Genomic DNA, 86192 nt, shown 5'->3' on the forward strand with positions numbered 1-86192 from the left:
AAGAACCAGAACCGGAAACGCCGGGTGAAACTGATGAACCGGAACCCGAAACACCCCAAGTTCCTGAACCTGAGGAGCCGGGAGAAATTGCCGCACCGGAAAAACCCGGAGAAACCGTTGAAGAGGAAGAAGAATTCGAAGAGGAAATCCAGGAAGAAATCGAAGCGGGAGTTGCTCCTGAAGAGGTCGTTGACCAAATCGAAGAAGAAGTTGAGCGCGAAATTACCAATGACGCTGTCACCGAAGAAACCGTGACGGAATTGGAAACCGCTTTTGAAGAAGTTCAAAAAGAGACCGTTGGTGAACAAGTCAGTGAAGAAAGTACCCTGCTGACGCTCATTGATGGCGCTATTAAGCGGGCCCAAGCCAACCATGATACGGCCTTAGTGGCCAAGTTGGAAAACTTACGGACCCGGGTTGCGGCCGCCCTGGCCGTTGCGCGCGGGAAGGGGTTACCGCAAACTGATGAGAATCAAAATCAATGGATCAGTCTGGCGGGAATCGCCCTGGCTAGCAGCTTAACGGTTGCGGCGTACGCATTGCGTCGTAAACGCATGATTTAATTAAATTAATTGCAATCAAAAATAAACGGAGGTTACCGTATTTAACGGTGATTTCCGCTTATTTTTTTACGATTTATTAAACCGTTTCAAAGGCAAAAAAAAGCCACCAGACATGTATTGGTCTAGTGACACCAAATTACTTTTTACTCCATGACCATACCTAATCCTTTGACCCCATAACGACCACTTAGTTAAGTGGTATAAAGGCTAACCCCCATTAGCTTTTATAACAATTATTATAAATGATTAGCTTAATTAGTCAAGATTTGTTCGAATATATTTTTGCAAAACATTTCAATCTATATCGACATAATTATTTTGATTAATTCTAAATTGGTCTAAAGCTGATAAGGACGGTAAAAAACCGCTGGTCACGAAGGTGTGACTAGCGGTTGAACGGTTGGTAATGTTTAATTACGAATTAATTGGTTGAAGTTAAATTCGTTGGGAATGAAGTGCGATTCGGTGTATTCAAACTGGCGTCCCTCGTCGTTAAACGAGATACTGATCATGTTCCCAACGCAGTTATTTTGGCCCAAATCGAGCTGGGTTTGATCCAGCTCGGCTGCTGAATCGACCCGCAGCATCCGCTTAACAACGGCAATTTTGAGTTTGAGCTTCTTTTGTAAGTAGTGGTAAATGGACCGTTTGGCAATGGCCGGGGTAATGCCGGGGGTCAACTGAGCGTTGAAGTAGTTGATATCGATGACGGCGCGGGTGCCGTTGATCAGCCGGACCCGTTGAATCGCGTACACCGGGATACCAACTTCAAACGCGGTTTTTTCACTTAGTGCCTGGTCGACCATCACCTGTTTAAACGCCACGACGTCGGTTTCGTAATCGAGGGCCCGACCGCTGTTTAAGCCTTGTACCCCGGTAACGTCTCCTAGGTCCAGGTTAAACTGTTGAGTTTGGGGGGAGTGTTCTAATAAAACGACCCCGCGCCCCTTAACACTGTATACCAGTCCTTCCGCAGCCAGTTTTTCAATAGCTTTACGAACGGCGTAACGGCTGCTGCCGAATTCTTTAATCAGGTCGTCTTCAATGGGTAAGCGCATTTTAATGCTGTACTTGCCTGCTAAGATACGTTTTTTTAAAGTTTGGTAGATATTTTCAAACGTTATTTTTTCCATGTTCTCATCCTCGTAAGCGTTGTTATTAGTTTTATTATACCAAATATTTTGGTGGTTTAATAAACGAACGAATAAATATTGAAATTTATTCGAATAAAATTGACAAAAAATAAGCGTTCTATTTATAATGAAAGCATCAAACAAGTTATAAAAAACGATGACCATATGGGGGGATTACGATGCAAGTTGAACACCAAACGTTGAGTGCAGCTGAACATCCGTTTCAGGTAACGGCCTACTGGTTAGACCAGATTTCAGATTTTGAAGAACCCGTGAATTATCCGGTGATGATTATTTGCCCGGGGGGTGGCTTTACTTATCACTCGGGACGTGAGGAAGCGCCGATTGCGACCCGCTTTAACGCGGAAGGAATGCACACGATAGTTTTAAACTATCAGTTGGAAAATGACGGTACCACAGTTTATCCGTGGGCGCTGCAGCAAGTTGCCCAAACGATTGCCTGGGTGACCGAACACGCCCAGCAACGCCACGTCGCGACTGACCGAATCATACTGACGGGGTTTTCCGCGGGCGGGCACGTGGTGGCGCTGTATAACGCAGTCACCACCGATCCCGCGTTACGGCAAGCGTACGGACTGAACGATTATCCAGGCGAACACGCCGCGGTCGTGCTTGGTTACCCGGTCATCGATTTAAACGCGGGCTTTCCGGGAAGCGCTGCCGAACGGGACAAGGTAACGACGGATGCCCGTTTATGGGCTGCGCAGAAGCTGGTTTCAGAAGAAACTAAACCGGCCTTTGTTTGGCAAACGGCGACTGACGAACTGGTGCCGGCGCAAAATTCATTATTATACGTGCAAGCACTCATGGCTAAAAACGTGGACGTGGAGTACCACCTGTTTGGTAGTGGCATTCACGGCCTGGCACTGGCCAATCACGTGACGGAAAAGCCTAACAAGGCGAAGTATTTAAACGACCAGGCGAGTCAGTGGACCAAGCTGGCTACGCGTTGGTTGCAACGGCAGGGGTTACTGGCTGGTGAGTTTTAAGGCATTAGGATGGTAAGCGTGGGATAAAACTTCAAGGCGCGAAAATTACTCGGTTTACGTGGAGTGATTTTCGCGCCTTACTGCGTTTCCGTGGTAATGGTGCCGAAATGGACGCCAAACGAAGTGCCTTGTAGCCCATTCTTTTAGTGGCTGCGATTAATTTGGTTGTGACGGGAGTTAAAATTCTGCGGTATAATTTTAACTACGAACAATTTATAAAGGGAGCGATTTATTATGGCGACCAATCAACACTTAGTCATCATTTCTTTGGATGCGCTCGGATTCCGCGATTTGCGGGAGCACCAAGCGGAACTACCGGTTTTAAACCGGTTGATGACCGGGGGCGCGTGGGTCAAGTCGGTTACCGGGATCTACCCGACACTGACGTACCCGTCACACACGACCATTATTACTGGGCAGTACCCCAACGTTCACGGCATTGTTAATAATACCAAGATCCAACCTAAACGGCGTTCACCCGACTGGTACTGGTACCAAAAGGACGTCCAAGTTCCAACGCTTTATGATTTGGCTCGCCAACAGCGGTTAACGACCGCCGCTTTTTTATGGCCGGTCACTGCGGGTAGTAAAATTACATATAACTTAGCTGAAATTTTTCCCAACCGGATCTGGACCAACCAAGTCCTAGTTTCGCTTAAAGCTAGTTCACCACTATTTTTACTCGAGATGAATCATAAGTACGGCCATTTACGGAACGGCATTCATCAGCCCCAATTAGACGAGTTTATTACCGCCTGTGCGGTTGATACGTTGACCCATAAAAAACCTAATTTGACGATGATCCACTTAGTTGATATGGACAGTATGCGGCACCGCTACGGCGTGCGTTCAAAGGAAGCCATGCAGGCCCTTCACCGCTTGGATCGGCACGTTGGCCAATTAATTGAGGCCACTAAGGCGGCCGGAACCTTTGCTGATACGAACTTTGTTATTTTAGGTGACCATTACCAGATTAACGTGGATCACATGATCCACTTAAACACCCTGTTTGCCCACCGCGGCTGGTTAACCGCTCGGCCAGATCAAACTTTTGAAGAGGATTGGCGCGTTATGGCTAAAACGGCGGACGGCTCGACCTACGTGTACACCCGTAACTTTGACGAGTTGGCCGAATTGAAAAAAGTCATTAGTACGGTAGAAGGCGTAGAGAACGTGATCGACGGTCCCGCCGCGGCTAAACGGGGGGCCGACCCGGCGTGTGCCCTGATGGTGGAAGCTAAGGAAGGGTACTACTTCACCGATGAAAGTCGGCGGCCGTTAGTCGTCGAACCGGTTCACCCAGCAACGTTGGGCCAGCCCGACCGCTACCACGGCGTGCACGGTTACGATCCGACTAAACCGGATTACCAAACGACGTTGCTCTTTAACGGCCCGGCCGTTAAAGCCGGCGTGACGATTGACGCGGCTAACCTCGTTGATGAAGCACCAACCTTTGCCCGGTTGCTCGGACTGCACTTTGATGGCCCGATGCCCGGACACAGTTTAAACGGCATATTTAATTAAGGGAGATTTTGATGAAATTTAATAAGCAACAGTGGGGCTGGATCTTTTACGATTGGGCCAACTCCGGCTACGGTATCATCGTGACGACCGCCGTATTACCGGTCTACTTTAAAGCGGTCGCGCAGGCCAGCGGTGTTTCACCGGCAAACGCGACCGCGTACTGGGGGTACGCGAACAGTATCGGGACGTTATTAGTTTCCATCTTGGCACCGGTCCTCGGAGCGTTGGCGGATTATCCGCACGCTAAAAAACGAATGCTTAACCTGTTCACCACGGTCGGTATGTTAATGACCTTGGGGTTAAGTATCGCGCCACCCAGCGCGTGGAAGTGGCTGCTCGTTATTTACATTTTATCGATTATTGGTTACTCCGGTGGGAACTTGTTTTACGATAGCTTTCTGACCGACGTGGCACCCAATGATCAAATGGACCGCTTGTCCTCTTACGGTTACGGGTTCGGGTACTTAGGCGGGGTGTTAGCTTTTATCCTGTTCCTCGTGTTGCAATTGACTAGTGGCTTTGGCATGCTCTCCAGCTACGGGGTCGCCCGCTGGAGCTTCGTATTAGCAGCCGTTTGGTGGGTGATTTTTTACATTCCGTTGTTAAAAAACGTGCACCAAAAGTACGCGTTGGCACCGAGTGCGCACCCGGTCCGGTCGAGTTTTAGCCGGGTGTGGTCAACCTTAAAGCACATTCGGAACTACCGGGCCGCCGCTTGGTTTTTAGTGGCGTACTTTTTCTACATTGACGGGGTCGATACGATTTTTACCATGGCCACGTCCATCGGCATGGATATGGGGATCACCACCACGACGTTAATGATCGTGCTACTAGTTGTGCAACTGGTCGCCTTCCCGTTTTCACTGCTGTACGGTTGGTTAGCGACGAAAACGTCGACCCGAACGGGAATTTTGTTAGGAATCATTATTTACTTAGGCATCTGTTTGTACGCCCTGCGCTTACACACCGTCACCGATTTTTGGATCTTAGCAGTCTTAGTCGGGACCAGTCAGGGGGGAATTCAAGCCCTGAGCCGCTCGTACTTTGGACGGTTGATTCCTAAAAAGAGCGGGAGTGAATTCTTCGGCTTTTATAACATTTTAGGGAAATTTTCAGCCGTCATGGGCCCCGTACTCGTGGGCATTGTGACCCAAATGACGGGCAAGTCGACGATTGGTGCGGCGTCACTCAGCGTCCTGTTTCTAATTGGCCTGGTTATTTTCCTGGCGTTACCGCACCTGAACCAGACGAAATCGGTGTAGGCCTTCCGCCCAGTCGTTAGCCTGAATATTTCCAGCCCCCATTGTCCGCGCTATAATTAGGGTGACAGTTATAAGGGGAGTGGGATTAAATGTGGAAAAAACTGGGCTGGTTAAGCGTTGTGCTCGTGACGGGATTGTTACTAACGGGGTGCCGGGCGACCACGCCAACTACTAAAAGTAACGCTAGTGGGCGGGTGACCGCCGTCCCAACGCTATTTTTCCACGGTTACGGTAGTAGTATTAACGCGGAGACTCACATGGCGAACGCGGCGGTCAAAGCCGGGGTAACGCGATCGGTGGTTCAAGCTCAGGTTGCAAATGACGGCAGTGTCCGCCTCAAGGGGCACTTTAAGGCCGGGGAGCGTTCCCCAATCGTGGAAGTCGGGTTTGCAAACAATCGCAATGGAAATTATCGTGTGGCGGGCCGCTGGGTCAAAAACGTGGTGGTCACGCTGCAACAACGTTACCGAATCAAGGCTTTTAACGTGGTTGGGCACTCGATGGGCAACATGGCCATCGTCTATTATTTATTGCAGTATGGCGCCAACAAACGGTTGCCCCAGTTGCGGAAACAGGTCGATATTGCCGGACACTTTAACGGAATTTTAGGCATGAACGACGAGCCTAACCGGATGAAGTTGAAGGTGGACGGGCAGCCCATGAAGATGGACGCGGACTACCGCACCCTGTTAAAGTTGCGCCAAACGTTACCTAAAAACCAGATTCAAGTTTTAAATATTTACGGTGATAAAAACGACGGTACCCATTCGGACGGGCGCGTCAGCAACGCTTCGTCGCAATCTTTACGGTACTTAGTCGCGCCACGGGCACAGTCGTACCGTGAGAAACGCATCGTTGGTCCGGCTGCTCAGCACAGCCGGTTACACGAAAACGCCCAGGTTGACCGGGCGTTGATCAAGTTTATTTGGAATCAATAACAAAAATGATCAGCTTAAACGCAGCGTGCGGAACAAACTAACTTTTGGCGCACGTTGTGGCGACCTTATCGCAGAAAATAAAGCCCATCGATTACTCAGTTTATTTTGAGTAATCGATGGGCTTTAAAGTTGCGTCCCGTGCGCCGGTTGTACGCTTAATGGCCTCGTGTACTTGGCTTAGCTGGTGATAGCGGGGGTGTTAGGCGTGGTGGGGGTTAAAGCGGTCGTTTTCGACGTCGGTCAGGTAGTGACGCAGGTTGGTGAAGAAGACGGCCGGGTTGTCCACCATGTGGTTATGGCCACTATTGGGAGTGACGACTAGGCGGGCGTTAGGCATAGCGTGTGCCATCCGTTTTGCGGCCGTTAGCGGCATGGTTTCATGATCACCAAAGGACAGTAACGTTGGTAATTGAATGGTTTTGAGCTGGTGGGAAAAGTCCCAGCCACCGAGGTCCCCGTAAACGACGAATTCGTTGTCCCCCTGAAAGTAGTTGTAAACCGGTTTAGCTTGGATGTCGATTTGATGAGCGAGGACTTCCGGCTGCCGGCGGTTAACGTACTGGTGGTAAAGGTGGGTGATTAGTTGGCGGTAGTGGGGATTGTCCCACTCGCCCCGTTTTTCAATCGCTAACATAAAGGCGTTTTCGGCTGGTGAGAATTCGGCTTGACGGATGGCCTTCATTCGCTTAACGTAGTCGGCTACGTTATCGATCATACTGATAATAATGAGTCCACGGAGTTGTTCTTGGTGGCTGGCGGCGTACGTCATAGCCAGGACGCCGCCCCACGAGTGACCGGCTAAGTAGAAGTGGTCGTAGCCGAGTTTACGGCGGACTTCATCAACTTCCTTTAAGTAATAGGCTTCGTTTAGGTATTTTTTACGAACGTGGGGGTCGTCCCAGTCTGGGGTGTCGGAATACCACGAACCTAACTGGTCGTACATGGTGACTTCGACGTCTAAAGCGGCCAGTTCGGGGCCGAAGCGTTCAAACACTTCGTGGGTATCCCCGGGACCTCCGTGTAAACAAAGTAATTTGATGTGCCCACCGAGATTAGTCGTGTGCGTCCACAAGTGGTAGCCGTTACTTAACGTGATAATTCTGGTAACGTTTTGCATGTTGATTGCCTCCATCAATAATCAATTAATTAGTTTTAAATTACCGCGTGCACACAGTGGGTTCAAATGGTGGCCCGCTTTTGCGGTCAGAAAAACCGGTTCTTAACCTGAGCATTGTTCGTTCAAGTTAAGAACCGGTTTTGATTAGTGTTGATTAGCGCTAAAAAGTTCGAAGTGTTGTTTTAAATACTGACCGGTCACGCTGGCCGGGTTGGCACTAACGGCTTGCGGTGTCCCGGTTGCGACGACGTGCCCACCGTTAATACCGCCGGCCGGCCCCATGTCGATGACGTAATCGGCGTTGGCAATGACGTCGAGATCGTGTTCAATTGCAATCACGGTCGCGCCTTGCTGGATCAACTGATCAAAAACTTTGACCAGCTGTTGGATATCCAGCGGGTGCAACCCGACGGACGGTTCGTCAAAGACAAACAGGGTCCCGGTTTGACGTTTACCAATGCGTGACGTGAGCTTTAAACGCTGCGCCTCACCACCGGATAATTCGGGAGTACTTTCGCCAAGCAGCAGGTAACCCAGGCCCATTGCGTGCAGAATTTGTAAGGTGTTTTCAATGGCGGCTTCGTCCTTAAACAGTGGGAGGGCTTCGTCGACCGATAAGGCGAGCACGTCGGCAATCGTGTAGCCGTTCCAAGTAACGGCCAGGGTTGCTTGATTATAACGCCGGCCGTGACACTGTGGGCAGACTTCGGTGATATCCGGTAAGTACTGGACGTCTAGCGAAATTTGACCAGTTCCGCCGCAGACCGGGCAGGCCCCGGCCTTAACGTTGTAGGAGAACTGACTAGCCCCGTAGCCGCGGGCTTGGGCATCCGGAGTAGCTGCGAACAAGCGGCGGAGGTTGTCCAAAATATTCGTGTAGGTAGCCACGGTGGAGCGGACGTTTTTGCCCACGGGGACCGAGTCCACTTCGACAACGTGGCGGACGTGGTTATTATCAAACGCCTTGACGTGTTTAGGAAGTGCCTGGTGCTTGGCCGTTGCGTTGAGTGCGGGAATCAAACTGTCCAGTACCAGCGTTGTTTTACCCGCGCCGCTCATCCCGGTCACGGTCGTTAAGCGGTTTTTCGGGAACTGAACGTGGACGTCCTGGATATTGAACCGGTGCGCAACTTCGAGATCTAAAGCCCCCTTGGCCCAGAGTTGGTGGTCGGTTAAAACCGGCCGTTCGCGGAGTGTCGCGTGTCCCGTTAAAAACGGTGCGATCAGGGACGTTGGTTGGGTTTTAATGGCCGCCACGGTTCCCTGATCGACCACGGTCCCGCCGTGTTTACCGGCTCCCGGGCCAATTTCAATGACGTAATCGGCGGCACTAATGATGCTGGTGTCGTGATCAACTACTACGACCGAGTTTCCTTGCGCGACCAAGCCCCGAAACGCCTTGATCAAACCGTTGACGTTGGCGGGGTGTAAGCCAACGGAGGGTTCGTCCAGTACGTAAAGAACGCCGGTCGTGGCACTGCGGAGAGTCCGTCCTAACTGAATTCGTTGCAATTCCCCAGTGGAAAGGGTCGCACCCGGTCGACTGAGCGTGAGGTAGTCGAGCCCGAGGTCTTCCATGGGTTGCAGGCTCAGCAGCAACTCGTCCACGAGCGATTGGCCGAGCCGGGCCATCTTAGCGGGTAACCAGTCGACAATGGTGGTGGCGAACTGGTGCAGGTCGGCGACGGTCATGGCACTGACCTCGGCAATGTTTTTACCGTTTAAAAGCTGGTTGAGTAACTTAGGGTTGAAACGGGAACCGCGGCAGTCCGGACAGGTATCAAATTTATAAAATTTATTGAGGCGGGTGATGGCCCGTTCGTTTTTAGTGGTCGCCATGCTATCTTCTACCGCCGCAAAGGCGTTTTCGTAGACGGCGTTGTCCATGTGAAATATTTTCCCCTTGGAACTGGGAATATTGATTGCAATCGTCTGTTTCGGCCCGTGCAGGACCCGCTGTTTATCGGCCGCACTAAGGTCCTTATAGGGCACGTCGATTGGAATTCCAATCTCGCGGGCAACGATGGGCATGAAGTTGCGGCCTGGTAAGTGCCACGACGCCACCGCACCCGCTTGGATGGTCTGGTTTTCGTCAGCAATGATCAGGTCGGGATCGATTTGACGGACTTCACCAAGCCCGCCACAGGTCGGACAGGCCCCGGCGGAGTTAAACGCAAAGTCCTCCGCCCCGTACGCCGTAAAGTGAACGCCACAGGTTGGGCAGACTAAATGGCCCATGTTTTCCGCCACGGCCAAGGTTGGTTGTTGACGGTGACCGTAAGGACAAACCGGAGTACCTAACCGCGAAAAGACTAAGCGCAAGATGTTTAAGCTTTCGGACATAGTCCCGACGGTCGAACGGACGCCGGGGACTTGCGGTCGTTGGCGGAGTGCCAGGGCCGAGGGTAAGTACTGAACGGAATCGACGTTGGCCTTGCCGACCTGGTTGATTCGCCGACGGGTAAAGGTTGAGAGGGCGTTTAAATAACGCCGGGCCCCCTCCGCGTATAGGACCCCCATTGCGAGCGAAGACTTCCCGGAACCGCTGCGACCGGTAATGGCGACAAACGCGTTGAGCGGGATGTCGATGTCCAGATTTTTTAGATTATTGACGTGGGCTCCACGAACTTTGATGTGGGTCGGAATGGTTGCTTTTACCATAAAAAAACTCCCTTCAGACGCTGATGAACTAGTTCCATGCTACAACACCCAGCTAAATTTTCCCATCAATCGGCCGTATGGTAAACTTAAGCCAATTAACGAGAAAACGGAGGGGGACGCGATGCAAAAAAGTAGGCGGTGGGGTTGGCTAGTCGGGCTCTGCGGGTTAGTTGCGTTTATAACGTGGTTGGGGTTAGGCCCTGTTTTTGCGCGGGCAGACTACCGCGTGGACGATTACCACGTTAACGTTAACGTGCAACCGGACGGCAGTGCGCAGGTGACGCAGACGATGGCGTATGAATTCTATGATGACTACCACGGGGTGTTCAACGTGCAGGACCTACGGGGAATTTCGGGGGCTAAGCTGGAAACGGTCACGACGAAGCTAAACGGTGGTCCCCAAAAAGTTGCGCACGCGGCCACTGACGGCGCTAACAATACGTATTCGTTGAGTCAAAATAAGCAGCGAATGCGGATCAAATTATACCGGCAAGTGCGCGATGCGGACGTTTTACGGGTCGCTTACAAGTACCAGCTGTACGGGGTGGTGACCAACTACGCCGATACCGCCGAGTTAAATTGGAAGGTGATCGGTAACGGCTGGGACGTGGCGTTGCAGCACGGTAAAATCACGATCCAGTTACCTAGTAAAAACGTGACGACACTGCAGGCGTGGACGCACGGACCGTTAAGCGGGCACACGACCGTGGACCATAAGAATGGGCGCGTGACGCTGACCGTTCAGCGGAATCCCGCGAATCGTTTTGTCGAAAGTCACCTGTTATTTCCAACCAGCGTAACTGCGACTAATCAGCGGACCAGTTCTAAAAAGCGGAAGGCGACCGTTCAAAAGCAGGAAGCGGCACTCGCGCGCCAGGCGAATCAACGGCGCCAACGGTCCCAATTGCTCCGCCGGGTAAGCGTGGTGGCGGCTGGCGTTGTTTGGGTGCTCATTGTCGCTGGTTACCTCTGGTGGTTTTACCGGCACCCGGCTAATTCCCACCAAAAACCGCTTCCGTTGGCGCACTCGTTTGACGTGCCACCGGTCAGCCCGGCGGTGGCACAAGCGTTATTAACGGGACGAGCGCCGGATACTAAGGCCCTGACCGGGGAAATTTTACGGGCCGCGGCCGACCACGAGATTCGAATTGAGTCCGCTACGGACAAGCACCGTCCTGTGGTGGTGTTGACAAAATTAAAAACAATTCACAATTCGTTTTTGGCAAACTGTTTTACCACGGTTGCGCCCAGTGGAACGTTCCGCCTGACGGAACTTAAAAAGTACGGACAGCGTGACCAGTCTGGCCGGGTCAACGGTTGGTTTAGCAAATGGCAACGAACGGTCAATCAGGACGTTGCGGTTTATCGGGATGAAACGAACGCCGCGATTCAGCACTACACGTTGGGCGGGGCCATCATGGTCACGATTACCGGAATCATTGCGAGCGGCCTGGGAACGTTACTTAGTGCGCACGTTGCACTCGCCATGGGGAGTGTGGCCGCAATCGGCGCCGTGGCGTTTTGGGTGACCTGGCTAGTTCGGCGTCGGCAAGTCCTAACTAATACGGACGCCGGGCTGCAACTGATCAATCAAATTAGCGGGCTTCGCCGGATGTTAAAAGACATTGGTCATTTTAATACGGCCGAAGTGGGTGATCTGATTCTATGGGAACAGCTGTTACCATACGCGGCGGCCTTCGGGTTAGCTAAAAAGGTCACGGCGCAACTCGCCGTTGACTTTGGGACCGATGCCCTAGCAACCGGCATGGCACTTTATTACCCGCTGTTTTACGCTAACGGTGGCGCGCAGGTGGACCTTTCGGGAGTCATTAGTAATAGCTTTAGCGGGGCAATCAGTGCGTCGGTGGATGCCAGCTCGTCATCCGGCGCTTCCGGGGGCTTCTCGGGTGGCAGTTCGGGCGGCTTTGGCGGTGGTTCCGGTGGGGGCGCGTTTTAACGGCTACCCGTTGCCGCGGAGATACGCGGCGCCCGGAACAAAACTTTTGAAGCCCAGCTTCTTTTTTCTAGTCGGTGGTGTCGAAACGGGTTTTAAAAGCCGATTTGTTTCGCATAACAGCAATTAACCGCTTATTTCAAAACCAGGAATAAGCGGTTAATTTTTGTTATGCTCGCAAACTGAGCGGTTTTGGCCCATGCGCCTGAAAGCTTTACCGTGCATTAAATCAACGGACGCTAACGCTGGAAGTGTGTTTTCCCGTTAGCGAAGATTTTTTAAGTGTAGGGGGTTGTACTTGAACGGGATTATCGGTAACCTTAGGTGGTAAGGCTTACATAGAATGGATGGTTTATAGATGACAGTAAAACTAATTGCAACTGACATGGACGGGACCTTCTTGGATAATCACGGCGAGTACGACCGGCCCCGCTTTACGAAGATTTACCGGGCGCTTCAGCAACGCGGTATTCAGTTTGTTATTGCTAGCGGCCACCAAGCCGTTGAACTCGCCGACTACTTCGCGGATTATCCCGACATGTGGTTGATTGGTGGCAACGGTGCCGAATTACTTAACGCGCGGGTTGGTCTGAGCGCCGAAACGTTTACGCCGAGCGCGACGGCGCAAGTTTTGGCCGGCTTAGCGCCGTACCCCGAGTTACAGCTTGCACTGTGTGGCACCCGAACGGTGTACGTCGCGCAGAATGCCAATCCTAGTTTCGTGGCGCAAATGCGGGATTACTACTACCAATTGGAAACGGTCGCCGATTTAACGACCGTCACGGAACCGGTCGTTAAGTTTGATGTGATTTGCCCACCGGAAAAAACGGACCAGCTCGTTTACGAACTGACGCCTAAGTTAGCGGGCATCGCCGTGCCGGTTTCTGGTGGTCAGGGCAGTATGGATCTGATTCAACCGGGGATGCACAAGGGCCGGGCCTTAAAACGGCTGGGTCAACGGTTGGGTATCGCTCCCACCGAAATGCTCGCGTTTGGTGACGGCACGAACGACCTCGAAATGTTCCACTACGTTAAAACCGGGGTCGCCATGCAAAACGCCCCGGCCAACGTGAAGGCCAACGCCGCAGCCGTGACCGGGACCAACCTGGACGGCGGGGTCCTGAGCTACATTGAGCAACACGTTTTGGAAGCTTAGGCGGTATTTTCAGAAAAGAGTAGCGGTTTGATTTGCCAAAGTAGTTGTTGGCATGCTAATATTTATCTATATGATTAACGACACAGGAGGCTGGGAGGTTTAATCCCGACCTCTTTTCTGTATGTACGGCTCATGACAAAAAAAGTAGAGGTATTTAAATGCTCACCGTAAGTAATGTTAGTATGCAGTTTTCAACTCGCAAACTTTATGAAGAGGTTAATTTAAAATTTACGCCGGGAAACTGCTACGGCGTTATTGGCGCTAACGGGGCGGGGAAATCAACGTTCCTGAAGATTTTGGAAGGTAAACTTCAACCAACGACCGGGACGGTTTCCATGGGCCCCAACGAGCGGATGTCCAGCCTAAACCAAAACCACTTTGCCTTTGACGATGAAGAAGTTTTAGCCACGGTGATCCGTGGTCACGAAAAGCTTTACGAGATCATGGTTGAAAAAGATGCGCTGTACGCTAAGCCGGATTTTAGTGACGAAGACGGAATCCGGGCGGCCGAACTAGAAGGCGAATTTGCCGAAATGGACGGCTGGAACGCGGAGTCGGAAGCTGACCAGTTGTTACAAGACTTGGGCATTGACGAATCCATGCAACACTTAAAAATGAGTGAATTGACCGAACCACAAAAGGTGAAGGTCTTACTTGGGCAAGCCCTGTTCGGCAACCCCGACGTTTTACTTTTAGACGAACCGACCAACGGGTTAGACGTTCAATCCATTAGTTGGTTGGAAGATTTCTTGGCAAGTTACCAGAACACCGTTATCGTGGTTTCCCATGACCGGCACTTTTTGAACCAAGTTTGTACGCACATGTGTGACGTGGACTTCGGCAAGATCACGCTGTTCGTTGGTAACTATGACTTCTGGATGGAATCCAGTCAGTTGGCGGCTAAGTTACAGGCTAACGCCAACGCTAAGAAGGCTGACCAGATCAAGGAATTACAAGAATTCGTGGCCCGATTTAGTGCCAACGCTTCGAAATCTAAACAAGCGACGTCGCGGAAGAAACAGTTGGAAAAAATCACGCTGGACGATATCAAGCCGTCTTCCCGGAAGTACCCGTTCATCAAGTTTACGCCCGACCGGGAACTGGGGAATGATTTGTTGCGGGTCGAAAACGTTTCGAAGACCATCGAAGGCGTGAAGATTCTGGATAACATTAGCTTCACCCTACGGCCAACCGAAAAAACGGCGTTGATTAGTCGTAACGACTTAGCAACGACGACCTTGATGCAAATTATTGCCGGCGACTTACAACCGGATAGTGGGGAAGTGGTTTGGGGCCAAACCACGTCGCGGACGTATTTACCAAAGGACATTAACGAAGAATTTGCCGGTAGCGAGTTACCGATCATTGATTGGTTACGGCAGTTTGCTTCTAAGGAAGAGAGTGACAACACGTTCCTGCGGGGCTTCTTAGGGAAAATGCTGTTTTCTGGTCAGGACGTGGAACGGCCAGTCAACGTGTTATCCGGGGGCGAAAAGGTTCGCGGGATGTTGTCCAAGATGATGCTAAGCCGGGCCAACGTGCTACTTTTAGACGACCCAACGAACCACTTGGACTTGGAATCAATCACGGCACTAAACGACGCGCTGATTGCGTTTAACAGTGCGATTATTTTTACGTCCCACGACCACGAGTTCATTCAAACGATTGCTGATCACATCGTGGAAGTTAGTGCCAAGGGGGTCGTTGACCGTGGTGACACGACTTACGATGAATACCTCGCGCACGAAGCGACCCAGGGCCGGGTCCAAGACCTTTATTAAAATGAAAATGTGGTGACCTTTACCACTGATAATCCTCCCAGTCTGGTATGATAAATACATACTAGATGGGGGGATTTTTATGATGGCGCCAGAATTTGATCAAACGTTGCGCCGCTGGTACGTGGGCCAATTAATCGTTTTAATGGTCGCCGTGATGGTTAGGTTACTGATTACGAACCAGGGGATGGCCTTTCCCGGTGGCGGGATGGTCATGATCATTTGGTTTTTAAATGCGTTGTGGCCGGCGATTGATGCTGACCAGCACGATTGGCGGCGATTGCGTCACTTTAACTATTACGTCCAAACGGTCCTGCTATTTACGTTGATGCCGATCATGGTTGCCAATTTGATCAACTTGGTCTGCCAGGCGACGACACTTGATGAACAGGGACTGATTGCCGTTGGGATGGCGTACTTGGTGGTCGCTTTCGTACCGGTTGGCTACGTCGTGACGGCGAAGATTCAATCGGTAGTGGGCCGCATCGCGGTTCTGATCTCCGCCATTTTCAGTGGCTTGATTGGGGCCCAACCCACGCTATTTGCTTTGCCACTCTTGAACGTCCCCGCGACGTTTAGCATGGTTAGTGACGCCGGGATTTTGGGAGCCGTGGGCTTTGTCATCACGGTCGGTGTTTTGATGGTCGCCTGGGGATTCCGGTTGCCCGCTTGGCGCTTGAACCGGCGGGCTAGTCGGGGCTTAGTTGGGTTGATCATCATCGTGGGTGTGGTCTTTAGTTTGTGGAACGCCTTTAGTGACGGTGCGACCTGGGCAACGACCTTTACCCGGTGGAACTTTCAGTTAAAAAACGCGACTTGGAAGATGTTTCTAAGTGGTTTGGAACCCGGGATCGCCGAAGAGTGGCTGTACCGTTACGCCGTCTTGACCATTTTACTCACGGCCTTTCGGCACAGCCGCTTCCAATTGCTCTGGAGTGTTGGTCTAAGTGGTGGGTTGTTCGGACTTTGGCACTTTACCAACGTTTTAGCGGGACAATCGTGGCAGGCAACCGGAGAACAAATGATCTTTGCCGCGACACTCGGGTGGTTCTTAGCGGTGGTCTACTTGTATACGGGGAGCATCACGGCTTCGATGGCGATTCACGCGGCCATTGATATTTTAAGTATGATGGCTTCCGGTTCCCAAACGATGACCGTGCCGGACGCTTTTGAATGGCAAACGATTGGCCTGACCGTCGTCGTATTTGTCGCCCTGACCATTTTCTTTTTAACGGGACGTCGCCGGCGAGTGATGCAGGCTTACGTTGACCAGCGGTTACTGCGATCGTTAGACTAGAACCGAATTGTTAAGCTTTAAAGGAAAAGAGCGTTCGGAAATGCTTGGCTAAAGGTGACTTTGATTGCTTACAACTAGATGGTGCAATTACGGTTGTGCCTTTTGATTTTTACCCAACGGTTGACCGAATTATACCGTTTGTAACAAGTTTGTAATCTTCGTGTTATCTAATCGCAACGCCAGCTCGTTATACTAGCGTCAGACATGTGAAGTTTTTATAAGTTTACATACGCTTGATCAGGTTGATTCATAGTTGGGAGCTGGATCGGTTTACTTTTTCAGGACATCAAGCTTGGTTAGCTGTTGATGGAAAGTAGCTCAGTTGGGTGAATCTTAAGTCTGATAAGCATGCAAATACCTCTCGGGATGGGCTGGGTCCATGACGAGGCACATAATTTGGCAGGCAAGTTGCCTGCAAGCCGATCAAGGCGTCCGTATTTAGCGGGCGCCTTTTTTGCACGAATGTATTATTTATGAAAAAATCAGTCTATTTGTGGTAGCGGATTCATTTTCGGTGACGGGGCGTGCTATAATTTGAGTACTAAGCCAGGGGAGGGGCGCTAATGGATTTACAGCAAACGTTAGCAAGGGTGCTGGTTGCTGACCTGCAACCAATTAAACATTCGTCCTATAACCAAATGTTTACGGGGGTTAGCCAGCTTTTCGGGACCACGGTATTTGTTAAGGTATTCGCACGACAACGTCAAGGCAAGTTTGAGGTTGAACGGCAAGTGAATCAACAACTTAATGACCGGGTATTAACGAGCTGGGAACTGTCCAGTGGAGAGTGGGTGTTGGTGATGCGCAACCTGAAATTGAAACCGTTGTCAGAACTGACGTCCCCGATTTTGGAAACGATGGGTGCGACGTTGCGGCGGTTTCATGATCAGGTTAAGTTGCCCCCCAGTCAGTTAGCCGCGTGTGATTTTGACGCGACGGCCCGTCGGATTACCGAACTGGCAACGAGTTCAATTAGTGCGCAGTTGACCGGTGCCCTCGGTTGGTTTAGTCAGCACTACTCCGATTTGCGGGCTGAATGTCGGCAATTGCCCGTTGTTTGTCTACACGGCGACGTGGGAAAACGTAACTATCGGTTGGTAAAGGGGCACGTTGAGTTAATTGATTTTGAACGCTGCCGTCACGGGTACGTTCAAGAAGATTTACAGAAGCTTTTTTACCAAGACTTTGCGGGAAATCCCGCGGCCATCGCGGCGTTTCAACGGGGATATGGTCCCACGCCCACCACGCCGCCCCTTGTGATGAACTGGCTAAGATTACAGTGTTGTGCGGGAATTTTTACTTACACGCAACACTTCTCCGCCCCTCAATTTGAAGCGGTGGGACGGGCCATTTTGGCCGACGTTTTAACTGGAATTGCCGGCAGTTCGACTGAGTAAAAAAATTTACGCGTAGTTGGGTCCGTTGAGGATTACGGGGGCGTGACGTTGATTTTAAATGGTGTAAGCGGGAGTTAGCACAACTTTTTTTAAAAGTGGAGCGCCGTAAAATGCGGGCTAAATGGTAAAAGCTTGTTCACAATCAAAATACTATCCTGGCGAGGAATAACGTATACTAAGTTTATTAACTACAAACACTACCAGTTGTGTTTATACATGGTTGGTAGTCTAAATGTGGTGTAATTTGGAAGAAATGGGGTAACGGCATGTCAACACTAGTCATTAAAGATTTAAAGGTCAGCGTGACCGAAAACGAAGAGGAACGTTTAATTTTAAAGGGGGTCAATTTAACCCTCAATACGGGTGAGACCCACGCCATTATGGGGCCCAATGGTACCGGGAAATCCACGCTTTCTGAAACAATCATGGGTAACCCGGCGTACCACGTTGTGAGTGGCTCGGTAACCTTGGACGGTGAAGACTTGTTAAGTCAAACGGTCGATCAACGGGCCCGGGCCGGCCTGTTCTTAGCCATGCAGTACCCGGCTGAGATCAAGGGGGTCACTAACGTCGAATTTTTACGGGCCGCCATCAACGCCCGGCGTGCGAAGGACGATCCCATTAGTGTGACCGACTTCTTAGCCGACTTGGACCATAACTTGGAACTATTGAACATGACCCCGGAAATGGCGGAACGTTACTTAAACGAAGGCTTTTCTGGTGGTGAAAAGAAGCGTAACGAAATTTTGCAATTATTGATGATCAAGCCCAAGTTTGCCATCTTGGATGAAATTGACTCCGGCTTGGACATTGACGCCTTACAAGTGGTGGCTAAGGGGGTCAACGCCTTAGCTAGCCCCGATTTTGGGACCTTAATGATCACGCACTACCAACGGTTATTGAACTATATCGTCCCCGACTACGTCCACGTCATGATGGGCGGGCGCATTGTCAAAACCGGGGATGCCGACTTAGCAAATAAGTTGGAAGCGGAAGGCTACGCCGGTTTACGCGATGAACTTGGTCTAAACGTCGCTTTAACGGACGACGAGTAGGGGGTGGCAAGATGCAAACAGCAACGATGTTAGCCGGAGTTCAGGATTACAGTCAAACCCAAACCGAACCCGGCTGGTTAACGAAGCTCCGTACGCAGGCGGTCGCCGACTACGCCACGCTCGCACTACCAGTATTTGAAAAAATTAACTACCGTTCGTGGCCACTCCTAGACGTGCAGGCACCGGAAGTAACGGCAAATCCGGGACTTACCGAAGAACTGAGCGCGCGGGGACGGGAAACTAATTTTTTCAGTGTTGGTGATACGACTGTGCGGGTAAAATTACCCGCAGACGCCGCGGACCAGGGCGTGATCCTATGCGATTTACGGACTGCGATTCGGAAGCACGGGGACTTAGTTAAAGCCAACCTGTTTACGCAGGCGTTAAAACCAGACGCTGATAAACTGACGGCGCTGAACGCGGCACTCATGACCAACGGCTTTTTCCTGTACGTACCAGCCAACGCGGTTGTTAAAGAACCCTTGGAAATTTTACAATTAGTGGACCAGCGGCGCCCCCAAAACTTTGTCCAGCATAACTTGGTTGTAACGGCACCGAATAGTCAGGTGGAAATCGTTCAGCGGCTTGGGAGTGTCGGAACCAGCGACGCCATCGTTCACATGGTCGTCGAAGTTGTGGCGGGCGCTAATAGTCACGTGAGTTTTGCCGGAATCGATAATTTAGCGGCTAACACGACCGCCTACTTAAATCGCCGGGGGAACCTGAGTCCGGACGCCCACCTTAACTGGGAATTGGCGGAAATGAACGCCGGTCAGGTGATTGCCGACTTTGATACCGAATTGCGGGGACGGGGCTCGGAAGCTAATGTGAAGACCATCGCGGTGGCCAACCAGCAGCAGACCCAGGGAATTGATACCCGGGTGACTAACTACGGCCCCAACTCGGTTGCAAACATTGTTCAACGCGGCGTGATTTTAGACGCGGCTACCTTGATTTTTAACGGAATCGGTCACATTGTCCACGGTGCCCACGGTTCCAAAGCGGACCAGGAAAACCGGTTGTTGATGTTGTCTTCGGCCGCGCGCGGTGACGCAAACCCGATTTTATTAATTGATGAAAATGACGTTGAAGCCGGTCACGCGGCCAGTGTAGGCCGGGTCGACGAGCAGCAGATGTACTATTTACGTAGTCGCGGGATTCCCGAGCCAGTTGCGCAACGACTAGTTATTCGGGGCTTCCTCGCGGGCGTGGTTACCGAACTACGGTCACCACGACTCCGCAAGAGTTTAATGAGTTTGATAGAAAGGCGGTTAGCGGATGACAACGATTGATTATCGTCAGGATTTTCCAATTTTAAAAACGCGGGTCAACGACGAGCCGTTAACTTACCTTGATAACGCCGCCACGAGTCAAAAGCCCCAAGCTGTGATCGACGCAATGGCCGATTTTTACGCCAACGGGAACGCCAACGTGCACCGCGGGGTCTACACCCTAGCAGCACAAGCGACCGACCGTTACGAGGCGGTCCGTGACCAAGTGGCGCAACTACTAAACGCGGCGCGGCGGGAAGAAGTCTTTTTTACCCGTTCGACGACCGACAGCTTAAACTGGGTCGTGCAAACGTATGGTGAGCAGTTTGTATCCGCTGGCGATGAAATCGTCGTGGCCGTGATGGAACACCACAGTAACCTCGTACCGTGGCAACAGTTAGCCATTCGTAAGGGCGCGACGCTCAAGTACGTGGGTTTACAGCCGGACGGGCAGTTGGATTTAGAAGATGCCCGTAAACAGATTACGGCCAAAACCAAAATTGTGGCCGTGACGCAGGCGTCCAACGTACTGGGTGTGACCAACCCAATTAAAACGCTAGCCCGTTTGGCCCACGCGCAACACGCGGTTTTAGTGGTGGATGGGGCGCAGGCGGTGGCCCACATGCCAGTCGACGTTCAAGCGCTTGACGCTGATTTTTACGCGTTTTCAGCGCACAAAGTCTACGGTCCGACCGGGGTCGGGGTGCTTTACGGTAAGTACGCTTTGCTGGAACAATTAACGCCCGCCCAATTCGGTGGTGAGATGATCAGTGACGTTGATTGGCAAACGACTGAATTTGCGGCGATTCCCGAACGGTTTGAAGCTGGTACGCCCAACGTCTGTGGGGTGATTGGCCTCGGTGCCGCGCTGACCTACTTACAACGGGTAGGTTTTGCAACGGTTCAAACGATTGAAAAGCGGTTAACGGCCCAACTATTAGACGGCCTGACCCAAATGCCCGGAATCACCGTTTATGGTCCACAGACGGTCGCTGACCACGGTCCGGTAGTGGCTTTTAACGTGGAGAACGTGCACGGCCACGACGTTGCGACCGGCTTAGACCTGGCCGGAGTCGAGGTGCGGGCGGGGCATCACTGTGCTCAACCGCTAATGCGCTACTTGCACGTCAGCGCGACGGTCCGGGCCAGCGTTGGCTTTTATAATAATGAAGCTGACGTGGAACGTTTTTTGACGGCGTTAAAATCGGTAAAGGAGTTCTTTGAATCATGAGTTTATTAAGATTAAAAGCCCTCTACCAAACGGTTATCTTGGAACACGCGCAGGCCCCCCACCACTTTGGGACGGTGCCTGACGCGCAAACGGTGACGTTGCATAACCCGACTTGTGGGGATGAAATTAACGTTCAGATGGTCATTCAAGACCATCAAATTAAGCAAATTGCCTTTACGGGCAGCGGTTGTACGATTTCGCAAGCATCGGCCAGTATCATGACCGACGTATTAGCGGGACAACCGGTGGCGGTGGCTCAGCAACGCATCGCCAACTTTTCCACGCTGATCACGGGCGACACCTTAACGGCGGATGAACAACACGCGTTAGGTGACGCCGCGGTCTTAGCGACGGTTGCCGAATTTCCGACCCGTATTAAGTGTGCAACTTTAGCGTGGCACGCGGCGGATCAATTATTAACGATGGGGGATGACGCTGATGGCAGAACCAAATAAGGCACAAGCGGTCGTTGCCGGAACTGACAATTACGAGTACGGGTTTCACGATGACGTGACCCCGGTTTATTCAACGGGGGAGGGCCTTAACGAAGACGTGATCCGGCAAATTTCCGCGGAAAAACACGAACCACAGTGGATGTTGGATTACCGTTTGAAAGCTTATCAAATCTACTTAAAATTACCACAGCCCAAGGTTGGGCCGGATCTGAGTGGCTTGGACTTAGTTCATATGAAATATTTCCAAAAAGCAACGGACAAAAAGTATCGCGACTGGAACGACGTCCCGGATAAAATCAAGCAGACGTTTGACCGGTTAGGTGTTCCCGAAGCCGAACGGAAGTATTTGGCGGGGTCGAGTGCCCAGTATGAATCCGAAGTGGTTTATCACCGGATGCAAGAAACCTTTGAAAAGACCGGGATCATCTTTACCGATACTGATACGGCGCTCCAAAAGTACCCGGAACTCTTTAAAAAGTGGTTTGGTAAGTTAGTGCCGGCCAGCACGAATAAGTACGCGGCGTTAAACTGTGCCGTGTGGTCCGGGGGGACGTTTATCTACGTTCCTAAAGGGGTGACGGTGACCACGCCGATCCAGTCCTATTTCCGGATCAACGCGGAAAATACCGGTCAATTTGAACGGACCCTTATCATTGTGGATGAAGGGGCCAACGTGAACTACGTCGAAGGTTGTACCGCACCCAACTACGATTCGGATAGTTTACACGCGGCGGTCGTGGAAGTTAACGTCTTAGCGAACGCCACCTGTCGTTACACGACCATTCAAAACTGGTCGAACAACGTTTATAGTTTGGAAACGAAACGGGCCCAGGCCCTCGAGAACGCGACCATGGAATGGGTCGATGGTAACCTGGGTTCTAAGATCACGATGAAGTATCCGTCCGTTTATTTGAATGGTCAGGGTGCTCACGGCACGATGTTGTCAATCGCGGTGGCTGGACATAACGTTGACCAAGATACTGGTGCGCGGATGATCCACAATGCCAAAAACACGACCTCGTCGATCGTTTCTAAGTCAATTGCTAAGGACGGCGGTGCCGTGGATTACCGGGGAACCGTGCGTTTTGGACGGCACTCTGACGGGTCGTTTGCCCACGTAGAGTGCGACACGATCATCATGGACGACCTATCATCGAGTGATACGATCCCGTACAACGAGATTTTAAACGGTAACGTTTCGATGGAACACGAAGCCAAGGTTTCCAAAGTTTCAGAAGCCCAACTCTACTATTTGATGAGTCGCGGGATTTCGGAACAAAAGGCGACCGAAATGATTATCATGGGCTTCGTAGAACCCTTTACGAAACAGTTACCAATGGAGTACGCGGTGGAATTAAACCGCTTGATCAGTTTTGAGATGGAAGGTTCAATCGGTTAACATGAGTGAAATTGGCACGAGAGAGCAGTTTAAAGCGCGGAGTATGGCCGCGTTAGCAACGGTGATCGACCCGGAACTGGGAGTCGACGTGGTTGGCTTAGGGTTGATTTACGACGTGACCTTGGATGAAAAAACGGGTGAATGCGTTGTGACGATGACGTTAACGATGATGGGTTGCCCCTTAACGGACGTCTTGGCCAATGGTATCACCGATGCGTTGACCCCTCTGCCGGGTGTTTTGACGGTCACAATTAACCTGGTCTGGTCACCAGCGTGGTCGATTGCCCGAATGTCCCGGGCGGCCCGGTTGCAGCTGCACGTTTAAAAAGAGAAAATTAAACATACTTGGACAAAACTATTGAAGCTAAGCTTATCGAATGAAATTTTCGAAAAGCCTAGCTTCAATTTTTTAGTCTGTGGTGTCGAAACGTGCGCTAAAAGCCAGTTTGTTCCGCATAACGTAAACTGAGCGGCTTTTGTCTCGCTCTCTTATTTTTTGAAAACGGACAAAATGATTTACATTTCCGGTTGAAATACTATACTGAGTAAATTAGTAAAAGGAGATGGAGATGAGCCCTTGGTACAATTTGAAACGGAACGGTTGCTGATTCGCCCCATTCAGGTCGCGGACCACGACGCCTTACAAGCGATGCTCTTAAATCCCCAAGTCGTAGCGTACTTACGTTACCAAACGCTAAAAACGACGGCGGAGTTTGATGAAGCTTTCACCAACCATTTCTTAGCGGAACCGGCGACGGTTTTTGGTTTGGAACGGAAAAGCGACCACCAATTCATCGGATTTTATGAATTTCACGGGACAATTGGAACCGGTGAATTGACCTACGCGCTCGCACCGCAAGCCTGGGGTCACGGCTACGTTGCCGAGGCGGGCAACCGGATGATGACGTACGGTTTTGAAACTTTGGGATTAACCCGCATTGAGGCCCACTATGCCAGTGTAAATCCGCGGTCAGGTCGGGTCATGGCTAAGATGGGCATGCACGACGAGGGTGAGTTAATGACCTTTACTTTGGAAACCGGTGAAGTTGCGCACGTGATGGCTTACGGTCTCAGCAAAAGTGACTGGTTAACCGCAAGTGCTTGATCCGAAACGGGTCTCAGAGGCTATACTAAACCCGTCAAGTTGATGAATGAACTTGACGATACTTATTTTTAAACACGCTCTAATTAGGAACCGTTCTTCAGCCAGAACGGTTCTTTTTTTGTTTTTCAGAAAAGACCGTAGTCACCTTCAGAAAAGTAGTGTAATCTAAAAGGTAACGTTTATTTTAGAATTAGCTTTTACATAATTTTTTGGAGGAATTTCGGTGTCAAAGAAAGTTATCATGATCGTCACCATTGCGTTGTTATTGTCTAACGCAATGAACGGCCTGGATAGTACCATTATTAGTACGGCGTTACCAGCCATTATTAGTGACCTGCACGGGTTACAATTGATGGGCTGGATCGTAGCGGTGTTTTTACTCGGTGGAGCCGTCACGACACCACTGTGGAGTAAGTTGGGTGAACGAATTGGGAACAAACGGGCTTACCAAATTTCAACCTTGATTTTTGTCGTCGGCGCGTTGTTAGAGGGGTTAGCCCCAAACATTATTTTCTTGATTTGCGCGCGCACCGTGATGGGGATTGGGAGTGGCGGGATGACCGCCATCCCGTATATCATCTACGCTGAAATTTATAAGGATCCAATCAAACGGGGCAAGGTCTTTGGTTACGTGACCGCCAGCTTTAGTACCGCCGCCATCATTGGACCGTTAGTTGGGGGCTTTATTGTGGATAACTTTGGTTGGCACTGGGTCTTTTACATCAACGTGCCAATTGGGTTAGCCTCAATTGCGATTATTCAGTGGCTTTACCGGGCGCCAGCGGTTAAAGCGGTCAGTGATAAGGTCGATTACTTGGGCGCCGTACTGCTGAGCGGGGGGCTGGTCAGTCTATTAGTCGGGATTGAAATGATTGGCAAGTTGTCATTGGTGGTGGTGGGCCTCATTATTTTATTGGCCCTCGGACTGTTGTCAGCGTTAGTGGTTGTTGAACGCCGCGCAAACGACCCCATCATTCCGTTACGGTTATTTAAGAACCGGTACTTGCTAGCCGCCTTCGTCATGTTTTTCTTAATTTACGGTTTCTTCGTGGGCTTTAACGTCTACGTTCCGATGTGGGCGCAGGGGTTACTGGGGACGACCGCCGTCATTGGTGGCGTTACCCAAATTCCTGGGTCCGTCACCAACTTTTTAGGCGCACAGTGGAGTGGCAACATGGAACGCCGCTGGTCGACGCGTACGGTCGTCATGCTTGGCTTTGTGCTGATGTTGGCGGCTTGCGGGTTATTAGCGTTTGCGGGCCGGCAAACGAACTACTGGTGGCTATTATTAGCCAGCGCGTTTCAAGGTTGTGGAATCGGGATCTGCTTTACCGTCTTACAGGTGAGCGTCCAGCAACAGGCGAGTCACCGGGACGTACCGATCGCAACGTCGTTTAGTTTACTGGTTCGGATGTTGGGACAAACGTTCATGGCGTCCGTTTACAGTATCGTGTTGAACCACGCGTTAACCAGCGGCGTTACGCATTCGGGTGGTCAGATTACGATGAACATGATGAACGAGTTAAGCGACGCCACCAGTGCCAGCAAATTACCGGTGCACCTGTTACCGGCCATGCGCACCATTTTGCACACCGGGTTGCACCACATTATGGGAGTCGCGTTAGTCTTATTATTGCTAGGGTTGGCTGTCAATGTTTGGGGCTTTTGTGCACCCAAGTCTAAACCGGTCCACCACTGGTGGTCGTTTAGGTTTCGTCACAATTTAAATTAGATTTTAGGGGCATCTCGGTTGTGGTCGGGACGCTTTTTGATTACGCTAAGAACATTAAATTGAATTAAAGGAAGCGGTAGCATGCAAGCAACCATTGAGATTCGGCCCGTCCGTTCTGACGAATTGACGACGTTATGGCAAGTGGGGTTTAGTAACCCGCAAGCGGAGTGGACCCGTTGGAACGGCCCGTATTTTCACGACCAACTGCCGAGTCAAGCTAATTTTGAAACGGTGATTGGTCCCCGGGATTGGCTCATAACACCCCGCAACTGGGTCATTACCCGAAACGGCGTGATTGTTGGCAGCGTGAACTTTCACTTCGTTGACGGGACGCTCCAACGCTGGCTGGAAGTTGGCATTATTATTTTTGACCAGCAACACTGGGGCGAACACATTGGTAGACGGGCGTTAACGGCGTGGTTGACCCACTTATTTAACGATGTGACTAGTTTGCCGCACATTGGGTTAACGACTTGGTCAGGTAATCTGCGCATGATGGCCTTAGCCGAAGCGGTGGGGTTACACCAGGAGGCTCGTATTCCGCAGGTGCGTTACTGGCAGGGCCGCTACTACGACTCAGTTAAGTACGGTATTTTACGAGCGGATTGGTTAAAGTAATTTCACTGAGAAAACATTTGTTCCCCTATCGAAAGTACGGTATCATAGACCAGTAATCTAAAAAAGATGGGGCGAAAAGAGAATGTTGAAATGGACACGACGCGCGGCAGTGATCGGCGTCATGAGTTTAGGGTTGTTAGTAAGTGGTTGCAGTACGACGACCACGAGTACTAATAATACGGAGTCAACCAGTGAAAGCAGTTCGGCAGCTGCGACTGGCAACGCACAAACGACTGGTAATCGTCAGCAGACGTATAAACAGTTAGCAAATATGACTTACAAGTCGGGTGGGGCGGCCGCCATTAAGGTCAACAGTGGCAAGAGTACCCTGGCAGCGAGTCAGTGGAAAAATTCAAAAATTGATTATGGTAATTTGGACCATTTGAACCGAACGACGACCGATACGGCCTATTTAAGTCGAGCTAATCTCGGTAAGTCAGCGGGCCGGGCCGCACAGACGTGGAGCCCGACCGGTTGGCATAACCAACCAATTAAGGTCAACGGTAAACGGGTTTTCCCACAAAATCGGGGGCATTTGATTGCGTACACGATTTCGTTTAATTTAACTAATACCGGGAAGTACCGTGCCGGTGAGGGGGGCAGTCTGGATAATCCTAAAAATTTGGCGACCCAGACGGCCTATTCTAACCAAAAAACGATGCAGATTTACGAGGATCAGGTACGGACCGCGTTGCAACAAGGCAAAAAGGTCATTTATCAGGTGACGACCGTTTTCCGGGGCAACGAACTTATGCCACGGGGATACTGGTCACAGGCGGTTTCAACCGATGGCAGTGTCAACTTCAACGTGTATATTTGGAATGTGGAACCGGGAGTTAGTTTTGATTACGCTACCGGCCGGGGCAAGGCGGATAGTGGGATGCAAGTTGCCGGTGCCGACAAGGTCAACAGTAGCGCCAATACCAGTCAATCACGCAGTTACTCTAAACGGCCAACGACATCCAAACAGGTTGAACGGGAACTTTACCGTTACGGTTATAAGTACGTTAAGAAGCATTTACAGCAGTAACGGTGAAAGCTTAGTACAATTTATGAAAATTGTCGTATTCCACGACAGAGGGTGTGAATCAGACTGGCAACTTGGGGGTAAGTGACTATACTGATAAGCATAAACGTTACTTAACCGCCGTTAATTGCTATTTTTCTCTCAATTAGATTAACAAGTAGCGTTTGTAATGACCTGAATGATCGGGTTCCTTCCCAAGTACCTGTGATTTTTCCATACAATAACGTCGGCTCCCAACCACGTTATTGCTAACCAATCGTTTGTTTGATTGTTAGTACTAATTACCCTTGAAACGTTCGGCTGCGTGGCCGGACGTTTTTTTGCGCGAAAAACAGCGTGTGCCAAAAGTCGGTTAAGCGGAACCGGCTGACTTTTGAAACCCGTTTCGACAATAATTATGCGGAGATACAAACGAGAGGCTGTGACTTTTGGCACAGCCTCTCGTCATTAGATCAAGAGTAGCAATCCCACGGCTAGCAACGTCACCAAGTCGATACTAATAAAGCAACGCTCTAATTGGTGGACTAAGACGCGGTAAGTATCGACAAGGGTAATCATCAAAATTAGACCAATTAATGCGTAGCCGGAGTAACTGAGGACGGTAGCGTTTTGGTGAATGGCATTCGGCAGTAGTAATAACTGTACGATTAACCAGCTGAGGGTCACCAGGCCGAGGCGCCATAACATTGAGGGTTGATTTAATGGTTTCATGAGACCACCCACTTTCCTTTTTAATAAGTGTAACCGCTACCATTATTGAAATGAAGACCATTGTGATGAAACTGTATTGGAATCCGACAAATTGCGGTATGGTGTTGCAAAGCGGAAATAAATGGGTTATTATTGATTCATTCAAATATTAGAATGGAAGAATATAGGGAGGCCGTCAAACATGGTTAGTAGTGAAGAAGCACTTCAAGAATTCCGCGAAACGATTCCGATTTTTGAAGTTTTAGCGGATGAGCGCCGGCAGCAAATTATGATTGAATTGACTAAACATGCGCACGGGTTGACCGTGGGTGAGTTGACGAAGATCATGCATATTTCGCAGCCCGCCGTTTCCCACCAGTTGAAAACGTTAAAGGATCACCACTTTGTTGGGGTGGAGCATCAGGGAACGCGGAACTTTTACCACGTGACCTTTGACGCACCCTTAACAAAGGTGGAGCATCTGATCCACACGTTGAAGGCTGATTTAGAATTGAAGCCGTACTTACATTAGTGATAAGTTTTTAAAGACGCGTTGCACGGGGATGCAGCGGTGTTTTTATGGCAGCTATATTCTTACATTCGAATATAAGAATTTTAAAGGGAGTGGTTATAATTTCAATTCGTACGGAGCTAGATTTACAGCGGGCGATGTACCAATTGTTGGAGCAACGTTCAATTTCGCAAATTACGGTTGAACAAATATGTACACAGGCATTTATACATCGCAGCAGCTTTTACCGGTACTACACCGATAAATTCGATTTGCTTTACCAAATGGTGATGCACGCCTTGGAGGAATTACTAGCTGCGGAACGCACGGACGCGACGGGTTCGGCGATCATGGCACAATTTATCGGGACCCATACCCAGATTTTACGGCACTTGTTAGTGACGAATCCGGAGGGCGATAATAGCCGCTCACAGCGGGTGATCAACGACTGTTTCGTTACGTTAGCACAAACGGAAGAAAGTGACCGGGTCCTAATTACGATCCGGCAATCCCAACACCCGGACTTAACGGCGTATCTGGTGAGTGGGGTCGTGACGAGTATTGTGCAGTGGTTAAGTAATAGTGGGCGTGATGGTCAAGCCGAAAGTACCCAGGCCACCATCCGGGCGACGCTTGCAACGGTGTTCTCACTGGAGCAGCATTCGGTTTAATTATTTTGAAGGAAGGTTTCAGGTCAGTGAAAATGATTCGCGATGAATGGAAGTCCATTCGTCATAGCAAAATTCTATGGATTTCAGTTTCAGTTATGATTTTGATCCCATTTTTATACAGCGTCTTCTTTCTGACGTCTGTCTGGGATCCGTACGGGGAGACCAAACATTTACCCGTTGCCGTAGTTAACAATGATAAGCCAGTTAACTATCAAGGTAAACGCTTCGCGGTTGGGGAGCAAATGGTCACTAATATCAAGAAAAACAAACAACTTGGTTGGCACTTCGTTTCGGCGGAGAAGGCCAAGCAGGGGATGCAAAACCGGAAGTACTACATGGTCGTCACGATTCCAAGCAATTTTTCGAAACACGCTACGACGGTCACGAGCAAGCATCCACAAAAGATGAAGTTGCACTATTCAACGAACGCTTCCCTGAACTACATTGGGAAAGTTATCAGTGATACCGGGGCAACCCAGTTAAACGCTAACGTCCGTTCTGAAGTGACCAAGGCCTACGCTTTAGCCATGTTTAAGCAGGTTAAGACGGCGGGTAAGGGTTATCAAAAGGCGGCGGACGGTGCCACCAAGTTGAAAGACGGTGGGGTGGAACTCCAAGACGGGTTAACCACTTATACGACCGGGGTCCACACCCTGAAGAATGGGACCACGGAGTTAAATACCAAGGTACAACAGTTACCAGCCGGAATTGCCAAATTAGCAAACGGTGGGAGCGCCTTAAAGGCCGGCCTGGATACGATGAATGGTAGCACCGGCGAATTAGCTAGTGGTGTGACTAAACTTCAAAATGGTTCGGGACAGGTAACTAACGGCTTAGGACAGTTGAACGGTAAAACCGGTACGCTGGCTAGCGGTGTCAGCCAGTTGACAAGTGGGTCATCACAGGTTACTAGTGGGTTGAATACCTTAAATGGCAAAACTGGTGCCCTTTCAAACGGGGTCGTAAAGCTAGCAGATGGTTCTACTGCGTTAAAAGTTGGTATCGTAGAGTATACAAACGGCGTTTACACGCTTTCGACGGGAATTCGCACACTTAACAGCAAAACTGGTGAACTATCATCCGGTGTAACTAAGTTAACAAATGGCTCTACTGCCTTAGCAAGTGGGCTATCCGAGTATACGGCGGGAGTATCTAAAACTAACGATGGTGCCAAATTAGTTAGTAGTGGTGCCCAAGATGCTAGCAATGGTGCCAAAGGTATTAATGCCGGGGTTACTGAGCTAAAGAAGAATACAGAAAAGTTACCTGGTTCAGTCAAGCAATTATCAGACGGTTCGAGTGATGTTAATAGTAACGTTGCCAAGCTTAAGGATGGCAGTGCTGAAATTACTGCTGGATTAAATCAAATAGTGGCGGATAGTACCAATCCTCAAACTGTTGCCGATATTCAAAAACTACAGGCTGGTATGGCACAGATGGAAACGGCCCTTACTGCGGTTGATAAGTTAATGGCCAGTGCTCAAAATGGAACTAGTGCCGAAAAAGTTGCGGCGTTAATGACCACGGTCCAAAAAGACGTTGGAACGTTAACGGCAACGACTAGTACAAATGACTTAACCAGTCAGATCAACGCCAAAATTGAAGGTATGAAGGATTCAGCTAAGTTAACGGATGACCAGGTTAAAATGTTGGAAGCAGGCTTAGCGGGTGTTGGTCAAAGTAACGAGGGTACGGCAAAAGCACAAGCGGCAACTGAACTAAAAACTGCAATGGCGCAAATACAAACGGTTATGAAGAGTAATTCTACCGCTACAACTGACTCGCAGACCAGTTTATTGGCTAGTTTTAAGGATCTTGAAGCGGGCGTTAATGAGTTAATTACTAAAGTTAATAAAGTTGCTGTGGGTGCTGCTAAGTTAGACACAGGTTCTAACAATGTCACGGAGGGCTTAACCAAGTTACAGGCTGGAACAACGCAATTAAATGCCGGTTTATCCGCGATGAACGCTCAAGTTCCGGCAATGACTAGAGGTATTAGTACGTTATCTGGCTATACGAGTCAATTGGAAGCAGGAACCGGTACGTTATCTAGCGGTGCAGCGCAAGTCGCCGCTGGTACAACTCAGTTAAATAGTAAGTCGGGTGACTTAAACAGCGGTGCTGGCCAACTTCAAAGTGGTTTGACGACCCTGAATGGTCAGGTACCAGTTTTAACTAGTGGTATTAAACAATTAAACACTGGTGCACAACAGTTAACGGCTAACTCAAGTCAATTAACTAGTGGTGCTAATCAGTTAGCTAGTGGTACTGCACAGTTAAATAGTCAGGTTCCGCAATTAGTTTCCGCAATTGGATTACTGGCAAATGGTTCTAACCAAGTAACTGGTGGCTTGACTACGATGAATGGTCAGGTTCCACAATTGGTTAGTGGTGTGCAACAACTGCTTTCCGGATCAAGTCAAGTAACCGGCGGCTTAACGACCTTAAACGGTAAAGTTCCGGCATTAGTCACGGGGGTTCAAAAACTTGATGACGGTGCTGGTCAGTTAAATACTGGTTTGCAAACGTTGAAGGGTAGTACTGGCCAGTTGACCAGCGGTGTTAAGCAGCTGGCCGACGGTGCCACCCAACTTGATAACAACTCCGCTAAATTATTAGCGGGTAACAAGAAGATTAAGAACGGTAACAATACGTTAGCGAAATCGTTACAAAGTGGTGCCGATACGATCAACGGGACACCGTTAAAAACTTCTAACGCCAACATGTTCGCCGCACCTTCGAAGTTGACGCACTCTAACTACAGCTACGTGCCAAACTACGGTCACGCTTTAGCACCGTACGTCTTGTCACTAGCCCTCTACGTTGGGGCAATCGTCTTTAACTTTGCTTACCCAATTCGGCGGATTGCCGATGATGATGGGACGGCGACCCAGTGGTTCTTTAGTAAAATCGCCGTGGGTGCGCCGGTTGCCATTGGAATGGCAGTCATCGAATGCATTGCGTTGTTAATCGTTGGCTTGAAACCAATTAGTATGGCCGGGTACTTCCTGACGGCGATCATGATTGCGTTAGCCTCGATGTTTATCGTCATGTTCCTATCAATGTTACTGGATAATCCGGGCCGGTTCTTGGCAATGGTACTCCTGATGCTACAACTTGGTGGCTCGGGTGGGACTTTCCCAATGGAGATTACGAACCACTTCTTTAACGTAATTCACCCATTCTTACCATTGACTTACTCGATTCAGGCGTTCCGGCAGGCCTTGACGGGCGGCTGGGGCAACGGTATCTTCTGGTCATCGATTGGGGTGCTTGCCATCTTTGCAATTTTAGGATTAGTTCTACTGTGGGCTTCCATGGTTTTCCTGAAAAAGAAAAACTTACAAGTTCCCGCTGAAGCTGAAATTCAGATGAAGGCTGGCAAATAATTAGTACTTTTACACAAAAAAGGATCGGGCGGTTGCCCGGTCCTTTTTGTGACCATTCAGGCATATTATTAAGAAACCACTGAATAATATGTTATTATTTATGGTTGTCTAATTAAATTTTAATAAAAACTTTGGAGGTGCGTTGTGGGTATATTTATGAAACTAGGCTGGTACTTTCGGCGGGAGTGGAAACTCTATTCGGCGGGGGTACTCGGCCTTATTTTAACGGCCATTATTGGGATTATTCCACCCCGAATCATTGGGAACGTGGTTGACGGGATCAACCAGCGAAACCTGACGGCGCACACGCTTACGGTTGATCTAGCCATTATTGCGGCCGCCGCCGCGGGACAGTACTTCGCCCGCTACCTTTGGCGTAACGCCATCTGGGGTGGCGCGGCCGGTTTGGAACGGACGTTACGGGAGCGGCTTTTTTGGCACTTCATGAAAATGGACGCAACTTTTTACCAAAAGTACCGAACCGGGGACTTGATGGCCCACGCTACGAACGACCTGACCGCGATTGAACGGGTTGCCGGTGGCGGAATTTTACAATTTGCCGATTCAATCATCACCGGGGGCACGACTTTAATTGCGATGATGATGTTGATCGACTGGCGCTTGACATTGATTGCGGTCGTCCCGTTCCCACTCCTAGCGGTGGTTTCGCGTTACCTGGGTAAGAAAATCCACGTGGCGTTCCGCGCGTCACAGGCGGCCTTTTCACGCTTGAATAACAAGGCGCAGGAAAGCATTAGCGGGATCAAGGTCATCAAGGCGCTGGGTCAAGAGCGGGCCGACGTTGCTGACTTTAACGAACAAATTGACCAAACAATCAAGATCAACCGGCACGTCAACGTGTTGGACTCGTTATTTGATCCGGCCATCACTATTATTATTGCGGTCTCCTACGCCGCTACGATTGTGTTGGGTGGGGTGTACGTGACTAACCACGTGATTACGATTGGTAACTTAGTTTCGTTTGTCACCTACCTGGGAATGATGGTTTGGCCGATGTTTGCCGTCGGAATGCTGTTTAACACCATGGAACGGGGCAACGCCTCCTATGACCGGGTCATGGAACTGTTGAATCAAAAAAGTGCCATTATTGATTCCAAAAACGGACTGGAGCAGCGCCCACACGGTGGTCTGCAATACCAAGTCAAGCAATTTAATTATCCCAACGATGCCGGGACGAGTTTAAGCGACGTTCAGTTTGACCTTCAAGCGGGTCAAACATTGGGCATCGTTGGCCGGGTTGGGGCCGGTAAGTCCACGGTCATGAAATTAATTTTACGGGAATTTGATAACTACGATGGTCAAATCAACTATGGTGGTCACGATATTAAGCAGTACGCGTTAGACAGTTACTTACCAGCAATTGGTTACGTCCCGCAAGATAGTTTCCTGTTTTCTAACACGATTCGTGAAAATATCCGCTTTGCGGACCCGCGGGTCAGTCAAGAAGTTGTCGAAGCCGTTGCTAAAAAGAGTGATTTAAGCGGCCAAATTGCGGGAATGCCGGCCGGCTACGATACCCAGGTCGGGGAGGAAGGTATTTCGCTCTCCGGTGGTCAGCGGCAACGCTTAGCGATTGCGCGGGCGTTACTCATTAACCCGGAATTGCTTATTTTGGATGACGCATTGTCCGCCGTCGACGCCGAAACGGAGGCTGAAATCTTAGCAAACTTAAAGGCCGAACGGGCGGATAAAACCACCATCATTGCGGCCCACCGGTTAAGCTCGGTCATGAACGCCGACGAAATCATCGTGCTCGATGCTGGGCACGTGGTGGAACGTGGCACGCACCAACAGTTAATGGCCCAGCACGGCTGGTACCAGCAAATGTTTGACCGGCAACAGTTGGAAACTAAAGTGGAAGGGGCGGTGCAATAATGGCAGCACGTGAATCAGTGTGGGCGCGCAGCATGCCCGTTAAAGAACAATTGACCGTGATTCGACGGCTCCTACCGTACGCCAAACCGTTTAAGTGGTTTTTCATTGGGGCGATTATTCTTTCGGGGCTAATCAGCGTCGTTAACATCTATTTGCCGCGGGTCTTACAGTACTTTATTGACCACTATTTGCGAACGGGCAACGCGACCGTGACAATCATGTGGTACTTTGCCGGCCTCTATTTCTTTGGGATGTTTGTCCGTGCAATTATGCAGTTTTTACAAAATTACACTAGCACGATGGGGGCCGAGTACATGTTGGAAAACGTCCGCCGGCAAATGTTTCAGAAGCTGCACCGGATGGGGATGCGCTACTTTGACCAAGTCCCCGGCGGCTCAATCTTATCACGCCTAACCAACGATACGATGTCGTTTTCTAACTTTTGGGCGCTATTCAACACGTTGTTCACCGCCTTTTTTGCGGTGGTTTCGTCGTTTATTGCCATGTACTTGACCGACAGTCAAATTGCGTTATGGTTACTGATTTTTATGCCGTTTTTGGGGCTCACAATCTGGTATTATCAGCGGTATAGTTCCAAGGTATACCGGCGGATGCGCGAACGGCTGAGTGAATTAAATACTAAGTTGAGTGAGGCGATTACCGGGATCAGTGTCATCCAGCAATTTCGCCAGGAACACCGGATCAACGGTGAGTTTGACCACACCAACGACGCCTACTTTCGGACCCGGCAAGCCATGATTCGGACGAACTCGTTACTACTAAGTCCGTTAATTGACCTGTTTTACGCGTTAGGAACCGTCATGGTCCTGGGAATTTTTGGTGTACGGGGCCTTAACGGTTACGTGGCAGCCGGGGTCGTTTACGCGTTTATTACGTATTTAAATAACTTTTACAACCCGATGACCCAGATGATGGATAATCTGTCCGACTTTCAAGACGGGGTGGTCGCCGGTTCACGGGTGTTGCGGGTCATGGACGACCCGACGATTGCCCCGGCCCCGGCCCAGCACGCCGACCCGGATGCGCGAATCACCCGTGGTAAGATCGAATTTAAACACGTCACCTTCGCCTACGACGGCAAGCACCCGGTTTTAAAGGACGTTTCGTTCGTTGCCGAGCCCGGGCAAACCGTTGCGTTAGTCGGGCAAACTGGGAGTGGTAAAACCTCGACCATCAACGTGTTAATGCGCTTCTACGAGTTTCAATCCGGGGAAGTGCTAATTGATGACCGTGATATTCGTGAGTACCCGGCAGAAGAATTGCGTAAAAAGATGGGCTTGGTGTTACAGGAACCGTTCATGTTTTACGGTGACATCAACTCCAACATTCGGATGTTTGATGATCAAATTTCCGATGAACGGGTTCGCGAAGCCGCGAAGTTTGTTAAGGCTGACGACTTTATCAATGATTTACCGGAGAACTACCGCTCACGGGTCATTGAACGGGGGGCCAGTTACTCTTCTGGGCAACGGCAACTGATTTCGTTTGCTCGGACGATCGTGACCGACCCGAAGATTCTGATTTTAGACGAAGCGACGGCCAACGTGGACACCGAAACTGAGGAGATGATTCAGACCGGTTTGGATCGGATTCAACAAGACCGGACAACGATTGCGATTGCCCACCGCTTGTCCACGATTCAAAACGCTGATTTGATCCTCGTTTTAAACCAGGGTCAAATCGTTGAACGGGGGACCAACGACGAATTATTAGCGCAGCGTGGTTACTATTACGATATGATTCAGTTGCAAAACTCGGCGCACGCTAAATAGTGTGGTATGCTTAGCTTAAACAACTTGGGGTGAGGAAGATGCACCGAAAATTATCAGTATTATTAACGGTTGTAACCGGACTATGGTCATTACTGAGCGTTCTGCTACGTTGGCACCACGCCCACGACCGGGTACCGAAGCAGATTAAAATTAAAGTTAAAATGAAATAGGTTGATAAAAATAACCACGTTGCCCATTATGTTGAGCAGCGTGGTTATTTTGCTTTAAGGCTGGGTCCGTTGTGGTTCTGGGAACCGGTAAAGCAAACTCCCAGTCACGATAACCATTAAAATGGCTGTAATTACGGCCAGCTTAACTTGAACGATGGTCGGGGAGTCTACTAGGCCGAGACTCGTATAGGCCAAGTTGAGTAACGCAATCCCAATAAAAATGGTGGCGAACAGGAGCAGCCAGTAAGCGACTCGTCGCCAACCGCGCAGCTTCAAAAGTGGCATTGGTCCGCGACGGTGTAATTTAGTCAAAGCGGTGCAGGCCGCGATAAAAATCAACCAATTAATAATTGCCGGCCAGCCGGTCGTGGTAAACACAACGTTGCCGAGCGTCCCGGCAAACGCGATCAACACGAAGCGGCGGGCGGTGGCCATGGAAAATATCAACTTCTTAAACGCGGTTTCGATATTTAATCACCTTCAAATTTTCTCTCTGTAAAATTCAGTGTAACAAGGTTGATTATCCCTGAAAGCCGTGAACACTTTATTCAGAAACTTAAAATATTTTCTGAAAAAACCAGTCTCTTTTACAAAACCCCAACTATTTTAGTCTTTAAGCTTCAAATAGGTAGAGCAGACCGCCGGTTATTAAGCTAACCATTGCGGCTGAAATGGCGGCAAGGTTAACCTGAGCAGGATCACCGGTTGCCACGCCGGTGTTTAAATAGGTGACGTGCAGGGTGGCAATAAACCACAGTACGATGGCGTTTAAGAGTAGCCAGTAGCAAACTTTACGCCACCAGTTAAGCGTTAGCCGTTCGGGCGCGTGGTCGCGCCGGCTTTGCGCACACCCCCAACAAACTAGTCCTAACAAGGTTACGTTGAGGAGCAACTGCTGGTCGTTAACTGTTAGGAGGACGTTTGCGAGGGCTCCCAGTAAGGCGACGGTTAATAACCGTTGGCCGGTTGCCGCGGATAACATTAAATTTTTAAATGAAACGTCGATAAAGTACACCCACTTTCACGTTAAACGTAGGTCATATTTTAGCAACGAAACGGTGGTAAGGCGTTGCTTGAACCTTGATTTATAAAATATCTAAACAAAAAAATAAATTTTTTAACAAAAGGGCTTGCCTTCGACCTACACGAAGCTACTAAAGTAAAGGTACACGCTGATAAAGAGCGTCGTTTTAAATAAGGAGTCAAGTTCAATTATGAAAACACTTAATCAAGCATTTTTAACCGGTGAACGGGCGTTGTTCAAAGCCCACGATTTACAAATTAATAACAGTACGTTTGCGGACGGTGAGTCCCCACTCAAGGAAAGTCGCAACGTTAACCTGAAACAAGCCATTTTTAAGTGGAAATACCCGCTGTGGTACAGTAACCACGTGAACGTTGAAAATTCGATTTTTGAAGAAATGTCCCGTTCTGGAATTTGGTACACCAACGACATTGCAATCAGCAACAGTACTTTACAAGCCCCGAAGCTTTTCCGGCGGGCAAGTCAAATTGCGTTAAACCACGTCCATTTTTCCCACGCGGAAGAAACGTTGTGGAACTGTACCGACATCAATATTCACGACGTCCAGGCGGCCGGAGACTACTTCGGGATGAACAGTCAAAATATAAAAATTGACGGCTTCAACTTGGTTGGTAACTACGCCTTTGACGGAGCCAAAAACGTGGAGATCCACAACGCTACGTTAATGACAAAGGACGCCCTCTGGAACTGCGAGAACGTGACCGTTTACGATTCTCAAATCATTGGTGAATACTTAGGCTGGAATTCTAAAAATATTCGGTTTGTAAACTGTACGATTGAAAGTGACCAGGGACTTTGTTACATGGATAACGTGACCTTGGAACACTGTACGTTGCTGAATACCGATTTGGCCTTCGAATACTGCAGTCACGTTGACGCCGACGTGGTTTCCACGATTGATAGCGTAAAGAACCCCATTAGTGGTAAAATTCACGCGAAGGGAATCGGGAAAATTATTATGGATGATCCTGAAATTGACCCTTCAAAAATCGTGATCAGTGTTGATCAGGAAAGCCGGGATTACCATGCCGTATGATTTTGAAACTGTCATTAACCGGCGTCACACGAACGCCGTTAAGTGGGACGTAAAGGATAACGAACTCCCAATGTGGGTCGCCGATATGGATTTTGCGACCGCGCCGGAAATTACCGCCGCGTTAACGAAGCGGGCTCAGTTTGGTATTTTTGGTTACGAAGAAGTTCCAACCGCTTATTACCAGGCAGTTGCTGATTGGTGGGCGCAGGAACACGCTTTTCGCCCCCAGCTTGACTGGCTGCTCTTTTGTACCGGAGTAGTTCCCGCCATTTCGTCAATCGTACGTAAGATGACGGCTCCCGGTGATAACGTGGTCGTTCAGGCGCCAGTTTACAATATTTTTTACCATTCCATCGAAAATAACGGCCGGCACACGCTGGCTAGCAACCTAGTCAACGAAAATGATCAGTACCGAATTGACTGGGATGATTTAGAACGTAAGTTGGCGGCACCGTTGACTACTATGATGATCCTGTGTAACCCGCAAAACCCAATTGGCATCGTTTGGTCACGGGCAACGTTGCAACGCATCGGTGAGTTGGCACTAAAACACCACGTCTTAGTAGTTGCGGACGAAATTCACTGTGATTTAACCTTGAACGGGAACCAGTACGTGCCGTTTGCGTCGTTATCGGACGTCGTTGCGGCCAACAGCATTAGTTGCGTTTCGCCCAGCAAAACGTTTAACGTGGCGGCGTTGCACGCGGCGACGTTAATTATCCCAGATGAAAACGTCCGGGCGTTAGTTAGTCGGGGCATCAACAATGATGAGTTGGCGGAACCAAATTCGTTTGCGATTCCGGGCAGCATCGCGGCCTATACGCAGGGCAAAACGTGGGTGCACGAATTACGAACAAAGATTGCGGCTAACCAGCGGCAGGTGGCGCAGTTTGTGGCTACCGAATTACCGCAAGTTAAGCTGATTGAGGCACAGGCGACCTACCTGTTATGGTTAGACGTGAGTCAAATTACGACGGATAGTGCGGCGCTAGCGCAGTTTATTCGAAAAGCAACCGGCTTATTTTTATCGGCCGGGGACGTTTACCGGGGGGATGGCAACCAGTTCTTACGGATGAACGTGGCTTGCCCAACCGCCGAGTTAACGGACGGGTTGGCACGGCTTAAGCGCGGGATTCGCGCCTACTTAACAACTAAATAGGCTTTTTATAGACTGGGACAAAATTTTAAGTCCCTCAATGGCTCAAAATAAACTGAGTCATTGGGGGACTTTGTTTTCCGCGACAATATTGTCGAGACGTGCGCCAGAAGTCAGTTTGGTCCGCTTAACATGAACTAACTAACTTTAGGCACATGCTTTTTAAGTGCAATTAAATAACAAAATGGTTATGATAAAACGCAGGTAGGTGATTAAGATGGAAATTGGAATTGTGGGTGCCGGGACGGTCGGTACTGTCTTAGCGCGCACGTTTGCGCGCGGCGATAACCAGGTCAAACTCAGTCGGCACAGTGGGGCCGCTAGTTTAGTGCCCCGGCGTGCGGAGTTTGACGCTAACGTTAGTTTCGTAGAAGTGACCACCGCATTGCAACAACCGTTGGTCATCATTGCGGTACCGTTTGAACGGGCACCGGAAGTGTTAGCGCAGGTTCCGGATTACCAGCAACGGATCGTGGTTGACGTGACGAACCAGTTCACGGCCGACTTTAAAAAGATCAAAACGGCCCCGCTAACGGGGAGCGAAGTGTTGGCTAAGGCCGCCAATAATGCGCGGGTCATCAAGGCGTTTAACACCTTGCCACCGGATTTTATGGACGGACACGTGGACGGCCTTGGCCGGCGGGTCCTCTTTTACGCGGGTGACGACGTTGCGGCTAAGAAGGAATTTGCGGCGCTGGTCCGGCCGTTGAACTTTCGACCAGTCAACCTGGGTAAGCTCCGCCACGGCGGCAGTGTGATGCAGGTCGGGGGTGGCCTGGGGAATACTCACTTTGTGCAAATTGAAGAGTAGGACCGTTGACAGAAATGCCAAAACTAAGTAAACTTTGAGTTAATAAATCAAAAGGAGGGTTGTTTGATGTTGTTCATTGGCTAGGTTGTGACCAATTGCAAAGTGAGTTTGACTCACTAGTTTTTTGGTACCCTAATGCCCGTGAACGTTAAGAGTGGTGAACATCAACCCCCTTTTTAGTTCGGCGACGCAGTGGGAGTAACTGCGTCTTTTTTTGACCTCGTAAGTGGGCTGGGGTACTGGTTCTTACGAAAGGATAAATAATTGATAATTGATTTAAAAACTTACGGCTTAACCCCTGATTTTGAACGGGCAGCGGCGGGAAAACCGCACGCTAAATTAGGCCGGGTCGTCAACCAACAACGCAATTTGTACCGGGTGCTGACCGCGACGGGGGAACTGAAGGCCCAACTGAGCGGTAAGTTCCGGCACGTTGCCACCACGCAAACGGAATTTCCAACGGTCGGCGACTGGGTGTTACTGACCGCCCTAACGAGTGATCGGGCCCAGATTCAGCAAGTGCTGCCCCGTCGCAGTGTACTCGCCCGCGGAAGTGTTCATCAGGCTGGACAGGGCCAGTTGATTGCGGCTAACTTAGACACGGTTTTTATTTGTACGTCGTTAAATGAAGAATTTAACGTCCGGCGATTAGAACGGTATTTGACCCTGGCTTGGGAGAGTCGTGCGACACCGGTGATCGTGTTAACTAAAATGGATCTTTGCCGGGACTTAGCAACTAAAATGGCGGCACTTGAAACGGTGAGTGTCGGCGTAGAGACCATTATTTGTTCGGTGAAGGAGCCCGCAAGTCTGGCTCCCTTACATCAATACACCACTCCGGGACGGACCGTTGCGTTTATTGGGTCTTCGGGGGTCGGCAAATCGACTTTGATCAACGCTTTACTGGGCCGCACGGAACTTGTGACGCGGACCATTCGTGCCGACGATGATAAGGGTCGGCACACGACCACGGCCCGGCAACTCTTACAGTTACCCACCGGGGGGCTGGTCATTGATACACCGGGTATGCGGGAATTACAACTCTACGCTGGCAATTTGGACCAGACGTTTGGGGACGTCGCACAACTCGCAACGCGTTGTCGGTTTAACGATTGTTCCCACCAAACGGAACCGGGGTGTGCCGTGCGGGCCGCCGTGGAGCGGGGAGAACTGGATCCTCAGCGGGTTGTGAGCTACCAAAAATTACAGCGAGAAATGAGTTATCAGGATTTAAACGCTCGCCAGTTGGAGCAAGCAAAAATCGAGCGGATGTTTGGCGGTAAGCGCGCGATGCAGCAAGTCGTCCGGCGCGCTAAAAAGCGCCGGTAAGTTCAATGAGCGCGGAACCCATTAATTTTTAGCCCTCATTTCGGCACCGTTGTCACGGAAATAAAAGGCCCGTAAATTACTCAGGTGACTTTGAGCAATTTACGGGCCTTAAAAGGTTCACGCTTGTTTTAAAATTCAACCAAATGCCACTTCTTAAAGACGCTGCCCCGGCTTAACCTGAGCGGGTCGCCCGCTTTACCAGTTCAACAAGCAGTGCTGTAACTGGCTAAAATCAGTAACGGTTACCGTGGGGCGAACATTGCGAGCGACTTGGTGGTGTGGGTTGAACCAAATGCTGGCTAACCCGGCGTTGGCTGCACCGGTGATGTCTGAAGCGAGGCTGTCGCCGACCATTACCGCGTTATCCGGGGTTAGGTCCGGATAGCGGGTAGTCATTGCGTCAAAAAATCGACGGTCCGGTTTTGCAACGCCAACGGCTTCGGAAATGAAGACGTGGTCAAAGTACGGCGCCAATCCCGCGCCCCGGATCCGATTTAACTGGGTATCCTGAACACCGTTTGTGCCTATGAGTAACGTTAGCTGGGCTGTTTTTAACGTCGTGAGTAGCGATTGAACCCCGGGCAATGTCTGGTATCCTTGCCCGAGCAACGCGTTGTATTCCCGTTGGACGGTTGGACCGTCAACCACGATACCCAGTTTTCCCAGAACGATTTGAAACCGTTGATTGAGTAGCTGCTCACGGTCACCACCGTGTTCGATCTGAGCCCAAACCTGGTGATTGTGCGCTAAGTAGCACCGTTTAGCGACTGTTAAATCGGGCACGTGGTAACGGGTCAGAATCGTCTTTAAACTGCTTTGTTCCGCTGCTTGAAAGTCTAGTAAGGTGTCGTCCAAATCAAAAATAACGTACTTTAACACTTGTACCACCGCTTTCATGTTAATAGGGTCATCATACAGTAAATTCGGTGAGTGTGGTATGCTTAAACTATCAACTATTAAAGGAAGTTTAAATAAACAATGGAAATCGATAACGATCCGGCGTACCAACAAATGATTAACGGCGAACTCTACATGGAGTCCCCAATTTTACAGCAACGGCGGCGCGCGGTGCGTACCAAAATCATGCAGTATAATCAGATTGCGGACAGTACCGAGCGGAATACCAAGATGAAAAGTTTACTGCGTTCGGTCGGCGACCGGTTCTTCGTGGAACCAACCTTTGAGTTTAGTTACGGGGTCAACATTACCATCGGCGATCACTTCTATGCTAATCACGGGGTGACGATCTGTGATGAGGGGTTAGTTAAGATTGGTAACGATTGTAAGTTTGGCCCTAAAGTGGGCTTGTACACTCCGCAACACCCGTTAGATCCGGCAGTCCGGCGAACGGAAGCTGAACGGACGGCGCCAATCACGATTGGTAACGACGTCTGGATCGGTGGCAGTGCTATTATTTTGCCCGGCGTGACGCTGGGGAATAACGTCATCGTTGGTGCTGGCGCAGTTGTGACGCACTCCTTCCCCGATAACGTCATCGTGGTTGGTAATCCGGCCCGGGTCTTAAAAGAAAATAAGCCGGCAGACTAATTGACAAGCATCCTTGAAACGGTGAAAATAAAGTTAGGGTTGATCTAATTTTTCCACACTAGGAGGAATCAGTATGTCAGACATGAGTCCTAAGGAATTTAAACATATTTTAGTGGGGGTCGACGATTCCGCTGACGCCCAACTGGCCTTTCGTTACGCAATTAATCGGGCCAAAACGGACGGTGCGAAGTTGACCATCGTTTCAATTTTGGAACAGCACAGTATGAACGTTTATGAAGCCATGAGTAAGGATTTTATTCACGGGCAGCGTAAAGATTTGGAAGACCACGTGTTACAGTACCAGAAGCTGGCCCAAGAGTTCGGGGTTAAAGACGTTAGCGTTGTCGTTGACGAAGGTGATCCCGGTGAAACGATCGTGAAAGATATTATCCCGGCCGTTAAACCCGATCTATTAGTTATCGGTTCGGTGTCGAAGCAGGGCGTTCGGAAATACTTTGGTTCGCAGGCGGCGTACATGGCGAAAAACGCGCCGGTTTCCGTTTTAGTGATCCGTTAATCAAATTCATTGAAATAAAAGTGCGAGTGGTCCTGAAGTGGCCGCTCGTTTTTGTTAAAATAGAACAATAATCTGAAAACTGAACGGAGACCGTGTCACCATGAAATCAATTAACTTACACCTAGTCGTTGCGGGCGCAACGTATTTTAATCAATTGGACCGTTTTCAGGGATGGAGCGGGACCCCGCTAACCCCAGCCGGACAGCAAGCCAGTCTAAAAGTGGGGCACCAGCTAGGACAACTACCCTTAACAACTGCTTTTGCTAGTGATACTAGTCGCAGCGTGCAAACCGGCCGGGCCGTCTTGACAGCCGCGACCCAGGAAAACGTCGAGTTGCAAGCCCTTAGCGACTTGCGCGCCCCGTTTTTCGGTGGCTTTGAAGGCTTAGAACGGGCCGCCGTGTGGTCGGGATTTGCAACTAAGCTGGGGTATGGGAGTTTAGCGACGTTTGCCGCCGACCAAACGCCCAGTGAATTACAGACGTTATTGCACGACCACGACAGTGCCGGTTTAGCTGAAAGCGGCGCGGAATTTTGGCAACGCTACGTACGGGGATTGCAAACCGTTTTTACAGCTACGCCGGATCACGGTCACGCCCTCGTCATTGTGGATAGTTCCAGTATGCGGGCCTTACTGTACCGGGCAACGGGTGAACAGCCCCACCAAGCGGACTTGGCGGCCAGTGCCGTGGCCACCCTGACTTACGATGGGGATAACTTGCAACCGCTGAGTGAAGCGTAAAAGTTATCCACAGTGCATAAATCGCGCGAATAGGGTGTTTTCCACAGATGAGCGCTTGCGGTCAGCTTAAAAGTGCGCTAATGTGTGATTGAGTTGAAATTAATTTAAATTTAGGAGTTTTTTAATATGCAAGTAAACGTAGTAACGAGCGTCGTTGCGGGGCAGGAAACGGTTAAGACCGCCGACGTTCAAGCTTTTATGGATGCTTTAAGGGAACAAGCGGGTAAGGACTTTACCTTTACGTTGGATACGGATTACGGCCAGAGTTTGACGGATCACGCGGCCGACGTTTACTTGGTCTACTTTGGTTCCCAAGCTAACTTATCCCCAGAACAACGGTCACAAATGATTATTTTTTACTCGGATGAAGATGTGCATAACTTAGATACCCACCGCTTTGTGGATATGTTGCAACAACTGAACAAGGAAAAATAGGGTCAACCGTGAGGGAAGTGCGAACATGCAATTGTTGATTTTAGGCTTAGTTGCCATCGGACTCATTGTATTGGAAGAATTCGTCTTTTCAGCCAGTCGCTATTTTTGGGTGGGTGGCATCGTCCCGGTCTTATGGACGGTCTTTTTGGCGTACCTCGTCGTCGTTAACGCCGCTACCCTGAACGTCCGGGATTACGCGCTGGCCATCATTGCCGTTATTATTCCCTACGTTTGTTGGGGAAACGGGTTTCAGCGTGGTCAGAATCGCCGGCAAACGCGATGATTAAACGAGTTTTGGCGGCCGACCTACCCCGGGATTTATTGTTGGCTGCTGATCCGGATTGGCAGGTTGTTCGTCAATATTTAAATACCGGTGAGTGTTACGCGGCGTGGCAGCAAGGACGGCTGGTTGGTTTAATGGTACTGACACGGTTAAACGACCGGGCGCGGGAAGTTAAAAACATTGCGGTCGTCCCTAATTATCAGCACCGCGGCGTGGCGCGCCGGTTGTTGACAATGGCGATTCAACGTTGCCGCGCGGATCGTAAGTGTGAAGAGCTGTGGATTGGAACCGGCAATTCCTCGCTACGGCAGTTGGCCATTTACCAACGGGCCGGTTTTGAAATGCGGACGGTTTGGGTCAATTATTTTGTGGATAACTATGCGGAGCCAATCTTTGAAAACGGCTTGCGGTGCAAAAGTATGGTACGACTGTGCATAACAACGAAGTAGGGAGTGAACGCCAGTGTGGCGAGCAGGTAATTTAATCAGTAGTTGGTTTTACGGCGCAATTGCCGTTTTTATGATCATGTTTTTTACGGCGCGCCAAGAGGTCAATCGGATCGTGTTGCAATTTAATCCGCTGGTGATTTACAGCATTATCTGTGCCCTGATTCTTTTTCCAATCGTTAAGTACCGCTGGCCCAAAGTCTTTCGCGTTTGGCGGAAGGCTGCAAAGGAACCGACGACGACCCGACCAGACGATGATCAGGTGATTCAGGATTCCGGACACCCGTGGTCGGTCGCGGCTAAACGGACGAAGCCCAAGCCAGTACCAACCGCGTTGACGCCGCAAGTCGAGGCTAAAAGTGACTTTATGGACGGCTTCATTAACTTTTTTAAAAATATTTTGATGACGTTAATTTTAGTTCCCCTGAGTCCGTTTATTTGTGGCTTCTTCTGGGTCCGTGATCGGCGAGCGGGTGGTCAGCATTAAGTCTCAGCGCCGAGTTAGTCGGTGGTTGGTCCCGGTAATGATTGTATTAGTCATTGGCGGCATGGCCCTGGTTGGGCATAACCAGTGGGCCCAGTTTACGGTTTTACTAGTAGGCCTGATCTTGGTCGACCAAAGTCGTCCCGGGCGGGCACTTAATCACCTAGTTGTCCACTTATTAACTAAAACAAAATAAGTTATCCCCTGTGGATAAAAAACAAAGAACATAACTTACTCAGTTTATTTTGAGTGAGTTATGTTCTTTGTTTTAGGACGTTTTTTAGGTCGGTGTTAACTTATTCACTGAAGTTATTCACATACTGCTTACGGTTTTGCCACGGCCAGGCCTTAACGACGCCGATGACTTTACTTTCGGGGACGAACCCCCAAGCCCGGCCGTCGTTAGAAACGCTGCGGTGATCGCCCATGACAAAGTAACAGCCCTTAGGGACCCGGTTGTTCGTAACTTTGACCTGCCAGTCAGGTTGGTTGTGACTGAGACTAGTTAGGGTCCAGCCGGTGAACTGACTGTGCTGGTTGGCCATGAAACTCCCGGTAGTTTGTTGATAAGTATTTTTTAAATAGGACTGCTTAACGTGGTGGTTGTTAACGATCAGCGTGCCGTTCTTAGTATAGCGGACGGTATCACCCGCAACGGCCACGACTCGTTTGACGTACACGCCGTTTGGATCCTTTTCTTGGGCGTCGACGCCGTACGAATGAAAAACGATCACACTACCCCGTTTGACCGAAACCGGTTTAAAGGCGACGACCCGTTCATTATTTTGTAAGTTGGGTTGCATGGAACCGCCATCGACTTTTACTAGTGTGAACCAGAATTGCCGAATCAGTAGGGCGACGGTCAAACCAATGACGATTGGAATGATCCAACTAAGGACGGTCCTTAATTTTGTTGACATGATTTCCCCCTCCAATGTGGATAACTACAGTATAACAAAACCGCGGACCCGAAACGGCCCGCGGTTTAAATAACTTGTGCTTATGGTTGGAAATTGTTGATGTACTGCTTGCGGTTCTGCCACGGCCAAGCCTTAACGACCCCAATCATCTTGTTCTTAGGGACGAGGCCCCAGTAACGGCTATCATTGGAGACGCTCCGGTGGTCCCCCATGACGAAGTAGTAGCCCTTAGGCACCTTGTTGGTAGTCACACTCTTTTTCCACCCCTGGTCGTGACTAAGGCTGACCAGGTTCCAACCGGTGACCTTACTATGACTGTTTGCCATGAACGAGCCGGTGGTTTGTTGGTAATTGTTCTTGAGGTAGCTTTGTTTGACTAGTTTATTGTTGACGTATAACTGACCGTTACTGGTGTAACGAACGGAATCCCCGGGCATTCCGATGACCCGCTTAACGTAAACCGCGTTTTTGGCGGTCTGATCGGGATCAAGCCCGTACGCGTCGAACACGACGACCGATCCCGCCTTAATTTTACTCGTTTTAAAGGCGACGACCCGCTCGTTATTTTGTAAGTTTGGTTGCATTGAGGTTCCGTCAACTTTAACCATCGTGAACCAGAATTGCCGGATGAGCAGGGCCAGAATTAAACCGATGGCGATTGGTAGCACCCAGCTCATGATATTTTTAAATGTTTTCACGTTGTTAACTCCCTTAAATGTGTGTGTATAGTCTTTATTATATACGATGGGTGCCGTTTAGCGAGCTAAAAAAGCTTAAAAGTTCTTGTGGGGTTAAAAATGGGGCCGGTTGCTTTCAAAAATGACCGCGGTTCCCGTTGTAATCGGGCGGGATTTTTGGTTAACTAGGGCGGTAAGTTATTTTGGGAGGTAAAGTTAAGATGAAATCACAAAAAGAACGGATGTTAGCGGGCGAATTGTACGTGGCCCACGATGCAGAATTAGGCCGTGAAAATCAGCGGGCCCGGCGGTTGACCCGGTTGTTTAACCAGACGACCGAGGAACAACCGGAAGAACGCCAACGACTTTTGAAGGCAATGTTTAACCAGTTCGGCACCGGTGGTTACGTTGAACCGCCGTTTCATACCGATTACGGGACTAATACGACGATTGGAAAAAACTTTTACGCTAATTACGACGCTATTTTCGTGGACTGTGGACCGATTACGATTGGAGATAACGTCTTTATGGGGCCGCGGGTCGGCTTGTACACCGCCGGGCACCCAATTGACGCGGCCATTCGCGCCGAACAGTTGGAATATGGGAAGGGCATTACAATCGGTAACGACGTCTGGATGGGCGGTAACGTGGTCGTTAATCCCGGTGTGACGATTGGAAATAACGTTGTAATCGGGTCCGGTTCAGTCGTGACCCATGATATTCCGGATAACGTGGTGGCGGTTGGCAATCCTTGTCGGGTTCTACGGGAAATTAACCAGCGCGATCACGATTACTGGGCGCAACAAAGGACGGCTTACTACGCTGACCGCAACGAGTGAAGCTCATAATAATTGTGTGAATCGGATACCAACGGGACTTGAGCGTTAGGGCTTGGGCTTGCCGTTGGTATTTTTAGTTTTAAAGTTAAAGGGTTGGTCGTGCTTTTCCTTCTTTTCAATGCGACGGAAAAACAGGGTATTTAAGTAGTAGGTGAATGCAATCATAAAAACAATTAGTAATAAAACGGTGGCAACGGCTTCGGTGACCATTTAAGTTCCCCCTCGTGTAAAGTGACGTTAACTCATTTTATGACGGGACTAGCCGGGGTGCAAGTTTTACTGGTCAACCGGCGTAAACCTAACCATCTAGATTAAAAATAGGGTATCATTAAGTGTAAGCGAATACATACAAGGAGGAACCGGCATGGCCTACATTGAAGTGGTAAAAGAAACCCGCACGTTTAAAAATGGTGAACAAACGACGGTCGCAAACGCCGAGATTTCGTTTGAAGTGGCTCGTGGTAGCGTTGTGACGATCTTGGGCCCTAGCGGCGCGGGTAAATCTACGCTGCTGAACATTTTAGGGGGAATGGATAGTCCGACGAGTGGGCAGATTCTGATTGACGGCACCGACATTGCCCAGTTTTCGCCCCGGCAACTCACAACGTATCGCCGGCAGGACGTTGGCTTCGTTTTTCAGTTTTACAACCTCGTGCCTAACCTGACTGCCCGGGAAAACGTGGAATTAGCCTCACAAATTACTAAGGATGCGCGCGACGTTGACGAAACCTTACAGTTAGTTGGGCTAACCAAGCGGGCGGCTAACTTTCCCGCCCAGTTATCGGGTGGTGAGCAGCAACGGGTTGCGATTGCGCGTGCGGTGGCGAAACAACCGAAACTACTCCTCTGCGACGAACCGACCGGGGCTTTGGATTATCAAACGGGTAAACAGGTCTTACAAGTGATTCAGGACGCTGCCCGGCGGACTCAGACGACGGTGATCATCGTCACCCATAACAGTGCAATTGCCCAGATGGGAGACCAGGTGATCCGCATTAACGACGCCCGGGTACAGTCGGTCGAATACAACGCCAACCCAACGCCGCTCGCTGACATTGAATGGTAGGTGGGAGTTATGACAACTGCGTATTTAAAAACCATTTTTAGGGAAATTTGGGCGTCCAAGGCCCGCTTTGCGTCAATTCTACTAATTATCTTTTTAGGAGTGGCCTTTTATACGGGAATTCGAGCGACGGGACCGGACATGTCCCGGGCCGCTAGTGATTACTTTAAGCAACAGAAGCTCGCCACCAATAGTGTTCAGTCGACCATGGGACTGACTAGAAGCGATACCCGGGTGCTGGCGACCCACCGCGACCAAATTAGTTATCAAGCGGTGAAGTATTTGGACGTTAACCAGTTAAATAATAACCGGGTGGTACGGGTGAGTGAGCTTCCCCGGCAGCAAACGGTCAACCAGTTAAAGCTAGTTTCCGGGCGGCTCCCCCGGACAGCTAATGAAATTGTGCTGGATCGTCAGGCTCAGAAGCTGCAGCCCAGTTTAAAAGTGGAATCAACTTACCGGATCGTGAGCACCAAGGCGTTGAATAATAAACTAACTCACCGAACGTTTAAAGTCGTTGGTTTCGTTAACTCCCCGACCTACGTGGAAAACGTCAGTCGCGGGGTGACTAACGTCGGGAAGGGCACCTTGGACTACGTCGTGTACGTTCAGCCCAAAAACCTCAAGCAAAGTGTGTACAGTCGCATTGACATTCGGTTTAAAAATTTGGCCGGGGTCACGCCGTATTCCGCTAAGTATAAACGGCTTAACCGCCAGAATACCCGTACGCTCAAACGCTGGCTAAAGCCCCAGGCACAAAAGCGACAAGCGCATTTACGGGCGGTTGCGACTAGCAACGTCGCGCCGTTACAAAAAACGGTGACCAGTTTACAAAACCAGTTACCGGCCAACGCACCACAACTGGTCACCTTAAAGGCGAAGTTACGGGATGCCCAGGCCCAGATTGCAGCCATTAAAGCCCCGACCTACCTGTACAGTGACCGCGATGATAACCCGGGTTATACTGAATATCACGAAAATACCCAACGGGTGGTCGCGTTATCGACCGTATTTCCGTTATTTTTCATCGCGATTGCCGCGTTGATCTGTTTAACGACCATGACCCGGATGGTGGAAGAATTAAGGTTACAAATGGGAACCTTAAAAGCGCTGGGTTACGGTAATACGGCCATTGGGAGTGAATTTTTGATCTACGGGGGCTTAGCCGCGCTGATTGGGACCGTTTTGGGCGTGGCCTTTGGGGTCAACTTTTTCCCGCGTTTCATCGCCCAAGCTTACGGGAGCATGTATAACCTACCCGCAATCCACGTTCAGTACCTGTGGAATGACATTTGGGTGGCACTCGCGATTGCATTACTTTGTACGTTGGGCACGGCGCTCGTGGTTTTGCGGGTCGACCTGCGGAGTAACCCGACCCAACTGCTCCAGCCCAGGGCCCCTAAAGCTGGTCAAACCCTCTGGTTGGAACGGTGGCACGGACTGTGGCGCCGGCTGAGTTTTAACCACAAAATTACCCTACGTAACCTGTTTCGGTATAAGCAGCGGCTACTGATGACCGTATTGGGAATCGCGGGCTGCATGGCGATGATGATCACCGGTTTTGGACTTAAGGACTCGATCGGCGACATTAGTGTGAAGCAATTCAACCAGCTATGGCACTACGACGCGGTCGTTACCCGTAGTGGTAATGAAACCAGTGCGCAACGGCACACGATTAGCGATGCTAGTTTGTACCGGGCCGATTTAAAATTATTATCTAAGCAGGTCACGATTCAAAAAAGCGGCGTTGCGGAACAGACCGCAACGTTGGGCGTTCCGGCCCAACCAAGCCAGCTGAAGCGCTTCGTGGTGTTGCGGAACCGACAAAGTCACCACGCCTATGCGTTACAGTCAACCGGTGCGATCATCGACGAGAAATTGGCCAAGTTATACGGCGTGCACGTTGGGGATACGCTAACCATCAAGTTAGCCGGCCAAGCGGCTAAGCGGGTCACCGTGAGTGCCATCGCTGAAAACTACGTGAACCACTTCGTTTATTTGAGCCCGCGCGCGTACCGGCACGCCTTTGGGCAAGCACCGGTCTACAATGCGAACCTAGTGCAGTTCAACCGTGGTGGTGAAAAGGCGGCTAACGCCTACGCGGACCAACTTTTGAAGCGGGCCGGTATCTTAAACGTCACGCTGATGAGTACTGAAAAGAAGACCAACTTTAAGATGCTCGACAGTATGAATCTGGTGGTCTTGATCTTTGTCGTCTCGGCCGGTGCTTTGGCGTTAGTGGTGTTGTACAACCTAACGAATATCAACGCATCGGAACGGATTCGGGAATTATCGACCATCAAGGTACTGGGATTTTATGACGGTGAAGTCACGATGTATATTTTCCGAGAAAACTTAATTTTGACCGGACTTGGGATCGTAGTGGGCTGTTTCCTAGGAAATTGGTTACACGCTTATATTTTACAGACCGCGGAAACGAATGCATTGATGTTTTCACCGGATATTCACCCGCTTAGTTACGTTTATTCGGCGCTACTGACGGTGGCCTTTAGCTTAATCGTGATGGGCTTGATGCACCGCAAGTTGAAGCGGGTTAACATGTTGGACGCCTTAAAATCGGTGGATTAAATGAATTAACTTGAACGCACTCCTAAAAAGTGCTGTAATTTAGTTAGAACTATTAAATTGATGATATCAGTTTATATTGAATGGTAATGGGGATGACAAGATGGATGAAACGGTTCAAGCATTAGTAGACGTTGTTAAAATGAACACGGTCAATGACCACGAAGAATTGGTGGCGCAGTATTTAACGCAGTTATTTAAGGCGCACGGCATTGAATCAAAACTGGTGACGTACGCACCGGGGCGCGTCAGCTTAGTGGCTGAAATTGGTGACGGTAATGGTCCGCTGATTGGCTTTGACGGGCACGAAGATACCGTGGCTTTAGGTGATGCTAGTAAGTGGACGGACGACGCGTTAGCCGCGAACATTCAGGACGGGCGGCTGTACGGCCGCGGGGCGACTGACATGAAGTCCGGTTTAATGGCCGGGGCGTTCGCGTTGATTAATTTACATGACCAGCACGTGCCGTTACACGGGACGTTGCGGTTCATGGCGACCGTGGGTGAAGAAAATGGTCACCTGGGTGCTGAACAGCTGGTTAAAATGGGTTACGCCGACAATATGCAGCGTGTGATCGTGGGCGAACCGAGTGGTGCTGACAAACGCTTACTCGGTCAAAAACAGATCCAGGCCATGTTAGGCATCGATGGGACGACCGCTGAAAAAATGGCGGTAGCGAACCCGACTGGTGAACAACACTTCATTGAATTGGCCCATAAAGGGTCGTTGACCTTTACGATCCACTCACAGGGGGTCGCGGCGCACAGCTCGATGCCTCAACTGGGAAAAAACGCCATTGATGCGTTGATGACTTACTATCAGAAGCAAAACGAGTACTTTAAGCAGCACGAAACGGCCGTTAACCCGGTCTTAGGCCCAACGGTGACGGTGGTTACCCTAATCAAGGGTGGTGAACAAATCAACACCGTACCGGCTAGCGCTGAAATGGGCGTGAAGATCCGGACGATTCCGGAACTGCGTAATGACCGAATTATTGCGGACCTGCAAGCCATTATTGACGAGTGCAACGCCAATGGCGCACAGTTATCCATGGACATCTCCAGTAGTTTTTACCCGGTTCATACGCCGGAAGATACCGAACTAGTTCAGTTAGCTAAACAAGTTGGTGAATCCGTACTGGAACAGCGTTTGCCATACTTTGGTGCTCCGGGTGGGACCGACGCTTCTTCCTACATTGTGAAAAACGACAAGATGCAAATTATCGTTTTTGGTCCCGGTAACATCACCGCCCACCAAGTGAACGAATACGTTGATTTAGACATGTACCGACGGTTTATTAAACTTTACGAACAATTGATCACTAAGTTATTAGCCTAAAAGAGTGGGCCAAAAGGTATTTAGTTTGTGAGCATTAGCGTGAACAAACTGATCCTGGCCGTACGTTACGGCAAAATTAAAAGCATAAATTACTCAATTTATTTTGAGTGATTTATGCTTTTTTGAGTCTGTTCAACTATTTTGATGTTACTCGCGGTGCCCAAAACGTTGCAAATAAGTCGCAAAGTCTTCGTGGTCCTGGGTGACACCGGCTTCCTTTTCTTCGTACCAGTTGATCTTGTCGTTTAAAATCTGCAGGTGGTGTTGGACTTCGTTGAATTGAACTAAAAAATCGGCTTTGACTTTTTTAAGAAGTTCCAACCGTTGGGGAATGGTAGAATCCCCCGCTGCCCGCCACTCAACGTACTGTTTTAACTCGCTAATGCTCATGCCGGTCCCTTTTAAATGGAGTAAAAATTTGACCCAGTTAACGTCGGTTTCTTCGTAATAACGGCGACCGTTGGCCAAGCGGTGGGGTTCAATCAAACCTTCGTTTTCGTAATAGCGTAACGTTGGCGCGGTTAAACCGACCGCCTGTGCAAAGGCGCCAATGGAATACCGGGGTGTCGTCGCAGTTGCCATGTTAAGACCTCATTTCTTAAAGTTACTTTAGCATCGATGATACCACGAAAACTTATTTTAACAAGTTTAAACTTTACTGTTGACTTAAAGTGGACTTTAAGTTGTAAGCTAAGTTCATTGATAAGTTAATGAGCTAATTCAAAGGAGATTTTTAATTATGACAAACGAAGCCAAGAGCGGTGTATTTGGTTTAGGTGCTAAGAACGAAGCGTACGCGAAATATTTTATTGGGAACAGTTATTTGCAACACTTGGCGGGCGATGACGGTGTGGACGTCAACGTGTCCAACGTAACCTTTGAGCCCGGCTGTCGTAATAATTGGCATATCCACCATAATGGTTATCAAATTTTACTCGTTACTAGTGGTGAAGGTTGGTACCAAGAAGCGGGCAAGCCGGCACGGTTGTTACACGCCGGTGACGCGGTCACCATTCACGAAGGTGTCAAGCACTGGCACGGTGCTACTAAGGATAGTTGGTTTAGCCACGTTGCCATTACGAAGGGCACGAGTGAATGGCTGGAACCGGTCGACGATGCAGCGTACGCACAGCTAGGTTAAGGAGGAAATAACTAATGGTTAAAAAACAAACGGCGGGTCGCGATAACCTGGGTAAGTTAGCCCCTAAGTTCGCGGAATTAAACGATGACGTCTTATTCGGTGAAGTCTGGTCACGGGAAGAACAGTTAAACCCGCGCGATCGCAGTATGATCACGATTGCCAGTTTGATGACGAGTGGGAGTTTCCCGCAATTAAAGGCCCATTTTAAAATGGGGAAAGACCACGGAATTACCAAGACAGAAGCGGTCGAAATCGTGACCCACTTGGCCTTTTACGCCGGCTGGCCTAAAGCGTGGTCCGCAATGGCGTTAATCAAAGAAGTTTACGGTGAATAGGAGGAAATTTTATGACGGTCAAAAATAAAGTTATTGTTATCACGGGAGCGTCTTCCGGAATCGGTGAAGCCAGTGCGAAACTGTTAGCCCAAAACGGCGCGAAGGTCGTTTTAGGGGCGCGGCGTGAAAACCGGTTGCAAGCGATTGTCAAGGACATTGAAGCGGCCGGTGGACGGGCAGCCTACGCCGTGACCGACGTGACTAAACCCGCTGAAGTCAAACACTTAGTACAAGTAGCACAGGACCAGTTTGGCGGTCTTGACGTAATCTTTAATAACGCTGGGATCATGCCAACGTCGCCCATCAGCGCGCTGCACACCGACGAATGGGACCAAATGATTGATATTAACATCAAAGGGGTGCTTAACGGCGTTGCTGCGGTCATGCCCATTTTCACCGCCCAAAAACGGGGCCAAATCATTACGACCTCGTCCGTTGCCGGTATTAAAAGCTTTACCGGTGCCGGGGTCTACGGAGCAACCAAATTTGCCGTTCGCAACCTAATGGAAGTTATTCGGATGGAAAGTGCGCAAGAGGGGACCAATATTCGGACCGTCAGCCTGTACCCGGCGGCTATCAACACCGAATTGTTACACACCATCACTGACAAAACGTCCAAAGAAAACATGGATGCATTTTACAAACAGGTCGGTATCGCTCCGAGTGCGGTCGCTAACGTCGTCAACTTCGCGGTCGACCAACCCGAAGACGTTAACGTCAACGAATTTACGATCTACCCAACCAAGCAGGCTTAACGGGTACAGTTTACAATGGGCCTTGTCGATATTGGCTGGTGACCCGGCGCCCTCCGAAAAAGCCTGAAATGATAGCTGTGGGCACGCTTTTGAGCTAATTCAAAACCCGAATTATCTCAAAAGGCGACCTTGTTGTAAGCTCACCAAAAACGTGAGCCAACAACAATTTCACAGCTATATTTCAGAAATTCTCCGGGCGCCTAGCATGGATGTCCTCAAGTTGTACCGGCACTGATTAGTTAAAATGGTTAGAACTGGCCGTTGCCACTAAATAGTTGCAGAATTTAGGATGTTAAAAATGGTGTCCCCTTCAAAATCATGTAGATTTTGAAGGGGACACCATTTATTTATTAAGCCCTTACTAAGCGTTAGCCTGGATGGCATTAAAAGCGACATGATTGGCAACGAGTAGTTAAAGCCAATTAAAATAGTCGTTACCGCCCGCCAACGACCAATCTAAGCCGGGAGGGAGAGCGTGGACATCCCCAGCGGTGAAATTTCACTTAGTCACTGTTTTTTAGTGACTTACGTGAAAGGCCAAGGTTTGAGACCTGTTTTGGGGGCTCAAACTTGTGCCCACCGCGTTCCGGGATGAGCCACGCCGACCGGACGGCTGAAAAGTTAAATCAAAATTTGAATTGAGAAGCACCGGCCACCACCAAGTTGGTCAAACCATAAAATTGGCGAGTAGTGGTGCGAATTTTTAAAGTTAGTGATGCCGTTTACGCGTTTGTAGCAGATTATTTTAAACTTAATCCCCGTTTCAGATTGCCCCAGAAACCGAGTTCGTCGGTTTGGAGCATTAGGCCGCCATAGATGCGACCGATATAGGCCATGCTGCCGATAATCGTGGCGAGCAGGATGACCATTGAAATACCGGCTTGCAGGCCGGACGCACTGTTATTGATCAGGCGTAACGGCATGAGGTATGACGAGAAGAACGGGACGTACGAGAAAATTTTAACGAACGTGTTGGTCGGGTTGCCTTGAAAGGCGAGGGCGACCGCAAACGTGATCAGGTTTAAGTAAACGACCGGTTGGGAAGCTTTGCCGGCGTCTTCTACTCGGGTCACTAACGCACCACAAAAAGCGGAAATGACGGTGTAAAGCAGGACGGCCAACAATGCAAACAGCAGGTTGATCGATAACAAGTTGTGCAGGATCTGGTTGATAACACCGGCGTTTTGTTGCCAAAAGTCGGCCGTAACGCGGCTTTTTTGTGCCACTTGAACTAGGATCACCCCGCCCAGTAGGTAGATCAGCAACTGGGTCACGATAACGAGTAACACACCGTAAACTTTGCCGTTGAAGTATTTGCGGGGAGTCGTACTCGAAAAGATGACTTCCATGATCTTAGTCCCTTTTTCGGCGGCAATCTCCTGAGCCGTAATGGACGAGTAGGTCGTTAGGATCAGGTAAACGAAGAACACGATAATGTAAAAGGAGATTCGTTTGGCCAGTTTGTCGGTCGCGGTCTTTTTTTGTAACCGTTGTTTAAACTGGGGCTGAACGGCTAGTGCTCGGGTTTGTTGCTTAGATAACTTTGCCTGACTGAGGTTGAGCGCGGTTTGGGTCGTGGACAAAAAACGTTGAATTTTTGCCTGGTCCCCGCTGCTAACGGCGTCGGGGCCGTGGAAAGTCGCCGTTAACTGGTTGTTTTTCACGGTCAGTGTTAAGTAACCATTGATATCACTACGTTTAGTGGCACGCTGAGCGCTACTTGTCGTGGCGTACTTATCGGTCGTGGCAATGCCGCTGCTATCCAGAAAGTTGGCGCGCAGCGCGGTATTTTTGCTGACGACCGCAATGTCATTTTTACTCTGGTTGGGGGTCGCGAGGTACGAAATACCAAAGGAAAGCCCCACGAAGAGGAACGGCATCAGTACTAGCGTTAAAAAGCTCCAAGACTTAACTTGGCGCAAGTAGGTTTCTAAAGTTACGATCCACGTTTTATTCACGTTGGCCACCTCCCGCTTCGGTCCGGAAAATTTCGTCGAGGGTGGGGGGCTGCTGACTGAACTCGGGAACGTACTGGCCAGCTGTGACCTTGTCAAAGATGGCGGGGCCAACACTGGCGTCCGCCAATTGGAGGCGGTAACGGTGCGGCCCAATGGTTTTAACGCTCGTAACTCCGGTAAGTTCACTGAGTTGGTTACTGGTCCAATCGGTGGTTAGAAATAGGCGGGTTCGACCGAATTGCTGACGAACGTCGTCGATGGTTCCTTTTAAGACGGTCTGCCCGTTACGCAGCATCACCAGTGAATCGCAAATTTCTTCGACGTTACTCATGTCGTGACTGGAAAAAATAATGGTTGCGCCGCGCTGTTTGGCGTCTAAAATGGCCTGTTTCAACAAGTCGGCGTTGACCGGGTCGAGCCCGCTAAACGGCTCGTCTAAGATGATCAGTTGCGGGTCGTGGATCAACGTGCAGATCAACTGGACTTTTTGCTGGTTCCCCTTGGAGAGCTTGTTAATACGGTCAGTTGGTTGCCCCTTGACTGCAAAGCGGGCCATCCAATCCTTGATCTTGGGTTTCGTTACGTTGGCGGACTGGTTTTTAAGCCGGGCCAAATAAACGATTTGTTGCGTGATGGTCAGCTTGGACATGAGACTACGTTCTTCGGGTAAGTAACCAATTTGATCGTAGTCGGCGGCGGTTAGCGGCTGGCCGTTCCAGGTAATCTGACCGTCAAACGTTAGGAAGTTTAAGATACTATGAAACGTGGTTGATTTTCCAGCCCCGTTTTGACCGATTAAACCCATGATCTCCCCGTCATGGACGTCAAACGAAACCGCGTTTAACGCTTTAACCGTGCCAAAGGTTTTGCTAATGTTTGCTACCGATAGCATGGTGTTGCCCCCAATCTATATAATACGTTCATCATGGCATAAGTCCGTATGTCAGGCAAGCTTCCTTTTAATGAAAGTGGTTTTCAAGTGCTAACAGGGCGGTTTTCATGGCCAACCCGCCGCGGTAGCCCCCGAGTGTACCGTCCTTACGCAGAACCCGGTGGCAGGGAACGACGATCAATAGGGGATTTTTTCCAACGGCAGTGGCAACGGCGCGGGTTGCCGTGGGCCGGTTAATGGCAGTTGCTAATTGTGAATAAGTGGTCGTGTGGCCGTACGGAATGGTCTGCAAGGCGTGCCAAACTTGTCGTTGCAAAGTGGTTCCGTTGGTTTGATCGAGTGGTAAGTCAAAGGCTTGCCGGGCGCCCGTTAAGTAGGCGGTCAACGCTTGCCGGGCAGTCTGGTTAGCATGGGTGTCTACGACGGCACTTGCGGCGGGATAGAAGCGGGACCATTCGTCTTGGGGACCGTTGGCGCTACCGACAAAGGCCAGTCCGCGTTCGGTACTGCCTAGCCAGTAAGTCTGATGAGCAATGGTAGTTTTCGTTAAAGTTAATTGCATGGTGGTGTCCCCCGTTTGGTTGAATTTACCGTCAGTATAGCAGATATTAGTTGGACTAAAGTTACATTATCTTGCTTTTTAATCTGATTCATACCTGTTAAACGGAGAAAAAGGGTATACTGCCCGTATGGAGGTGGGAAGATGATACCAACGACGGTGGAATGGCACGCCATTGCGACCAATGATCCGCGAGCGGACGGGCAATTTTACTATGGCGTGATGAGTACGGGAATCTTTTGTCGTCCCAGTTGTAAGTCACGGCTGCCATTACGGCAAAACGTTCAAATTTTTAAAACGACTACGGCGGCGGTACGGGCGGGGCTGCGTCCGTGTAAACGTTGCCGACCAACGGGACAGCTAGTTAGCCCGGCAACCTGGGTCACGGAAATTAAAACGATTATCAAACACCACTACGCGGAACCGCTAACGTTAAACGACTTAGCCTGGTTGGCACACGGGGCCCCGTACTATTTGCACCACGTATTTCAGCGTGAGACCGGCCAAACACCACTGGCTTATGTGCAACGGGTTCGGTTTCAACACGCCCAAAGACTGCTACGGACGACCGCGCTTCCCATTCAGACGGTGGCGCAGCGTTGTGGGTTCACTTCCGCAAGTTACTTTAGTACCCAGTTTAAAGTGGTCACGGGAATGACCCCGCGCCAGTTTCGCCAAACGGTTAATTAGTTAGGGTTCTTTTAAAAACGTCTTGGTACGGTTTTATTTCGGCATCACGCTATACTTGGGAACGTTTAGATTTAGGCACAGTTTAAACAAACGTATCCCGTGATGGGGGAAAGAGGAACCGTGATGTATCAAGATTTAAAGGGTAAAACGGCCGTTGTCACTGGTAGTTCCAAGGGGATCGGCTACGCCATTGCCGTCCGGTTTGGCCAGGAAAAGATGAACGTTGTGATCAATTATCACAGTGATCCGGAGGGGGCGACGCAGGCCGCTGCCGACGTGATCAAGGCGGGTGGTCAGGCCGTGGCCGTCCACGCCGATATTAGTACCGAGACTGGTAATCAGGCGTTGTTACAATCGGCGTTAGACCACTTTGGCGATTTGGACGTGTGGGTCAATAATGCCGGTATGGAAACTAAGAAGCCGACCCACGAGATGAGTCTGGCCGAGTGGAACCGGGTCGTTTCAATTGATGAAACTGGGGTCTTTTTGGGGACCCGGACGGCGTTAGCTTATTTTAAGCAGCGGGGTAAGGCGGGAAATATCATAAACATGTCGTCCGTCCATGAACGTATTCCGTGGCCAACGTTTGCGAGTTACGCGGCGGCTAAGGGGGGCGTCAAACTCTTTACCGAGACCGTTGCGATGGAGTACGCGCCCGATAACATTCGGGTCAACGCGATTGGCCCCGGGGCCATCAACACGCCGATCAACGCGAAGAAGTTTGCCGACCCCCAACAGTACGATGCCACGGTTAAAATGATTCCGATGGCCCGTATCGGTAAACCGGAGGAGGTCGCAGCCGCAGCGGCGTGGCTCGCGTCCACTGAATCCAGTTACGTTTCGGGAATTACCCTGTTTGTTGACGGTGGGATGACGTTGTACCCAGCCTTTAAGGATGGACGGGGGTAGTTGCCCGTTTAGCTGAAGTCGCCCAAGCACGACTTCATTTTTTTATTCTATTGGTAGTCGTTTAAACGGAGGGTCTTATGGGGATACTATTAGCATTAATACCGGCGTTAGGCTGGGGGGTGCAGCCCCTGATTGCCCGTAAAATTGGGGGGCGCCCCACGAATCAGATCTTTGGGACCGGCCTGGGTGCGCTGTTGATTGGCTTAGTCGTGTTAATGGGTGCGGGAACCGTCACGGACCGGGATTTTGCCATTAGTTTTTTGGCGGGACTCCTGTGGTCGATCGGGCAGGTAGGTCAATTTGTGGCGTTTACTAAGATTGGGGTCACCCGAACGATGCCGGTTTCGACCGGACTACAAGTTGTGGGGACGTCACTCATCGGGGTGTTGATCTTTGGTGAATGGCCGGGCACCGCGGCTAAGCTGATTGGACTTTTAGCCATCATCTTAGTAGTCGTTGGCGTGACCTTGACGACCGTAACGGATCAGGCGACGGGGGGCTCGTCGTTAAAAAGTGGGCTGTTAATTCTTGTCCCAACCACGGTGGGCTATTTGGCGTACAGTGCGTTGCCAAAAGCACTCCCCGCGAACGGGTTGCAGCTTTTTTTCCCCGAGATGTTGGGCATCTTTGTCGGTGCGTTGCTCTATAACCTATGCACAACGCAGGGGCGGAGTTTATCAGAAAAGACGAGTTGGCAAAACGTCTTGATTGGTCTGATTTTCGGGGTCTCATCGCTGGCGTACATTTTTGCGGCTAAACTAAGTGGGATTGCCACGGTCTTTGTGATCACCCAGCTAAACGTGGTAGTTTCAACGGTGGGGGCGCTGGTCATTCTCCACGAAGCCAAAACGAACCGGGAGTTGAAAGCCACCTTAACCGGACTAGGCTTGATTGTCATCGGGAGTGTTTTGACCGCGACGTTATAAAAAAGGATTCCGTAACGGAATCCTTTTTTAAACGCGTATTTATGAATTAAGGACGCTTTAATACCAACCGTTGGCTTCCCAGAAGGTTTGCGCTGCGGACCATGAACCGTAACGGTTGAGGACGTAGGTATTAGCGACAGCGTCCTGGTTAGCCGCGGAGTAATCACCGTTTAGCAGTGACTTGGTCAACTGGTACTTACCATAGTACTGACCGTTGGACGCGGTGTATGAACCACCGGATTCACGCGCGACGATCCAGGCCTTCGCGGCAGCCTCGGACGTGCTCGTGGTGCTAGTGGTAGTCGTTGTCGTGCTTGTCGTTGCCGCACTCGCTGGTGCCTGGCTGGCAGCACTGGTTACGGAACTGGCACTGGCTTGACTAGTCGTACTTTGACTGGCAGCACTGGTTACGGAACTGGCACTGGCTTGACTAGTGGTACTTTGACTGGCGGCACTGGTTACGGAACTAGCACTAGCCTGGCTGGTGGTACTTTGACTGGCGGCACTGGTTACGGAACTAGCACTGGCCTGACTAGCCGTACTTTGACTGGCAGCGCTGGTGACGGAACTAGCACTAGCTTGGCTAGTGGTACTTTGACTAGTTGTGCTGGTCGTTGAACTGGCGCTGGTTTGGCGCGTAACGCTTTGGCTAGTTACCCGGCGAGCCTTAGTCGACTGCGTGGTACTTTGACTAGCCGTACTTGAAACGGCACTAGTCGTTGCCTGGCTAGTAACACTAGCAGCGGCACGCGTCCGTGTTTGACTGGTGGTGCTTTGACTAGTTGGGACACTGGCACTGGTTGCGGAGGATTGGTCACTCTGGACGTTGGCGGGAGCGGTCGCCACGGCCCCCATTGGTACGGTAGTGTGCGTGCGGGTGACTTTGACGACCCGGTGACTGTTGACCTGCAGTTTGTCACCAACGTAAATTAAATTAACGTTTTTTAAGTGGTTGACGCGTTGAATGGCCTTGACCGTTGAGCGGTGTGTTGCGGCAATTTCACTAACCGTATCGCCGGCTTTAACGGTCACCGTATCCGCCTTGGCTGCGGTTGCGCCGAGGGCGATCGCGCCAGTTGCGGCTAATGATGATAATAGGATGTTTTTTACTTTCATGCGTTCGTTCACTCCCATAATTAAATGTGATTCACCCTAAATTTTAACATTTGGTTACGAATTAGTTAAGCGGTAACAAAAATTATTATATTGAATGTTGATGGCAACCACGCACTGAACAAAATGAAACGGGTTGATGCCCGTAAACAACTGGTTGGGTTGTTAGATTAACTAATTGATTTACGGCATGATTAATTGAAAGTGGTCGCCAATTTTGTTGGTTCGGAACTTTAACGGTTAAAACTGGGTTAAGAACCCACAAAAATGGTTAAGACCGCGGTTATGAGGCGAAATAACTGACTAAAATTTGCTATAATCAGAGGCGTTAGGCACATTGGATCAATAAGGGAGCGAGATTTATGTATTATTTTGTTAATACCAGCATCAATCCCAAAAAATCAGGGATTGAGCACGCTGAAATGAAACGGTTAGTACTATTTAACCAGCACCAGGTGCCCGCCAAGATGGTGACCCGCTTTTTTTCGCTGTCACTGCATAAAACCCTAAAGGACGCCGGTATTGCTGAACAGAATCAGATTAACTTATTTGATTTTGTTCAGCGGTCGAGTGATTTTAAACCGGTGAAGTTAACGATTGACGACCTCCACTTAGCCCCCGATTTACGGGTCGAGGCGGAGGGTCGTAACTACGTCGTTTACCAACACGACCAATTGTTGATGCGGGTCAATACCTTTGCTCAAACTCAAAAACAACTGAATAACGTTCAATATTATGATCAAAACGGTAAGTTAGTTAAAACCGACTGGTACGATACCCGCGGTTTCAAGGGGTTGGAACAGTTCTACACCTTTGACGGGCAAGTTGCCAGTGAACAGGTTTTTGATCCCACGGGTAACGTGGTGTATCAGACCTTTCACATGCCGGACCGGCAAAGTAAAACGCAGAATTCGCTGTACCGGTTCGTTAATTATCATGGTCAGGACTGGTCGTTTACCGGTGAAACGGCGATGACGACGTTTTTCCTAGACGAACTGAACCGGCAAACACCGGGTTCAGTTTTTGTCATTGACCGGACCTACGAACTGGCCTACGCGGCACTGCATATGCGGACCAAGGCGTTTCGGGTCATGCATTTACACAGCAATCACGTCAACGACCCGGCCCATCCCAAGACGGCCACGCTTAACTTTAATTACGCGTACGCGCTGAATAATTTACACCAGTGGAACGGGGTGATCGCCTCAACGACTCAGCAAACGGCGGACTTTGTTGACCGTTACGGTCAAACGCCTGCGACCTACACGATTCCGGTTGGAATCGTGCCGGACGCGACGTTGCGGGCCCACCATCCGGCTTGGAAGACCCGGACACCCGGTAAGATCATCTTTGTTGCCCGGTTAGCCGAGGAAAAGCAACAAGATCAAGTGATCCGGGCGTTTAATAAGGTTCGGCAAACGGTTAAAAATGCGACCCTGGATTTCTGGGGTTACGCGAATGGTGATACGGGTAAAAAGCTACGCAAACTAGTTGATGAACTGCAGCTTAATGATAGCGTGACTTTTAACGATTACACGACCGATTTGACCAGCGTTTATAACCACGCCCAGCTCGCCATGTTAACGTCGCGGGCGGAGGGCTTTGCGCTCGCCCTATTAGAAGGGCAGGCTCACGGGGTGCCCCAAATTGCCTACGACGTCAAGTACGGGCCGCGAGACATTATCCGCAACGGCCAAGACGGGGTGTTAGTCCCCGTTAATGACGAGGACGCCTTAGCCAAGGCGATGATCGACCTACTGACCGATTCCGCTAAGTTACAAACGTACAGCCAACAGGCCTATGAGGATGCCAAGCGTTACGGAACCACCGCGGTCTGGCAACGTTGGCAGCCACTCATGGCCGCAGCGAACCGGTTTTACCAAACGGAAGGTGGGGAAGCGTAATGTACTTTTTTGTTAATCAATACGTCATGGCCTTAAATTCCGGGGTGGAACACGCGGAATTTAAGCGACTGCAACTTTTTAAGGAACACGGTGTACCGGCTAAGCTGGTGACCCGGCAATTTGACGGGCTGTTACACCAAAACATGCGGCGCTTTAAGCTGGCGGATGATCAAATGGCCAACTTGTTTGACTTTTTCCGCGGCACGACGACGTTCAAACCGCGAGTCCTCAAAATTGAGGACCTTAACTGGCCGGCCGCGTACGAAATTAACCCGAGCCCGAACGTGAGTGAAGTTCACGCCGGGGACCGCCTAATTGCGAAGGTCCATTTTGTTCCCAGTACCGTGGGTCACGTGTACTACGTTGAAGTTTTTGACAAGTTTAATAACCGCGTTCAACGGACGGACTACGACGAACGGGGATTTAAGGCCCGCGACCAGTTTATTGCACCCAACGGGGACGCCATCACGGATATTTTCTACCGGCCGGACGGGACGCGGTTTGCGGAACAGTATTACGCCCATAACGCGAACGGGGCCAACTACGTTTCAATGTGTAAATTGATTGGGTATCACGGCCGGGACTACTACTTTAACGGTGAATTAGAATTTTACCGCTTCTTCTTGGACGAGCTGAACCAAGCAGCCGGTGAAAATAACGTCTTTATCGCGGACCGACCGTTAGCAGCGCAGTGGCCGGTGATCAACATGCAAACGAAAGCTAAGAAGTACCTCTGGTTACCGACCCCCCACGCGGTCGATCCGCAAGACCAGGTTTATTCGAACTTAAACAACGCTTACGTTTACGGCATCCACGAGTATTTAACGTCGTTAGACGGGGTAATTACGAGTACCCCCCAACAACGGGACGACTTAACCCGGTGGATGGGGGGCAAGCCGAAGCGCCCCATCTACGCAATTTCAGCGGCGGTAGTTTCTAAGGCACAGGCTAAACGGCCGCCCGTCGCAATGAGCGCGCGGCGTGCTCATCAGATTATTTACGCGGGCCGCGTTGACAATGAACGCCGGGTCGATCAACTGGTGACCGCTTTTGCGCAGGTTCATCGGAAAATCAAAGATGCGACGCTGCTGATTCACGGGTACGGTGGGGCCGTGAACGCCCTAAAGGACCAGGTGAAAAAGTTGGACCTGGAACACGCTGTGACCTTTGCCGGTTATCAGCCGGATTTAAGTAACGATTACGACCAGTCGGGGGCCTACGTGTATACCGGTGAAAGTGATGCCCAACCGTTGTCACTAATTGAGGCGTTGAGTCACGGTGTCCCGGCCGTCGCCTACGATATTAATTACGGGCCTAGGGACGTTTTGAAAGATGGTCGCAACGGCTACCTGGTTAAAAACGGGGCGGTTAATCAACTGGTGACCGCGCTGACTAAGGTCTTAGAAAATCCGCAACGACACCAAAAACTGAGTGACGGTGCTTATCGGAGTAGTCAACAATATGGCAGTGACGCGGTTTGGCAACAGTGGCAAGCCGTTATGTCATCCTAATTTAAGTTCATTAAAAAAATCCAGAGTGTGCCGAAAGTTGGTTAGCTGTTAAGCGGAACCAGCTGACTTTTGGCGCACGTTTCGAAAATAATCATTCGGAGATAAAACAGAGGCTGTGACTTTTGTCACGGCCTCGATTTTTTTAGCTGTTAGTACCAATTTTGAAGGTAAGTGGTGATGGTTTGTTGAACGGGCGCTAGTTCGACACTGGGGTGGGTGTTGGTCAACAGAAAAAACTTACGCTGATAGCGGTCGCTCAGCTGTTCGGTGGGGACGGTGGGTGCTAAAACGTGGCGGGAAATAATCGATTGTCCGACGCCTTGGTCCAGTAAATCGGCAATGAGTTGGTTACTGTGAATGACCATGACGTGTTCCGGTTGGATATTGCGGGCCTTTAAAAAGGCGTTGGTGTAGTGGCGGACCCCAGATTTGGGTTCCCGCAGCAACCATAACGGGCTGGCGAAATCGCCAGCGTGGACGAGTTCGTCATGACCAAACGCTAACCGGTCTAAATGATCCGTCACCAGGGGCTTTTCAACGAGTCCAAAGTCTAACTTATGTTGTGACATGGCCGTTAAAATTTCCGCCGAGTTGGCCAAGCTGACGTGAAAATCGAAGTGGTCACCGGCCGGGGCGAGCGTTGTGAGCAGCCCCGGTAAAATTAAACTACCGGTCGTGTGGGACGCTCCAATTCGACAGGGAAACTTGATGAATTCTCCGGTCGCTTGAACGGCCGTTTTGGTTGCCGCCCAGGTTTCTAGTAATTGTTGCGCTTGTTCGTAAAGTAACTTACCACTGGCCGTTGGCATGATTTCTTGCCGGCCGTTACGGGTAAAAAGGCTGGTGTTCAGTTCAGTTTCTAACTGTTTGATTTGGGTCGAAACGGTCGGCTGTGAGATAAAAAGCTGTTCGGCCGCGTGCGAAAAGTTACGGGTCTCGTAAACTGCGCGAAAGGTTTGTAATTGTTTAAACATGGTGAGTCGTCCTAACTATTATCTTTCTTAATAGTAACTATCATAATAATTTATTTCTCAAATGTAAATCATTTCCGTATACTAAAGGCTATTGATAGGACGGGAGAGAAAAAGATGAAGGTCAAAGGGATTTTACCAGGGTTAAGCATGAGTTTGATCATTGCCATTATTAGCCAAATTTTGGCGAAATTTATTCCGGCATTGGGGGCGGCAACCATTGCCATTTTGCTCGGAATTATCGGGGGCAACACGTTTCTAAAACAGCCACAACTTGGTAAGGGAACTAAGTTTGCGGAGAGTAAGCTCTTGGAATACTCCGTCATGTTGTTAGGGGCGACCATGACGGTTCAAACAATCGGTAAAATTGGTGGTTGGGGTGTGGGCTTCATCCTGATTCAAATGACAATCACCATCGTGGGGGCCCTCTGGTTAGGAAACCGGTTAGGCTTTAGCCAGAACATGCGGTTACTAATGGCTGGTGGGAACGCCGTCTGCGGATCGTCCGCCATTGCGTCCATTGCACCGGTGATCGAAGCCGATGAAGACGACAAGGGAACCGTCATTACGCTGGTCAACCTGATGGGAACCGTTTTGATGTTAACGTTACCCGTTTTGGGTGGGGCGATCTTTGGCGGAGGCGTCATCTTAAAGGGGGCCCTCATTGGGGGAACTTTACAATCCGTTGGTCAAGTGGTCGCAGCGGCCAGCATGGTGAACCAAACGACTGTTCAGTTCGCAACGATTTTTAAAATCATGCGGATCATGATGTTAGTGGTTGTCGTCTTAATTTTTGGCCGTTTGCATAAACGGGCCATTGAAGATGAATTAGCGGAAGAAGCCGAAATCAGTGGTAACGGTAATGGCCACTGGTTACCATGGTACGTGGCGGGCTTCCTGATTCTCTGTGCTTTAAATAGTTTAGTTACGCTACCGGCCATTGTTGGTGCCACGGCGCACACGATCAGTAGCTGGTTTGAAATTATTGCGCTAGCCGCCATCGGATTGCGCTTAAACTTAGTTAATTTCTTGAAGGCCGGTAAACGGTTAGCGTTATACGGTCTCGGAGTTGGGAGCATTCAAGTTGCCAGTGCACTTATCTTAATTACGTTACTGTTGCGCCATTAATGTGAAGGCTAACCGTGAAACGGCGGTTAGGACCGTTAAATTTTGGAAAAACTAACGATTCTGAATACAAAAATAACGCGTAGCTTAACTTAGCTACGCGTTATTTTTGATTACTTGGTTTTAACGGTCACGGTTTTCCACGAAGTTGGCACCGTAAAGAGGTACTGGCGGTGACTGACCTGGGGCTGACCAGTGCCTAAACTGAACAAAATTTTACTAAAGTGGTTCCGGTACTGCCAGCGGGTCGTGGCAACTTGGACTTGTGCGGAGGTCCCGGTCGTTTGTTTGATCGTAGTATTGGCCGCGGCCACCGTGTGGTGCGTTTTGGTTGCGTTAGCCAGCCGGTATACGATGACTTTTTCTGAACCGGTCCCGAGGTGCTTAACCATTAGTGCGGCATCGGTCGACTTAACGGGTTCCAGGTCGCTGATGGTGGTCGTCGTCACTTGGCGCATCCCCCAGTGAGCCGTATCGTTGCCAACTAAGCCAATCAAGCTGCCGGCAATGACGATAAAACTGATGAGAATGGTTAGGGACCGGTTAAAGCCGGTGTGACCAAAAATCATGGCACCCGAAAAAACGAAGGTGGCGAGAATTAGCAGAATAATTATCATGCGGCGTCATCCTCCTGATCAATTTTAACGGAGTGGTGGGCTTTTAAGAAACAGCTCAGGATGAATCCAAACGCACAGAAAATTAACGACACGATGAAGGCCATGTGGTAACCAGTCAACGTTGCGTTGACCGTAGCCGCTTTATAGCGTAACGGGGCGGTTGTCAGTAGCTGCTGACTAGGCAGGTTCCACTTAGCAACGCTCGAGTAAACACTGATCAAAACGGCGGTTCCCATCGAGGCGGCAACTTGCCGTAACGTGTTGTTGGCGGCGGTTCCGTGAGAAATTAGGTTAAACGGCAGGGCGTTGATCCCGGTCGTTGTCACCGGCATTGTCACCATCGTCAACCCAAACATCCGAATGGCGTAAACCACGATGATCCATAAAATCGGCGTGGTGGCGGTAATTGATAGGAAGAAGGCCGTCCCGGTCGTTAAAAGTAACATTCCGGTCATGGCTAAGCGCCGGGCCCCGATGTGATCGAAGATGCGCCCGGTAATTGGACTCATGATTCCCATCATAATGGCGCCGGGTAACAAGATTAGTCCGGAATCCATGGCGGAGCGTCCGAGGACGGTTTGAATGTATAACGGTAATAACATTTCGACCCCCATCATGGCCATGTAGGCTAGGGCGGTCAGAATAGCGGATAACGTAAACGCGGGAATTTTAAAGACCCGTAATTCCAATAATGGCTGATCCATGTGCAGTTGGCGGTGGACAAACAACCCAATGAAAATAATCCCAATGATTAAAGTGGTAATGACGACCGGGTCACCCCAGCCGGATTCACCAACCGAAGAAAAACCGTAGAGCATGCTTCCAAAACCGATGGTGGAAATTAAAACGGACCACCAGTCGATTGGCTGTTTGGACGTTGGTAATACTTTGCGTAGCGTAAAGAAAGAAATAATGATCACGGCCCAGTTAATTGGCATAATAAATAGGAATAATGCGCGCCAATTATAGTTGTCAATGATCCAACCAGAAAGGGTCGGGCCAATCGCGGGGGCCAGCCCAATGACGATGCCGGCAGTCCCCATCGCGGACCCGCGTTTTTCGGGTGGGTAGACGGAAGACATGATCGTTTGAAATACCGGGGCGGAAATACCAACCCCCATGGCTTGGATCATCCGGGCAATGAGTAACATTTGGAAATTAACGGCGAGGTAGGCGAGAATCGTTCCCAGTCCGAAAATAACCATCGCGGCTAAGTAAAGGTACTTAGAATTGATCCGGGTCAGCATCCAGGCACTCACGGGAATCATGATGCCCATGATCAGCATAAAACCGGTCGTTAGCCACTGAACGGCGTTAGCGGAAATGTGAAAATAGCTCATTAACGTTGGAAAAGCCGTTGTTAGCAAAGTTTGGGTAATAAAGGTACTAAAGGTCCCGACCAGTAAGGTTAGAACTAACCAGGTACGGTGGTACGGTTGACCATTAGCATCTAAGGGTAACGTAGAATTATTGGTTGGCATGGTACCGTCCTTTCATAGAATAATTTATAACACACAGTTAACAAGTATAGCACGATAACTATACCAATCATACATTTTTGCCTTGGTAACGGAATTTGACGTAACTAATAAACTAGGCCAATTTAATAATGTTGCTGTGCTAAAATAATAATGAGAAGTTGAAAGGCGGTTGAAAACACATGGCGGATAAATATTTAACGTTTGATTGTTACGGGACGTTGATCAATACGGACCCGGTATACCAATGGATTGAAAATTTAGCCCGCGCGGCTGGTTTGGATCCCCAGACCGTGCGGGACGCGTACGATACGTACGAGGAGGACCCGGTCAGCGTGCAACCGTATTTGGACTACGCCGACCTGGTCCGTGAAAATTTAAAACATTTAGACGGAATGTTTGACCAGGAACACTTTTTTGAGGCCCACTACGTCGAATGTTTACAGGTTCAGCGGAACCTGTTACCGTACCCGGACGTGGTGGCGACGCTGCGTGACTGGCACGATCAGGGGATTAAACTGATTATGATGTCCAATTCGTCGTGGGACATCATGCCCGCTAACGTGGCGGCGTTGCAAGTACCGTTCGACGCGGTGGTGACCGCCGAAGACGTTCAGGCTTACAAACCGGATCTGAAATTCTTTAAGCACGTGCAAGACCGTTTTCATTTGACCACCGAGAATCATTGGCACGTGGCGCGCGGTTACGCTTCGGACGTGGTACCGGCCGCGCAAATGGGCTGGCCGATGGTGTGGGTCAACCGGGGAAACGCCGAACCCAGCGGTCGTGAAAAGCCCACCCACGTCGTCGCGGACTTAGCCGCCGTTAAAGCGTGGGTCGGGTAATGATTACTGGTGAAATGCCGGTTGATCGCCAACTCAAACACTGGCTGATCATCCGCGTTGAACAGGCCTTCTAGTCAACAATGGCCGGTTGTTACGATTGTTGATTTAGGAAGGACTTCGTTGTGAAAAATAAAGCATTAAATTCAAGTACCGTTTTATTAATGGCGGTTTCTGCCGCCATCATTGTCGCTAATATTAACTATATTCAGCCTATTGAAGCCGACATTGCCCAACAGTTCAACCTCGCTAACGCGGTGGTTGGGGCGGTGGCAATGCTCACACAGTTAGGCTACGCATTTGGGTTGTTACTAATCGTTCCCATGGGTGACATCGTGAACCGGCGGACACTGATTTTACGGTTACTGGCGTTAGCCATTCTGTCCGCGTTGTTGGCTTTCATTGCCCCTAACATTTGGGTGTACGCGGTCGCGAGTCTGTTGATTGGGGTGACGTCGGTGGCGCCACAGGTTATTATTCCCTACGCCGGTTTTTTAGCGCCGCGTGGTCAACGGGGCCGGGTACTTGGTAACGTCTTGAGTGGTTTGTTAGTGGGGGTGTTGCTATCCCGGACCGTTAGTGGGGTGTTAGCCAGTGTCATGCCGTGGCAAAACGTTTATTTACTGGCCGCGGTGATGATTGCCCTGCTAGGCGTGGTACTGATCAAAAAGCTGCCCCAAGACCCGGTGACGCGTCACCGGACAACTTACCTGGAAATGATCAAAACGGTGCCGCAACTTGTTAAACGGTACCCGGTTTTACGAGCCTCGGCGGTCAACGGGTTCGTACTGTTCGGAGTTTCGAATGTTTTCTGGGCGACCCTGGTCTTTTACCTGCAACGCCAATACGGGTGGGGCAGTCGTGAAGCCGGTTTATTGGCCCTGCTGGGGGTTACCGGGGTGCTCGCCGCGCCGGTGATTGGCCGGTTAGCCGACCACTTTAAGCCGCGGACCATCATTGGACTCGGGTTAGTATTATCAACGTTAGCTTACGGGGTATTTATTGTGTTTGGGACCCGGATTGCCGGACTGATTTGCGGGATCATTATTTTGGACCTCGGCACCCAGTTTGGACAGGTGGCTAACCAGGCCCGCATTCAAAACATTGATCCACATGCTAGCAGTCGTTTTAACTCGGTCTTTATGTTTGGTTACTTTATGGGCGGCGCTTTAGGGTCGTTCTTTGGAAACCTACTGTGGGGCCTCGCCGGTTGGAACGGGGTTTGTGGTTTGGCGTTCGGAGTATTAATACTGGGTTTTTACGCCCACTTTGTGCACTATCCGCACGTCGTGAAACGCCACGGGACCGTGACCAATTAATTAAATTAAGTTAGAGATCAAAAAAGCTGATGGCGAGCACTGCTCGTCGTCAGCTTTTTTAACTACGGTTTAAAATTAGTGCAGATTGACTAACGCAAAGACTAACGGAATGGAAAGCACACTGAGAATGGTCGAAACGCTCATGAGCGCGACGGCGGGTCCCGGCTGACCGTGAACTTTTAACGTGAACAAAACAACGATGCCCGCGACCGGGCAAGCGGCCATTAAGACGGTCGTAAACAGCGGTACCCCGGTGATTCCCATTAGTTGAAGGACGACGATGGCCAGGTACGGAAACAGAAAGTTCCGTAGGAGGAGCACCCACCATAACCGTTTATCCAGCGTTTCACGGTTAAGCTTAACGTCCGCCAGACTATTACCAATCACGATCATTGATAACGGGGTGTTGATCGAACTCACGTAGGTGATGGCGCTGTTAGCGATGGTCGGCAAGTGAAACGACGTCATAAACAGCACCAACCCAACGACAATGGCAATGATGTTGGGGTTTAAAATGATCTGTTTAAAGTTATCACGCCGACTACCCTGATTACCCGTAAACAGGGTAATACCGTGCGTCCAACTAAAGATGTTAAAGGCGGCCAGTGACGCCACCGCGAAGAAGACCCCGGTGGAACCAAATAGCGAACTTGTGAGCGGGATCCCCATAAAACCGGCGTTCGAATACACCGAACCGTAGCGCATGATGCGGCGTAAGTTGGTATCGGCGACCCGTTTAAAGACTAGCTGGGTGATCAGGATCATCAGACCATAAATAACTAGAATACCAAGGATCACCCGGCCAAGCATTTGTAAGCGGTCGGCCGAAAAGGGTTGTTCAAACGCTTTGATGATCAGGCAGGGCGAAACGACGTAGAGCAGGATGTTGGTCAGGTCGCTGGAAGTTTGGGCGTGCATAAATCCCAACTTGTTGATCAGCAACCCGACTAACATCAGAATAAACATTAAAATAATTTGACTCGTTAACTGCGTCAAGTTCATAAGCTTCAGTCCAATAAATTAGAATACTCTCATTATCGGGGCTAAGCGGAAACAATGTCAACGGTCGTTTGGTCGTGAGAACGCTTTAATTGCGAAAAATTAATTCCCGTGGTGATCCACCCGCGCAACGTCGACGTGGTGTTTTAAGCTTGGAAAAACGTGGGTGTCCGACCAGCCCATGATGGCGCCCTGCGCGACTAACGCAAAAACCGTTCCAATCCCAATCGCGCGGAGTTGACCAGTGGCTAAGAAGGCAACGATCGTAATGGTCACTGGTGGCAGGTAACTTGTCCATTGGGCAATGATTGCGGAACCGTGTAAAAAGCGGAACCGTAAGATGTAGGATAGGTCGTCGTTGGGGTGTTGGATCAAGTTACACCGTTGGTAGATTGAAACGGCGGCCGCGACCCCAATCAAGCCCACAAAGTTCAGGATCAAACGGGCTAAGAAGGGAAGCGCGGGGACGCCGATCCACTGCCAAAAATAGCCAATAAATTCGACTAGGTAACTAAACGGAACGATGTACAGCAGGTTGGAAAAGAACCGCCGCCGGTCAAAGTGCCCGAGGAGCAGCTGATTTAAAATGGTGACCACGATACCGTATAGTAACAGGGTCGTTCCTAAGGGGACGTGAATCCAATCGGATAAGTTGACACTGGACCCCGTCCAAACGGCACTGCCGAGGTTAGCAGAGATGGTTAGGGCGTTTGAGGCGGAGTTGAGAAATATTGAAAATACGAGAAACCAAAAACGTTGGCGAAAATCAACGATGTTAGACACGGTAAACGTCCTTTCTAAATAACTTCAATAGGCTTATTATAGCCGTTTTCGTAAGTGACCGTCACGGCTAGGTCCGTGAAAATATGCTATACTTATTTCATAAATTAAATTATTCGGTTGAAGGACACTTCAAGAATTCGGACTGCTTTTGGGTTGGGCAGTCGTTTCTTGAAGTGCCCTTTTTTAGGAGGCTTTTTATGAATTATATCGGAAGTTTAAGCTTGATTTTAATTGTGACGGCCGTGGCCGGTCACCTCAGTGTTCGCATGGGACTACCCGCGGTCATTGGTCAGTTAGTTAGCGGAATTGTCTTAGGCCCGGCCGTGCTCGGGTGGGTGACTGCCACGAGTTTTATTAAGGACTTTGCGGAGCTGGGCGTCATTATTTTGATGTTTATGGCCGGTTTGGAAAGTGACCTGCAATTATTAAAAAAATATTGGAAACCAAGTTTATTGGTGGCGGTCCTCGGGGTGGTTTTACCGATTGGGGTGATTGATTGGTGCAGTCAGTTATTCCACTTGAACGCAACTGAAAGCTTATTTTTAGGGGTGACCTTTGCCGCCACCTCGGTTTCGATTTCCGTGGCGGTGCTAAAAGAATTGAACGTGCTGGATGGTAAGGAAGGGACCACCATTTTAGGGGCGGCGGTCGTTGACGACGTTTTAGCCGTGTTGATTTTGAGTTTGATGATCAGTTTATTTGGGAGTGAGGTGAGCGGTGGCGGCAGTCACGCTTCCACGAACTTAGCCGTGTCGTTAACGATCCAGTTAGCCTTTTTCATCGCCCTGTACTTCGTTGTGAAGTGGCTCGTCCCGCACTTGATGGCGGTCGGCAACGCTTTGCTCGTCCCAACTTCGGTGACGTTGATGTCGTTAGTGATTTGTTTTGGCTTATCCTACTTAGCCGACGCGATTGGACTAAGTGCCGTGATTGGGGCGTTTTTCGCCGGCATCGCGGTCGGGCAGACGGACTACCACGAAGTCATTGACGATCATATTCAACCGATTGGCAACGCCGTGTTCATTCCAGTTTTCTTCGTAAGCATCGGCTTAAACATGTCGTTTAAGGGCTTTATGAGTGATTTCTGGTTTATCGTGGTCATCACGGTGGCGGCAATCCTAACTAAGCTGGCGGGGGCCGGCATTGGGGCGAAGTTGGCCGGATTTAGCTGGTTGAGCGGTTACGAAATTGGCGCCGGGATGGTTTCCCGGGGAGAAATGGCACTGATTATTGCTCAAATTGGATATCAAGGAAAACTGTTATCCGAAAACCGGTATTCGGCCGTAATCACGGCGATTATTTTAACGACGTTGATTGCCCCAATTCTGTTAAGACACGCGGTCAAACGGATGAAATTAAGTGCGGCCGTTTAAACGCCAATTAAAATGAATCTGGGGAGCAATTATAATTAACGCCATAGTTTGAAAACACCTAGTACCGGGATTGAAATGGAAGCTTGTCTCCTAACAAAAACCAGTTATTTCCACGACGGAGATAACTGGTTTTTCGTTAATACGCACGACTTAATTACGCGGTAAAGCCGGCGAATTAGGGTTAAACGGTTAATCTTTGAAAATGGACTTCGGCCAATTGCCCGTACTGGTGGGTCGCAACGAGTTTAAAACGTTGCTGGTGGTTGATGGCCGTGAAAAGCGGCAACCCGTTGCCCAGTACGACCGGTGCGATTTGAATAAATAGTTCGTCCACCAGGTTGGCCGCCAGTAGCGGCATTAAAACGCCGGTTCCGCCGACAATCCAAATGTTACCGCCGTCCTTTTCACGGAGCTCACGAACTAGTTCAGTGACTGAGGCGTTGGTGAACTGGGTGTGGACGTCCCCGGCGTGTGGTTTGGAAGTCATGACGATGTTTTGGGTCGCCGGGTTAAACGGGTTGATCAGTTGGTCGGTCGTTTGTGCCATCGTGTACTCATAAGTGTGGCGGCCCATAATGGCGGTATCCACTTGTTGCATGAATTCCTTAGTGGGAGCCTCGTTTGCACCACTGGTTTTAAACAACCAATCGAGCCGGTTGTCCTTAGTTGCTAGGTAGCCATCAATTGAAATAGCTCCGTAAAACTGTACTTTGCGCATCGCGTTACCCCCACATTTTGTTTTTCACATTGTACCACGTTTACTTGCTTAGATTCTGAGAATTAAAAAGCAGAGTGTGTCAAAAGTCGGTTAATGCTCACCAGCTGACTTTGGGTGCACGTTTCGGCAATAATTATGCGGAGATAAAACAGAGGCTGTGACTTTTGTCACAGCCTCCTTAAAGTTTGGTCTCAATTTTTTAAAAGGTTTGATTAATAACCGGCTACTTTGCGATTTGGTGGCGTACGACGGCCTTGCGCAATTCCTCAATTAGAACTAACGGAATCGGAATGCAAAATAGTAACGTCCAGTCGCGACCGGCAATCCCGGTCGTATTGAACAGACCTTGTAGAACGGGAACGTACATGAGGAGGGCAATCAGGATGATTTCAAAACCGATTCCAAACCAGATGCGGTGGTTACTGAACAACCCGATTTTAAAGACCGACGTGACCTGGGTTCGGCAGTTGATGGCCGCCGCAATTTGACAAAAGACGATGGCGGCGAGGGTCATCGTGGTTGCCATCACGTAGACGTTACCAGTTGCGGCGAGGGCGACGTGCGGCCAGCCGTGTAAGTAGTTAACGAAGAAGTAGGCAACGGTGGATAACAACGACGCAACCATGCCGTACCAACCGAAGGCTTTCCAAATGATGGACTTGTTTAGCAGGTGGGCAGTCCGGGCCCGTGGTGGTTGGTCCATGATTCCCGGTTCACTCTTTTCAGCTTCTAGTCCTAACGCTGGTAACATGTCGGTCCCGAGGTCGACTGTTAAAATTTGCATCACGGTCAGAGGGAGTGGAATCAGGCCGCGGGAGAAAAGAAACAGAACGGACGGAATCGCTTCGGGCACGTTGCTGTTTAAAATGTACAGCAGGAACTTTTGCAAGTTGCTGTACACCGTCCGGCCTTCCTCAATGGCGGCCACGATTGATGCAAAGTTGTCGTCGGTTAAGATCATATCGGCGGCGTCTTTAGCGACGTCGGTCCCGGTGACCCCCATGGCAATCCCGATGTCGGCCTGTTTTAAAGCCGGGGCGTCGTTGACCCCGTCACCGGTTGAAGCGACGATTTCCCCGTTGTGTTGGTTGGCTTTAACGATGCGGTATTTTTGTTCCGGCGCGACCCGGGCAAAAATGACTTCGCCTTTGACGGCGGCTTGTAGTTTCGAGTCACTCATTTTGGCGAGTTCGTCACCGGTGATAACGCGGACCTGCTCACTATCGATTCCAATTTTAACGGCAATGCTTTTAGCGGTAAGGGGACTGTCACCGGTCACCATGATGATGCGGATGTTAGCGCGGTGGCACTTATCGACGGCGTCGTAAATTTCGGGCCGGGGCGGATCGGCCATGACGGTCAAGCCCACGAAAGTTAGGTGCTGTTCGGTGTTTTGAATGGTACAGTCCGCGGTGTCGGCTGGTAAGCCCTGACTACCGTCAAAATTCCGGTAGGCGATGGCCATTGAACGTAATCCCTGCGCGGCGTAGCGCTGGTTAGCCGCGTTGATCTTAGTGATATCTGCCGCCGTGATTGGACGGGCGTGGCCGTTTTCTAAGAGTTGGTCACTAATGGCTAAAATACCGTCAAGGGCCCCCTTGACGTAAATAATGGCACCAGCGTTGTTGGGTTGCGTGTGAATGGTGGTCATTCGTTTCCGGTCGGAGTCAAACGGTAATTCCTGGACCCGCGGGTACCGCTGACGCAACTGGTTTAAATCTAAACCGGATTTTTGGGCCAGAACGAGGTGGGCGGCCTCCGTGGGTGTACCAATGATCTTGGGCTTGGTTGAATTTTCTGCTTGAATTTCGGTGTCGTTATCGAGGGCGGCGACCCGCACGATGGTTGCAAGGGCCGGGTGGTCTGCTAAATGGACCGGTTGCTGGTCCAGCTGGATTTGACCGTTATTGACGTAACCCTCACCGCTGACCGTGTACTCGTGGTCGGGTAACCACACGTGGTTGATGGTCATTTGATTTTGGGTCAAGGTCCCCGTTTTATCCGAACAGATCACGGTCGTTTCACCGAGCGTTTCGACGCTGCTGAGTTCCTTAACTAGCGCGTGCTTTTTGGACATCCGGGTCACCCCTTGGGCTAATGACAAGGTAACGGTAGGTAATAAGCCTTCCGGAATAAATGCCACGATCATACCGAGCGCGAAGACGAAGGATTTAGCCACTGGGTAGTGGACGAAGAAGATGGCGGCTACGAAAAAAATTAAGCCGATCATGATGGCAATGAGTGAGATTTGGCGGGTCAGCCGGTTTAATTCGGCCGTTAACGGGGAAACGGTATTTTTTTGGTGCTGGGTGAGGGTCGCAATTTGGCCGAACTCGGTCTGCATCCCGGTTTGCATGGCAACCGCGGTGGCCGTCCCGTTGACCGCCACCGTGCCGGCGTAGACCACGTTTTGTTCGGCAAATTTGCCGGCACCTTTTTGGTAAGCCGGCACTTTATCGACGGCGACGGATTCACCAGTTAAGGCTGATTCGTCAACTTGTAAAGCGGTGGCCGCGATGATGCGGGCATCGGCCGAGATGCTGTTGCCCGCTTGAATCGTGAACACGTCCCCGGGAACTAATTCGGTGGCGTCGATTTGTTTTGTCACGCCGTTGCGACGAACGTGGGTGTAAGTGGGCAACATTTTCTTTAACGAGTCGGTCGCCTTTTGGGCAGCGTGTTCTTGCCAGTAACTGAAACAGCCGTTGATCAGGTTGACCGCCCAAATCGCGATGCCGAGTTCCAACATGCCGGTAAACATGGCAATTAGCCCGCTGACCCACAGTAGCAGGGCCATCAGGCTAGTAAAATTTTTGATGAACGCTTTAAACTGCGACCGTGACTGGGTCTGCTGGATGGTGTTAGGACCGACTGCCTTGAGCCGTAATTCGGCCGCGTCATCGTTTAACCCGTTTTGATCCGTTTGTAAGGTTTGGTAGAACTGCTCGACTGGTTGCTTAGCCAGTTGGTCGGTCGTTAACTTAGATTTAGTCATCATTATCACTCCCGAAAACCGGCTAAAAAACAACTGCGGTAGCACGTTAAGCGTGTTGGGCGGTTTGGTCGGTCATTATATCGATTACAATTCTTAGAATAGTCCCATTGGTTTAAAAATACTACCATAAGTTTGAAGAAAACCCGGTGTGTTTCCAAACCCCACCGATTCCGGTATAATGAAGGGGCATTTATGAAATAGAGTGCGAGGTCCGAGCGGTTTGCTCCTGAGCATTGCCTAGCCACCAGTGGCATACGGTTTTGGTATGGTGCTGGTGGCGTAGCAAGCGGAGGGAGCAGCTCGGCCGAACACGTTTCGACCATTGGAATTAGGAGCGCTTTCCTACCTTAACAGCCGAAACGTGTTCGGGCCAGACTGGGAGTTCCGGTTAGCTACGCAGTTGGCAATATGCCAAGACCGCATATCACCACCCGCTAGGCTAATCCTCACTCCCAACCCGTCTGGGCCTCACACTCTGGCTGGTTCGTAAACTTCCCAGCATAAAAAACCAAGAACTTCACTCACCGGAGGTAGGAAATATGGATGCAACCCGTAACGTCATCATTGACTGTGATCCTGGCATTGATGATAGCTTAGCTTTACTTTTAGCATTAAAATCACCCGAACTGAACGTGGTGGGGATCACCACCGTTTGTGGCAACGTTCCCACCCACATCGGGGCCCAAAACGCCCTTAAGATTTTAGACTTAGTCGACCGGCTGGATATTCCGGTTTACCTTGGTGCTAACCGCCCTTTGAAGGTCGCTTACACCAGTGCTCAGGATACCCACGGCGAAGACGGTCTCGGTAATAGTCGCTTACCAGAAGTGACTGCCGTGGGTCCCGCCCAGGATGCGGTCCAATTTATTGCCGATACCCTTACGGCGGACCCCACTACTTCCATTTTAGCGTTAGGACCCCTGACCAACATTGCCCAGGTCCTGCAACGCGACCCCACGCTGTTTGAACGGTGTGACCGCTTTACTTTAATGGGTGGTAGTTACAAGAGTCACGGCAACTGTTCGCCCGTGGCGGAGTACAATTTCTGGTGTGATCCGGACGCGGCTAAACTGGTATTTGATACCATGCCGGTGCCGATTCAAATGGTCGGCTTAGACGTGACGCGAAAGATCGTGTTAACACCCAGCTTGCTAGAATACATTCAGAACGTTGATCCTAAAATGGGCGCACTTTTCAAAAAAATTACGCGGTTTTACTTTGATTTTCACTGGCAATACGAGCAGGTCATTGGTTGCGTGATCAACGATCCGTTGGCCGTGGCCGCGTTACTGGACCAAGACGTCGTACGCGGCTTTGAAAGCTATACCACGGTCGCGGTGGACGGGGTGGCCCGGGGACAATCGATCGTGGACGACCACGATTTCTGGCACGAACCGGCTAACAGTCAAATTATGACGACCGTTGACGTTGAAGCCTTTTGGCGGCTATTTTTGCAGCGGGTCACCAACGCGACGGAGCCAACTTTAACGCGGGTATTGCAGCAACTCGGGGTGGCCCATGCATAAAATAAAAACGCGCACCCTAACGTTGATTGCTCTCTGTATTGCTTTAAACGTGGTCGGGGCCAACGTGGCCCTAATGTTAAAATTACCCCTGTACCTTGATTCAATCGGAACGGTCCTTGCCGCCGCGGTTTTTGGCCCGGTGGGTGGGGTGTTGGCCGGGGGCGTGACCGCGGTCTTAAACGGTTTTACTGATTTGTACGCCTGGTTTTATTTACCGGTCCAGTTATTAACGGGACTCGTTGCCGGTTGGCTGTACCGCCGCTTTAAACCCGGAAACTGGCGGACTAATTGGTGGCTCGCACTCGCAATTTCGTTGCCGGGAACCGTTGTAAGTACCTTGATTACGGTAGCCCTATTTCACGGGATTACGTCGTCGGGTTCCAGTATGTTAGTTCAAGTGTTACTGGGAACTGGCATGAGTAAAGTGGCGGCGGTCTTTCTGATTCAAATCATGACCGACTACCTTGACCGCTTAATTACGGTTTACGTTGTGGCCCTAGTTTACCGTGTTTTACGCTACAAATTGCCGCAAGCTAATTAAATTAATGCTCACCAGCGGACTTTTGAAACCCGTTTCGACAATAATTGTGCGGGGATAAAACAGAGGTTGTGACTTTTGTCACAGCCTCTGTTATTTTGATTACGATGTTCAGTTTTGAAAAAAATATGACTTAAATCCTTGACCCTAACGCAACGTCACCCCGTAAACTAAGTGTTGTTGAAAGGAGGGTGCCATGAGTTATCAAATTAAACAGTTGGCTAGTTTGGCCGGCGTCAGTGTTCGGACACTACGTTATTACGACCAAATTGGTTTATTAAAACCAGCCCGGGTCGGGGCGAACGGCTACCGTTATTACGAAGCTGAACAGGTGGACCGACTTCAGCGGATTTGCCTGTACCGGGCAATGCGATTACCGTTAGCAGAAATTGGAACGCTGTTGACCCAGCCAATTACTCAGCAAGTGGCCAGCCTACAACACCAGTACCAAAATTTGTTACAAGAGCGAGAGCACCTCGACAAAATGTTGGTACTGATTCAAACGACAATTCAAACACAACGGGAGGACGTTACCATGACGGATGAAACTAAGTTTAAAGCATTTAAGGACGCGGCGTTAACCCAAAACGAAGCCGACTATGGAAAAGAATTACGAGCAACTTATGACGAATCCACGCTACAAGCAGCTAACACAAAATTTGCCAATCTAAGTGCGGCTGACTACCAACAAATGACGACAGTGGAGACGGAACTCATTAAAGAACTCAAACACGGTTTGACGGTTACGAACCTTGACGACACGACTGCTCAACGGATCTACACGCTGCATCGCCAGTGGCTCGGCTTTACTTGGCCAAAGTATTCGGCCGCAATGCACCGCGGGTTAGCAGAAATGTATTTAGCTGATCACCGTTTTCAAAAATATTACGATGATCGGGCGGGAGCCGGTGCGACGGCCCTCCTAGTCCAATCAATTCGCAAAAACGCACATGACTAAGAATGATTGTCCAATGAAGTACTTTGGTATGAAGCGTTGTAAGCTGCGAACCGACCACCGGCTCACAGCTATATGCCAAAACTTCTCCGGGCGCCTAGATGGAAGAGCATTATTTAAATTGGACAAGTAGCTGAATAGGCTAGGATTCATCTTCTAATTAGAATAGCTTTTCGGATTGTTCATTGTTCCAAAGTAAAAAATTTAGTTCTACTGAATTAATAATCGTCAGTAAATTGGAAAACCATTTCTCAATTTACTGACGATTTTTACGTAACGTTATGGATACTTTGAAATCTTTTTAAGTTTTGGGAGTTTTATGCGTAATAGGTTAAAGATAATTAATTGTTATTAGCGAAAAACAAGCTGGTTGGCATTTAAAACCAGGTATTTTAAGCAACGTGCTATTAAGACTAAGTAAATTAGTGGTTACGGCCCGCCAACGACCGGAGGGCTGGAAAGTGGACACTAACTTGGAATCGATAGGCGGAAATTGAAACAATCTAGTGAAATTGAATGATTGAAGTTAGGTCGCAAAGGCCTTCACCATGAAAAATAGTGACAAAGAAAGCCCCACCCCGTCTGATTTTTAACGGGGTGGGGCTTTACGGAAACAAGCTTATTGAGCAGTCGCGGTGTTATCACGGGTCATGTTACCGTCTTCGATCCGGTAAACAACGTCGCAGTGGCTAATGAGGCGTTGGTCGTGCGTGACCATGACGATGGCTTTGTTGTGCTGGTGGGCTTCGGCAGCGAGGCGTTGGACAACGTCGATGGAGCGGGGCGTATCTAGGCTCGCGGTAGGTTCGTCGGCAAGAATGACGCTTGGGTCGTTGTAGAGCGCGCGGGCGATGGCGACCCGCTGACGTTCACCACCGGAAAGCTCGTTGGGGTAGGCGTTTTTGACGTCGCTTAAAGCTAACTCGTTTAGGAGTTCGAGTGCGGCTGATTGTTGAAACGGACGGTGAGCCATTTTATCAACTAATTTAAACTGTTCGGTGACCGTTAGAAACGGAATGAGGTTGGAACTTTGGAGAATGAAACCAATTTCGTTAAAACGGTAGGCTAACCGTTCTTTTTCGCTTTGCTTCGTCAGGGCCTGCCCGTTGAGAAGAACTTGGCCGCTGGTTGGGGTTTGTAGTCCGGCGGCAATGGTCAAAAAGGTACTTTTACCAGAACCGGACGGCCCAATAATGGCGACAAATTCGCCGGCGTTGACTTCAAAGTTAGCGTCGTTAAGGGCGGTAACGGCGGTGTGACCGTGGCCAAATTGTTTATTGATGTGTTGTAAAGCTAATACGGCAGTGGACATAGTTTTATTTCCTCCTATCCAATGGCAACGACGGGGTCAATTTTTGCAACGGTGCGCCAGGAAAGCAGCGCGCCAATGACCGCGGCACCGAGTAATGCGAGACTGTAAATACCGAAGGCTTGCCAGTTAATGACGAACGGAAGACCAGCTGGCATGATCTGGGCTAACCCGACCGTAATGGCTAAGCCAAGGCCAATTCCAATTAGGGCCATGGCGATACTTTGCGTGAGTAAGGCCGCGATAATGTGACTGGTTCCGATACCCTGAACTTTCAAAACGCCGAATAGAGCCTGCTTTTGAAGGGTCAATACGAACATGAAGATGCCAATCACGGCGAGGGCGATGACGAAGAGGAAGTAGATCATGGTATTTAGCGTTAACTGTTCGGCGCTGTAGCCGGGAAGGTTATCGATAAAAGTATTGATACTCATCCGTTGTAAGTTGCCGTGTTTACTAGTTTTAAAGTGACTACGCTTAGTGACAAACGCGTTGATGGGCTGTTGCTGGCCGCTGGTAACGGGACTGCCTTTCAAGCGGTTTAGAGTAGCGGTATCGGTATAAACGGTGGGTGCAATGCTGTAAGTGCTGGCGGCGTATGTCCCAACGATTTTGACCGTTTTTTTGGTCGTCCCGATTCGGACCTTTTGACCGAGATGGTAGCCTTGGTCTTTAAGGGCGGCGGAGATCAACAGTTGGTTTTTACCATTGATCCGATGACCACTCGTCACGGTCGGCATTAAGAAACTGTTACGGCTAGTCCCAAACGCACTAGCCGTGGTTTTGAGTTGATTATTGCTGGTTCGTAAAGTCCCGGATAAGTTCGATAACGGGGCGATCTTCGTTCCCTGAAGGTGTTTTTTATCAGCCAGGGTCAACTGGGACGCGGACAACGTTTGGTTGGCGTTTTTATTTAAATAAACGGTGGTCGCGTGCCACTGGTCGACCGCTTGACGGTTTCCGTTAGACAAACCGTTGGCGAGCCCGGCTAACATGAACACGACCAGGGCAATTAATAGTAAAACGCCACTGAGTAAGCTATAGCGTAGTTTTTCGTGACGCATTTCTTTTAATCCTAGGTACATTTAAAATTCCCCTTTCTAGTTTCACTTATCACCTGATAATTGAATGCATAAAGCATAGCATCTTGAAATTAAAAACGCAAATTTAATTTATCGATTGATAAACCAAGCTGAATTATTACGAACTTTGGCGGTGGGCTGGTATGATAAGTTTATTGAATAGGGAGGCAGGTTTTATTGATGACGAATAAAAGTTTTAACCACCGCGCGGCCGTAGTTGCGGGCGTGACCGGTGGGGTAATTTCTGGATTAGTCAAACTTGGCTGGGAAAATATCTTGCCACCGCGGACTCCGGAGCGGGATCAAACCAACCCACCGCAGCAGTTATTACAACAGGTGGGAATTCCAGCGAGTGTCACGCACGCCACGTATTCGTACGCGGGACACCAATTACCGGTTGTCAGTTACATGATGCATTTCGGCTTTTCGACCACCTTTGCGGTAACGTACAGTCTGTGGGCACGTAAACACCCCCAAGCTAAGGCGGGGAGTAGTGCGCTATTTGGGCTCGGCGTTTTTGGTGCCTTCCATCACATTTTGCTGCCGGCGCTAGGAACGATTCCCGCCGCGAAAGATCAGCCAATGACCGAGCACGTCTCCGAAGCCCTAGGGCATGTTTTATGGATGTGGACGGCCGATTGGGTCAGCGCAGCGGTATACGACCGTTTAACTCGCAAAACCAACCAAAAATAAATTAATTAAGTAAACGTTGCCACTAACTAAGTTTGTTAGTGGGATATACTCCTCTTTGGGTAGACAAGCAAATAATCAAAGCTTGCCTACCTAAGGAGGAGTTTTTCTATGGGCAAA

The 86192-nt window shown here is 49.9% G+C and carries 82 protein-coding genes and 1 riboswitch; of the genes, 58 read left to right on the forward strand and 24 right to left on the reverse strand.

Annotation, left to right across the window (positions count from 1 at the left end; all coding sequences use genetic code 11):
* On the forward strand, positions 1-563 hold a 563-nt coding region (locus D1831_RS02680), incomplete at its 5' end, for an LPXTG cell wall anchor domain-containing protein (protein ID WP_125071383.1).
* A gap of 410 nt (positions 564-973) precedes the next feature.
* On the opposite strand, the gene D1831_RS02685 is transcribed toward D1831_RS02680, so the two are convergent.
* Positions 974-1696, reverse strand: a complete 723-nt coding sequence (locus D1831_RS02685) for a UTRA domain-containing protein (RefSeq protein WP_125071384.1) — start codon at positions 1694-1696, stop codon at positions 974-976.
* A gap of 179 nt (positions 1697-1875) precedes the next feature.
* On the opposite strand from D1831_RS02685, the gene D1831_RS02690 reads away from it, so the two are divergent.
* The 4 genes from D1831_RS02690 to D1831_RS02705 all read left to right on the forward strand — a co-directional run bounded on the left by D1831_RS02690 (position 1876) and on the right by D1831_RS02705 (position 6430).
* Entirely contained in the window at positions 1876-2706 is an 831-nt protein-coding gene (locus D1831_RS02690) for an alpha/beta hydrolase (RefSeq protein ID WP_125071385.1), read from the forward strand.
* Positions 2707-2940: 234 nt separating this feature from the next.
* Positions 2941-4230 (forward strand): alkaline phosphatase family protein, encoded by a 1290-nt coding sequence (locus tag D1831_RS02695; RefSeq protein WP_125071386.1) that lies wholly within the window; start codon positions 2941-2943, stop codon positions 4228-4230.
* An 11-nt stretch (positions 4231-4241) separates the two neighbouring features.
* Positions 4242-5492 carry an MFS transporter gene (locus D1831_RS02700; RefSeq protein WP_125071387.1) on the forward strand — a complete coding sequence of 417 codons (1251 nt, stop codon included), beginning with the start codon at positions 4242-4244 and terminating at the stop codon, positions 5490-5492.
* An 89-nt stretch (positions 5493-5581) separates the two neighbouring features.
* Positions 5582-6430 carry an alpha/beta hydrolase gene (locus D1831_RS02705; RefSeq protein WP_125071388.1) on the forward strand — a complete coding sequence of 283 codons (849 nt, stop codon included), beginning with the start codon at positions 5582-5584 and terminating at the stop codon, positions 6428-6430.
* 199 nt (positions 6431-6629) lie between these two features.
* Here the strand turns inward: D1831_RS02705 and D1831_RS02710 are convergent, their stop codons facing one another.
* Complete coding sequence (locus D1831_RS02710) at positions 6630-7547, reverse strand: proline iminopeptidase-family hydrolase (RefSeq protein WP_125071389.1); 918 nt, start codon at positions 7545-7547, stop codon at positions 6630-6632.
* A gap of 144 nt (positions 7548-7691) precedes the next feature.
* A complete protein-coding gene (locus D1831_RS02715; RefSeq protein WP_125071390.1) occupies positions 7692-10208 on the reverse strand; it encodes an excinuclease ABC subunit UvrA in 2517 nt (838 codons plus the stop codon).
* A 121-nt stretch (positions 10209-10329) separates the two neighbouring features.
* On the opposite strand from D1831_RS02715, the gene D1831_RS02720 reads away from it, so the two are divergent.
* The 15 genes from D1831_RS02720 (at position 10330) to D1831_RS02790 (ending at position 27686) form a co-directional block, all read left to right on the forward strand.
* Positions 10330-12165 (forward strand): DUF2207 domain-containing protein, encoded by a 1836-nt coding sequence (locus D1831_RS02720; RefSeq protein WP_125071391.1) that lies wholly within the window; start codon positions 10330-10332, stop codon positions 12163-12165.
* Between the two features lie 355 nt (positions 12166-12520).
* On the forward strand, positions 12521-13318 hold the full coding sequence (locus D1831_RS02725) for a Cof-type HAD-IIB family hydrolase (protein ID WP_125071392.1): 798 nt from the start codon (positions 12521-12523) through the stop codon (positions 13316-13318).
* Positions 13319-13476: 158 nt separating this feature from the next.
* Positions 13477-15099 carry an ABC-F family ATP-binding cassette domain-containing protein gene (locus D1831_RS02730; RefSeq protein ID WP_125071393.1) on the forward strand — a complete coding sequence of 541 codons (1623 nt, stop codon included), beginning with the start codon at positions 13477-13479 and terminating at the stop codon, positions 15097-15099.
* A gap of 79 nt (positions 15100-15178) precedes the next feature.
* Entirely contained in the window at positions 15179-16393 is a 1215-nt protein-coding gene (locus D1831_RS02735) for a CPBP family intramembrane glutamic endopeptidase (protein WP_225422749.1), read from the forward strand.
* Between the two features lie 563 nt (positions 16394-16956).
* The gene (locus D1831_RS02740) at positions 16957-17790 is read left to right on the forward strand and encodes a phosphotransferase (protein WP_125071395.1); all 834 of its coding nucleotides are present in this window, start codon (positions 16957-16959) and stop codon (positions 17788-17790) included.
* Positions 17791-18056: 266 nt separating this feature from the next.
* Entirely contained in the window at positions 18057-18845 is a 789-nt protein-coding gene (gene sufC, locus D1831_RS02745; protein WP_125071396.1) for a Fe-S cluster assembly ATPase SufC, read from the forward strand.
* Positions 18846-18856: 11 nt separating this feature from the next.
* Complete coding sequence (gene sufD, locus D1831_RS02750; protein ID WP_225422750.1) at positions 18857-20137, forward strand: Fe-S cluster assembly protein SufD; 1281 nt, start codon at positions 18857-18859, stop codon at positions 20135-20137.
* Positions 20124-21347, forward strand: a complete 1224-nt coding sequence (locus D1831_RS02755) for an aminotransferase class V-fold PLP-dependent enzyme (RefSeq protein WP_125071397.1) — start codon at positions 20124-20126, stop codon at positions 21345-21347. Before sufD ends, D1831_RS02755 begins: the two co-directional genes overlap by 14 nt.
* Complete coding sequence (gene sufU / locus D1831_RS02760) at positions 21344-21802, forward strand: Fe-S cluster assembly sulfur transfer protein SufU (RefSeq protein WP_125071398.1); 459 nt, start codon at positions 21344-21346, stop codon at positions 21800-21802. Before D1831_RS02755 ends, sufU begins: the two co-directional genes overlap by 4 nt.
* Entirely contained in the window at positions 21786-23201 is a 1416-nt protein-coding gene (sufB, locus tag D1831_RS02765; RefSeq protein WP_125071399.1) for a Fe-S cluster assembly protein SufB, read from the forward strand. Before sufU ends, sufB begins: the two co-directional genes overlap by 17 nt.
* Before the next feature lies 1 nt (position 23202).
* On the forward strand, positions 23203-23526 hold the full coding sequence (locus D1831_RS02770; RefSeq protein ID WP_125071400.1) for a metal-sulfur cluster assembly factor: 324 nt from the start codon (positions 23203-23205) through the stop codon (positions 23524-23526).
* Between the two features lie 252 nt (positions 23527-23778).
* Positions 23779-24306 (forward strand): GNAT family N-acetyltransferase, encoded by a 528-nt coding sequence (locus D1831_RS02775; protein WP_125071401.1) that lies wholly within the window; start codon positions 23779-23781, stop codon positions 24304-24306.
* Between the two features lie 223 nt (positions 24307-24529).
* The gene (locus D1831_RS02780; RefSeq protein WP_125071402.1) at positions 24530-26038 is read left to right on the forward strand and encodes an MFS transporter; all 1509 of its coding nucleotides are present in this window, start codon (positions 24530-24532) and stop codon (positions 26036-26038) included.
* Between the two features lie 81 nt (positions 26039-26119).
* Positions 26120-26656 carry a GNAT family N-acetyltransferase gene (locus tag D1831_RS02785; protein WP_125071403.1) on the forward strand — a complete coding sequence of 179 codons (537 nt, stop codon included), beginning with the start codon at positions 26120-26122 and terminating at the stop codon, positions 26654-26656.
* 82 nt (positions 26657-26738) lie between these two features.
* On the forward strand, positions 26739-27686 hold the full coding sequence (locus tag D1831_RS02790) for a DNA/RNA non-specific endonuclease (RefSeq protein ID WP_125071404.1): 948 nt from the start codon (positions 26739-26741) through the stop codon (positions 27684-27686).
* 444 nt (positions 27687-28130) lie between these two features.
* Here D1831_RS02790 and D1831_RS02795 read toward each other — a convergent pair whose 3' ends face one another.
* Complete coding sequence (locus D1831_RS02795; RefSeq protein WP_125071405.1) at positions 28131-28394, reverse strand: hypothetical protein; 264 nt, start codon at positions 28392-28394, stop codon at positions 28131-28133.
* Between the two features lie 181 nt (positions 28395-28575).
* Between D1831_RS02795 and D1831_RS02800 the strand changes: the two genes are divergently transcribed.
* The 6 genes from D1831_RS02800 (at position 28576) to D1831_RS14805 (ending at position 36803) form a co-directional block, all read left to right on the forward strand.
* Positions 28576-28905 (forward strand): ArsR/SmtB family transcription factor, encoded by a 330-nt coding sequence (locus D1831_RS02800; protein WP_125071406.1) that lies wholly within the window; start codon positions 28576-28578, stop codon positions 28903-28905.
* 92 nt (positions 28906-28997) lie between these two features.
* Complete coding sequence (locus D1831_RS02805; protein WP_225422752.1) at positions 28998-29555, forward strand: TetR/AcrR family transcriptional regulator; 558 nt, start codon at positions 28998-29000, stop codon at positions 29553-29555.
* 32 nt (positions 29556-29587) lie between these two features.
* A complete protein-coding gene (locus D1831_RS02810) occupies positions 29588-32944 on the forward strand; it encodes a YhgE/Pip domain-containing protein (RefSeq protein WP_125071460.1) in 3357 nt (1118 codons plus the stop codon).
* A 144-nt stretch (positions 32945-33088) separates the two neighbouring features.
* Positions 33089-34840: an ABC transporter ATP-binding protein gene (locus D1831_RS02815; RefSeq protein WP_125071408.1), complete on the forward strand. Its 1752-nt coding sequence runs from the start codon at positions 33089-33091 to the stop codon at positions 34838-34840.
* Positions 34840-36633 (forward strand): ABC transporter ATP-binding protein, encoded by a 1794-nt coding sequence (locus D1831_RS02820; protein ID WP_125071409.1) that lies wholly within the window; start codon positions 34840-34842, stop codon positions 36631-36633. The genes D1831_RS02815 and D1831_RS02820 overlap by 1 nt, the downstream gene beginning before the upstream one ends.
* A gap of 38 nt (positions 36634-36671) precedes the next feature.
* Positions 36672-36803 carry a hypothetical protein gene (locus tag D1831_RS14805; RefSeq protein ID WP_263853666.1) on the forward strand — a complete coding sequence of 44 codons (132 nt, stop codon included), beginning with the start codon at positions 36672-36674 and terminating at the stop codon, positions 36801-36803.
* 54 nt (positions 36804-36857) lie between these two features.
* Here the strand turns inward: D1831_RS14805 and D1831_RS02825 are convergent, their stop codons facing one another.
* Both D1831_RS02825 and D1831_RS02830 read right to left on the reverse strand, forming a co-directional pair.
* Positions 36858-37238 (reverse strand): hypothetical protein, encoded by a 381-nt coding sequence (locus tag D1831_RS02825; RefSeq protein WP_125071410.1) that lies wholly within the window; start codon positions 37236-37238, stop codon positions 36858-36860.
* 178 nt (positions 37239-37416) lie between these two features.
* The gene (locus tag D1831_RS02830; protein ID WP_125071411.1) at positions 37417-37818 is read right to left on the reverse strand and encodes a hypothetical protein; all 402 of its coding nucleotides are present in this window, start codon (positions 37816-37818) and stop codon (positions 37417-37419) included.
* 199 nt (positions 37819-38017) lie between these two features.
* Here D1831_RS02830 and D1831_RS02835 point away from each other — a divergent pair, with 199 nt between their 5' ends.
* The 4 genes from D1831_RS02835 to rsgA all read left to right on the forward strand — a co-directional run bounded on the left by D1831_RS02835 (position 38018) and on the right by rsgA (position 42180).
* A complete protein-coding gene (locus D1831_RS02835; RefSeq protein WP_125071412.1) occupies positions 38018-38884 on the forward strand; it encodes a DUF3737 family protein in 867 nt (288 codons plus the stop codon).
* Entirely contained in the window at positions 38874-40043 is a 1170-nt protein-coding gene (locus D1831_RS02840) for a MalY/PatB family protein (RefSeq protein WP_125071461.1), read from the forward strand. Before D1831_RS02835 ends, D1831_RS02840 begins: the two co-directional genes overlap by 11 nt.
* A 214-nt stretch (positions 40044-40257) precedes the next feature.
* The gene (locus D1831_RS02845; RefSeq protein WP_125071413.1) at positions 40258-40851 is read left to right on the forward strand and encodes an NADPH-dependent F420 reductase; all 594 of its coding nucleotides are present in this window, start codon (positions 40258-40260) and stop codon (positions 40849-40851) included.
* Positions 40852-41115: 264 nt separating this feature from the next.
* The gene (gene rsgA, locus D1831_RS02850; RefSeq protein WP_125071414.1) at positions 41116-42180 is read left to right on the forward strand and encodes a ribosome small subunit-dependent GTPase A; all 1065 of its coding nucleotides are present in this window, start codon (positions 41116-41118) and stop codon (positions 42178-42180) included.
* Between the two features lie 195 nt (positions 42181-42375).
* On the opposite strand, the gene D1831_RS02855 is transcribed toward rsgA, so the two are convergent.
* Complete coding sequence (locus tag D1831_RS02855; protein WP_125071415.1) at positions 42376-43077, reverse strand: YjjG family noncanonical pyrimidine nucleotidase; 702 nt, start codon at positions 43075-43077, stop codon at positions 42376-42378.
* Between the two features lie 81 nt (positions 43078-43158).
* Here D1831_RS02855 and D1831_RS02860 point away from each other — a divergent pair, with 81 nt between their 5' ends.
* The 8 genes from D1831_RS02860 to D1831_RS14355 all read left to right on the forward strand — a co-directional run bounded on the left by D1831_RS02860 (position 43159) and on the right by D1831_RS14355 (position 46831).
* Complete coding sequence (locus tag D1831_RS02860) at positions 43159-43728, forward strand: sugar O-acetyltransferase (RefSeq protein WP_125071416.1); 570 nt, start codon at positions 43159-43161, stop codon at positions 43726-43728.
* Between the two features lie 73 nt (positions 43729-43801).
* The gene (locus tag D1831_RS02865; RefSeq protein ID WP_125071417.1) at positions 43802-44245 is read left to right on the forward strand and encodes a universal stress protein; all 444 of its coding nucleotides are present in this window, start codon (positions 43802-43804) and stop codon (positions 44243-44245) included.
* A gap of 100 nt (positions 44246-44345) precedes the next feature.
* Positions 44346-44987, forward strand: a complete 642-nt coding sequence (locus D1831_RS02870) for a histidine phosphatase family protein (protein ID WP_125071418.1) — start codon at positions 44346-44348, stop codon at positions 44985-44987.
* 126 nt (positions 44988-45113) lie between these two features.
* Positions 45114-45422: a hypothetical protein gene (locus D1831_RS02875; protein ID WP_125071419.1), complete on the forward strand. Its 309-nt coding sequence runs from the start codon at positions 45114-45116 to the stop codon at positions 45420-45422.
* A 25-nt stretch (positions 45423-45447) separates the two neighbouring features.
* The gene (locus D1831_RS02880; RefSeq protein WP_125071420.1) at positions 45448-45705 is read left to right on the forward strand and encodes a hypothetical protein; all 258 of its coding nucleotides are present in this window, start codon (positions 45448-45450) and stop codon (positions 45703-45705) included.
* Positions 45702-46154: a GNAT family N-acetyltransferase gene (locus D1831_RS02885; protein ID WP_125071421.1), complete on the forward strand. Its 453-nt coding sequence runs from the start codon at positions 45702-45704 to the stop codon at positions 46152-46154. The genes D1831_RS02880 and D1831_RS02885 overlap by 4 nt, the downstream gene beginning before the upstream one ends.
* A gap of 13 nt (positions 46155-46167) precedes the next feature.
* A complete protein-coding gene (locus tag D1831_RS02890) occupies positions 46168-46638 on the forward strand; it encodes a hypothetical protein (protein ID WP_125071422.1) in 471 nt (156 codons plus the stop codon).
* 37 nt (positions 46639-46675) lie between these two features.
* Positions 46676-46831 carry a hypothetical protein gene (locus D1831_RS14355; protein ID WP_158610633.1) on the forward strand — a complete coding sequence of 52 codons (156 nt, stop codon included), beginning with the start codon at positions 46676-46678 and terminating at the stop codon, positions 46829-46831.
* Between the two features lie 100 nt (positions 46832-46931).
* Here the strand turns inward: D1831_RS14355 and lepB (D1831_RS02895) are convergent, their stop codons facing one another.
* Positions 46932-47555 carry a signal peptidase I gene (gene lepB, locus D1831_RS02895; protein ID WP_125071423.1) on the reverse strand — a complete coding sequence of 208 codons (624 nt, stop codon included), beginning with the start codon at positions 47553-47555 and terminating at the stop codon, positions 46932-46934.
* Positions 47556-47635: 80 nt separating this feature from the next.
* Positions 47636-48253 (reverse strand): signal peptidase I, encoded by a 618-nt coding sequence (gene lepB, locus D1831_RS02900; RefSeq protein WP_125071424.1) that lies wholly within the window; start codon positions 48251-48253, stop codon positions 47636-47638.
* A 200-nt stretch (positions 48254-48453) separates the two neighbouring features.
* Between lepB (D1831_RS02900) and D1831_RS02905 the strand changes: the two genes are divergently transcribed.
* Positions 48454-49071: a sugar O-acetyltransferase gene (locus D1831_RS02905; RefSeq protein ID WP_125071425.1), complete on the forward strand. Its 618-nt coding sequence runs from the start codon at positions 48454-48456 to the stop codon at positions 49069-49071.
* A gap of 45 nt (positions 49072-49116) precedes the next feature.
* On the opposite strand, the gene D1831_RS14525 is transcribed toward D1831_RS02905, so the two are convergent.
* Entirely contained in the window at positions 49117-49281 is a 165-nt protein-coding gene (locus D1831_RS14525; protein ID WP_179950283.1) for a hypothetical protein, read from the reverse strand.
* Between the two features lie 154 nt (positions 49282-49435).
* Between D1831_RS14525 and D1831_RS02910 the strand changes: the two genes are divergently transcribed.
* The 3 genes from D1831_RS02910 (at position 49436) to D1831_RS02920 (ending at position 54059) form a co-directional block, all read left to right on the forward strand.
* Entirely contained in the window at positions 49436-50137 is a 702-nt protein-coding gene (locus D1831_RS02910) for an ABC transporter ATP-binding protein (RefSeq protein ID WP_125071426.1), read from the forward strand.
* A 9-nt stretch (positions 50138-50146) separates the two neighbouring features.
* A complete protein-coding gene (locus D1831_RS02915; RefSeq protein WP_125071427.1) occupies positions 50147-52723 on the forward strand; it encodes an ABC transporter permease in 2577 nt (858 codons plus the stop codon).
* A gap of 100 nt (positions 52724-52823) precedes the next feature.
* A complete protein-coding gene (locus D1831_RS02920; protein WP_125071428.1) occupies positions 52824-54059 on the forward strand; it encodes an ArgE/DapE family deacylase in 1236 nt (411 codons plus the stop codon).
* 147 nt (positions 54060-54206) lie between these two features.
* Here D1831_RS02920 and D1831_RS02925 read toward each other — a convergent pair whose 3' ends face one another.
* Positions 54207-54641: a MerR family transcriptional regulator gene (locus tag D1831_RS02925; protein ID WP_125071429.1), complete on the reverse strand. Its 435-nt coding sequence runs from the start codon at positions 54639-54641 to the stop codon at positions 54207-54209.
* Positions 54642-54798: 157 nt separating this feature from the next.
* Here D1831_RS02925 and D1831_RS02930 point away from each other — a divergent pair, with 157 nt between their 5' ends.
* Genes D1831_RS02930 through D1831_RS02940 form a run of 3 tightly spaced genes read left to right on the forward strand, consistent with a single transcriptional unit; the run spans position 54799 to position 56290 of the window.
* Entirely contained in the window at positions 54799-55200 is a 402-nt protein-coding gene (locus tag D1831_RS02930) for a cupin domain-containing protein (protein WP_125071430.1), read from the forward strand.
* Positions 55201-55214: 14 nt separating this feature from the next.
* Positions 55215-55535 carry a carboxymuconolactone decarboxylase family protein gene (locus D1831_RS02935; protein WP_125071431.1) on the forward strand — a complete coding sequence of 107 codons (321 nt, stop codon included), beginning with the start codon at positions 55215-55217 and terminating at the stop codon, positions 55533-55535.
* 11 nt (positions 55536-55546) lie between these two features.
* Positions 55547-56290 (forward strand): SDR family oxidoreductase, encoded by a 744-nt coding sequence (locus tag D1831_RS02940; protein WP_125071432.1) that lies wholly within the window; start codon positions 55547-55549, stop codon positions 56288-56290.
* Positions 56291-57030: 740 nt separating this feature from the next.
* Here the strand turns inward: D1831_RS02940 and D1831_RS02945 are convergent.
* The 3 genes from D1831_RS02945 to D1831_RS02955 all read right to left on the reverse strand — a co-directional run bounded on the left by D1831_RS02945 (position 57031) and on the right by D1831_RS02955 (position 59702).
* On the reverse strand, positions 57031-58248 hold the full coding sequence (locus D1831_RS02945) for an ABC transporter permease (protein ID WP_125071433.1): 1218 nt from the start codon (positions 58246-58248) through the stop codon (positions 57031-57033).
* Positions 58241-59140 carry an ABC transporter ATP-binding protein gene (locus D1831_RS02950; RefSeq protein WP_125071434.1) on the reverse strand — a complete coding sequence of 300 codons (900 nt, stop codon included), beginning with the start codon at positions 59138-59140 and terminating at the stop codon, positions 58241-58243. The genes D1831_RS02945 and D1831_RS02950 overlap by 8 nt, the downstream gene beginning before the upstream one ends.
* A 67-nt stretch (positions 59141-59207) precedes the next feature.
* A complete protein-coding gene (locus tag D1831_RS02955; protein WP_125071435.1) occupies positions 59208-59702 on the reverse strand; it encodes a methylated-DNA--[protein]-cysteine S-methyltransferase in 495 nt (164 codons plus the stop codon).
* 141 nt (positions 59703-59843) lie between these two features.
* Here D1831_RS02955 and D1831_RS02960 point away from each other — a divergent pair, with 141 nt between their 5' ends.
* The 3 genes from D1831_RS02960 (at position 59844) to D1831_RS02970 (ending at position 62224) form a co-directional block, all read left to right on the forward strand.
* Positions 59844-60389, forward strand: a complete 546-nt coding sequence (locus D1831_RS02960) for a bifunctional transcriptional activator/DNA repair enzyme AdaA (protein WP_125071436.1) — start codon at positions 59844-59846, stop codon at positions 60387-60389.
* A gap of 123 nt (positions 60390-60512) precedes the next feature.
* On the forward strand, positions 60513-61298 hold the full coding sequence (locus D1831_RS02965) for a glucose-1-dehydrogenase (RefSeq protein ID WP_125071437.1): 786 nt from the start codon (positions 60513-60515) through the stop codon (positions 61296-61298).
* A 77-nt stretch (positions 61299-61375) separates the two neighbouring features.
* The gene (locus D1831_RS02970) at positions 61376-62224 is read left to right on the forward strand and encodes a GRP family sugar transporter (RefSeq protein ID WP_125071438.1); all 849 of its coding nucleotides are present in this window, start codon (positions 61376-61378) and stop codon (positions 62222-62224) included.
* A 57-nt stretch (positions 62225-62281) separates the two neighbouring features.
* Here the strand turns inward: D1831_RS02970 and D1831_RS02975 are convergent, their stop codons facing one another.
* Positions 62282-63340, reverse strand: coding sequence for a LysM peptidoglycan-binding domain-containing protein (locus tag D1831_RS02975; RefSeq protein WP_125071439.1), 1059 nt, complete (start codon positions 63338-63340; stop codon positions 62282-62284).
* A 359-nt stretch (positions 63341-63699) separates the two neighbouring features.
* Here D1831_RS02975 and D1831_RS02980 point away from each other — a divergent pair, with 359 nt between their 5' ends.
* Both D1831_RS02980 and asp1 read left to right on the forward strand, forming a co-directional pair.
* A complete protein-coding gene (locus tag D1831_RS02980; RefSeq protein WP_125071440.1) occupies positions 63700-65241 on the forward strand; it encodes a glycosyltransferase in 1542 nt (513 codons plus the stop codon).
* Positions 65241-66752 carry an accessory Sec system glycosyltransferase Asp1 gene (gene asp1 / locus D1831_RS02985; RefSeq protein ID WP_125071441.1) on the forward strand — a complete coding sequence of 504 codons (1512 nt, stop codon included), beginning with the start codon at positions 65241-65243 and terminating at the stop codon, positions 66750-66752. The genes D1831_RS02980 and asp1 overlap by 1 nt, the downstream gene beginning before the upstream one ends.
* A gap of 149 nt (positions 66753-66901) precedes the next feature.
* Here asp1 and D1831_RS02990 read toward each other — a convergent pair whose 3' ends face one another.
* Positions 66902-67726: a LysR family transcriptional regulator gene (locus D1831_RS02990; protein WP_125071442.1), complete on the reverse strand. Its 825-nt coding sequence runs from the start codon at positions 67724-67726 to the stop codon at positions 66902-66904.
* 114 nt (positions 67727-67840) lie between these two features.
* On the opposite strand from D1831_RS02990, the gene D1831_RS02995 reads away from it, so the two are divergent.
* Positions 67841-68851 carry a YeiH family protein gene (locus D1831_RS02995; RefSeq protein WP_125071443.1) on the forward strand — a complete coding sequence of 337 codons (1011 nt, stop codon included), beginning with the start codon at positions 67841-67843 and terminating at the stop codon, positions 68849-68851.
* A 110-nt stretch (positions 68852-68961) separates the two neighbouring features.
* Here the strand turns inward: D1831_RS02995 and D1831_RS03000 are convergent, their stop codons facing one another.
* Complete coding sequence (locus D1831_RS03000; protein WP_125071444.1) at positions 68962-69465, reverse strand: DUF4811 domain-containing protein; 504 nt, start codon at positions 69463-69465, stop codon at positions 68962-68964.
* Positions 69462-70946, reverse strand: a complete 1485-nt coding sequence (locus tag D1831_RS03005; protein WP_125071445.1) for an MDR family MFS transporter — start codon at positions 70944-70946, stop codon at positions 69462-69464. The genes D1831_RS03000 and D1831_RS03005 overlap by 4 nt, the downstream gene beginning before the upstream one ends.
* Positions 70947-71125: 179 nt before the next feature.
* Here D1831_RS03005 and D1831_RS03010 point away from each other — a divergent pair, with 179 nt between their 5' ends.
* Complete coding sequence (locus D1831_RS03010; protein WP_125071446.1) at positions 71126-71788, forward strand: HAD family hydrolase; 663 nt, start codon at positions 71126-71128, stop codon at positions 71786-71788.
* A gap of 122 nt (positions 71789-71910) precedes the next feature.
* On the forward strand, positions 71911-73104 hold the full coding sequence (locus D1831_RS03015; protein ID WP_125071447.1) for an MFS transporter: 1194 nt from the start codon (positions 71911-71913) through the stop codon (positions 73102-73104).
* A 75-nt stretch (positions 73105-73179) separates the two neighbouring features.
* Here the strand turns inward: D1831_RS03015 and D1831_RS03020 are convergent, their stop codons facing one another.
* Together D1831_RS03020 and D1831_RS03025 are read right to left on the reverse strand one after the other, a co-directional pair.
* Positions 73180-74106 (reverse strand): AEC family transporter, encoded by a 927-nt coding sequence (locus tag D1831_RS03020; protein WP_125071448.1) that lies wholly within the window; start codon positions 74104-74106, stop codon positions 73180-73182.
* Between the two features lie 99 nt (positions 74107-74205).
* Positions 74206-74886, reverse strand: coding sequence for a YczE/YyaS/YitT family protein (locus D1831_RS03025; RefSeq protein ID WP_125071449.1), 681 nt, complete (start codon positions 74884-74886; stop codon positions 74206-74208).
* 197 nt (positions 74887-75083) lie between these two features.
* Between D1831_RS03025 and D1831_RS03030 the strand changes: the two genes are divergently transcribed.
* On the forward strand, positions 75084-76259 hold the full coding sequence (locus D1831_RS03030) for a cation:proton antiporter (protein ID WP_125071450.1): 1176 nt from the start codon (positions 75084-75086) through the stop codon (positions 76257-76259).
* A gap of 181 nt (positions 76260-76440) precedes the next feature.
* Here the strand turns inward: D1831_RS03030 and D1831_RS03035 are convergent, their stop codons facing one another.
* Complete coding sequence (locus D1831_RS03035) at positions 76441-76977, reverse strand: dihydrofolate reductase family protein (protein ID WP_125071451.1); 537 nt, start codon at positions 76975-76977, stop codon at positions 76441-76443.
* Between the two features lie 223 nt (positions 76978-77200).
* Positions 77201-79972 (reverse strand): cation-translocating P-type ATPase, encoded by a 2772-nt coding sequence (locus D1831_RS03040; protein WP_125071452.1) that lies wholly within the window; start codon positions 79970-79972, stop codon positions 77201-77203.
* 473 nt (positions 79973-80445) lie between these two features.
* Positions 80446-80490: riboswitch (PreQ1 riboswitch) on the forward strand.
* 21 nt (positions 80491-80511) lie between these two features.
* Here D1831_RS03040 and D1831_RS03045 point away from each other — a divergent pair.
* The 3 genes from D1831_RS03045 (at position 80512) to D1831_RS03055 (ending at position 82994) form a co-directional block, all read left to right on the forward strand.
* A complete protein-coding gene (locus tag D1831_RS03045; RefSeq protein WP_125071453.1) occupies positions 80512-81498 on the forward strand; it encodes a nucleoside hydrolase in 987 nt (328 codons plus the stop codon).
* Complete coding sequence (locus tag D1831_RS03050) at positions 81491-82039, forward strand: ECF transporter S component (protein WP_125071454.1); 549 nt, start codon at positions 81491-81493, stop codon at positions 82037-82039. Before D1831_RS03045 ends, D1831_RS03050 begins: the two co-directional genes overlap by 8 nt.
* A gap of 193 nt (positions 82040-82232) precedes the next feature.
* Positions 82233-82994: a MerR family transcriptional regulator gene (locus tag D1831_RS03055; protein WP_125071455.1), complete on the forward strand. Its 762-nt coding sequence runs from the start codon at positions 82233-82235 to the stop codon at positions 82992-82994.
* A gap of 616 nt (positions 82995-83610) precedes the next feature.
* Here D1831_RS03055 and D1831_RS03060 read toward each other — a convergent pair.
* On the reverse strand, positions 83611-84303 hold the full coding sequence (locus D1831_RS03060) for an ABC transporter ATP-binding protein (protein ID WP_125071456.1): 693 nt from the start codon (positions 84301-84303) through the stop codon (positions 83611-83613).
* A 14-nt stretch (positions 84304-84317) separates the two neighbouring features.
* Positions 84318-85385, reverse strand: coding sequence for an ABC transporter permease (locus tag D1831_RS03065; protein WP_125071457.1), 1068 nt, complete (start codon positions 85383-85385; stop codon positions 84318-84320).
* Positions 85386-85562: 177 nt separating this feature from the next.
* On the opposite strand from D1831_RS03065, the gene D1831_RS03070 reads away from it, so the two are divergent.
* The gene (locus D1831_RS03070) at positions 85563-86075 is read left to right on the forward strand and encodes a YagU family protein (protein WP_125071458.1); all 513 of its coding nucleotides are present in this window, start codon (positions 85563-85565) and stop codon (positions 86073-86075) included.
* The last annotated feature ends 117 nt before the right edge of the window (positions 86076-86192 follow it).

This window comes from Lactiplantibacillus garii, from assembly GCF_003885105.1.
Taxonomy (GTDB): Bacteria; Bacillota; Bacilli; order Lactobacillales; family Lactobacillaceae; genus Lactiplantibacillus; species Lactiplantibacillus garii.

Coding starts and splice junctions, on each gene's coding strand:
- D1831_RS02700 (WP_125071387.1), top strand. CDS start 4,242: ATGAAATTTAATAAGCAACAGTGGGGCTGGATCTTTTACGATTGGGCC.
- D1831_RS02905 (WP_125071425.1), top strand. CDS start 48,454: ATGAAATCACAAAAAGAACGGATGTTAGCGGGCGAATTGTACGTGGCC.
- D1831_RS03000 (WP_125071444.1), bottom strand. CDS start 69,465: ATGATAATTATTCTGCTAATTCTCGCCACCTTCGTTTTTTCGGGTGCC.
- D1831_RS03065 (WP_125071457.1), bottom strand. CDS start 85,385: ATGTACCTAGGATTAAAAGAAATGCGTCACGAAAAACTACGCTATAGC.
- D1831_RS02795 (WP_125071405.1), bottom strand. CDS start 28,394: ATGAAACCATTAAATCAACCCTCAATGTTATGGCGCCTCGGCCTGGTG.
- D1831_RS02915 (WP_125071427.1), top strand. CDS start 50,147: ATGACAACTGCGTATTTAAAAACCATTTTTAGGGAAATTTGGGCGTCC.
- sufC (WP_125071396.1), top strand. CDS start 18,057: ATGTCAACACTAGTCATTAAAGATTTAAAGGTCAGCGTGACCGAAAAC.
- D1831_RS02875 (WP_125071419.1), top strand. CDS start 45,114: ATGCAAGTAAACGTAGTAACGAGCGTCGTTGCGGGGCAGGAAACGGTT.
- D1831_RS02770 (WP_125071400.1), top strand. CDS start 23,203: ATGAGTGAAATTGGCACGAGAGAGCAGTTTAAAGCGCGGAGTATGGCC.
- D1831_RS02705 (WP_125071388.1), top strand. CDS start 5,582: ATGTGGAAAAAACTGGGCTGGTTAAGCGTTGTGCTCGTGACGGGATTG.
- D1831_RS02800 (WP_125071406.1), top strand. CDS start 28,576: ATGGTTAGTAGTGAAGAAGCACTTCAAGAATTCCGCGAAACGATTCCG.
- D1831_RS03030 (WP_125071450.1), top strand. CDS start 75,084: ATGAATTATATCGGAAGTTTAAGCTTGATTTTAATTGTGACGGCCGTG.
- D1831_RS02735 (WP_225422749.1), top strand. CDS start 15,179: ATGATGGCGCCAGAATTTGATCAAACGTTGCGCCGCTGGTACGTGGGC.
- D1831_RS02720 (WP_125071391.1), top strand. CDS start 10,330: ATGCAAAAAAGTAGGCGGTGGGGTTGGCTAGTCGGGCTCTGCGGGTTA.
- D1831_RS14355 (WP_158610633.1), top strand. CDS start 46,676: ATGATTGTATTAGTCATTGGCGGCATGGCCCTGGTTGGGCATAACCAG.
- D1831_RS03035 (WP_125071451.1), bottom strand. CDS start 76,977: ATGCGCAAAGTACAGTTTTACGGAGCTATTTCAATTGATGGCTACCTA.
- D1831_RS02845 (WP_125071413.1), top strand. CDS start 40,258: ATGGAAATTGGAATTGTGGGTGCCGGGACGGTCGGTACTGTCTTAGCG.
- D1831_RS02715 (WP_125071390.1), bottom strand. CDS start 10,208: ATGGTAAAAGCAACCATTCCGACCCACATCAAAGTTCGTGGAGCCCAC.
- D1831_RS02995 (WP_125071443.1), top strand. CDS start 67,841: ATGAAGGTCAAAGGGATTTTACCAGGGTTAAGCATGAGTTTGATCATT.
- D1831_RS02725 (WP_125071392.1), top strand. CDS start 12,521: ATGACAGTAAAACTAATTGCAACTGACATGGACGGGACCTTCTTGGAT.
- D1831_RS02820 (WP_125071409.1), top strand. CDS start 34,840: ATGGCAGCACGTGAATCAGTGTGGGCGCGCAGCATGCCCGTTAAAGAA.
- D1831_RS02980 (WP_125071440.1), top strand. CDS start 63,700: ATGTATTATTTTGTTAATACCAGCATCAATCCCAAAAAATCAGGGATT.
- D1831_RS02975 (WP_125071439.1), bottom strand. CDS start 63,340: ATGAAAGTAAAAAACATCCTATTATCATCATTAGCCGCAACTGGCGCG.
- D1831_RS02785 (WP_125071403.1), top strand. CDS start 26,120: ATGCAAGCAACCATTGAGATTCGGCCCGTCCGTTCTGACGAATTGACG.
- D1831_RS02810 (WP_125071460.1), top strand. CDS start 29,588: ATGATTCGCGATGAATGGAAGTCCATTCGTCATAGCAAAATTCTATGG.
- D1831_RS03020 (WP_125071448.1), bottom strand. CDS start 74,106: ATGAACTTGACGCAGTTAACGAGTCAAATTATTTTAATGTTTATTCTG.
- asp1 (WP_125071441.1), top strand. CDS start 65,241: ATGTACTTTTTTGTTAATCAATACGTCATGGCCTTAAATTCCGGGGTG.
- D1831_RS02840 (WP_125071461.1), top strand. CDS start 38,874: ATGCCGTATGATTTTGAAACTGTCATTAACCGGCGTCACACGAACGCC.
- D1831_RS02855 (WP_125071415.1), bottom strand. CDS start 43,077: ATGAAAGCGGTGGTACAAGTGTTAAAGTACGTTATTTTTGATTTGGAC.
- D1831_RS03055 (WP_125071455.1), top strand. CDS start 82,233: ATGAGTTATCAAATTAAACAGTTGGCTAGTTTGGCCGGCGTCAGTGTT.
- sufU (WP_125071398.1), top strand. CDS start 21,344: ATGAGTTTATTAAGATTAAAAGCCCTCTACCAAACGGTTATCTTGGAA.
- D1831_RS02865 (WP_125071417.1), top strand. CDS start 43,802: ATGTCAGACATGAGTCCTAAGGAATTTAAACATATTTTAGTGGGGGTC.
- sufB (WP_125071399.1), top strand. CDS start 21,786: ATGGCAGAACCAAATAAGGCACAAGCGGTCGTTGCCGGAACTGACAAT.
- D1831_RS02755 (WP_125071397.1), top strand. CDS start 20,124: ATGACAACGATTGATTATCGTCAGGATTTTCCAATTTTAAAAACGCGG.
- D1831_RS03005 (WP_125071445.1), bottom strand. CDS start 70,946: ATGCCAACCAATAATTCTACGTTACCCTTAGATGCTAATGGTCAACCG.
- D1831_RS02930 (WP_125071430.1), top strand. CDS start 54,799: ATGACAAACGAAGCCAAGAGCGGTGTATTTGGTTTAGGTGCTAAGAAC.
- D1831_RS02925 (WP_125071429.1), bottom strand. CDS start 54,641: ATGGCAACTGCGACGACACCCCGGTATTCCATTGGCGCCTTTGCACAG.
- D1831_RS02990 (WP_125071442.1), bottom strand. CDS start 67,726: ATGTTTAAACAATTACAAACCTTTCGCGCAGTTTACGAGACCCGTAAC.
- D1831_RS03050 (WP_125071454.1), top strand. CDS start 81,491: ATGCATAAAATAAAAACGCGCACCCTAACGTTGATTGCTCTCTGTATT.
- D1831_RS14805 (WP_263853666.1), top strand. CDS start 36,672: ATGCACCGAAAATTATCAGTATTATTAACGGTTGTAACCGGACTATGG.
- D1831_RS02695 (WP_125071386.1), top strand. CDS start 2,941: ATGGCGACCAATCAACACTTAGTCATCATTTCTTTGGATGCGCTCGGA.
- D1831_RS02940 (WP_125071432.1), top strand. CDS start 55,547: ATGACGGTCAAAAATAAAGTTATTGTTATCACGGGAGCGTCTTCCGGA.
- D1831_RS02935 (WP_125071431.1), top strand. CDS start 55,215: ATGGTTAAAAAACAAACGGCGGGTCGCGATAACCTGGGTAAGTTAGCC.
- D1831_RS02710 (WP_125071389.1), bottom strand. CDS start 7,547: ATGCAAAACGTTACCAGAATTATCACGTTAAGTAACGGCTACCACTTG.
- D1831_RS02870 (WP_125071418.1), top strand. CDS start 44,346: ATGAAATCAATTAACTTACACCTAGTCGTTGCGGGCGCAACGTATTTT.
- D1831_RS02920 (WP_125071428.1), top strand. CDS start 52,824: ATGGATGAAACGGTTCAAGCATTAGTAGACGTTGTTAAAATGAACACG.
- D1831_RS02885 (WP_125071421.1), top strand. CDS start 45,702: ATGATTAAACGAGTTTTGGCGGCCGACCTACCCCGGGATTTATTGTTG.
- D1831_RS02690 (WP_125071385.1), top strand. CDS start 1,876: ATGCAAGTTGAACACCAAACGTTGAGTGCAGCTGAACATCCGTTTCAG.
- D1831_RS14525 (WP_179950283.1), bottom strand. CDS start 49,281: ATGGTCACCGAAGCCGTTGCCACCGTTTTATTACTAATTGTTTTTATG.
- D1831_RS03040 (WP_125071452.1), bottom strand. CDS start 79,972: ATGACTAAATCTAAGTTAACGACCGACCAACTGGCTAAGCAACCAGTC.
- D1831_RS03070 (WP_125071458.1), top strand. CDS start 85,563: ATGACGAATAAAAGTTTTAACCACCGCGCGGCCGTAGTTGCGGGCGTG.
- D1831_RS02965 (WP_125071437.1), top strand. CDS start 60,513: ATGTATCAAGATTTAAAGGGTAAAACGGCCGTTGTCACTGGTAGTTCC.
- lepB (WP_125071423.1), bottom strand. CDS start 47,555: ATGTCAACAAAATTAAGGACCGTCCTTAGTTGGATCATTCCAATCGTC.
- D1831_RS02730 (WP_125071393.1), top strand. CDS start 13,477: ATGCTCACCGTAAGTAATGTTAGTATGCAGTTTTCAACTCGCAAACTT.
- D1831_RS02835 (WP_125071412.1), top strand. CDS start 38,018: ATGAAAACACTTAATCAAGCATTTTTAACCGGTGAACGGGCGTTGTTC.
- sufD (WP_225422750.1), top strand. CDS start 18,857: ATGCAAACAGCAACGATGTTAGCCGGAGTTCAGGATTACAGTCAAACC.
- D1831_RS02825 (WP_125071410.1), bottom strand. CDS start 37,238: ATGGCCACCGCCCGCCGCTTCGTGTTGATCGCGTTTGCCGGGACGCTC.
- D1831_RS03060 (WP_125071456.1), bottom strand. CDS start 84,303: ATGTCCACTGCCGTATTAGCTTTACAACACATCAATAAACAATTTGGC.
- D1831_RS02960 (WP_125071436.1), top strand. CDS start 59,844: ATGATACCAACGACGGTGGAATGGCACGCCATTGCGACCAATGATCCG.
- D1831_RS02740 (WP_125071395.1), top strand. CDS start 16,957: ATGGATTTACAGCAAACGTTAGCAAGGGTGCTGGTTGCTGACCTGCAA.
- D1831_RS03045 (WP_125071453.1), top strand. CDS start 80,512: ATGGATGCAACCCGTAACGTCATCATTGACTGTGATCCTGGCATTGAT.
- D1831_RS02970 (WP_125071438.1), top strand. CDS start 61,376: ATGGGGATACTATTAGCATTAATACCGGCGTTAGGCTGGGGGGTGCAG.
- D1831_RS02880 (WP_125071420.1), top strand. CDS start 45,448: ATGCAATTGTTGATTTTAGGCTTAGTTGCCATCGGACTCATTGTATTG.
- D1831_RS02910 (WP_125071426.1), top strand. CDS start 49,436: ATGGCCTACATTGAAGTGGTAAAAGAAACCCGCACGTTTAAAAATGGT.
- D1831_RS02790 (WP_125071404.1), top strand. CDS start 26,739: ATGTTGAAATGGACACGACGCGCGGCAGTGATCGGCGTCATGAGTTTA.
- D1831_RS02860 (WP_125071416.1), top strand. CDS start 43,159: ATGGAAATCGATAACGATCCGGCGTACCAACAAATGATTAACGGCGAA.
- D1831_RS02950 (WP_125071434.1), bottom strand. CDS start 59,140: ATGCTATCGGTAGCAAACATTAGCAAAACCTTTGGCACGGTTAAAGCG.
- D1831_RS02685 (WP_125071384.1), bottom strand. CDS start 1,696: ATGGAAAAAATAACGTTTGAAAATATCTACCAAACTTTAAAAAAACGT.
- D1831_RS03010 (WP_125071446.1), top strand. CDS start 71,126: ATGGCGGATAAATATTTAACGTTTGATTGTTACGGGACGTTGATCAAT.
- D1831_RS02955 (WP_125071435.1), bottom strand. CDS start 59,702: ATGCAATTAACTTTAACGAAAACTACCATTGCTCATCAGACTTACTGG.